Annotated in this window: 86 protein-coding genes and 2 pseudogenes (1 of these 88 cut by a window edge); 61 read left to right on the plus strand and 27 right to left on the minus strand. The window is 72.9% G+C overall.

Annotated features, from left to right (window positions below):
- Positions 1-564: the 3' portion of a pirin family protein gene (locus QK442_RS05720; RefSeq protein WP_282692702.1), read on the plus strand. The gene continues 402 nt to the left of window position 1, outside the view; only the last 564 of its 966 coding nucleotides appear in the window; its start codon lies beyond the left edge, outside the window; it ends in the stop codon at positions 562-564.
- 88 nt (positions 565-652) lie between these two features.
- Here QK442_RS05720 and QK442_RS05725 read toward each other — a convergent pair whose 3' ends face one another.
- A complete protein-coding gene (locus tag QK442_RS05725) occupies positions 653-2,902 on the minus strand; it encodes an endonuclease (RefSeq protein WP_282692703.1) in 2,250 nt (749 codons plus the stop codon).
- A gap of 238 nt (positions 2,903-3,140) precedes the next feature.
- Between QK442_RS05725 and QK442_RS05730 the strand changes: the two genes are divergently transcribed.
- Both QK442_RS05730 and QK442_RS05735 read left to right on the plus strand, forming a co-directional pair.
- The gene (locus QK442_RS05730) at positions 3,141-3,572 is read left to right on the plus strand and encodes a peptidoglycan-binding protein (protein ID WP_282692704.1); all 432 of its coding nucleotides are present in this window, start codon (positions 3,141-3,143) and stop codon (positions 3,570-3,572) included.
- Between the two features lie 14 nt (positions 3,573-3,586).
- Complete coding sequence (locus QK442_RS05735) at positions 3,587-5,647, plus strand: serine protease (protein WP_282692705.1); 2,061 nt, start codon at positions 3,587-3,589, stop codon at positions 5,645-5,647.
- Positions 5,648-5,665: 18 nt separating this feature from the next.
- Here the strand turns inward: QK442_RS05735 and QK442_RS05740 are convergent, their stop codons facing one another.
- Positions 5,666-6,799: a hypothetical protein gene (locus QK442_RS05740; RefSeq protein ID WP_282692706.1), complete on the minus strand. Its 1,134-nt coding sequence runs from the start codon at positions 6,797-6,799 to the stop codon at positions 5,666-5,668.
- Positions 6,800-6,884: 85 nt separating this feature from the next.
- The gene (locus tag QK442_RS05745) at positions 6,885-7,802 is read right to left on the minus strand and encodes a M12 family metallopeptidase (RefSeq protein WP_282692707.1); all 918 of its coding nucleotides are present in this window, start codon (positions 7,800-7,802) and stop codon (positions 6,885-6,887) included.
- A gap of 433 nt (positions 7,803-8,235) precedes the next feature.
- On the opposite strand from QK442_RS05745, the gene QK442_RS05750 reads away from it, so the two are divergent.
- The 3 genes and pseudogenes from QK442_RS05750 to QK442_RS05760 all read left to right on the plus strand — a co-directional run.
- Positions 8,236-9,105, plus strand: a complete 870-nt coding sequence (locus tag QK442_RS05750; RefSeq protein ID WP_282692708.1) for a carbonic anhydrase family protein — start codon at positions 8,236-8,238, stop codon at positions 9,103-9,105.
- A gap of 147 nt (positions 9,106-9,252) precedes the next feature.
- Positions 9,253-10,758 (plus strand): ISL3 family transposase, encoded by a 1,506-nt coding sequence (locus QK442_RS05755; RefSeq protein WP_282692802.1) that lies wholly within the window; start codon positions 9,253-9,255, stop codon positions 10,756-10,758.
- Between the two features lie 56 nt (positions 10,759-10,814).
- Positions 10,815-11,093: pseudogene (locus QK442_RS05760) on the plus strand (type I glyceraldehyde-3-phosphate dehydrogenase); the annotation flags it as partial.
- Between the two features lie 109 nt (positions 11,094-11,202).
- Here the strand turns inward: QK442_RS05760 and QK442_RS05765 are convergent.
- From QK442_RS05765 to QK442_RS05775, 3 genes are all read right to left on the minus strand, one after another.
- A complete protein-coding gene (locus QK442_RS05765; protein ID WP_282692709.1) occupies positions 11,203-11,982 on the minus strand; it encodes an IclR family transcriptional regulator in 780 nt (259 codons plus the stop codon).
- A gap of 529 nt (positions 11,983-12,511) precedes the next feature.
- On the minus strand, positions 12,512-13,666 hold the full coding sequence (gene argJ, locus QK442_RS05770) for a bifunctional glutamate N-acetyltransferase/amino-acid acetyltransferase ArgJ (RefSeq protein WP_282692710.1): 1,155 nt from the start codon (positions 13,664-13,666) through the stop codon (positions 12,512-12,514).
- 125 nt (positions 13,667-13,791) lie between these two features.
- Positions 13,792-14,802 (minus strand): LuxR C-terminal-related transcriptional regulator, encoded by a 1,011-nt coding sequence (locus QK442_RS05775; protein ID WP_282692711.1) that lies wholly within the window; start codon positions 14,800-14,802, stop codon positions 13,792-13,794.
- Between the two features lie 403 nt (positions 14,803-15,205).
- On the opposite strand from QK442_RS05775, the gene QK442_RS05780 reads away from it, so the two are divergent.
- Both QK442_RS05780 and QK442_RS05785 read left to right on the plus strand, forming a co-directional pair.
- On the plus strand, positions 15,206-15,406 hold the full coding sequence (locus QK442_RS05780; RefSeq protein ID WP_282692712.1) for a hypothetical protein: 201 nt from the start codon (positions 15,206-15,208) through the stop codon (positions 15,404-15,406).
- Positions 15,407-15,494: 88 nt separating this feature from the next.
- A complete protein-coding gene (locus QK442_RS05785; RefSeq protein ID WP_282692713.1) occupies positions 15,495-16,274 on the plus strand; it encodes an enoyl-CoA hydratase/isomerase family protein in 780 nt (259 codons plus the stop codon).
- Between the two features lie 165 nt (positions 16,275-16,439).
- Here QK442_RS05785 and QK442_RS05790 read toward each other — a convergent pair whose 3' ends face one another.
- The 5 genes from QK442_RS05790 to argH form a co-directional block, all read right to left on the minus strand.
- Positions 16,440-16,925: a hypothetical protein gene (locus QK442_RS05790; protein WP_282692714.1), complete on the minus strand. Its 486-nt coding sequence runs from the start codon at positions 16,923-16,925 to the stop codon at positions 16,440-16,442.
- A gap of 132 nt (positions 16,926-17,057) precedes the next feature.
- Complete coding sequence (locus QK442_RS05795; RefSeq protein ID WP_282692715.1) at positions 17,058-17,909, minus strand: EamA family transporter; 852 nt, start codon at positions 17,907-17,909, stop codon at positions 17,058-17,060.
- Between the two features lie 73 nt (positions 17,910-17,982).
- Positions 17,983-18,930: a methionyl-tRNA formyltransferase gene (locus tag QK442_RS05800; protein ID WP_282692716.1), complete on the minus strand. Its 948-nt coding sequence runs from the start codon at positions 18,928-18,930 to the stop codon at positions 17,983-17,985.
- A gap of 17 nt (positions 18,931-18,947) precedes the next feature.
- The gene (locus tag QK442_RS05805; protein WP_282692717.1) at positions 18,948-20,120 is read right to left on the minus strand and encodes an argininosuccinate synthase; all 1,173 of its coding nucleotides are present in this window, start codon (positions 20,118-20,120) and stop codon (positions 18,948-18,950) included.
- 46 nt (positions 20,121-20,166) lie between these two features.
- Entirely contained in the window at positions 20,167-21,696 is a 1,530-nt protein-coding gene (argH, locus tag QK442_RS05810; protein ID WP_282692718.1) for an argininosuccinate lyase, read from the minus strand.
- Between the two features lie 461 nt (positions 21,697-22,157).
- Here argH and QK442_RS05815 point away from each other — a divergent pair, with 461 nt between their 5' ends.
- The 7 genes from QK442_RS05815 to QK442_RS05845 are packed head-to-tail and all read left to right on the plus strand — an operon-like array spanning position 22,158 to position 33,947.
- Positions 22,158-23,663, plus strand: a complete 1,506-nt coding sequence (locus tag QK442_RS05815; RefSeq protein ID WP_282692719.1) for a class I adenylate-forming enzyme family protein — start codon at positions 22,158-22,160, stop codon at positions 23,661-23,663.
- Positions 23,660-24,805 carry a hypothetical protein gene (locus tag QK442_RS05820; RefSeq protein WP_282692720.1) on the plus strand — a complete coding sequence of 382 codons (1,146 nt, stop codon included), beginning with the start codon at positions 23,660-23,662 and terminating at the stop codon, positions 24,803-24,805. Before QK442_RS05815 ends, QK442_RS05820 begins: the two co-directional genes overlap by 4 nt.
- 2 nt (positions 24,806-24,807) lie before the next feature.
- Positions 24,808-25,449 carry an FMN-binding negative transcriptional regulator gene (locus QK442_RS05825; protein ID WP_282692721.1) on the plus strand — a complete coding sequence of 214 codons (642 nt, stop codon included), beginning with the start codon at positions 24,808-24,810 and terminating at the stop codon, positions 25,447-25,449.
- Complete coding sequence (locus QK442_RS05830) at positions 25,434-28,568, plus strand: AMP-binding protein (protein WP_282692722.1); 3,135 nt, start codon at positions 25,434-25,436, stop codon at positions 28,566-28,568. The genes QK442_RS05825 and QK442_RS05830 overlap by 16 nt, the downstream gene beginning before the upstream one ends.
- Positions 28,558-29,733 carry an alanine racemase gene (locus tag QK442_RS05835; RefSeq protein ID WP_282692723.1) on the plus strand — a complete coding sequence of 392 codons (1,176 nt, stop codon included), beginning with the start codon at positions 28,558-28,560 and terminating at the stop codon, positions 29,731-29,733. The genes QK442_RS05830 and QK442_RS05835 overlap by 11 nt, the downstream gene beginning before the upstream one ends.
- A gap of 1 nt (position 29,734) precedes the next feature.
- A complete protein-coding gene (locus tag QK442_RS05840) occupies positions 29,735-33,703 on the plus strand; it encodes an amino acid adenylation domain-containing protein (RefSeq protein ID WP_282692724.1) in 3,969 nt (1,322 codons plus the stop codon).
- The gene (locus tag QK442_RS05845; protein WP_282692725.1) at positions 33,690-33,947 is read left to right on the plus strand and encodes an acyl carrier protein; all 258 of its coding nucleotides are present in this window, start codon (positions 33,690-33,692) and stop codon (positions 33,945-33,947) included. The genes QK442_RS05840 and QK442_RS05845 overlap by 14 nt, the downstream gene beginning before the upstream one ends.
- A gap of 57 nt (positions 33,948-34,004) precedes the next feature.
- Here the strand turns inward: QK442_RS05845 and QK442_RS05850 are convergent, their stop codons facing one another.
- On the minus strand, positions 34,005-35,225 hold the full coding sequence (locus QK442_RS05850; protein ID WP_282692726.1) for an IS110 family transposase: 1,221 nt from the start codon (positions 35,223-35,225) through the stop codon (positions 34,005-34,007).
- A gap of 207 nt (positions 35,226-35,432) precedes the next feature.
- Between QK442_RS05850 and QK442_RS05855 the strand changes: the two genes are divergently transcribed.
- The 8 genes from QK442_RS05855 to QK442_RS05890 all read left to right on the plus strand — a co-directional run bounded on the left by QK442_RS05855 (position 35,433) and on the right by QK442_RS05890 (position 41,888).
- On the plus strand, positions 35,433-36,257 hold the full coding sequence (locus tag QK442_RS05855; protein ID WP_282692727.1) for a TauD/TfdA family dioxygenase: 825 nt from the start codon (positions 35,433-35,435) through the stop codon (positions 36,255-36,257).
- 34 nt (positions 36,258-36,291) lie between these two features.
- Positions 36,292-37,002 (plus strand): 4'-phosphopantetheinyl transferase superfamily protein, encoded by a 711-nt coding sequence (locus QK442_RS05860; protein WP_282692728.1) that lies wholly within the window; start codon positions 36,292-36,294, stop codon positions 37,000-37,002.
- An 82-nt stretch (positions 37,003-37,084) separates the two neighbouring features.
- Positions 37,085-37,597, plus strand: a complete 513-nt coding sequence (locus QK442_RS05865) for a peroxiredoxin-like family protein (protein WP_282692729.1) — start codon at positions 37,085-37,087, stop codon at positions 37,595-37,597.
- Positions 37,594-37,938 carry a rhodanese-like domain-containing protein gene (locus QK442_RS05870; RefSeq protein WP_282692730.1) on the plus strand — a complete coding sequence of 115 codons (345 nt, stop codon included), beginning with the start codon at positions 37,594-37,596 and terminating at the stop codon, positions 37,936-37,938. The genes QK442_RS05865 and QK442_RS05870 overlap by 4 nt, the downstream gene beginning before the upstream one ends.
- A 237-nt stretch (positions 37,939-38,175) precedes the next feature.
- Positions 38,176-39,585: an asparagine synthase-related protein gene (locus QK442_RS05875; RefSeq protein ID WP_282692731.1), complete on the plus strand. Its 1,410-nt coding sequence runs from the start codon at positions 38,176-38,178 to the stop codon at positions 39,583-39,585.
- 247 nt (positions 39,586-39,832) lie between these two features.
- Complete coding sequence (locus QK442_RS05880; protein ID WP_282692732.1) at positions 39,833-41,032, plus strand: FAD-dependent monooxygenase; 1,200 nt, start codon at positions 39,833-39,835, stop codon at positions 41,030-41,032.
- Positions 41,033-41,150: 118 nt separating this feature from the next.
- Positions 41,151-41,627, plus strand: coding sequence for a hydrolase (locus QK442_RS05885; RefSeq protein ID WP_282692733.1), 477 nt, complete (start codon positions 41,151-41,153; stop codon positions 41,625-41,627).
- A 42-nt stretch (positions 41,628-41,669) separates the two neighbouring features.
- Positions 41,670-41,888, plus strand: a complete 219-nt coding sequence (locus tag QK442_RS05890) for a DUF6480 family protein (protein WP_282692734.1) — start codon at positions 41,670-41,672, stop codon at positions 41,886-41,888.
- A gap of 18 nt (positions 41,889-41,906) precedes the next feature.
- Here QK442_RS05890 and QK442_RS05895 read toward each other — a convergent pair whose 3' ends face one another.
- From QK442_RS05895 to QK442_RS05900, 3 genes and pseudogenes are all read right to left on the minus strand, one after another.
- Complete coding sequence (locus QK442_RS05895; protein ID WP_282692803.1) at positions 41,907-42,593, minus strand: hypothetical protein; 687 nt, start codon at positions 42,591-42,593, stop codon at positions 41,907-41,909.
- A gap of 160 nt (positions 42,594-42,753) precedes the next feature.
- Positions 42,754-42,804 (minus strand): annotated as a pseudogene (locus QK442_RS36335) (hypothetical protein); the annotation flags it as partial.
- A 108-nt stretch (positions 42,805-42,912) separates the two neighbouring features.
- Positions 42,913-43,215 (minus strand): hypothetical protein, encoded by a 303-nt coding sequence (locus QK442_RS05900; protein WP_282692735.1) that lies wholly within the window; start codon positions 43,213-43,215, stop codon positions 42,913-42,915.
- Between the two features lie 119 nt (positions 43,216-43,334).
- Between QK442_RS05900 and QK442_RS05905 the strand changes: the two genes are divergently transcribed.
- Positions 43,335-43,724 (plus strand): helix-turn-helix domain-containing protein, encoded by a 390-nt coding sequence (locus QK442_RS05905; RefSeq protein WP_282692736.1) that lies wholly within the window; start codon positions 43,335-43,337, stop codon positions 43,722-43,724.
- Positions 43,725-43,909: 185 nt separating this feature from the next.
- Positions 43,910-46,009 carry a DNA helicase RecQ gene (gene recQ / locus QK442_RS05910; protein WP_282692737.1) on the plus strand — a complete coding sequence of 700 codons (2,100 nt, stop codon included), beginning with the start codon at positions 43,910-43,912 and terminating at the stop codon, positions 46,007-46,009.
- Positions 46,010-46,067: 58 nt separating this feature from the next.
- Here the strand turns inward: recQ and QK442_RS05915 are convergent, their stop codons facing one another.
- Genes QK442_RS05915 through QK442_RS05930 form a run of 4 tightly spaced genes read right to left on the minus strand, consistent with a single transcriptional unit; the run spans position 46,068 to position 51,589 of the window.
- A complete protein-coding gene (locus tag QK442_RS05915) occupies positions 46,068-47,387 on the minus strand; it encodes an MFS transporter (protein ID WP_282692738.1) in 1,320 nt (439 codons plus the stop codon).
- Positions 47,374-49,164 carry a condensation domain-containing protein gene (locus QK442_RS05920; protein WP_282692739.1) on the minus strand — a complete coding sequence of 597 codons (1,791 nt, stop codon included), beginning with the start codon at positions 49,162-49,164 and terminating at the stop codon, positions 47,374-47,376. Before QK442_RS05920 ends, QK442_RS05915 begins: the two co-directional genes overlap by 14 nt.
- The gene (locus tag QK442_RS05925; protein WP_282692740.1) at positions 49,161-50,507 is read right to left on the minus strand and encodes a DUF6271 family protein; all 1,347 of its coding nucleotides are present in this window, start codon (positions 50,505-50,507) and stop codon (positions 49,161-49,163) included. Before QK442_RS05925 ends, QK442_RS05920 begins: the two co-directional genes overlap by 4 nt.
- Complete coding sequence (locus tag QK442_RS05930) at positions 50,489-51,589, minus strand: phytanoyl-CoA dioxygenase family protein (RefSeq protein ID WP_282692741.1); 1,101 nt, start codon at positions 51,587-51,589, stop codon at positions 50,489-50,491. The genes QK442_RS05925 and QK442_RS05930 overlap by 19 nt, the downstream gene beginning before the upstream one ends.
- Positions 51,590-52,026: 437 nt before the next feature.
- On the opposite strand from QK442_RS05930, the gene QK442_RS05935 reads away from it, so the two are divergent.
- The 3 genes from QK442_RS05935 to QK442_RS05945 are packed head-to-tail and all read left to right on the plus strand — an operon-like array spanning position 52,027 to position 53,807.
- On the plus strand, positions 52,027-52,890 hold the full coding sequence (locus tag QK442_RS05935) for an aminoacyl--tRNA ligase-related protein (RefSeq protein WP_282692742.1): 864 nt from the start codon (positions 52,027-52,029) through the stop codon (positions 52,888-52,890).
- Between the two features lie 51 nt (positions 52,891-52,941).
- A complete protein-coding gene (locus QK442_RS05940; protein ID WP_282692743.1) occupies positions 52,942-53,172 on the plus strand; it encodes an acyl carrier protein in 231 nt (76 codons plus the stop codon).
- Positions 53,169-53,807: a 4-phosphopantetheinyl transferase gene (locus QK442_RS05945; protein WP_282692744.1), complete on the plus strand. Its 639-nt coding sequence runs from the start codon at positions 53,169-53,171 to the stop codon at positions 53,805-53,807. The genes QK442_RS05940 and QK442_RS05945 overlap by 4 nt, the downstream gene beginning before the upstream one ends.
- Here the strand turns inward: QK442_RS05945 and QK442_RS05950 are convergent, their stop codons facing one another.
- Entirely contained in the window at positions 53,808-56,135 is a 2,328-nt protein-coding gene (locus QK442_RS05950; protein ID WP_282692804.1) for an excinuclease ABC subunit UvrA, read from the minus strand.
- A gap of 210 nt (positions 56,136-56,345) precedes the next feature.
- Here QK442_RS05950 and QK442_RS05955 point away from each other — a divergent pair, with 210 nt between their 5' ends.
- The gene (locus tag QK442_RS05955; protein WP_282692745.1) at positions 56,346-56,639 is read left to right on the plus strand and encodes a metalloregulator ArsR/SmtB family transcription factor; all 294 of its coding nucleotides are present in this window, start codon (positions 56,346-56,348) and stop codon (positions 56,637-56,639) included.
- Positions 56,636-57,022 carry a VOC family protein gene (locus QK442_RS05960; RefSeq protein ID WP_282692746.1) on the plus strand — a complete coding sequence of 129 codons (387 nt, stop codon included), beginning with the start codon at positions 56,636-56,638 and terminating at the stop codon, positions 57,020-57,022. The genes QK442_RS05955 and QK442_RS05960 overlap by 4 nt, the downstream gene beginning before the upstream one ends.
- A gap of 6 nt (positions 57,023-57,028) precedes the next feature.
- Here the strand turns inward: QK442_RS05960 and QK442_RS05965 are convergent, their stop codons facing one another.
- Positions 57,029-57,664, minus strand: coding sequence for a LysE family translocator (locus QK442_RS05965; RefSeq protein WP_282692747.1), 636 nt, complete (start codon positions 57,662-57,664; stop codon positions 57,029-57,031).
- Positions 57,665-57,895: 231 nt separating this feature from the next.
- Between QK442_RS05965 and QK442_RS05970 the strand changes: the two genes are divergently transcribed.
- The 8 genes from QK442_RS05970 (at position 57,896) to QK442_RS06005 (ending at position 63,383) form a co-directional block, all read left to right on the plus strand.
- Positions 57,896-58,660: an alpha/beta hydrolase gene (locus QK442_RS05970; protein ID WP_282692748.1), complete on the plus strand. Its 765-nt coding sequence runs from the start codon at positions 57,896-57,898 to the stop codon at positions 58,658-58,660.
- 373 nt (positions 58,661-59,033) lie between these two features.
- A complete protein-coding gene (locus QK442_RS05975) occupies positions 59,034-59,324 on the plus strand; it encodes a hypothetical protein (protein WP_282692749.1) in 291 nt (96 codons plus the stop codon).
- On the plus strand, positions 59,321-59,464 hold the full coding sequence (locus QK442_RS05980; protein WP_282692750.1) for a hypothetical protein: 144 nt from the start codon (positions 59,321-59,323) through the stop codon (positions 59,462-59,464). The genes QK442_RS05975 and QK442_RS05980 overlap by 4 nt, the downstream gene beginning before the upstream one ends.
- A 185-nt stretch (positions 59,465-59,649) precedes the next feature.
- Positions 59,650-59,955, plus strand: a complete 306-nt coding sequence (locus QK442_RS05985; RefSeq protein ID WP_282692751.1) for a polyprenyl synthetase — start codon at positions 59,650-59,652, stop codon at positions 59,953-59,955.
- On the plus strand, positions 59,948-61,141 hold the full coding sequence (locus tag QK442_RS05990) for a polyprenyl synthetase family protein (RefSeq protein WP_282692752.1): 1,194 nt from the start codon (positions 59,948-59,950) through the stop codon (positions 61,139-61,141). Before QK442_RS05985 ends, QK442_RS05990 begins: the two co-directional genes overlap by 8 nt.
- A 17-nt stretch (positions 61,142-61,158) precedes the next feature.
- Positions 61,159-62,343 (plus strand): oxygenase MpaB family protein, encoded by a 1,185-nt coding sequence (locus QK442_RS05995; protein WP_282692753.1) that lies wholly within the window; start codon positions 61,159-61,161, stop codon positions 62,341-62,343.
- 117 nt (positions 62,344-62,460) lie between these two features.
- The gene (locus QK442_RS06000) at positions 62,461-62,883 is read left to right on the plus strand and encodes an STAS domain-containing protein (RefSeq protein ID WP_282692754.1); all 423 of its coding nucleotides are present in this window, start codon (positions 62,461-62,463) and stop codon (positions 62,881-62,883) included.
- Positions 62,884-62,912: 29 nt separating this feature from the next.
- Positions 62,913-63,383, plus strand: a complete 471-nt coding sequence (locus tag QK442_RS06005; RefSeq protein ID WP_282692755.1) for an ATP-binding protein — start codon at positions 62,913-62,915, stop codon at positions 63,381-63,383.
- Here QK442_RS06005 and QK442_RS06010 read toward each other — a convergent pair.
- Complete coding sequence (locus tag QK442_RS06010; protein ID WP_282692756.1) at positions 63,331-64,257, minus strand: SigB/SigF/SigG family RNA polymerase sigma factor; 927 nt, start codon at positions 64,255-64,257, stop codon at positions 63,331-63,333. The genes QK442_RS06005 and QK442_RS06010 overlap by 53 nt on opposite strands.
- A 263-nt stretch (positions 64,258-64,520) precedes the next feature.
- On the opposite strand from QK442_RS06010, the gene QK442_RS06015 reads away from it, so the two are divergent.
- The 3 genes from QK442_RS06015 to QK442_RS06025 are packed head-to-tail and all read left to right on the plus strand — an operon-like array spanning position 64,521 to position 65,634.
- The gene (locus tag QK442_RS06015) at positions 64,521-64,886 is read left to right on the plus strand and encodes an ATP-binding protein (protein WP_282692757.1); all 366 of its coding nucleotides are present in this window, start codon (positions 64,521-64,523) and stop codon (positions 64,884-64,886) included.
- 59 nt (positions 64,887-64,945) lie between these two features.
- Positions 64,946-65,275, plus strand: a complete 330-nt coding sequence (locus tag QK442_RS06020) for a DUF3040 domain-containing protein (RefSeq protein WP_282692758.1) — start codon at positions 64,946-64,948, stop codon at positions 65,273-65,275.
- Between the two features lie 35 nt (positions 65,276-65,310).
- Entirely contained in the window at positions 65,311-65,634 is a 324-nt protein-coding gene (locus QK442_RS06025; RefSeq protein ID WP_282692759.1) for a plasmid stabilization protein, read from the plus strand.
- A gap of 70 nt (positions 65,635-65,704) precedes the next feature.
- Here the strand turns inward: QK442_RS06025 and QK442_RS06030 are convergent, their stop codons facing one another.
- Both QK442_RS06030 and QK442_RS06035 read right to left on the minus strand, forming a co-directional pair.
- Entirely contained in the window at positions 65,705-67,066 is a 1,362-nt protein-coding gene (locus QK442_RS06030; RefSeq protein WP_282692760.1) for a carboxyl transferase domain-containing protein, read from the minus strand.
- A 144-nt stretch (positions 67,067-67,210) separates the two neighbouring features.
- Complete coding sequence (locus tag QK442_RS06035; RefSeq protein ID WP_282692761.1) at positions 67,211-67,669, minus strand: cyclic nucleotide-binding domain-containing protein; 459 nt, start codon at positions 67,667-67,669, stop codon at positions 67,211-67,213.
- Positions 67,670-67,863: 194 nt separating this feature from the next.
- Here QK442_RS06035 and QK442_RS06040 point away from each other — a divergent pair, with 194 nt between their 5' ends.
- The 10 genes from QK442_RS06040 to QK442_RS06085 all read left to right on the plus strand — a co-directional run bounded on the left by QK442_RS06040 (position 67,864) and on the right by QK442_RS06085 (position 76,986).
- Positions 67,864-68,649, plus strand: a complete 786-nt coding sequence (locus QK442_RS06040; protein ID WP_282692762.1) for an amino acid ABC transporter ATP-binding protein — start codon at positions 67,864-67,866, stop codon at positions 68,647-68,649.
- A gap of 61 nt (positions 68,650-68,710) precedes the next feature.
- Positions 68,711-69,553, plus strand: coding sequence for a glutamate ABC transporter substrate-binding protein (locus tag QK442_RS06045; RefSeq protein WP_282692763.1), 843 nt, complete (start codon positions 68,711-68,713; stop codon positions 69,551-69,553).
- Positions 69,554-69,563: 10 nt separating this feature from the next.
- Complete coding sequence (locus QK442_RS06050) at positions 69,564-70,229, plus strand: amino acid ABC transporter permease (RefSeq protein ID WP_282692764.1); 666 nt, start codon at positions 69,564-69,566, stop codon at positions 70,227-70,229.
- Complete coding sequence (locus QK442_RS06055) at positions 70,226-71,155, plus strand: ABC transporter permease subunit (RefSeq protein WP_282692765.1); 930 nt, start codon at positions 70,226-70,228, stop codon at positions 71,153-71,155. Before QK442_RS06050 ends, QK442_RS06055 begins: the two co-directional genes overlap by 4 nt.
- Before the next feature lie 81 nt (positions 71,156-71,236).
- Complete coding sequence (locus tag QK442_RS06060) at positions 71,237-72,406, plus strand: sulfite oxidase (protein ID WP_282692766.1); 1,170 nt, start codon at positions 71,237-71,239, stop codon at positions 72,404-72,406.
- A gap of 91 nt (positions 72,407-72,497) precedes the next feature.
- The gene (gene nadE, locus QK442_RS06065; RefSeq protein ID WP_282692805.1) at positions 72,498-73,328 is read left to right on the plus strand and encodes an ammonia-dependent NAD(+) synthetase; all 831 of its coding nucleotides are present in this window, start codon (positions 72,498-72,500) and stop codon (positions 73,326-73,328) included.
- Between the two features lie 97 nt (positions 73,329-73,425).
- Entirely contained in the window at positions 73,426-73,824 is a 399-nt protein-coding gene (locus tag QK442_RS06070; protein WP_282692767.1) for a VOC family protein, read from the plus strand.
- A gap of 74 nt (positions 73,825-73,898) precedes the next feature.
- Positions 73,899-75,206, plus strand: coding sequence for an alpha/beta fold hydrolase (locus tag QK442_RS06075; RefSeq protein ID WP_282692768.1), 1,308 nt, complete (start codon positions 73,899-73,901; stop codon positions 75,204-75,206).
- A gap of 95 nt (positions 75,207-75,301) precedes the next feature.
- Positions 75,302-76,237, plus strand: a complete 936-nt coding sequence (locus tag QK442_RS06080; protein WP_282692769.1) for an SIS domain-containing protein — start codon at positions 75,302-75,304, stop codon at positions 76,235-76,237.
- Positions 76,234-76,986 (plus strand): PIG-L deacetylase family protein, encoded by a 753-nt coding sequence (locus QK442_RS06085; protein ID WP_282692770.1) that lies wholly within the window; start codon positions 76,234-76,236, stop codon positions 76,984-76,986. The genes QK442_RS06080 and QK442_RS06085 overlap by 4 nt, the downstream gene beginning before the upstream one ends.
- Before the next feature lie 18 nt (positions 76,987-77,004).
- On the opposite strand, the gene QK442_RS06090 is transcribed toward QK442_RS06085, so the two are convergent.
- Both QK442_RS06090 and QK442_RS06095 read right to left on the minus strand, forming a co-directional pair.
- Positions 77,005-77,784 carry a VOC family protein gene (locus QK442_RS06090; RefSeq protein WP_282692771.1) on the minus strand — a complete coding sequence of 260 codons (780 nt, stop codon included), beginning with the start codon at positions 77,782-77,784 and terminating at the stop codon, positions 77,005-77,007.
- Positions 77,785-77,945: 161 nt separating this feature from the next.
- Positions 77,946-78,914: an NAD(P)/FAD-dependent oxidoreductase gene (locus QK442_RS06095; protein ID WP_282692772.1), complete on the minus strand. Its 969-nt coding sequence runs from the start codon at positions 78,912-78,914 to the stop codon at positions 77,946-77,948.
- A gap of 80 nt (positions 78,915-78,994) precedes the next feature.
- Here QK442_RS06095 and QK442_RS06100 point away from each other — a divergent pair, with 80 nt between their 5' ends.
- The 4 genes from QK442_RS06100 to QK442_RS06115 all read left to right on the plus strand — a co-directional run bounded on the left by QK442_RS06100 (position 78,995) and on the right by QK442_RS06115 (position 82,900).
- Positions 78,995-79,582, plus strand: coding sequence for an XRE family transcriptional regulator (locus QK442_RS06100; protein ID WP_282692773.1), 588 nt, complete (start codon positions 78,995-78,997; stop codon positions 79,580-79,582).
- 89 nt (positions 79,583-79,671) lie between these two features.
- On the plus strand, positions 79,672-80,640 hold the full coding sequence (locus tag QK442_RS06105; RefSeq protein ID WP_282692774.1) for an NADPH:quinone oxidoreductase family protein: 969 nt from the start codon (positions 79,672-79,674) through the stop codon (positions 80,638-80,640).
- Positions 80,637-81,824: an acyl-CoA dehydrogenase family protein gene (locus tag QK442_RS06110; RefSeq protein WP_282692775.1), complete on the plus strand. Its 1,188-nt coding sequence runs from the start codon at positions 80,637-80,639 to the stop codon at positions 81,822-81,824. The genes QK442_RS06105 and QK442_RS06110 overlap by 4 nt, the downstream gene beginning before the upstream one ends.
- Entirely contained in the window at positions 81,821-82,900 is a 1,080-nt protein-coding gene (locus QK442_RS06115; RefSeq protein ID WP_282692776.1) for an acyl-CoA dehydrogenase family protein, read from the plus strand. Before QK442_RS06110 ends, QK442_RS06115 begins: the two co-directional genes overlap by 4 nt.
- A gap of 43 nt (positions 82,901-82,943) precedes the next feature.
- On the opposite strand, the gene QK442_RS06120 is transcribed toward QK442_RS06115, so the two are convergent.
- The gene (locus QK442_RS06120; protein WP_282692777.1) at positions 82,944-83,645 is read right to left on the minus strand and encodes a class I SAM-dependent methyltransferase; all 702 of its coding nucleotides are present in this window, start codon (positions 83,643-83,645) and stop codon (positions 82,944-82,946) included.
- A 124-nt stretch (positions 83,646-83,769) separates the two neighbouring features.
- Between QK442_RS06120 and QK442_RS06125 the strand changes: the two genes are divergently transcribed.
- The 6 genes from QK442_RS06125 (at position 83,770) to QK442_RS06150 (ending at position 89,233) form a co-directional block, all read left to right on the plus strand.
- Positions 83,770-85,422 carry an ABC transporter substrate-binding protein gene (locus QK442_RS06125; protein ID WP_282692778.1) on the plus strand — a complete coding sequence of 551 codons (1,653 nt, stop codon included), beginning with the start codon at positions 83,770-83,772 and terminating at the stop codon, positions 85,420-85,422.
- Positions 85,419-86,411 carry an ABC transporter permease gene (locus QK442_RS06130; protein ID WP_282692779.1) on the plus strand — a complete coding sequence of 331 codons (993 nt, stop codon included), beginning with the start codon at positions 85,419-85,421 and terminating at the stop codon, positions 86,409-86,411. Before QK442_RS06125 ends, QK442_RS06130 begins: the two co-directional genes overlap by 4 nt.
- Complete coding sequence (locus QK442_RS06135; RefSeq protein WP_282692780.1) at positions 86,404-87,240, plus strand: ABC transporter permease; 837 nt, start codon at positions 86,404-86,406, stop codon at positions 87,238-87,240. Before QK442_RS06130 ends, QK442_RS06135 begins: the two co-directional genes overlap by 8 nt.
- Positions 87,237-88,229, plus strand: coding sequence for an ABC transporter ATP-binding protein (locus QK442_RS06140; protein ID WP_282692781.1), 993 nt, complete (start codon positions 87,237-87,239; stop codon positions 88,227-88,229). Before QK442_RS06135 ends, QK442_RS06140 begins: the two co-directional genes overlap by 4 nt.
- A complete protein-coding gene (locus QK442_RS06145; protein ID WP_282692782.1) occupies positions 88,222-88,896 on the plus strand; it encodes an ATP-binding cassette domain-containing protein in 675 nt (224 codons plus the stop codon). The genes QK442_RS06140 and QK442_RS06145 overlap by 8 nt, the downstream gene beginning before the upstream one ends.
- Before the next feature lie 142 nt (positions 88,897-89,038).
- The gene (locus QK442_RS06150; RefSeq protein WP_282692783.1) at positions 89,039-89,233 is read left to right on the plus strand and encodes a hypothetical protein; all 195 of its coding nucleotides are present in this window, start codon (positions 89,039-89,041) and stop codon (positions 89,231-89,233) included.
- The last annotated feature ends 287 nt before the right edge of the window (positions 89,234-89,520 follow it).

Genomic DNA, 89,520 nt, shown 5'->3' on the forward strand with positions numbered 1-89,520 from the left:
CACGGCGCCCAGCTCTGGGTCGCCCTGCCCGACGCCCACCGGCACGTCGAGCCGCACTTCCAGCACCACGCCGACCTGCCCGAGGTCACCGCCCCCGGCCTCACCGCCACGGTGATCCTCGGCTCCCTCGACGGCGCGACCTCGCCCGGCACCACGTACACCCCGCTCGTCGGCGCGGACCTCGCCCTCGCCGCCGGCACCGAGACCGAGCTGCCCCTCGACCCGGACTTCGAGTACGCGGTCCTCGCCATGTCCGGCGAGGCCCACGTCGACGGCGTCCCCGTCCTGCCCGGCTCCATGCTCTACCTCGGCTGCGGCCGCACCTCCCTCCCCCTCCGCGCCGCCTCCGACGCGGGCCTGATGCTCCTCGGCGGCGAACCCTTCGAGGAGGAGATCGTCATGTGGTGGAACTTCGTGGGCCGCACCGACGAGGAGATCCGCCAGGCGCGCGAGGACTGGATGACGGGCGACCGCTTCGGCGAGGTCAAGGGGTACGACGGCGGCCGTCTGGCCGCGCCGGAGGTGCCGGCGACGCAGCTGAAGGCGCGGGGGAGGGTGCGCTGATCCACGGCGCTGTGCTCCCGCCGCCGGGACACGAACGGCGCCGGTACCCGGCAACACGGGGCGACGCCCCTCTCGGTGACGGCCGTGCTCATGGCCAGACGCCGGAGAAGTCGATGCTCCGGGCCCAGTCCGGGTGATCTATCAGAGGGTTGCGGTTGCCCTGTATCTCCGCGATGGCCGCGTTGCGATGCGACTCGTACTCGGTCACGGGCTCGCTGTCGTGCCAGTCCAGGAGGACGGGCAGCCGTTCCTCGGGGAACTCCTGCGGCGTGTCACCGACGGTCTTGGGGTAGCGCAGCAGGAAGTACAAGGTGGCTCTGGCGACGGCCCCCCTGCTGTGCTCCGGCTCGAATCCCGTCTTCTCGCGCATGCCGCACTCCGGCCGTACGGCCTCGCCGAAGCCGGGGAAGTCGGTGTACGGGATGTTGCCGCGGAAGCTGTTGCATTTCGGTTCGCACGCGAACAGATGGTGCAGGTCGCCCCGCATGGGCTCGCGCTTGGCGAACCAGGACTGCGGGACGACGTGCTCGCAGTTGAAGGGCAGTGACGCCTCCAGGGCGTCCAGCTCCGCGGCGAGTTCCGCCGAGCCCGCCGTGCTTTCCCGGAGCAGGAACTCCTGGAGGCCCTTCAGCCGGGCCGCCCCGGCGGTGGCGTCGGCCCTGATGAGTTCCTCCGCGGTGAAGGTCTTGCCGGAGTAGACGCTGCGCAGGAGACGGTCGGGGTGCAGGTCCACCCATGGGTAGACCAACCGTGAAGGGGCGTAGGAGGGGCGGCGTTCGTGGGTCTCCCGCAGCAGCTCGGTCAGCGCGCGACGCAGTGCGTCGCCGTCCGCGCGGTCGTCGACGCTCGCGTAGTAGGCGTCTCGCGCGGCGCGGTCGGCGTTCCGGTCGTAGTAGGCGCGCCGCTCCCCGAGCCGGAGGTTGCGAAGGGCCGCCTGCAGGTCCCGTTCGGCAGCTCCGGCGGCGGAGTCGCCGTCCATCCGTCCTGCCGAGGGGAAGGGGGAGGGAAGGACGACGGCCGCCCCGATCGAGGGCATACCGGCACCGGGCTGACCTCCGGCCGGTTGCTCGGGGGTCGGCAGGCTGACGCCGACGGTGATCCGCAGCGGCACGGTCAGACCCACGACGGCGCCCGGGGCCGACCGTGCCAAGCCGTTCGGCGGTGACGGCGCGAACCCGTCGGCCGCCGGCGGCCTTGCCGCGCCTGCCGAGGCCGCTGTCGCCGCGGCCGTCGTGTGCGGCGCGCCCTCGGCCGGCCTCGGCGTGTCCGCCGACTGGAACAACTCGTCGCGCAACCGGGCCGCGTCCCCGGTCAGTGTGCGTCGGCTCAGCGCTTGCAGTACCCGGCTGATGCGCACGCCTTCGTTGGCCTTCCACGCCAGGCGGTGCTCACCCATCCCCGGCCGCCACACCGTTCCGTCGAGGGCCAGGGGACGGCCGTCGCCGTCGGTCTTCGGCACGGCCGAGTGGTGCAGGGCGACGACCTCCCACTGGTCGTTGAAGACGGGGGATCCCGAGGAGCCGGGCGCGGTGTCGGTCTCGTAGTGGGCGAAGCGGTCCAGCAGGTCGATGATCTGGTTCTCGCGCAGCGCGAGCTGTTTGGGCTCGCCGTTGGGGTGCTGAATGATGTTGACGAATTCCCCGAGGATGACCTTGCCCTGCGTTCCGTCCAGGGGCAGCCAGTTGAAGTCGGCGAGCCGTTCTCCTCGCTGACTGACGTCGGCCACAGCGACCACGGTGAAGTCCAGGTCGCGATCGGTCTCGAAGAACCTCTGGGGCTCCAGTGCGAAGGTCACCGGGACGAGCGGGACACCGTCGAGCCCCGCCTGGAAGTTGAACGAGATGACGGCGCGGCCCGCTTCCTCAGGGCTCCGCAGTACGTGGTTGTTCGTCATCAGGAGCGAGGGCGACACCATGAAACCAGTGCCGTGGTGCACGCCCGCCGGTGCTCTGACGGTCACCCGCCCGATCGACCGGGCGGCCAGATGCCCGCCCTCCAGGAACGCCACCCCGATGAGATTGTTACGTCCCATCAGGCGTTCCAGGCCCAGCACATCGGTGCCGAAGGATTCCGGTGTCAGCGGGAGAGTGCTTCCCGTCGACGCGAGGGGCTCGGTCGGCAGGCGCTCGATCGACGTGGCGAGTGACCAGTCGGCGTTCAGCCGCGCCAGCCGCTTCTTGATCCGATCGGGCTCGTCGGCGTACAGCACGCCCCGGCGCTCGATGGTCCGACGGGTTTTCTCGCGCTGTGCGGCGCGGCTCTCGAAGCGATTCCCGGCTCTCTCCAGCTGCGCCAGATAATCCTTTTCCGCCTCGGAAACGTATTCTGCGGTGGTCATGAACGACTCCGTGGTTCTCGGGCTCCCCCTACCATCATGTGCGCTGGTGTCTCAGAATTCTTCTCGCGTGCCCGTGGTCGCCGATTCAAATGTCACATGGTCAATCAGATGCTTCGCAGAGTCCTGGCGTGACGCCAACATGCCCGCTCAGGCGTGGGATTGAGTACGGATACCCCTGTCCGGCGAATCCCCGGACCCCCGCATGCACGCAATGTTGGATGCGCCTAGCATCAAAGACATGGGAACAGAAAGCGCGTATCACATAGTCGAGACGGGCGACACGTTGTACGAACTTGCCCGAAGGTTCGGCACCACGGTCGAGCGGCTTCAGGCGTGGAACGATATCCGCGACCCGAACGTGATCAAGATCGGCCAACGGGTGATCGTCAGGCAGGATCAGTCCGGTTACGTCCCCTTCCCGGGAGCCGAATGGTTCAAAACGGAACCGAACAGCCCCATCATCAGCCTGATGGGAGCGCGCCTGATCGAAGAGAGGTGCTCGGCATACGGTCAGGGCGGCCCACCGTCTCAGTGGAACACACAGCACCGTGACTCCTACGCCATGTGGCAGCGGAAGCTCGGATACGGGGGCGCGGACGCGGACGGCTGGCCGGGAGCGAAGTCGTGGACCAAGCTCCGGGTCCCGTCTCCCAGTGACGTCTACGCCTAGGCGGAGGGCCGGCCATGGCAGTGACGGACCGCATGCGAGCGGAAGGGCTGAGGCAGGCCGAGGCCGCGGCCGAGCGGTATCGGAGGACGAGCGCCCAGCGCGACAACGTGGAGCGGCAGCTGGACGCCGGGGTGGAGTTCCCGGACTCGCCCGGAGCGATCGCCGTTCGCGCCGCACGGCTCCTCGACCGGCAGGCGGTGCCCACCGCGGCGGCGGTGGAGAGCATCCGCGAGGACCATCTGACCGCGCCCGCCGCGTACGAACGCATCATCGGCATCTCCAAGGAACTGCAGGCGTGGAGCTTCCTGCCGCGCGGCGCACGCGCGGCGCGCACCGTCGCCCGCGTCTCCGCCCGGGAGAACGGTCGCGAGATACCGATCGGCACCGGCTTCCTCGTGTCGCCGCGCCTGCTGATGACCAACCACCACGTCCTGCCCGACGCGACGTCCGCGCAGCAGTGTCTCGTCGAGTTCGACGCCCAGGTCACCATCGACAACACCCCCGGTGTGTCGACCCGACTGGAACTGGATCCCGGCGCCTTCTTCGTCGCGGACAAGCGGCTCGACGTCGCGGTGGTGCTGGTCCGCCCCACCGAGGACGGCCGGCAGCCGGGAGACGTGTTCGGGTGGAACAGGCTCAGCGTCCAGCTCGGCAAGCTCGTGATCGGTGAGCCGGTGAACGTGATCGGCCACCCCAGGGGACGCCTCAAGGAGATCGCCGTCCGCGACAACGCGTTTCAAGTGCGGCTGGACGACTTCATCCACTACAAGACCGACACCGAGCAGGGAAGCTCCGGCTCGCCCGTCTTCAACGACCAGTGGGAAGTGGTGGCTCTGCACCACAGCGGTGTGCCGGAGAAGGACGAGCAGGGCCGCATCCTGCGCCACGACGGCAAGGTGTGGCAGTCCGGTGACGGTGACGACGCCATCGCCTGGATCGCGAACGAAGGCGTACGCGTCAGCTCCCTCCTCAAGCACCTCGCCACGGTGCCGCTGGATCCGGCGCGGCGCGCTCTGCTGGCCGAGATGGGCCTGGAATCCGGACTCCAGGAGACCGCCCCGGCGCCGGTGCCGCAATCGGCCTCCGCGCCGACAGCGGGCTCACCGGAAGCCACCCCCGCCGCCGCTTCGGGAGCCGCGCGCGAGAGCACCGTCGCACGCGTCGGCCTGCGCGCCAGGGAAACCGCCTTCGGCGGCAACCGGCACCTCGTGTTCCTGCACGGCAGGAGCCAGCAGGGCAAGGTCCCCGAGGACCTCCGCCGTGACTGGTCCGCCGGGCTCAACCACGGGCTCACCCGTGCCGGGCTCACACCGATCGACCCGGCGGACGTCTGGTTCCCGTTCTACGGCGACACACTGGTGCCGGGCGTCCCGCACCAAGAAGCCGTCCCCCGCCCGTACGTGGAGATGACGGCCGCCGGCCTCGTGGCGGAGGCGTGTGCGCCCGCCGGTCCGGCCCGGGGCACCTATGAGCAGCTCATCGCCGACGCGGCGGCGAACGCGGGGATGCCCCGTGACGACGAGCTGGCCACCGAGCGGTTCGGCGGCTCGGTGGTCGGGGCGCTGCAACGGCAACTGAGCTGGCTGGCGGCCAAGACCGACGTCGACGAGTGGGTCATCGCCACGAGCCTCCGTGACGTCGCCGCGTACCTCGACGATCCGGAGGTCCGGGACGCGGTCCTGGACGCCGTGCTCGCCTCGGTGCCCACGTCCGGCGAGCTCGTCCTCGTCACCCACAGCCTCGGCACCGTCGTCGGCATGGACCTCATCACCCGGCTCGCCGCGGAGGTCGACATCGCCGTGCTCGTCACGGCCGGCAGCCCTCTCGGGCTGGACGCCGTGTACCGTCGGCTCCTCGTCGGAGGTCCGAAGCGTCCCGAACGGGTCGCCCGCTGGGTCAACGCCTGGTGCCCGACCGACGCCGTCGCCATCGGATGCCCGCTCGGCAGGAGCTGGAAGGGTGAGCTGACCGATCTGGCCGTCGCCAACGCCCGCGACCGGGCGCACCACATCGAGGAGTACCTCACCCACCCGGAGGTCGCCGCCGCGATCGGGAACATCATCGGCGCGGCGTGACGAAACCGGCATGCCCGGCTACTGGGCCTTCCGCTTGGTGCCCGCCGCAGGCATGGGGAGCCAGTCCTCAGCCGGTGGCGGGCTCGCGGGCCCGCGCACGGAGTCCAGAACCATCTGGCCCCGCTTGTCGACGAACTTGGTGAACAGCTCCTGCGAGTACCCGAAGATGATCGCCCAGGCGATGATCTGCGCCGAGGAGTCGAGCGCACTGAGCCCCGGTACGAATCCCCCGCGCATGAGGAGCAGGCCGAGTACAGCGGTGAGGGCGCCCGCCGGCAGTTTCAACGCGGCCAGGGCGACCGGGATCTGATAGGGAGTGGACGTTCCCCTGATCTTCCGCAAGGCCGAAGCCGCTGCGACGCCGGCCGCCACCAGACCGACGACTTCGACGAGGATGTAGTCACCCGATGAGGCGACCGCTCGGAAATTTTCGTCGAGCTCCTGCGATTGAGGCGCCTCATCGCTGCCGGCGGGACAGACCACCGTGTAGTCGACGGGGGAGTTCACCCCGGCGTCCTGCATGGTCTGCGGCGGATTGAAGCACAGGGGCACCGCATCCTTCCACACGGCGGTGAGTACGGCGACACTCACTGCGAGGAGGAACAGGAAGGCGGCCACCCGCAGGACGATGCGCACAAAGCTGCTGGCGCGCAGTTTCTCGCGGAGGGCGACACCGTGGGCGACTTCGACGGCATCGAGGATCTTCACCAGATCCTTGTCCGTCAACGAGTCCGGAACGATCGCCTCGACCGCCAGCCTGCGAGGATCGCCCGCTTCCAGATGTTCCTCGATGTCCGCCCGCAACCCGGGTAGGTAGGGAGCGAACTTGTCCGGGGAGGAGAGGAAGGATCTCAGCCAGAACAAGCGGGCGGCATTGAGGTGAATCTGGGCGGCGGTCACAAGCGACCCGAAAGACGTTCTGCGCTGAAGATCGATTCTCAGGAGATCGTCAGCCTTCTTGAGCTCATTGCACCCGGCTTTCAGGAACGCCTGATCCTCGTCGGTGAGAGGGGTCGCATTCTCCCTCGCCTCCACGAAGGCCCGGACCTTTTCGACGTTCGCACGCCCCTCTTCGTTGAGATCCCAGGAACGCAGCGCGCTCCGCCCCTCACGTTCCCGGCCGAAAGTCAGCAACCTCGTCAAGCGGCTCATGTGTGGAAGTACTCCTGAAGGGGGTGACTGTACTGACGGATCGTCAGCGGGGCGGCCTCGCACGACGCTGACCGGGGCGCGCAGGTCACGGAGGGCGTCCCGCGTCACCGGCAGCGACTGGGTGCCGATCAGGTCGCCCGCGTCCAGGCCGCCCGTTCCGGCGAGGTCGATGTGGACGCGCAGGCCGGAGAGGCCGGCCGGTTCGAAGCCGGTGACCTCCAGCTGCGACAGGCTGCCGCGCGGTGATGCCCGGCCTGCTGGTGTCGACGGCGAACGCGCTGTAGCCGTAGCCGTACGGACCGAGGTCGTTCCCGTCGGTGATGTGCCGCAGGAAATCGTGCTGGTTGCCCGGGGCGATGTCGGTGAAGTCGATGGTGATGAACCGGTCGCGGTCGTTCCGGCTCTGCTCGTGCCACAGCCCGATCTCGTGACCGATCTCGTGACCGATCTCGTGACCGATCTCGTGGCTCGTGTTTCCGGTGGTGCGGTGGGGGCCGAGCGTGATGACCCGCGGGCCATCCTGGCGGCCCACGTGCGACGGGTACCCGTTGCCCGGCACGCAGCGCACGAAGTCCGGGAACTGCGCGGCGTCGGCGGCGGTCCGCTGCCGGAAGCGGTTGCGGGTGCGCGACTCCCCGTGGGCGATCGCGTCCGTCACGCGCTGCTGGTTCGGCAGGGACCGGTCGGTCTCGCAGGACACGGCGGCGTTCGGCCGCCGGAGCCTGGCGCCCGTGATGCCCGGCGACTCCAGCGCGAACGGGGCCGGGCCGGCATCGGTGGCGCGCCCCACGTCCTCGACCGTGCCGAGCACGATGTCACCCAGCGCCATGCCGACCACGGGACCGGACCGGTACTCGTCCTGGCCGTCGCCGCCGGTGTCGGGGTCCGCGCCGCTCGTGGTGCGCCGGCCTCCCGACACGGCCGTCGTCTTGCGCGCTGACGGTGCCGTGCGGGCCGCTGTCTTCTTCGCGCGGCCGGTCGACTCGGAGTGTCTTGCGTTCATCGCTCACCTCAGGTGCGGGGCCTGGGGGCCGGGACGGGGCATGGAGGAGGGGTGTCCCACGGCGCATGTGTTCCACGTGCCGTCGGCCGGCTGACGCCTCCATCCGGGTTGCGTGACCGACGCGGCCGCACCGCACGGCCACCGACGCGGGCGGGTTCGCCCACGGTGCGGAGAGTCGCAGCCCGCGGGCGTGGCGCCGCCCCGCAGGGTCCGGGCGCTGAGCGGGCCTTCGCGCGCGAGGTCAGGCACGTGGAGTCGGCTCTTCTCGGCACGGTCGAACAGCGGTTGATATTTGAATAACCATTACCTTGTTTTGCTCTCCCTTGTTCAGAGCTTGTCTCTGTGCCGGCCGACGGGGCCCAAGAGTGGAGGCCGGCACCCGCGGGTGCCCGAGCCCCGTGATCCAGCCGACCTTCCCGAGGTGGAAACAAGCATGCCCTCCCGTCTCATACGTATGGCCGCGATCGCCGTGCTCACCACCCTCACCGCACTCACGGCCACGTCCTGCGCCGACGGGGGCGGTGGCGGTGGTGGTGGCGCGGACGCGAAGACCTCACCGGCCGCGGCCGCCTCGCCGCACTCCGACGGAAAGGGCGGGAAGGCCGAGAAGAAGGAGGGCGTCCACTGGGGCTACGAGGGGGCCGAGGCTCCGATGAACTGGGCCTCCCTCGCCGAGGACTTCGAGGCGTGCGAGGCAGGGCACGAGCAGTCCCCGATCGACCTGGCCGACGCCAAGGCGGCCGAGGCCCCGGCCGACAAGGCGATCACGATCGACTACGAGCCCGTCACGGCGGAACTCGTGAACAACGGCCACACCGTCCAGGCGAACGTCTCCGCCGGCGGCGGAATCGTCGTCGACGGCACCTCCTACGACCTCAAGCAGTTCCACTTCCACCTCCCCAGCGAGCACACGGAGGAGGGCAGGCACACCGCGATGGAGCTGCACTTCGTGCACGCCGACAAGAACGGCGGACTCGCCGTCGTGGGCGTGCTGATGGACGAGAAGGCCGGCGCCTCCGCCTTCGCGGACCTCTTCAAGAAGCTGCCGCCGAAGGAAGGCGCCCCGGTGAAGATCACTCAGGCCTTCGACCTCACCGCGTTCCTGCCCGGGGACCGCGACCAGTACCGGTATGGGGGTTCGCTGACGACCCCGCCCTGCACCGAGGGCGTCAAATGGACCGTACTCAAGGACCCGGTCCGGGTCGCCCCGGCCGAGGTCGCCGCGTACAAGGCGATGTTCCCGAAGGGCAACCGGCCGACCCAGCCGCTGAACGAGCGCAAGCTCACCGTCGTCGACAAGTAGCCGGCCGCGGGCGCCGCTGTCCCCCGCACCCTGGGCATGGACACGGGGACTGTAAAACGATCGGCTCTGGCCCGTAGTCGGTGGTGACTCCGGGTAGCTGCCCTTGATCATGATCTCGTGATGGATGCCAACTACCTTATGCGGACGGTGTTTTCCGGGCTGTCCGCACTGGTTGTCGAGGACGTGACGGACGGCGGTGACGCGGTCGTGCTCACGGCTCGCACTCGGGATGTGGCGGTGCCCTGTCCGGTCTGCGGGATACCGACGGCGAAGGTGCACGGCTATCACCGCCGGTCACTGGCCGACGTGCCGGTCGACGGCCGCCCGGTCGTCGTGCGCCTGCGTGTGCGGCGGCTGGTCTGTCCGGTCCTGGGCTGTCGGCGGCAGACCTTCCGCGAGCAGATTCCCGGCCTGCTGGAGCGTCATCAGCGCCGCACGGTGCGGCTCGCCTGGCAGATATCCCAGGTGGCACGGGAGTTATGCGGCCGGGCGGCCGCACGCCTCGGGGGTCTGCTGGCCATACCCGTCTCACGCAGCACCACGCTGCGTCATCTGCGACGCTTGCCGTTGCCGCGGCAGGCGGTCCCGCGGGTGATCGGCGTGGACGATTTCGCTCTGCGTCGCCGCCACCGCTACGCCACGATCATCACGGATGCCGAGACCGGCAGGCGCGTCGCGGTCCTGCCCGACCGCGAGGCCGCCACACTGGAGTCCTGGCTGAGCGAACATGCCGGGATCGAGGTCGTCTGCCGGGACGGCTCGGCCACCTATGCCGAAGCAGTCCGCCGGGCTCTGCCCAATGCGGTGCAGGTCAGTGACCGATGGCACCTCTGGCGGAACCTCTGTGACAAGGTCCAGCTCGAAGTCCGCGCGCATGCCGGCTGCTGGGCCACCATCAACCCGCCCCGTCCCGGCGGAGTGCGTGAGCAGACCACTCGCGAGCGCTGGAACAAGGTCCACGACCTCCTCGGCCAGGGCGTCGGCCTGCTCGACTGCTCCCGCCGCCTGGGCGTGGCTCTGAACACCGTCAAACGCTACGCCCGCATGCCCGAACCCCAGGCCCTGCGCATCGCGCCCGCCTACCGGCCCACCCTCGTCGACCCCTACCGCGACCACCTGCGCCGTCGTCGAGCTGAGGAGCCGGCCGTCCCGGTCACCCACCCCCTCGAAGAGATCCGGGAACTGGGCTACACCGGCAGCGCGAACCTGCTGGTCCGCTACCTCAACCAGGGTCGCGCCGAAGGCGACCGCCCCGTCACCACCCCGCGCCACGCCAGCCGGCTCCTGCTCACCGACCCCGAGAATCTGCGCCCGAAGGAAACGACCCTGCTGGAGGAGATCGCCGCGGCCTGCCCGGAAATGACCGCGCTCGCCGGTCTCGTACACGGTTTCGCTGCCCTGCTGAAACCGGCCGAGGGCAACGACGTGAAACTCACCGAGTGGATCGCCACCGCCCGCGCTGGCGCACTGCCCCACCTGCACAGTTTCACCAGCGGCCTCGAAATCGACCGGGCCGCCGTCGACGCCGGCCTCACCCTGCCGTACCACAACGGCCGCACCGAGGGCGTCAACACTCGCACCAAGAGGATCATGAGACAGATGCACGGACGCGCCGGATTCGACCTCCTCCGCCACCGCATCCTCCTGCCCTGATGGCTACCCGGAGTCACCACCGACTACGGGCCAGAGCCGCTCGTTTGACAGACCCCCTCTCGGCGTACCTGTCGCGGCCGACCACCGTCGACGAGGTCAACGAGGCGTTCGCCGAGGCGGCGGCCGGACCGCTGGCCGGGGTGCTGCGCTACACGGACGCCCCCATCGTCTCCAGCGACATCGTCGGCGACCCGGCGTCCTATGTCTTCGACTCCCGGCTGACCACGGTGACGGGCGACGGCCGCCACGTGAAGGTGTTCGGCTGGTACGACAACGAGTCCGGCTTCTCGCACCGGGTCGTCGACGTCGTACGCCTGCTGGGTGCGCGGGCCTGAGCGCCCTTCCCTCGTCCACCGCCTCGGCCGTGCCGCCGCCAGTGCTCCGAAGCACCGCGCGAGGCACGGCCGAGGCGGTTTCGTCCCCAGGGCTCGCGGTCGGTCGCGGTCAGTCGGTGACGCGCCAGGCGACGCCCCGGCCCGCACCGAACTCGCGCGAGAGGAGTGTCGCCACCTCGCGTACGGCCACGGCGTGCCGCTGCCGGTCGGCCTCGCTCAGGAGCCGCTCGACGGGCCCGACGATGCCGATCGCACCCACCGGTTCGCCGTACCGGTCGAACACGGGCGAGGCGATGCCGGCCTCTCCCAGCGCGCTCTCCTGGTCCTCCAGTGCGTATCCCGTCTGCCGGGTCTCCGCCAACTGGTCGGCGAGTACGGCGGGTTCGACCACGCTCTTCCCCGTCAGCCGGGCCAGGGGGCCGGCCAGGATCTCCTTCTGCCGCTGCTGCGGCAGGAACGCCACGAGGGACTTGCCGAGCGCGCAGGTGTTCCAGGGGATCGTGGCGCCCAGTTCCAGGATCTGCACGCCGCTGCCGTGCCGGAAGGCATGGTGGACGACGAACATGTGCCGGTCGTCGTCCAGCACCGCCACCCAGACCGCCTCGCCGGAGCGCTCGGCCAAGGTCTCCGCCCAGGCGACCGACCGGGACCGCAATTCCTGCGTCTCCAGGTACGAATTGCCGAGGCGGAGCAGGGCGGGCCCGAGGAGGTACTTGTTGGTCTCCTTCTCCTGGCGCACCAGGCCCTCGGCCTCGAGGGTGCGCAGCAGCGCGTGCACAGACGGTTTCGAGGCGCCGACACGCTCAGCGAGTTCCGTGACGCCCAGACGGGGGCCCGACGTCGACAGTTCCCGCAGGATGCGTGCCGCGCGCTGAACGGACTGCACCATGTCTCTTACTCACATTCAGTATTGCTGAGCACCGTTCAGAGAACATGGCACTACTACCGGAGAATTGACCCATCCGTTCCGGTCCACGCGGTGATCGTGAAGCTCGCCGGGCCCGGGGCGCGGAGGTCCGCCCTCCCTCCGGTGACGTGAGACCGCCCACCCGGCAGGGGGAGCCGGCCCCGGGTCCGTACCGCGCGCCGCGAGGCGGCCGTCGTGGCACCGGGACGCCGCCGTGGCACCGGCAGAAACGAGAAGCGTCACAGCGCCTTTCCGGCAGGCTCGTGAAAAGGACCGAAGAAAGCCGAAGGCCGGTGGTCTGCGAGACGCGAACCGCAGGCGAGAGAAATGTGCGCTGGGCGAGCCATGGGCATGACGCGCGGACTCTGTTGTGCGACGCGACCGGCCGAGCGTCGCCGACAGCCCCGAGCGGGCCGGGGGCGGATTCCGTAAAAGAAAAAAGTGAAGGGAACCGGCCGGATGGGTCGGTTCCCTTCACTTCATCGTGAGCGGCTCCCGGGCCGCTGGGGAATCAGGTGGTGTAACCGGAGTTGAGGTCGACGTACCCCTCGGTCAGGTCGCATCCGTACACGGTGAACTCGCCGTCCGCGATGCCGAGATCGACGCGGATGACGATCTCGTCCCCGGAGAGGTAGGCGCGGGCGCGCTCCAGCATGGCGTCGTCCGGCTCCTCGGGGAACATCTCCAGCTCGCCGTAGTGGATGCTCACCCGGACCGGCTCGATGTCGACCTCGTCCTCGAGCTTGCCGATGGCCATCGCCACGCGTCCCCAGTTGGGGTCCGCGCCGTGCACCGAGGTCTTCACCAGCGGGGAGTTCACCACGGCCTTGCCCACCCGCTTCGCCTGGGCCGTGTCGCGGGCGCCGGTGACCCGTACCTCAAGGAGTTTGGTGGCGCCCTCGCCGTCCGAGGCGATGTTCCGGACCAGCGACAGCGCGGCCTGGTACAGCACCTCCTCGAACTCCGCCTCGTCCACCGGCCCCGCCTGCCCGTTGGCGAACACGGCCGCGGTGTCGCTGGTCGAGGTGTCGGTGTCGATGCTGAGCGCGTTGAACGTCTTGTCGATCACCCGACGGAAGACGGCGTCCAGCCGCTCGGCTTCGAGTTCGGCGTCGGTGAAGAAGAAGGTCAGCAGCGTCGCCATGTTGGGCTCGATCATGCCGACGCCCTTCGCGATGCCCACGACGACGGCGTCACCGCACCGCAGGCGTACGGACTTGGCGCGGGTGTCCGTGGTCATGATGGCGGCGGCCGCCGCCTCGAAGTCGGCGGGCGGCAGGGGCGTCGGCATCTTGGCGATGCCCTCGCGAATGCTCTCGATGGGGTAGGGCCGCCCGATCACGCCCGTCGAACCGATGACCAGTTCCTCGGGCAGGACCCCGGCCTTCTCCGCGGTGAGCCTGCGCACCTCCTCGGCGTGCGCCGCGCCGACCTTCCCGGTCGCCACATTGGCGTTGCGGGAGATGACCACCATGCCCCGGCTCCGCTGCAGGGCGGCGTCGTCACGGCTGAGGACGACGCTCGGGCCGGCGAAGCGCGACTTGGTGAAGACGGCCGCGGAGACGGCCGGGACCTCCGACACCACCACGGTGTAGTCGTGCGCGGTGTCCTTCAGTCCCATGTTGGCGCTGTACGAGCGAAACCCTCGAGGCACTTCCAGGCCCATGGCCGATCACCTTTCACTCAGACTCTGGCTGCATCAAAATGTCATGAGCAGCATACTTAAACTTTTGAGGCGGGCGGCGTCGGCGGGCGACGAGTTCCGCCCCCGCCCCCTCTCGTCGCCGTGGGTCAGTCGAGCCAGCCCCGGGCCATCGCCCGGGCACCGGCCTGGAAGCGGCTGTCGGCCTCCAGTCGGTCCATCACGTCGGTCATCAGCCGGCGCAGCGTGCGCGAGGACACGCCCAGGGACCGCGCGATCGCCACGTCCTTGAGCCCCTCGGCGAGCATCCGGACCAGCGCCCGCTCCCGCTCGTCGAGTTCGGCGTCGGCCGCGCCCGAAGGCTCCTGGGAGCCCCGGGACACCGGTTCGTCGAGGGGTGGCACCACGGCTCCGTGCACCCAGCAGTGCTCGAACATCTGCAGGAGGACGTGGACGACCTCCGGGCCCTTGAACTCCAGTGCGGCGAAACGGCCTTCGCGGGGCGGCGTGGAGGCGTAGCCGAGCACCCCGTCCACCACGATCAGCCTGAGGGGCAGCACGGAGGCGACGCGCACCTCGGCACCCGCTTCCTGCAGGTGCCGCAGATGGGCCCGCCCGTAGGGGATGCGGAGCATGCAGTCCAGGTGGATCGAGCGCATGGCCACACCGCGCTTGAGGGCCTGGTGGTTCCGCTCCATGCTCTCCGTGAGCATGTTGGCCGACAGCGGCACGCCCGGATGCATGCTGAGGACCTCCTTGCGGGCCCGGACGGCGGCGCTCTCCAGCGCGGAGACCACCTCGCCCTCGCCTTCCAGGAGGGTCACCCCGATGCCCCCTCGGCCGGCCACCTGCATGGCCATCAGGTTCTCGCTGAGTGCGGCGAGAATGCTCTTCTTCCGCCGCAGCTCGTCGAGGCGCCGCCGGAGCGACTCCTCCTCCCGTTCGAGGATCCGGGCGAGGGCGACCTCGGGCGCCACCGGCACGGGCACCGGGTGCGCGGGGCTCGACCGCACCAGGCCGTGGTCGGCCAACAGGTCCATCGCGGAGCCGAGTTCCTCGGCTTCGGCCTGGATCTGTTCCTGCGCGTGCCGCAGGGTGGATCCCGGTGCGGCGACCAGGAAACGGAACAGCTCCTGGACGACGTCAGCCTCCTCGGCCATACGTCGACACCCCCCTGTTGAGTGACCGGCCTGACAGCGACGACCTCGATCCCCGCATAGGCATGCATCCAACCGCATGGCCGGAAGGTGAGTGTCGCGAAGTGGACACGTGTACTTAGGGATGATTTGTGGAGATTGGGCGTGTCGGGCGTTGTGCGGCCTGAGGATCCTTCGGTGAGTGCGGCTTTCCCTGCAGATCCTTCGACTCCGAGGCTTCGTTCTCTCAGTTTCTGAACGTCCAACATCTGAGACGAAAACGTCCATGTCCACTTTCCGTCATGTCCGCTCGCGGACAGCCGTCAGCTCTGTACCGGCACCCGGCGCCTGACCATGCTGAGGTTTCGGCCGGGGCGATGCAGACCTCCCTGGCTGGAGATCGTCCTTCATGGGGGAGTCACATCACATGAACACGCGCCACATGACCATCCGTTCGAACCGGATCCCGCTCTCCCGCAGGGTGGCCTCTCTCGCGGTCTCCGTCGGCGCCGCGGCAGGACTGGCGGCCGCCGGGCCGGCCGAGCTCGCGCCGTCCGCGCCCCACCTCGCGGCGGCCCATCAGCAGACGGAATTCACGTCGGATAAGGACGACTTCGCCTGGGGCTGAGACGCGCCCGTCCGTCGACCGCGTGACGGTCGTCAGCCGGACCCGCGGCGGGGTCGAAAAGAATCCGATCTTCATAAAGGACTGTTGGGTGTCATTGATCAGCACTGTGCCGGCGAGCATGGAATGCGAGCTGCTGCCCGAAGGGGTCGCCCTCGTCGAGTTCTCGCAGGCGCATGAGCAGAATCCGTTCAGCAGGGCGCGCATGCGCGAACTGACCCAGCTCATGCTCGACCTGGACGGCAACGACGACGTCGCCTGCGTCGTCCTCTACGGCGGGCCGGGCCGGTCCTTCGGCGCCGGAGGCGACTTCAACGAGGTGTCGGAGTTCCACGGCGGCGACGAGGTCGACGCGTGGATCGACGACATCACCACGCTGTACAGCACCATCGCCGGCATCTCCAAGCCGGTGGTGGCCGCCATCGACGGCTATGCGATAGGCGTAGGGCTGCAGATCGCCCTCTGCTGCGACCTGCGCATCGGCAGCAGCTCGGCCAAGCTCGTGATGCCGGAGTTCCGCGTCGGGATCGCCTGCAACTTCGGCGGCTACATGCTGGAGGCGGTGGTCGGCCGCAGCGTCATGCAGGACATGCTCTACACCTGCGACGAGTGGCCGGCCGAGCGCGCGCTCCAGGACCGGCTCCTGCACGAGGTGACCGCGCCCGAGGAGCTGCTGGACCGGACCTTCGACCGGGCGCGCCGCATCGCCGGCTACACGAAGGCCGCCGTGCAGTCGACCCGTTCGCGGGTGAACGGCCCCTTCGTACGAGGTCTGCAGCGGGTGCGCGAGGAGGGCAAGCGGTCCCACCGCACGGCCTTCTCCGCCGGCGAGGCGCAGCAGCGCATGAAGCGCATCATCGGGAAGGACTGACCACCACCCTCCTGGTCGGCCGCGCGCAGGACCGTCTCTACCGCAGCCGAGAGAGCCCGCAGACGAGAGACCGTAGCCGAGAAGGACCGCAGACGAGAGAGACCGCAGCCGAGAAGGACCGCATACCAGAGACCACCGCTTCGACCGAAGCGGCGGTCTCTCTCGTCATGTCCCGGTCCGGGGCGGGCGGACCTCCCGGGCCCGGTCCCGGGACAGCGCCGCACCGTCCGGTCCCGGCAGGTGCAGGACCCGCGCCGACCTCTCGGCGGCCGTGCCCGTCCGGACCCGGAGGGCGCGCCGGGAGAGGAGCTTCCTCCAGCCGCGGGCTTCCCCCGCGAGGGGTTCGGGACGGGAGCCGGCCGGGAGGAGCCGGCCGGGCCCGCTGTCGGGCTCGTCACGGCGGCGCCAGTCCTCGCCGATGGCCTCCAGGTGGCCCAGGGTGAGGCCCGCGGCGGCCAGCTCGCGGATCCGGTCCTCCCCGGCGACCGCGCGCAGGAGCTCCACCATGTCGCCGCCGGACCTCCCCGGCAGGTCGGCGGGGAGCGACCGCCAGGGGGGCAGTGTGAGGACCAGTCCGTTGAACTCGTAACGGACGGTGTCGGGGAGGGAGCGGGCGGGCCGCGCGGCGAGCGTGTCGACCGGAACCGTCACGGGCCCGGCGTCCTCTTCACGGGCGGTGGATCCGCTTCTCCGGATCATTCCGCTCGACGGCGGCAGGATGGGATCGGTGGCGGGCACGGGAACCTCCAAGGGCTGAGGGGACGGGCGACGACGTGCCGAGGATCAGTTCCAGGCGAGCAGGACGACGCTGCCCACGGCCAGGGCCACTCCGAGGTGCTGGATCCCCCGGATGCGCTCCTTGAGCACCGCCCGCGCCAGCAGCACGGTGCTGATCGGGTACAACGACGCCAGCAGCCCGATGATCGCCAGGCTTCCGTCCCTGACCGCGATGAGGAAGAGCGCGCTCGACCCCATGTCGAGCACACCGGAGAGCAGGGCGAGCCGGGCGGGCCGGCCGGACAGCCTCGGTGAGGTGCGGCGGACCACGACGACCAGCAGCAGGATCGCGGTGAGCGAGGCACAGCGGGCCCACACCAGGGGCCACAGGCTCGTGTCGCTCGGCGTGCGGGCCAGGAAGACGAAGAAGGCGCCGAACCCGGCACCGGCGAGCAGGGCCAGGCCGAGGCTGCGCAGCGACGCGCGCCGGTCGACCGTCCCCTCCGCCCCGTCTCCGCTCAGCGAGACGAGCAGGACGGCGGCGAGGGCGCACACGACGCCGAGTACGGCCACGGCGGTGAGCCGGTCGCCCGTCAGGACGCCGGCGAGGACGGGCAACGCGGCCGCGGCGGCCGCGGTGGTCGGAGCGACCAGGCTCATCACGCCGCCGGCCAGCGCCCGGTAGAGCAGCACGGCCCCCGCGCTTCCGCACAGACCGGCGAGTGAGCCCCACAGGACCTCGTGCCAGCTGCTGCCCGACGGGGAGAGCAGACCGACGAGGACGAGCGCGGTGGCCAGCCCGGCGGTGTTCGACCAGACGACCACGACGACGGCTCGGGCCTGTTTGGCCGCGAGTCCGCCGACGAAATCGCCCGCGCCGAGCACCATCGCCGAGGCGAGGGCCAGGAACAGGTTCACCAGGAACTCCTTGGGAGAGAAAGCCCGGGGAGGCCCGCGGACGGGCCTCCCCGGGGAACGGGTCGGAAGACGGTCACGGGTGGCTGGTCAGATAGCCGCCCATGCTCCGGAAGAAGTCGACGCCCCGGTGCTCGACGCCGTCGTCCGTGCGGACCCGCTCCACGACCACCCCGTACTCCGAACCGCCGCGTGCGCCGGGGCCGCAGACGATCGCCACGCCCTCGCCCTCCGGGCGGAAGACCCGGCCGACGGTACCGCCGAGTCGGGCGGACGACACCGAGGCGGCCAGGACGCGGATGCGTTCCCCCTTGTAGTACGCGAAGGCGTTGGGGTACGGGTCGACCTGGGCCCTGGTCAGGTTGACGATGTCCCTCGCGGGCCAGGTCCAGTCGATCCGGCTGTCCTCGATGGACCGCTTGTGGAAGAAGGTGGCCTGCGCCGGGTCCTGCGGGGTCCAGTCGGTGCGCCCGGACCCGATCAGCTCCAGCGACTCCAGGACCGCCGGGGCGAACAGGTCGATGGTCTTGTGGAAGAGGTCCGTGACGGTGTCCTTGTCGGCCACGGCCACGCGCTTCTGGACCACGATGTCACCGAGGTCGAAGTCCTCGTTCATGAAGTGGACGGTGACGCCGACCTCGGGCTCGCCGTTGACGAGCGCCCAGTTGAGCGGCGCGAAGCCGCCGTAGCGGGGCAGCAGGGCGTCATGGACGTTGATGGCGCCGTGGGTGGCGAGGGCGTAGATCTCCGGAGCGACCCAGGTGCGCCAGTCCGAGGAGACCAGCAGGTCGGGCCGGAGCTCCCGCAGGCGCTCGGCCACCTCCTCGTCGTTGGCGTACTTGCGGACCAGGACGGGTATGCCGTGCCGTTCGGCCATGCCGGCGACGGAGTCGTTCCAGATGGTCTCGTAGGCGTGGTTGCTCGCCGGGTGGGTGATGACGAGCGGGACCTCGTGTTCGGACTCCAGCAGGGCTTCCAGGACTCGGGTGCCCCAGGTCTGGTAGCCCATGAAGACGACGCGCATGGATGCTGCCTTTCCGGTCACGGCCGCGTGAGCGGCAGGGACCATACGTAGGCGAAGCCGGCGCCCGCCTTGTGGTCGAAGGTGTCGCCCGCCTCGTAGGTGGCGAGCGCACCGCTGTAGCGGGAGTTCGGGGACCTGCGGCTGACCACCGTGCAGGAGCCCTTGTAGAGCTCCATGGTGATCTCGCCGTTGACCTGCGGCTGCAGGGTGGCGACGAAGCCGTCGAGGGCACGGCGCAGGTCGGAGAACCAGTAGCCGTAGTAGGCGAGTTCGGCGTAGCGCAGCGCGAGCGACTGCTTGTGATGCAGCGTCTCGCGGTCCAGGACGACGGCCTCCAGCTCCTCGTGCGCGGCCATCAGCACGGTCGCGGCGGGAGCCTCGTAGATGCCGCGGGTCTTGAAGCCGACGATGCGGCTCTCGACGATGTCGACGCGGCCCACGCCGTGGCGCGCGGCCACGGTGTTCAGACGGCCCACCAGCTCGGTCAGCTCCAGCTTCTCGCCGTCGAGGGCGACCGGCACGCCGCCCTCGAAGCCGACGGTGATCCGCTCGGCCCGGTCCGGGGCCGACTTGGGATCGGCCGTGAGCTGCCACGCCCGGGCCGGCGGGGCCTGCTCGACGTCGTCGAGCTCGCCGCACTCGATGCTGGTTCCCCAGATGTTGGTGTCGATGCTGTAGGGGTTCTCCTTGGTGACCGACACCTCGATGCCGTGTTCCCGGGCGTAGGCGATCTCGGACTCCCGGGTGGTCAGCTCCCAGTCGATGACCGGGGCGAGCACCTTCAGGCCGGGGTCGAGCGCGGTCACGCTGGTGTGGAAGCGCACCTGGTCGTTGCCCTTGCCGGTGGCGCCGTGGGCGACGGCGTCCGCGCCCTCCGCGTGCGCGATCTCGACCATGCGCTGGGCGATCAGCGGCCGCGAGAGCGGAGCGGCCACCAGGTACTTGTTCTCGTAACGGGCGTGCGCCTGCAGGGCGGGGAGGGCGAAGTCCCGCAGGTAGCGCTCGGAGAGCGGCTCCATGTAGACCTTCGAGGCGCCGGTGCGCAGGGCCCGGTCCCGGACGGCCTCCAGCGATTCCAGCTGACCGATGTCCGCGCAGAAGGCGATGACCTCGGCGTCGTACTTCTCCTTGAGCCAGTGCAGGGCCACGGAGGTGTCGAGCCCTCCGGAGTAGGCGAGCACGATCTTCATGCGTTCTCCAGGGTGCGATGACGGGCTGGGGACGGTGCCTGAGGGGTCACGCGGCCAGTTCGGCGAGGACGGCGTCGAGGACCTTGGCGGTCTCCGCCCCGCCGGCGACCTCGCGGGCGGCCCGCAGCGTGGCCTCGTGGGCGGTCCGGAGCTTCTGGCGTGCCGAGTCCAGCCACTCCGCGTGGCCCTCGACGGCGTTCCGCAGCTCGGCGCGGACGGCCTCGACGCTCTGCGGGGAGGTTCCGCCGGGGCTGGTGTAACTGGTCACCGCGGTGCGGGGGGCGAAGATGTGGGCCAGCACCGACTCCTCGACCGGGTGGCCGAGTTCGGCCAGGATCCGCGCGCCGGCGACGGTGTCCCGGAGCGTCGCGCCCTCCTTGATCAGAGTCGAGACGAGCGTGCCGGTGATGTGGTGGGCCTCCCGGAAGGGGATGCCGTGGTCGGAGACCAGGTAGTTGGCCAGCTCGGTGGCGGTGGAGAAGTTGTCCCAGCAGAGGTTCTCGCCGCGCTCGCCGTCGAACCGGAGCCCGCGGGCCTGGCCGGCGACGATGCGCAGGGTCGACAGGTAGGTGTCGATGGCGTTCCACAGGTACGGCTTGTCGTCCTGGAGGTCGCAGCTGTACCCGAGGGTCACGCCCTTGGCCATGGTGAGCAGCTGGACGAGGGTGCCGACGGTACGGCCGGACCGGCCGCGGGTCAGCTCGGCGACGACCGGGTTCTTCTTCTGCGGCATGATCGAGCTGCCGGTGGCGTACGCGTCGGACACCTCGACCAGGCTGTACTCGTGGCCGCTCCACATCACGATCTCCTCGGCCATGCGGGAGAGGTTGTTCCCTCCGAGCGCGAAGGCCGAGGCGGTCTCGATGAGGTAGTCGCGCGCGCTGGTGGCATCGAGGGCGTGGCTCAGGACGCCGCCGAATCCGAGCAGGCGGGCGGTGGTCTCCCGGTCGAGCGGGAAGGAGGTGCCGGCCAGCGCGCAGGCGCCGAGCGGCGACTCGTCCGTCCGCTCGAAGGCGCCGCGCAGCCGCCGGACGTCGCGGAGCAGCAGGCTGGCGTGCGCGGTCTTCCAGAAGCCGACGGAGACGGGCTGCGCGGCCTGGCTGTGGGTGTATCCCGGCAGGATCGACAGCAGCTCCTCCTCCGGGAAGGAGAGGAGCTCCTCGATCAGGGCCAGGTTGGCGGCGACCGCGTCGAGCTGGACGCGTCGCAGGTACATGCGGGCGTCGGTGGAGACCTGGTCGTTGCGGGACCGTGCGGTGTGCATGTGGCCCCCGACCTCGCGACCGAGGTCCTCGATGACCATCTGCTCGATGTTGAAGTGGACGTCCTCGAGTTCCGGACGCAGTGTCAGCTCACCGCGCTCGTGCCGCTCCCACAGCTTCAGCAGCGAACCGAGGATCGCGCTCGCGGTCTCCTCGGGAATGACGCCCTGCCGCCCGAGCATCAGCACGTGCGCCATGTCCTGCCAGAGATCGGCGAAGACGAGCCGGACATCGACATCCGTCGTGAGCGTGTAGTCGAGGACATCGGGCGTGATGTCCTCGTCGAAGCGGCCGCCCCACAACTTGTCGGTCATCTGAATACTTCCTTCGATCTGGCGCGATTCCAGCCGCGTTTTCTGTCTGTCGATATCGGATTCGATCATCAGAGGACGTCCGAGCGGCTGTCCACGGTCATCGACTGGCCGCGTAGGGACGTGTCCGGAGATGGCCAGCCGCGGCACGCGAAAGCGGAAAGCCCCCGACCCGCGGCGTTGCCCAACCGCCCTCTTCCCCAAGGACTTTCCGCCCCTCCGCCCGCATGTCTCGACATGTGAAACGGTCTTGTCCGGTCGAACTCTCTGTGATTTCGTCACGTTGCTCGCCGAGCGGACGTCGAAGTCGCCGGCGATTATCCGGGCACCGCCCTCGAAGTGGATTCACGTTCCACCGCCACCTGTTCTCGCCCGCACATTCCCGCTCGCATTTTCCGCGCGCGGCGTTCGCGATCCGCCGAGCGGAAAAGAACGAAAACCCCCGATCCCGGAGGAAGCCCACCGTGTCCCAGCCAGCCCCGGCGGCCGGCGCCGAGAACGCCCCCGAAGACCACGGCGAGTTGTACGGGGCCTTCCGGACCGTCGCCCTCTCGGCACCGCACGCGCCCGCGGTCGTCGACCGCGACGGCACCGTCTCCTCGTACGCGACGCTGCTCGACGCGGTGGAGACCGCCGCCGGGCGCCTGGCGGCGGAACTCGACGGGGACGACGTCCTGGGGCTCGCCGCCGGGTCCCCGGTCGCCTTCGTCGCCCTCTACCTGGCCGCGGCGAAGCTCGGCGTGGTCACGGTCCTCCTCGACAGCCGGCTCTCCGAGCGGGAGAGGGAGCGCGCCTGCGCCCGTTTCGACGTCACCCGGCTGGCCGTGGACGCTCCCGGTCCCGCCGGCGGGGCCTCGTTCCGCCTCGTACCGTCGCCCGGCGCCGAGTCGCGCCGCGCGAGGTCCGACAGCGGTTACGAGGCCGGGGACTTCGTCGTGCACTGCACGTCCGGTTCGACGGGTGAGCCCAAGGGCATCGTGATGAGCCAGGCGGCGATCGCGGCCAGGGTCCGGCTGTGGAGCGGCGACCTGGAACTCGGCCCGTCGGACGTGGTGCTGTGCGCGCTGCCGCTGTCGCACTGCCACGGCATCGACATCCTGACGCTGCCGGGGCTCCTGACCGGCGCGACCGTGGTGTTCGCCGAGGGCTCCCGGTCGACGGGGCGAGGACTCGCCCGCCTCATCGAGGCGAGGAAGGTCACGGTGATGAGCGGACTGCCGCTCATGTACCAGATGCTCGTCTCCGCGCACCGGGTGCCGGCGACGGCGCTCCGCACGCTCCGGCTGGCCATCGCCGGCAGCGCGCCGCTGGGGACGAGCACCCAGGAGGCGTTCCTGGAGCGGTACGGCCTGCCCCTGCGACAGGTCTACGGCCTGTCGGAGATCGGCGCCATCTGCTTCGACAGGACGTACGTCGGCAAGGGCTCCATCGGCAGGCCGATCAGCGGAGTGGAACACCGGCTGGAACCGGTGCCGGCCGGGGACGCCGGGACACCGGTCGTCCACGAGCTCCACGTGCGCGGTCCCGCCCTGGCCCGCGGCTACCACCGCGACCCCGCCGCGACCGCGGAGATGTTCGTGGACGGCTGGCTGCGGACCCAGGACCTCGTCCGGGCGGAGCCGGACGGCTGGTACGTCCTCGGCCGCCGCTCGGGCTTCATCAACGTCGCCGGACACAAGGTCGGACCGCTGGAGGTCGAGGCCGCGCTGCGCGAGTGCCCCGGCGTCCTGGAGTGCGCCGTGGTCGGCGTCCCCGACGCGGGAACCACCGAACGGGTCGCCGCCCTGCTCGTCACCGGCCCCGGGTTCGATCCGGACGCGGTACGCAGGCGGCTCGGCGAGCGCCTGCTCTCCCCCCAGCTGCCCCAGCGGTACGAGTTCGCCGAGGCACTGCCGCGTACACCGCTAGGCAAGACCGACTACGCCGCCGTCAGGCAGCTCATGAACACCGGGAAGAGGGACGGAACATGACCAGGGGCCCGATCGGGGAGAGCTTCCTCCCGGACGCGCCGGACCGGCTCGACGGCGTGGCCGACGGGGTGTACGCCGCGCTGGCGGCGGGCACGCCGATGGACCACGAGCAGGACGCGGGCGCCGTCTTCGCGCTCCTGAAGCGGACCCGCGCGACCACGATGCTCGTCCCCGCCTCCTGCGGCGGCAAGGGGACCTCGGCCCAGGACGCGGTGCGCTTCCAGGTGGCGCTGGGCTCGATGGCCCCGTCCGCGGCCATCGCGACGACCATGCACCACTACAAGATCGCCGCGCTCGGCCAGGTGGCGGACTCCGGCGACGAGGGCGCCGCGACGATCCTCAAGGGCATCGCCCACGAGGCCCGGCTCGTCGCCTCCGGCGGCGCCGAGTCGACCCCCGGCCGGGACCTGCGGAGCCTGGGCAGCCAGGCCGTGCGCGACGCCGCCGGATACCGCGTCAGCGGCCTGAAGCGGCCGTGCTCCCTGTCCCGCAGCATGGACGTGCTGTCGCTGATGGTCGAACTGCGCGCGCCGGACGGCACACCCGAGGGATACGCGCAGGCGTTCGTGGACGCCGGTGCCGACGGCGTGGAGCGCGAACCGTTCTGGACCAGTCCGCTCTTCCTCGCGGCGGAGAGCCACGCCGTACGTCTGTCGGACGTCCCGGTGCCGCCGGAGCAGGTCTTCCCCCTGCGGGGCGAGACCGGCCGGCGCTTCGCCACCGACTGCTACAGCTGGTTCCAGCTGCTGATCAGCGCCTCGTACCTCGGGATCGCCTGCTGCCTCGCGGCGGCCACCCCCCGGGACCGTCGGCCGGAGGCGCGCGGCTGGACCGCCGCGGCGGCGGAGCTCCGCGAGCTGGAGGCCGGCCTGCTCGACGCGGCACGCGCGATCGACACCGGCGCCCCCCTCCAGGAACAGCTCAACCGCGCGACGGCGGCGAGGGACCGGATCGAGGACGGGATCGGCGGCATCGGCGGCCGGCTGCTGCGGGCCGCGGGCGGCGCGTCCTTCGCCCGCACCTCCTTCCCCACGCTGCTCGCCGGCGGTCTGAACGCGATCGCCTTCCACCCGCCGCAGCGCGGTGCCCGTCACGGCATCGGCCTGGAGCTTCTGAACCCGGACACGAGGGACCGCAACTGATCATGTACACCAAAGAGCAGTTCAGTCTGCCCCCGTCGGCCGTGCGCGACTTCGTCCGGGCCAGGTCGTTCGGGGTCCTGGCCACGTACCACGCCGGTGAGGTCTTCACCTCGCCGCTCCCGGTCGACCTGCGCGAGAGCGCGGACGGCGAACTCTTCGTCGCGGGGCACGTCGCACGGGCCAACGGGATGTCCGCCGTGTTCGAGACCGGGGCGCCCGCCACGATCACCGTGCTGGGGCCGGACACCTACATCCCCGCCGAATGGTTCGGCACGCGCAGCCGCATCCCCACCTGGCTCTACTGCGCGGTCGAGATCAGCGGCCGGCTTGAGCTCAGCGACGACGTCCGCAAGCGCGCCGACGTCGAGCTGCTGATCGACCGGCTCCAGAAGCGTACGGTCGAGGGCTCGACCTGGACCCTGGACGAGATCCCCGCGGACCTCTCCGGGGAGTACCTGAAGCACATCGTCGGCTTCCGGCTGCGCGACCTCCGCCTCACCTCGTGCTTCCGGCTGAACCAGGGCAAGGGCGGGACGGAGAACCTGGCCACCGCGCTGCGGGACGCCGACGCCGACGCCCTCCGGGAGCTGGCGCGGATGGTCCTCGCCCCGCCGACGGAAGGACCGGGATGTCCGGTCTCATGAACGGGCAGGACCGGCTCGGCCGACTGCTCGGCCTCCGTCCGGACGACCGCACCGCCGTCGACTGGCGCGGCGGGCGGCTGACCTACGCCGAGCTCGACGCGGCCGTGGACGACCTGGCGCGCGCCCTCTCGGAGCGCGGGGCGGCCCGCACCCACGTGCTGGTGCTCGGTCCGCTGACTCCGGCCTATGTCGTCGGACTCCTGGCGGCCCTCCGCAGTGGTGCCGTCCCCGTGCCGGTCGACGCCGGCCTGCGGCCCGACCAGTACGCGTGGGCCGAGCAGGTCGCCCGGCCGTCGGCCGTCCTGAGCAGCGACGTCTCCACGGCGGCGCACTACCGGGGGATCGGCGCCGTGGACGAGTGGGTCCTGGAGTCCGCCACCGGCCGCGTCCTCCTGGAACTCCCGGCCGGGCACCGGGCCCGGCGCGTCCGGCGCCACGCGGCGCACGACGCCGGTTACCTCATCCCCACGTCGGGATCGACGGGCGCCCCCAAGGCGGTCGTGGGCAGCCGCACCGGTCTCGGCGACTTCCTCTCGTGGTTCACCACGGAGTTCGGACTGCGCGGCACGGACGTCTGCGCCGCCGTCACCCGGGTGAACTTCGACCCCTCGCTGCGCGAACTGCTGGCCGTGCTGGCCGTCGGCGGCCGGCTCGCCCTGCCCGAGGTCGACGCCCAGCTGGACCTGCGGGCGCTCGCGGACCACCTGGTACGCAGCGAGGCGACGCTCGCCTTCCTCGTCCCCTCGCTCGCGCGCCGGATCGCGGACACCCTCCAGGCGGACGGTCTCCGCCTCGACCACCTGCGGCTGGGCTTCTTCGCCGGCGAGGTGCTGCCGACGCGCGTGGCCGCGCAGTGGAACGGGATCGCCCCCGGGGCCGAGTTCGTGAACCTCTACGGCATGACCGAGGGGACGCTCGCGCAGCTCTTCCGCCGGAACGTCCAGGGCGCGGGTGACGGCGGCGCGGAAGGCGTACCGGTCGGATCCCCGCGGCCGGGCGTCTCCGTCGCCATCGACCGGCCCGACGCCGACGGACGCGGCGAGGTGCTCATCACCTCGGCCGCGCCGGCGCTGGGCACCCTCGCCGAGGACGCCGACGGGGCGGAGACGTTCCGCGTCGATCCGATGCCCCGGGTGCTGCGCACCGGCGACAGCGGATACCTCGACGAGCACGGCCGGTTGGTGGTGACGGGGCGGCTCGGGAACGACCTGAAGGTCTCCGGCAGACGGGTCAGCTTCCACCGCCTCGTCGACGAGATCGAGGAACTGCCCGGCGTACAGCAGTGCGTGGTGGTCGACCGGGAGGGCCCGCAGGCGTTCCTCGCCGTCGCCGACCCCACCCGGGCCCGGGCCGAGGAGCTGCGCGACGCGGTGCACGGGGTGGCGTCGCGGATGCGGCTGCCCCGTCCCGCCGTCCACCTGCGGGGAGCCTTCCCGCTGTTGCGCAGCGGGAAGGTCGACCGGGTGGCCCTGGCCGCCTCGCTCGCCGACGCCCCGGCCGGGACGGGCGCCGGATCACACCCGGTCGGCGATGTCGCCGGGGCACCCCCGGTCACCGATGTCGCCGGGACGCTGTGCGGACTCCTCGGCCTCGACTCCACCGCCACCGCCACGACGTCGTTCGTCGACGCGGGGCTCACCTCGCTGGACATGATGGAGTTCGTCCTGGAGGTGAACCGGCGGTTCGCGACCGACTTCTCGGTGCAGGACTGCTTCGCCCACCGCGACGTGGCGTCCCTGAGCCGGGCGATCGAGCGGGAGCGCGGTCGGGCGGGCGGCCCGGCAACCCCGTCGGGCAGCCCCGCGTCCCCGCCCGTCCCCGAACCGGAATCCCTCCCCGCGGCGGCCGGAGACCCGGACGTCGCTCCTCTCTCCACCCGCCAGCGGGCCTACATGGCGGTCTGCATGAGCGACGGCAACGCCAACTGGTGCAACATCTCACGGGAGATACGGATCGCCCGGGCCGTGACCCCGGCCGAGGTGGCGGCGGCCGTCGACGCCGTCGTCGCCCGCCACGACGTCCTCAGGCTCTCGCTCACGGAGGACTGGACGCGTCAACTCCACCGCGACGCCGCCGATGTCCGCTGCCCGGGCGTGCTCCACGACGGGGGCGAGGCCGACGACGGCGGGGAGCGCGGTCACCGCGCACGGGTCCAGGACGCCCGCGTCCGGGCGGTGTCGGAACTGATCGACCCCACGGCGGCCCCACCGCTCAGGGTGGTCGCCGTCCCGGGCACCGGCACCAGCTCCGTCCTCGTCGTGGCGCACCACCTGTTCGTCGACGGGCTGAGCCTGGACCTGGTCGCCGACGAGCTGCGCTCCCTGCTGACGGGCAGGACGCTCCCCGACGCCCCGGCGCCGCACGGCTACCGCGCCTACTGCCGGGCGACCGAGCGCACCGCACACACGGCCGTTCCCGAGGCCGCCTACTGGGAGGACCTGCTCAAGGGGGCGGGGCAGACCGAACTCCCGGAAGCCGGCGGCGAGGGCGCCCGCCTCGGGGAGCTGATCTCGCGGCCGTTCGGCGTCACCGGCACGCGGGCCGCCCACCGGATCGCGGAGGCGCGGGGAGTCTCGGTCTTCGCGGTCGTGCTGGCCGCGTTCGAGCGAGCCGTCTCCAGGACCTTCGGGCTCGGCCCGCTGACCCTCGTCGTCCCCGTCCAGGTGCGGGAGGGAGCGCGGGCCGGCACCGCGGGCATGTTCACCAGTCAACTCGTCGTACGCGGCCGCGGTCCCGACGGACCGGCGGAGCGGGCCGTCGAGTTCGCCCGGCAGCTGGAGGACGGAGTGGCCCACAGCGCCTGGGAGTTCGACCAGCGGGCCGAGGCCCTGGGCCTCGACGGCACGGAGCACTTCCCGCTGTCGACGGTGCTCTTCAACCAGCACCCCAAGCCGCGGGGCCTGCGCGCCCGTGACCTCGGGGCGTGGCGGCCCCGGTCGCTGGGCCGGACCCTGCGCTACCAGCTGCAGGGCGAACTGCAGATGTCGGCGGGCGAGATGGCCCTCACCTACTACTACCGGCGGGGGATCGCCATGGACCGGCCCGATGTCATCGACCGGCTGCACGCGGACGTCCTCGCGGCACTGTGCGAAGCAGGAGGAGACCTCGATGGGGCATGAGACGGCACCACTCACCGAGCACGAGGCACGGCTCCTCGCCCTCCGCGCGGGCCGGACTCCGGTGTACGCGTACCGCAGGCAGGCGCTGCGCGAGGCGGTGGCGCGGATCCGAGCGGCCTCGCCTCCGGGGGCGGGCCTCTACTACTCGCTGAAGGCCAATCCGTACACCGGGGTCGTCAACGCGCTCGCTCCGCTGGTGGACGGCTTCGACGTCTGCTCGCTCACGGAGCTGGAGACCGCGCTCGACACCGGGACGCCGCCGGACCGGGTGCTCTTCACCGGACCCGCGAAGTCCCGCGCGGAAGCGGCGGCGGCCCTGGCCGCCGGGGTCGCGGCGACGGTCGAATCGCCCCTGCAGGCCCGCCTGTTCGCCGAGGTGGCGGTCGAGCTCGGGGTGACCGGGCGCGCGGTGATCCGGCTCAACCTGCCCTATCCGGGCCGGACCCGGGACGCCGAGCCCACGCCGAACCAGTTCGGGGTGGCGGAGGACGACCTCGCCGAGGTGGTGGACGTCCTGCGCGCCTCGCCGCTGTCGGTCACCGGTCTCCAGCTGTTCTGGGGCTCCCAGTACGACGATCCCGCGATCGTCCTGGACACGCGGAAGGCCCTGACGGAACGCGCGAGGGCGTGCGCCGAGGAGTTCGGCCTCGCGCTCGACTTCGTCTCCGTCGGCGGCGGCATCGCGATGCCCTGGCGCGACGCCGACCCCCCGGTCGACTGGGCCGCGCTGGAGTCCGCGGACCCCCAGTCCGACGTCCCGGAGGAGGACCGGCTGCCGCTCGTCTGCGAGTACGGCCGGTCGATCGCCGGTCCGGCGGGCAGCCTGCTGACCACCGTCCTCGACGTCAAGACCGTCGGCCACCGCAGGTACGTCCTCGTCGACGCCGGCATGAACGACCTCCTCCTCGCCAGCCGCCTGCTGTCCGGTGGCGACCGGGGCGAGCTCCGGGTCCGGGCGCTGGGCGCGGAGGACCGCCCGACGGTCCCGCACACCTATGTGACGGGTCCGCTCTGCTCGCAGCTCGACGTGCTCGCCGCGGACATCGAACTGCCCGCCGTGGAACCGGGCGACCTCCTGGTCTTCCCGGACGTGGGCGCGTACGGACCGAGCTTCAGCCCCGGCGGATTCCTGAGCCGCGACAAGGTGAGAGAGATCGTCTTCTGACATGAGTGACACCACGCCCCAGGGCCCCCGGACCGGGCGAGCGCGGGACGGGCTGAGCCCGATCCAGCGCGCCTACCTGATCGGCGGCCAGGACGGCCTCGAACTCAGCGGGCCGGCCCGCTACTACCTGAGCTGTGACCTGAGCACGGAGCGCGTGTCCGGGATCGGCGCCCAGCTGCGCCGGCTGGTGCGGGACAACCACGTCCTCCGCCTCGACGAGGCCGCCGACCTGTCCCTGTCGACACTGCCCGCGGACGTCGCCCGGGATGTGGACGTCGACGTCCGCTGGGTCGACGACGCCGACTTCGACGCGGCCGACGACGCGGTCCGCCGCGCCTGGACGTCCGACGCCTTCGAGTTCGGCGGCTGGCCGCAGTTCCAGGTGTCCGTGGTGCGCTCCGCGCACCGGGCCAGGCTGCACCTCGTGTACGCGCTGTGGCTGATGGACGCGGCGTCGCTCGCCGTCTTCCTCGGCGAACTGGTCGCGGACCCGAGCGGCGCGGAGACGCGTACCGCCGACGCCTCCGGTACATCCGACGCATCTGGTACATCCAGTACATCCGACGCCTCCGGTACGTCCGGCAGGGCGCCCGAGCACGGTCGGCCCCGCCGGGACCGGTCCGCACGCGACGCGGCCTTCTGGCGCACACGGGCGGCGGCGCTTCCCGCCCCGGCGGAGCTGCCGCTGCGGCCCGCCTGGCGGGACTCAGGCCCGGCGGTGTCGCACCGCATGGTCACCCTCGACGCGGCCACCGCGGGCCTGATCGACACGTACGCCCGCGCCCACGCGCTGACCCCGGCGATGGTCTACCTCGCGGCCTACGGCGTCGTCCTCGGCCGTCTCGGCGGCGGCGCGGCCCACACGCTCACCGTCCTGCACTCCCGGCGCACCGGACCGGTGACCCCCGTCTCCCTCGGCAACCAGGGCGCCACCATGCCACTGGAGGTTCCGGAGACGACCGGACAGAGCTTCGCCGAGATCGCCCGGACGGTGCAGAGCCGATACCTGTCCCAGGCCATGCACGCCACCCTGAGCGGCGCCGAGATCATGCGGCTCGCCGACCCCACCGCGGATCTGCGACGGCTCGCCCACCCCTTCGCGTTCACGGCACTGGAGGTCGACGGGGTACGCGAATCCGCCCTGGGACTGCGCCGCCGCTGGGACGACGTCCAGCTACGGGTCCCCCAGGTGCTGATCGACCACCAGGTCGTCAGGGAGTCCGACGGCACCGTCCGGCTGGGCTTCGACTGGCGGACGGACGCCTTCGACGCCGGTTTCGCCGAGGACTTCGTGGCACGGTGCGAGGCGTTCGTCCGGGAGCTCGCCGAGGACGGCGAGAACTGGACCCGCCGCCCCGCACGCGCCGTCGTGTCCGCACCACCGCGCCCCCGCCCCGCCACCTCCGCCGAAGCTCCCTCCGACACGCTCCACCAGCGGGTGCTGCGGTGCGCGGCAGGGCGTCCCGAAGCGCCCGCCGTCCATGACGAGCGGGGAACACTGAGCTACGCCGAACTGGTCCGACAGGCCCGGGCGGTCGCGGATCTGCTGCTGGCGGCGGGTGCGCGCTCCGGTGACCGGGTCGCCGTCCACCTGCCCCGGGGACGGGGCCAGGTCGTCGCGATGCTCGGCGGCCTCCTCGCCGGCTGCGCCTACATCCCGCTGGATCACGGCATCCCGGACGGCCGCCTCGACAGCATCGCGCGACGCGGTGACGTCCGCTTCGCGATCACCGACGGGCGGCCCGCCGCCGACGCGCGCTGGGCGGAGCGGGGCGCGCGCCCGCTGCCGCTTCCCACGGACGAGGCCGTGCCCGGCACCGAGTCCGGGACCGATCCCGAGACCAGGCCCGGGGCCGTGCCGGAGGCCCGGACGCCGGCCGGGTGCCAGGGGGCGGACGTCCCGTCGCACGCCACCGCCTACACCATCTTCACCTCGGGCTCCACGGGCGAGCCGAAGGGCGTGGTGATCTCGCACGCCGCGGTCCTCAACACGATCGACGCGGTGAACGAGGAGTTCGCCGTCACGGCGGCGGACCGGATCCTCTCGGTCTCCTCGATCGGCTTCGACCTCTCGGTGTACGACGTCTTCGGACCACTGGTGCGCGGCGGCTCCGTGGTGATGCTCTCGGAGGAGAGCGCCAAGAGCCCCGCCCGCTGGACCGCTCTCATGGACCGGCACCGGGTCACCCTCTGGAACTCCGCCCCGGCCCTGGCGTCGCTGCTGGCGGAGGAGGGAGCCGCCATCCCGTCGGTGCGCGCCTTCCTGCTGAGCGGCGACTGGATCCCGCTGACGCTGCCGTCCGCGCTGCGGCGGATGGCCCCGGAGGCCGAGGTCATCTCCCTCGGCGGCGCGACCGAGGGATCGATCTGGTCCATCTTCCACCGCGTCGAGGAGGCCGACTGCGCCGGCCGGTCGATCCCCTACGGCAAGGCCCTGCCCGGCCAGGAGATCCTCGTCCTCGACGCCTGGGGCGAGGTGTGTCCGGACTGGCAGATCGGTGAGATCCACATCGCCGGGAAGGGGGTCGCCGACGGCTACGCCGCCGACCCGGTGAAGACCGCGGCCGCGTTCTCCGACGACCCGGTGTTCGGCCGGCTCTACCGCACCGGCGACCGCGGTCGCCGCCACCCCGGCGGGAACGTCGAGTTCCTGGGGCGGACCGACAGCCAGGTGAAGCTGAACGGCCACCGGGTGGAACTGGGCGAGATCGAGCACCTCGTCGAGCGGGCCCCCGGGATCGGCCGGTGCGCCGTGGCCGTCCGGGACGACGGCCGGCGCAAGCGGGTCGTCGCCTGCGTCACCCTCACGGAGGCGGCGACGGACAGCTGGCGGCAGGACGTGCTCGCCTCGCTCAGGAACTCCCTGCCGCACTACATGGTCCCCGACGCGCTGCGGGAGCTGGACGAGCTCCCGCTGAACGCGAACGGCAAGCTCGACCGGCGCCGCCTGGAGCAACTGCCGTGGGACGAGCCCCCGGTGGGCGAGGAACCGGTCGACGAACAGGACCTGCTCGCCCGCGAGGTCGCGAACTGCTGGCAGGAGGTCCTGGGCGAGGCCCCGGGCGGCGAGAGCTTCTTCGCTGCCGGTGGAACCTCGTACGACGCGATCCGGCTGCTCTCGGTCCTGCGCAGCAGGTACGGCCACGACATCGGGTTCGGGAGCTTCATGACCGATCCGACGGTCGCCGGTCTGGCCGAGCTCTGCCGCCGGCCGCGTACCCCGGGCTCCTCCGGAATCTGGACGTACCGGCCCCGGCGCAGTGCCGCGCCCAGGCTGCGGTTGGTCCTCTTCCCGCCGGTGGGCGGCGGTGTGTCCTGCTACGCGGACCTGGTCCGGGAGCTCGCGGGGGACATCGACGTCCACGTGGTGGGCCTCGACGCGCCGCAGGAGGAGGCCGCCGGCGGTACCGTCACGACGCTCGGCGGGCTCGCCCGGCGCTGTCTGGCGGAGCTCTCCGGGCAGCTCCCGGCCGACGGTGTGCCCCAGGTGTTCGCCGGGTGGTCGTTCGGCGGTGCCCTGGCCTACGAGGCCGCCCGCCTCTCGGGCCCGGCCGTGGCCCGGGTGGTCGTGATCGACACGCCCGTATCCGCGGTGTCACGCGGGTCGGACAGCGGCGACGGCGACGAGGCGCTGCTCGCCGGGTTCCTCCGGGACATCGAGGAGACCAGCGGCGTACGGCTGGACAGCGCGCGGGCGGCCGCCGACCCGGCGCTCGGCACCCGGTTCGCGGTGTACCGACAGAACATGGCACTGCTGCGCGACTGGGACCCCGTCCCCTCGGCCGTCCCCCTGGTGGAGTTCCGGGCCGCGGACGGGCCCGCGGAGGCCCACCCCGCCGCCTGGGCCGGGATCGCCCGTCGCGAGGAGGTCTCCTCTTTGGCCGGCGGACACTTCGCGGTCTTCGACGGCGACAACACGAAGCAGGTCAGAGACGCGATCGAAGGAGTCAAGAGCGATGTCCGAATCTGATGCGCGCGCCGCGGTCCTCGCCGAGCTCGGGGCCCACGGTTATCCGCTCCTCGCGGCCGACCCCGACGCGGACCTGATCGGTCACGGGGTCAACTCGGCCGCCCTGATCCAGATCCTGTCGGCGCTGGAGGACCGCTTCGACGTCGACCTGGAGCTCGAGGCCCTCTTCGCCGGCCCGGTCACCGTGTCCGGCCTCGCGGCGGAGCTCGTACGCGCCACCGGAGCCTCCGGGCACGCCGGGTGAGCCGGGCCCGCACTCACGGACCCACACCCTCACGGAAGGAACTTCCCAATCCTGTTGTCAAGCTGCTCCCGTGACGGGAGGTGAACTGTGAAAGCACTCTCCGTCACGGATCATCGCCCACAGGACGTCGAGGCGTCGGCGTGCGAGAGCCAGCAGGGCCTGCTTGTGGCCCTTGCCCTCGCTCCGCTTCCGGTCGTAGAACGCCTTCGAGACCGGGCAGCACTGAAGGCTCGCCATGGCCGACAGGTACATGGTTCTCAGCAGACCGCGGTGGTAGCGCCGGGGCCGGCGCAGGTTGCCGCTGACACGGCCGGAGTCGCGCGGTCTGGGGGCCAGGCCGGCGAAGCCGGCCAGGCGGTCGGCGCTGCCGAAGGCGTCCATGTCGCCACCGGTCGCGGCGAGGAACTCGGCTCCGAGTTTGGCTCCCATGCCGGGCAGGCTGCGGATCACCTCGGCGTGCGGATGCTCGCGAAACTTGGCCTCGATCAGGGCGTCGAGCTCGGCGATCTCCTCATCGAGGGCCATCACCCCCTTCGCGAGGCGGACCACCATGGCGGCGGCCAGCTTCTCGCCGGGCAGTGCGGCCTGCTGGGCCTGGGCGGCCTCCACCGCCGTCTTCGCCAGTGCGGCGGCGCCTCTGACTTTGCGGTTCTTCAGCCATGTCTCGATCCGGCTCGCGCCTGCCCGGCGGATCGCGGCCGGGGTCTGGTAGCCGGTCGGCAGCATCACCGGCCCCCGGTTCGTCAGTTCCAGGGCCCGTTCCAACGCGGGGAAGATCTCCAGGAGTTGGGCGCGGAGGCGGTTGATCTGCCGCGTGCGGTCGAAGACCGTGTCCAGGCGGCGGGTAGTCAAGGTCCGCAGGTCGACGGCGATCTCGTCGCCCGGCCGCAGCAGGCCCAGATCGCGTCGGACGCGGGCCTGGTCGGCGATGACGAAGGCGTCCTTCGCATCGGTCTTTCCCTCGCCGCCCTTGTAGGTGGCCGAGGCCCGGTGGACGGCCAGGCCGGTGAGGTAGGCGACCGGCTGGCCGTGGCTGACCAGCAGCCCGATCAGCAGCGCCGCACCGCCGTGGTTGAGGTCCACAGCCCACAGGGTGTCGGCGGATATCTCCAGGACATCGCCGATCAGGGTGAGCAGTTCACTCTCGTCGTTCGCGACCCGGCGGGACAGCACACGCTTGCCGTCCGCGTTGACCACCACGCAGTGGTGATGGGTCTTGCCGATGTCCACTCCGGCCCAGATCTCGGGCACGTTCCCCTCCGCCAGCTCGTCGTACATCGATCCCGCAGACGACCTCGCCGACGTTGTCCTACGCAGCGATCGAAAGTCGCATCTCCCAATTGGCGGTCGAGTCGTCGCGGGGCTCCGGGCGGCCAAGTTCCTTGAGCCATCTACGGCGCCACGATGACAGCCATACCCAGAGCCCCCGGGCCCTCCGATCTTACGAATGACCAGAGCAACCACCCTTGAAAGGTAGGACCCACGATGTCTGCAGCCCACGGAGACCAGCGGCTGACCCCCTCGGGGATGGGCACGCTCCTGCCCCCGGCCCCCGGCGGCTCCGTCGAGGAGCTGGCCGCGCGCGCCAAGGAGGCCGCGCTGGCGAGCGGTTGCGTCCTGGCCCGGGGCGTCGACCTGGACGAGGACGACTTCAAGCTCCTCGTACGCTCCCTCGGCGAAACGGTCGACCACAAGTTCGGCGAGGGGCAGGCCGATCTCCTCAAGCTCGACGCCTCCCGCGACAAGGGGAAGGTGGTGACGGGGCGCGGCCCGCTCCCGCTGCACACGGACGGTCTCCTGGTCGGCGAGCAGGTCGACCTGATCATCCTGTACGCGGCGGAGTTCTCCGACGCCCCCGGCTCCGGCGAGACCTACGTCTGCGACCAGCTGACGGCGTGGAAGGAGATGCCCGCGCACCTCCGCCGGGTCCTCGACGAGCACGAGGTGGAGTACCTGGTGAAGGAGCGCGGGTACTTCCCCACGGTGCCGGCCGACTGGTACGCGATCCCGACGACCCGGGACTACGGCCGGGTGACGTCCCTCAACATCACCACCGCCTTCCCCCGTGACGTGGACCAGCGCTCCTGGGAGATCCGGGTGAAGGGCATGGAGCCGGCGGCCTCCGAGGAGTTCTTCGAGGAGCTCGACGCCTTCCTGCGCTCGGAGCGCTACGCCTACACCCACCGCTGGGAGGTGGGCGACCTGCTGATCATCGACAACCAGCGGACGCTGCACGGCCGTACCGCCATCAGCGAGGGCGGCACCCGGGTGCTCTTCCGCGGGCAGCTGACGCTGTCCGACGCGGCCTAGCCGCGGCCGTGTCGGCCGCTCCGGGGGAGGACCGGTGATCGAGGAGGTGCTGCCCGCCCCCCACGTGGCCGTCGAGGCCTTCGGCGATCCGCGGGAGCCATGGCCGCTCTTCGCCGAGGAGGAGCGGTGCGTGGCGGGGGCGGTGCCCGGCAGGCGCCGTGAGTTCGCCACGACCCGCGCCTGCGCCCGGGCCGCGCTGGCGCGGCTCGGCGAGACGCCCGGGCCGATTCCGCGCGGGCCCCGGGGCGCACCGGTGTGGCCGCGGTCGACGGTCGGCAGCATGACCCACTGCGACGGCTACCGGGCCGCGGTCGTGGCCCGGTCCGACGCGGTGCTGGCCGTCGGCCTGGACGCGGAGCCCCACCTGCCGCTGGGAAGCCAGGGCGTCCTGCGCATGGTCCTGGTCCCCCAGGAGCGCGCGCACCTCACCGCGCTGGCCGTCTCCGATCCGGACGTGTGCTGGGACCGACTGCTGTTCAGCGCGAAAGAGAGCGTCTACAAGGCGTGGTCCTCGCTCACCGGAAGCTGGCTGGGCTTCGAGGAGGCGACGGTGACCGTCGACGTCCCCGCGGGCGCCTTCACGGCGGTCCTGGCGCGCCCGGCCCGCCTCGCGGAGGGCCTGCGCGTGACCCGGTTCCGGGGGAGGTGGGCCGTGCGACGGGGCCTGCTGCTCACGGCCGTCTCCTTGCCGAGGACATCCCCGGACCTCCGCCCCCGCCGGCTCCCGGCGCGTGGCACGGACTGACCCGGCCCGTCCCACCCGCCCCCCGGCGCCGCACGTCGCCCGGCCCGGTTCACCGACAACTTTTCCGCAGAAGGAGTTCGCGATGCTCAAGCCCAGACAGCCCGTACCCGCCCTCGACCTCCCCCTGGTGGGCGGAGGCCGTTGGGTCCTCGCCGACCAGCGGCCCGAGAGCTTCACCCTGGTGGTCTTCTACCGGGGCGTGCACTGCCCCATGTGCCGCGCCCACATCACGGAACTGGACGCTCTGATACCGCAGTTGGCCGAGGTCGGGGTGACGTCGGTGGTGGCGGTGAGCGGTGACGGGGTCGACCGCGCCGAGCGGGCCGTCAGGGAATGGGACCTCACCCGGGTGCCGGTCGGCTACGGGCTGAGCCCGGAGTCGATGCGGGAGTGGGGGCTGTACATCTCGAAGGCCATCAACGAGGGCAACCCCGACGAGTTCAGCGAACCGGGCCTGTTCCTCGTGCGCCCGGACGGCACCCTGTACGCGGCGGTGCAGACCACGATGCCGTTCCTGCGCCCGCACCTCGACGAGGTCGTCGAGACGGTTCGCTGGATCAACGAGAACGACTACCCGGCGCGGGGTGAGGTGTGAGCGGCGAAGAGCCGGCGCCCGCGTCGATCACCGCCGGGCAGCTCAAGGATCTCCTTGACCGCGGCGCGGAGATCGACCTCATCGACGTCCGGGAACCCCACGAGTGGGAGATCGTCCGCATCCCCGGAGCCCGGCTCGTCCCCGGACGCGCCTGGCTGGACGGGACCGCGACGCGGACCCTGAGCGCGGACCGCACGCCCGTCTTCTACTGCAGGACCGGTGTCCGCACGCGAGCGGTCCTGGCCGCGGTGCGGCAGGCGGGGTTCGCCGACGCGGTGCACCTCGAAGGCGGCGTCATCGCCTGGGTGCGGCAGATCGACCCCAGCCTGCCGGAGTACTGAGCCGCACGAACGACGACGGACTCCCGGCGCGCGACGCGGGACCCCCTCCCGCCCGCCGGAGCCGTCACCCAGAGGGATCCGGTCGACGACCACGGTCGCGACCGCAGACAGAGAAGACCCGCACTCAGCAGCCCACCCGGACCCAGCAGTCCACCCGGACCCAGCAGTCCCCCGCACCGCCTCCTGTGCCGGAGCACTCCGGCCGTGGGCGCGCCGTCTCACCGGAAAGGCCCGATCATGGCTCCCGTCAGCAAGTGGTGCGTCGTCACCAATGCCCCCGTCCCCGACCTGGAGGGCCTGGCGCACTCCGCCGACCTGGGCGACCTGCGGGTGTACCACCGCGGTCCCGAGGGAGTACGCCTCCCGGAGAACCCGCCGTTCGTCATCGACGCCGCCACCCTGACCCCGCACTCCCGCGGCGGTTCGGCCTCGACGATGCTGATCGAGCCGGACACCGTCACCGTCCGCGTCTCGGCGCTGAACGAGGACCCGGTCTACTACGCGGTCAACCGCATGAAGGGCCTGTTCGCCTACTTCACGGACCTGCTCCTCGCGCCCCTGGTGCTGCCCGCGCTCGCCCTGCCCGTCCGGTTCGCCGGCGGTTCTCCGGGGCACGAGGGCGGCACCCTGCTGGCCGGTGTGGAGCGGCTGCGCCACGGCACCGTGTCCCGTACCCGGCGCCTCGACGGACACTGGCTCACGGACGCGGGCGACGAGCCCGACGTGCTCGCCGACTTCCGCGCGCCGCACCTGGACGACCCTCTGGCCGCCGGCGAGGCCCAGCTGGCGGCGCTGACGGCGGAGATCGAGCGGATCGACGCGGCCACCCCGGAGGGCACGTCCTACGCCACCCTGCTGTCCGGGGGCATCGACTCCGGGACCGTGACCTGGCTGGCGTCCCGCGCCGGGCTCTCCGTCGCCCCGTACAGCGTCGCGACCCCCTGGGGCGACGAGCTCGACGACGCGGCCGAACTCTGCGCGGAGCTCGGCATCGACCTCGAACCGGTCCACCTGACCGAGGACGAGATCGTCGGCTCGATCCCGGAGGCCGTCCGGTGGCTGGGAGTGGCCGACGCCGAGGTCGTCGAGGTCGCGCTGACGGCGACGACGGTGCAGCGGCTCGGCGCCGTCCCGGCGGAGCGGGTCCTGCTGACCGGTTACGGCAGCGATCTGATCAACGCCGGCCTCTACCGCCCCTTCGACCACCGCGACGACCTGATCGAGCAGGTCCTGGCCGCGGTCGACCGCACCCGGCGCAGCAACGAACTGTCCCACCGCATGCCGCTCGCCTACGGCACGACCGTCCACCACCCCTTCTGGTCCTGGCCGGTGATGAAGGTCGCCCTGGAGACCGCGCCCGAGTGCAAGGTCCGGGACGGCCGGGAGAAGCACCACCTCCGTACGGCGATGAGCAGCCGGGTCTCCGAGTCGATCGCCTGGCGCAAGAAGATCGCCGTCCACCACGGCGGCGGCCTCCAGGACGGAGTGGCACGCCGTCTGGAGAAGGAGACGGGCACCCCGGACCGGCAGGCCCTGTACCTGGCCTGCTTCGCCGAGCTCCTGGACCGGGCGGCACAGGGCGAGCTGGACCCCGGGGACCCGTGGCAGCTCTTCGAGCGGGCCGTACGCCGCGTCCGTACCGGCTGACCGGCTGCCCCCGGCAGCCCGTCCGGTGCGGACGGACGCGCCGGCACCCCGCGACGTCCGCGTACGGCAGCAGCCGTGAAGTCACCGCCGACCTGGTCCCCGCCCGTGTCCGATCCCCCGAGTCCGGCCCGACCGCCACCAAGGAACCCCCGATGCCGCTGCTCCCCCCACCGGTCCCGCCCGGGGGCCGGTCCTCCCTCCCGGCGCCCGTCGCTCCCGTCCCGTCCGCGCGGAAGGAGGCCCCGAGATGACCCGGCGGATACGCACACAGGTGGGCATCATCGGCGCGGGCCCCACCGGCCTGGTCGCGGCTTCGGCGCTGGGCAGGGCGGGCATCGACCACGTGGTGGTGGAGCGGTCCTCGCGCGAGCGCGTCGAGCAGCGTGCCGGGGTGGGGCTCCTGGAGCAGTGGACGGTGCGGTACCTCAGGAGCCTGGGTCTGGGCGACCGGTTGGTCGAGGAGGGACAGCGGGTGGGCCGCTCGTACTTCCAGATCCTCGGCCGGCGCCTCGCCCTCGACTACGCCACCCTGACCGGCGGGGACCGGCACTGGCTGTACCCGCAGCACCTGCTCGTCCGCGACCTGTTCGAGGGGCTGGACCGGGCGGGCACGCCGCTGCTGTTCTCGCGGCCGGTCCGTGCGGTGGTGGGCCTGCCCGGTCCGGCACCGAGCATCGTGTGCGACGAGGTGGAGATCGCCTGCGACTTCGTCATCGGCTGCGACGGTTTCCGGGGCATCACCCGCACCCTGATGCCGTCGGCCCTCGACGACCCCCCGGAGGCATCCCTGCGCTATCCGTACGAGACGCTGACCATGCTCGCCGAGGTGGACCGGCCGGTAGAGGGCGTCGTCCACGCGGTGACCGAGTGGGGGTTCGCGGGGATGATGCCGCGCGCTCCCGGGGTCAGCCGCTTCCATCTGCAGGTCGGCGCCGGGGAGAGCCTGGACGACTGGCCGGTGGAGCGCATCCAGGAGCAGCTGGCGCTGCGGCTGCGCTGCGAGGGCACCGTCGCGCCCCGGATCGGCGTCGTCACCGAGCTGCGGACCCTGCTGATGCGGAGCCACATCAGCGACACGCTGCGCCACGGCAGCCTGTTCCTCGCCGGGGACGCGGCCCATCTGCTGACCCCGTTCGGAGGGAAGGGAGCCAATCTGGCCATCGCCGACGTCGCCGACCTGGCGCGGGGGCTGATCGCCCACTACCACCGCGGGGACGACAGGCTGCTCGACGGTTACGCACGGCGTCGCCTGCGGCAGATCTGGCAGGTCCAGGAGTTCTCCGACCGGCTGCTCCGGCTCGTCATGCTCCCGCCCGCGGAGTCCGGACCGGCCGCGCGGCGCTTCGTCCTGGGGCTGAGGCTCGCGGCCATCGAGCGGATGGTCCAGGGACCGGAGGCGGAGTCCTTCGCCCGCCAGTACGTCGGCTCGAACGGCCCTGCCGCGTAAGGCCCGACGGCCCGGCCTCACGGTGTGGGCGCGGAGGCCGTACTCCCTTCCGCCGCGCTGCCGGGCCGCCGGACCTCAGCGCGCCCCGTCCCGGCCCCGTCCGGGGAATGATGGCGGGATGGAGTCGATCATCACCCGCCTTCCGGCGGACTTCTGGACCGTCCGCTACGACGGTTCGCGTTTCCCGGGCGCCGCCGCCGTGGCCGCGCGGCCGGGGCTCGCGGCCGGGGCCAACTGCCAGTTGTTCGCCTACGAGGTGCTCAGGCACTTCGGGCTGCGCCCCCCGGACCTGCGCTCCTCCGAGCTCTGGGACGACACGGCGGCCACCGTCCGCGTGCCGGTCGCGCGCCCCCTCGACCTGCTCCTGTTCAACTCCACCGACCGTGCCTACGGCGCGCACGTCGGCGTCTGGACGGGTGACGACGCGATCCTCCACCTGTGTGCGGAAGTCGGGCGACCCGCGGTCTGGCGGCCGGAGGACTTCGCGGTCCGCGGGCGCTACGGAGTCCTCCTCGGAGCCAAGCGCGCCCTCCCGCCCCGGTCGGCCCGAGGGCCGCGCCTCCGGGATTCGGATGGGCGCGGCCGGGCTGGGTAGGCGCTCGGGGAGCGGCCGGGTGGCCGTGGAGGAGGTGTCGTCATGGCGACCCCGAGCAACCCCGATCCCGATCCTCGCGTCGTCCCGGGCCCCGACCCGGGCGGGACGCCTCCGGCCGAGTCCGGTACCAGCACCGGTACGGGGCCCTACCGGCGGCCGACCCGCGGCTGGGCGGCCGGACCGCTGCTCGCCCTGGGCATCGTGGTGGTCCTGTGCGCCCTGTTCTTCGTCGTGTACGCGATCGTCCTCGCCGTCGACTGACCGTGCCGGGCGTGGCGGTCACGCGCGCCCGGTGCCGTCCTCCTCGTCGAGGAGGCCCGGCACGGCCCGCTCGACGCGGTCCCGGCCGCGCAGGCCCGGCGGGAGGGCGACGCCCTCCTCGTAGCGCTCCAGGACGCGCGGCGCGATGTACGAGGCGCGGCACACCGCCGGGGTGTCGCCCAGGTACGCGGCGGCCTCGGCGACCGTCCGCCGGACCGCGCGCCGCCGGGCCGCGGAGGGCGCCCCCGCTCCGGCCCCGTCGGCCAGGGCGGCGGCCGGCACGGTGGCGTGCCAGGTGCGGAAGTCCCTGGCCATGAGGTCTGCGCCGGAGTGCTCGCGCAGACAGGCGTTGAGCTCGTCGGCGTGCAGGTCGTGCCAGGCACCGCCCTCCCCGTAGGCGAGGAGTCGCTCGCCGTCGCCGCCGCGGCGGACCAGGGCGCGGACCACCGCGCAGGCGGCCCGGTCCTCGACCCGGACCGTGAGCCGACGGCCGGACTTCCCGGGAGGGTCGGACTCCACGCGCCCGCGTGCCGGGCGGACGTGCGCGCGGGCCAGGGTGGCGAGCCCGTACGAGTCGTTCTGCCGGCGGTAGCGGTCGTCGCCCACCCGGAAGAGACCGAGGTCGAGGAGGCGGACCGCGCAGGCGAGGACGCGCCTGCGGCACAGGCCACGGCGGGCGAGGTCCCGGGCGACGGTGCGGCGCAGCCGGGGGAGCGCGGCCGCGACCTCCCGGACATTCGTGCTTGGCGAGCTCCTGCCGGGCGCGGAACGCCTCGTGGTACAGGTACTGCCGACGGCCCGCCGTGTCCGTGCCGACGGCCTGGAGGCGGCCGTGGGACCAGGGGCGGATCCAGACGTCGCGCCAGGCGGGCGGGATCGCCGGCGCCCGGACGCGTTCCCGGTCGGCGTCGGGCAGGGGACGGCCCTCTTGGTCGAGGTGGCGGAAGCCCCGGCCGTGCCGGACGCGCTGTCAGCCGGGTCCGGTCGGGTCGCTCGTCCGCAGCCGCGCGCCCGGCCTCCCGGCTCACCCGGTGGGGGTGGCCGTGACGCGGATGAAGCCGTCGGGCTGGGGGAGCGGGACGAGCCCCGCGCTCAGGAAGACGCTGGTGAGGGCGGTCTCCAGGGCGGTGCGGATGCCGGTGATCGCGGCGGCGGCGTGTACCTCGGGGTCGGTGGCGTGGGCGGCGATGGTGGGCCTGATGAGCCGGTCCGGATGCCAGGCGACGATCACCGCCGCGCCGTCGCTCTGGGCGGTCAGCCCGCTGTCCGGGCCGAAACCGGCGTCGGCGAGGACGGCTTGGACCTGGCGGACGAGTTCGGAGCTCATGATGTCCTCCGGTCGTCAGACGACCTCTCACCCTGAGTCTCCGCTTTCCCGGCATATGCGTCAACGTTTACGTGAAAGATGTTTCGCATGATCCCGGGAAAGCCGGGCACACCCCACCTATGGGACTGAACGGAGACGGTCCGGTGGGCTGGACCTTCCTCACCAACCACGCCCGCGTCCTGCTCGTCATCGCCCGCGACCCGGAGGCACGACTCCGGGACGTGGCCCAGCGCTGCGGCGTCACGGAGCGCACCGTCCAGGCGATCGTCGCCGATCTGGAGGCGGCCGGGTACCTCACCCGGGCCCGCGCCGTCGACGGCCGCCGCAACCGCTACCGCGTCAACGCCGACGCGCCCTTCCGGCACCCCGCCGAAGCCGGACACGAGATCGCCGGCCTCCTGGAACTCCTCGCCCACGAGACCGACGGCGGGAGGAGCCAGGGGGCCGCACGCAAGGATGCTCCCGGGACCGACCGCGGGGCCGATCGCGCGTCCGCCGTCGACGCCTAGGAGGCACTGCGTCCAGGAGGTGCTGCGCCCAGGAGGTGCTGCGCCGAGGAGACACCGCCCGCACAGCCCGTGCATCCCGCTCGCGCGTCCCACCCAAGGGGGACGGCGCTCCGGGACGGCGGAGGGTTGTCCACAGGCCGCGGCGGGCGGCCCGGCGGGGGTGCCCGGGCGGCTAGGCTTTTCGGGTGGCTCTCATCGACGCTTCTTCCGACGCCTCCTCCCCGAGCTCCGGGGGTTCCTCCGACGCCCTCGAAGTGCTCCACCGGGTCTTCGGCTACAGCTCCTTCCGGGGCGAGCAGCAGGAGATCATCGAGCACGTCGTGGGCGGCGGCGACGCCCTCGTCCTCATGCCGACCGGCGGCGGCAAGTCGCTCTGCTACCAGATCCCGGCGCTGGTGCGGTCCGGCACGGGCGTGGTGATCTCGCCGCTGATCGCGCTCATGCAGGACCAGGTGGACGCGCTCAACGCGCTCGGAGTCCGCGCCGGGTTCCTCAACTCGACCCAGGACCCCTACGAGCGGCAGACCGTCGAGCAGGCCTTCCTCGCCGGAGAGCTCGACCTCCTCTACCTGGCCCCCGAGCGGCTGCGCACCGAGGGCGCCCAGCGGCTGCTCGACCGGGGCACGGTCTCGGTCTTCGCGATCGACGAGGCGCACTGCGTCTCCCAGTGGGGCCACGACTTCCGGCCCGACTACCTCGCCCTCTCCACGCTCCACGAGCGCTGGCCCGAGGTGCCCCGGATCGCGCTGACCGCGACGGCCACCGAGGCCACCCACGGCGAGATCGCCACCCGCCTCGGCCTGGAGGGGGCCCGGCACTTCGTCGCCAGCTTCGACCGGCCCAACATCCAGTACCGGATCGTCGCCAAGAACAACCCGACCCGGCAGCTCCTCGACCTCATCCGCACCGAGCACGCCGGGGACGCCGGAGTCGTCTACTGCCTGTCGCGCTCCTCCGTGGAGAAGACCGCCGCCTTCCTCGCCGAGCACGGCATCGACGCCATCCCGTACCACGCGGGCATGGACGCGGCCACGCGCGCCGCCAACCAGGCGCGCTTCCTCCGCGACGACGGCGTCGTGGTCGTCGCGACCATCGCCTTCGGCATGGGCATCGACAAGCCCGACGTGCGCTTCGTCGCCCACCTCGACCTGCCCAAGTCCGTCGAGGGCTACTACCAGGAAACCGGCCGCGCGGGCCGCGACGTCGAGCCGGCCACGGCCTGGCTCGCGTACGGCCTCCAGGACGTCGTCCAGCAGCGCAAGATGATCGACGGCTCCGAGGGCGACGAGAACCACCGGCGCTCCCTCGCCGCCCACCTCGACGCCATGCTCGCCCTCTGCGAGACCGTCGAGTGCCGGCGCGTCCGGCTGCTCGCCTACTTCGGCCAGGAGTCCAAGCCCTGCGGGAACTGCGACACCTGCCTGACCCCCGCCGAGTCCTGGGACGGGACGGTCGCCGCGCAGAAGCTGCTCTCCACCGTGTGGCGGCTGGCCCGCGAGCGGCGCCAGAAGTTCGGCGCCGGCCAGATCATCGACATCCTCCAGGGCAAGAGGACCGCCAAGGTCATCCAGTTCGACCACGACACCCTGTCGGTCTTCGGCATCGGCGCCGACCTCGGCACGGCCGAGTGGCGGAGCGTGATCCGCCAGCTCCTCGCCCTGGGACTGCTCGCCGTGGAGGGCGACTACGGCACCCTCGTCCTCACCGAGGCCAGCGGCGACGTCCTCGGCGGCCGGCGCCAGGTCCCGATGCGCAAGGAGGCCGCCAAGGCCGCGCCGCCCCGCAAGGAGAGCGGCGGCCGCTCGGGCAAGGCCCGCGTCCCCGTCGACCTGCCCGCCGCCGCCGTTCCCGTCTTCGAGGCGCTGCGCGCCTGGCGGGCGGCGACCGCGCGTGAGCAGGGCGTCCCCGCGTACGTCGTCTTCCACGACGCGACCCTGCGCGAGATCGCGACCACGCTCCCCACGAGCGTCGCCGAGCTCGGCACGGTCGGCGGCGTCGGCGAGGCCAAGCTCGCCAAGTACGGGGAGGGCGTCCTGGAGGCCCTGGCCGAGTTCGCCGGAGCCGGTGGCGCGGCCCCCGCCCCGGCCGAGTCCCCGGCCCGCGCGGCGGCCGAGGCGGCGGACCAGCGGGCGGCCCGCTCGGTCGGCACCGCGTCGGCCGCGGCCGTACGGAAGACCGCCCCGACGGCAGGCCCCGCCGCGGCCACCGTGGCCTCGGCCCCCGAGGACGAGCCGCTCTTCTTCGGCGAGGACGAGGCCGAGCCCGCCTGGGAGGACTGGGAGTGACACCCCGGGCCCTGGCCGGACACCGGACCCGGATCCGGTGTCCGGCCGGAGCCCGGACTCACCCGGCCGCCGACTCCACGGCAGCCGGCCCTTTGCCGGATACCGGTGTGGCACCCGGCTCGGGCGCCGCGCCCGCTTCCCCGCGGTCCCGGCGCGTCAGGCCGCGGATGGCCGGTACGCAGAGCATGGCCGCGAGCAGGACGAACGAGACCACGGAGGAGAAGAGCAGCACCCGGTCCGCGCCGAAGGACTCCGCCGCGGGACCGGCCAGGGCACGGCCCAGCGGGATCACCACGATCGAGCCGGCGATGTCGTACGCGGAGACCCGGCTCAGCACGGCCAGCGGGATGTGGGACTGCACGCTGGTCGCCCACATCACGCCCCAGAAGGCGAAGCCGCACCCCGCCACCACACCCGTGACGGCCGTGAGGACGAAGTTCCAGCCCAGCGCCGGGGCCAGCGGGTTCAGGGCGAAGAAGAACATCGCGCACGCCCCCGCCACCAGGGGGCGGCGCGGCCGGACCCGCATGCCGAGCAGACCGCCGACGATGGTGCCCAGACCGTCGGCCGAGGCGATCCAGCCGTAGCCGCCGGCGCCGTGCTGCTCGGTCAGCAGCGCCGCGCCCAGCGGCACCGAAGGGCCGAAGACGAAGAGGCCGTACACCGCCCACAGGGAGATGACGCCCCACAGCCACGACCGGGACCGGAACTCGTGCCAGCCGGTGGCGAGCCGCCGCCACATCGGAGCGTCGCTCTCGTCCCGCGCCGTGGCGAGCCGGCGCAGCGGCAGCAGACCGCCCGCGCTGACGCCGTACGCCGCCGCGATCACCAGGAACGAGCCGGCCCGGTCCCCGTACGCCACCAGGAAACCGGCCAGGCCCGGCCCGATGAGGGTGCTCATCGACTCGGAGATCCGCAGCAGCGCGTTGGCCCGCTGGATGTCCTCGGCGACCCGGGGGACGATGCTCGCGAGCCCCGGCTGGAACATGGCGGTCGCGGCGCCGCTCACCGCCATCAGGGCCATGATCTGCCAGAGCCGTACGCTCCCCGCCGCGAACAGGCCGGCCATGCCCAGCATCACCACCACCCGGACCGCGTCCGCGCCGACCATCATCAGCTGCGGGGTGAACCGGTCGGCGAGCACGCCGCCGAAGAGGATGAGCAGCACGATCGGCACCATCCAGGCGGCGAGCGCGTAGCCGACGCCGGTGGCGCCGAACCCGGCGCCGAGGACCGAGGTGGTCACGGAGACCATCAGCATGCCGTCGGCGAGCAGCGAGGCGCTGCGGGCGGTGAAGAACAGCCGGAAGCGACGCGACCGCCACGGGCTGGGCAGCGGCCCCGACCCGTGCGCCGCGGCGGTGTCATCGGTGGTCATGTCGCATCTCCCGGCCCCGGCCGGTCCCTTCCCTGAGAATCCGCCGCGCCGCGGCGGGCTGCCGCGACGGGCCCTCGGCGAACACGTACCGGTGCGGGGCCAGCACACCGGGACGCCCCGGCAGGATCCGCATCAGCGCGGCATGCGCCTGATCGTCCGTCAACTCCCTGCCGGATGGATCACTTTCGTCCACGCCGATGTACGCGATCAGCCTCCGTCCGTCCTCCCCGCCGCCGTCCCCCTCCTCGGCCACGACCTCGACCGGCCGCCCGGCCAGGGCCTCGCTCAAGGCCCCGGCGACGGCGTCGGGAGAGACCCAGCAGCCGTCCACCCGCGTCCACTCCGGGCCGCGCGCCACCGGCCGCACCCCCGTCACCTCGGTGAGCGGTCCGGGCGTGCCGAGCGGTACGTCGGCCTCGGCTACGGCCTCCAGGAGCCGCACCAGACCGGTGGCCAGCTCCTCGGCCGCCGCCCGCGGGAACAGTACGGGGTCGGCCCAGGTGGCGAGGCGGAGCACCGGCTCCGTCTCGTACACGAAGGTGAGCAGCCGCGTCGGCAGCAGCTGCCCTTCGCCCCAGGAGAGTTCGAGCTCCGGCGCGTCCGCGTCGGGGGCCGCGGCACCGGCGAGGGTGCTGGGCAGGGCGCTGATGTCGTTGAAGACGGCGTCGCGCGCGAACCGGCTGCCCCGCTCGGTGGTGACGCGTCCGATCAGCTCCCACAGCTCCAGCGCGTCGAAACGGCTGTGCCGGTACGCGTTCATCGCCGCGCCCCACGCCGTGCCGAGCAGCGTGTCGAACGACGGGACGCGGACGTCGAGGGAGAGCAGGGCGTCCTGGGACAAGGGGGAGACCGAGCGGGCGAGCTTCGACAGGAACCGGTTGGACGTGGGCACGGCCGCGACGCAGACGGACTGGCCGGCCCGGTGGGCGGCGAGTACGCACCAGGCGGTGAGCAGCACCGTGCCGGGGAGGGCGCCGGTACGCCGCGCGGCGGCGGCCAGCGCCCGGGCGCCGCGCGCCGAGCGGAGGGTGAGGCCCGGGGTGAGGGCCTCGGTGCCCTCGGCGCCGTCCTCGGCGAACATCGCCTGGGGCCCGGTGCGCAGGATGCGCTCCCAATGGGCCAGGGAGGCGGCCGACTTGCGGCGGCCGGCCGGGCTGTTCTCCTCGGCGGCGAGGTCGAGCGGGGCGAGGGCGGTGACCGGCGGCAGCGTCTCGCCCGCGAGGAGGGCGAGCCACTCGTCGCGGAGGATGCCGAGGGCGCTGCCGTCGGTGGCCGCGTGGCTGGCGGCGAGGGCGACGCGCACGGGCCGGCCGGCGCGGGCGAGGATCCGCAGCCGCAGCGGGAAGTCGAGGTCGAGACGGAAGCGGGAGGCGCGGGCCGCGCGGGCCACCGCCTCGGCGTAGCCGTCGGTGTCCTCGGGGAGTTCGTCGTGGTCGAGGACGGTGACGGTGAACGATCCCTCGGCGGCGACGACTTGTTCCGACGGGACGGTGCCGTCGCCGGCGTCGTACGGGAAGGTGGTGCGCAGGGCCTCGTGGCGGACCGTGAGGGCCGCGAGGGCGTCGAGGACCTGTTCCATGCCGGTGTCGTCGGGGACCGGCCACACGTCGTGGATGTTGATGCTGTCGGGCTCGTCCCGCAGGATGCAGCGGATCATGTTCGCCTGGCCCATGGTGACGGTCCCCCGGCGCGAACTGCCGCCCGTGTACCGGACGGTGAGGGTACGGGCACCGGTGACGCCGTCCGGGGCGGGGGCGGGAGAGTGGGCGGCGGTCATCGCGGCACGGCCGGGACGGACGCGGTCCGGGCGGGCGGGAAGTGGTTCACGGCGGCGCCTTTCGCGTGCGCGGTCAGGGGGCCCCAGGCGTCGACGAGCAGGGCGAAGTCCGCCATGTCGGCGCGGGCCTCGGCGAGCAGCCGCTCCCGCCGGGCGGCGAACAGGGCGGCGGCGGTCGCGTACCGGCCGCCGAGGGCGCGGTAGCGGCGGTCCAGGACGTCGAGCCGGGCCTCGTTCCCGGTCGGGTCGAGCCCGGCGCTCTCGCGCAGGAGGGCGGCGACGGCGGCGGGCCGTATCAGCCCGCCCGGGCCGAGGAGCGCGCCACCGGCCGTGGCGAGCCCCGTGTACACCGCTTCGAGGTGGGGGACGGCGAGCAGGTACTTGGCGAAGCGGAGCTGGTACGCGAGGAAACCCTCGTCCGAACGCCGCTCACCCGTATAGAAGTTGACGATGTGCCGGTTGTGCAGGACGCCGGGCAGCCGGGCGTGCCGGGCGAGGTGGAGGAGGAAGTAGTCGGTGCCGATGGTGTCGGTGGCGGGCGGCAGCGGGACCCGGCCGTACACCTCGCGGCCGAGCGCGACGTTGCACATGTCGACGCGGGTGGGGGCGACCAGGGTCAGGGTGGTCAGGTCGGCGGTGAAGGGTGCGGTGCCGGCGCCACGGAACGCCTCGTCGATCAGGTGCCGGCGCCAGAGCTCCGGATGGCCGGAGGGGATCGACAGGCCGACGACCTCGCGGTACGCCTCCGGGTCGAGGGCGCGGAGCTCGGCGAGGTCCACGGAGGGCTCGCCGACGAAGGATCCCCCGGCCACGGCGACGGTCCGGTCCGCGCAGCCGGGGTCGAGCCTGCTGCGGGTGACCGAGCCCGCCACGTCCGCCGCCCGCCGGCCGAGGGCGGCGAGCTCGTGGTGGATCGGGAAGACCGGTTCCCCGCCGAGGAGTTGGTAGCGGCTGTCGGAGTCGCGGCGGTGCACCGAGGCGCAGCCCAGCGCCTCGGCCAGGAGGAAGGCGCGGTTGGTGCAGGCGCCGTACGACACCCCCGCCGGGAGCATCAGGCCGAGCAGCCGGTCCGCCCCGGCGAGTCCGGCCGCCGCCACGGTCTCGCGCAGGAAGGCGCGCTGGGCGTCCTCGTCGAGGTGGTGGACTACCACGCCGGGCGCCGGCGGCAGCCCGGCCACCGCGGCCCGGTGGGCGGCGAGGTCGGCGGGCGCGGAGGAGTCCAGCACCAGCAGGTGCACCTCGACACCGAACTCCCGTGCCCCGTACGCGGCTTCCTCGGCGACCGCCGCGATGGTCGCCGTGCAGGCGCGGTCGGTGGGGAGGGTCAGACAGACGCGTCGCACGACGGCTCCCCGGTCGGCCCGCCTGCCGGGGCCTCCTCGTGCCAGGAGGCGAGCCCCAGCAGGCGGGCGCCGAGCGGGGTGAGCTCGGCGGTCGGGTAGCGCCGGGACTCGTGCAGCACGGGGTCGCCGACGAGGGTGCGGTTCCAGCGCGGGGTGCGCAGGTGGCGCCAGGACTCGACCCGGGAGCGGCGCAGCTTCGCGTGCTCCTCCAGGGCGGGCATCATCGACAGGTACTGGACGGCCCGCACCCCGTTCGCGGAGGTGTTGCGGGCGACGCCGTGGGCGAGGAGCCCGTTCCAGATGAGCAGGTCGCCGGGGCGCAGGTCGGGCCGGACGACGGGGAACTCGGCCCGGTCGACGGCAGGCCTGAGCGGGTCGCGGTCCTCCGGCTGCCCGGGCTTCCACTCCTCGAAGCGGCGGAAGAGCTCGGGGGCGCACTGGAAGCCGCCGGTCTCCGGGCGGGTGTCGTTGAGCGCGATGATGCCCTGGACGCGCTGCGGCGGGACGCCGAGGGTGGTGTCGATGTCCCAGTGCAGCTCGATGTCGAAGCCCCGGTCGGTGGGTTCGATGAGGGCCCTGTCGCGGTTGCGCACGTTGGGCGGGTTGAGGTTGAGCCGGTCGAGGGTGACCCACAGCTCCTCGCAGTCCCAGACGTCGACGAAGGCGTCGTACACCCGCCGCGTCTGGCGGCTGTCCCACAGAAGCTGGTGGTGGTACGCCTCGACGAAGCCGTAGACGTGCAGCTGGCGGTCGAGCGCGGAGCGGAACGGCCGGTCCTCGTACCAGCTGTCCGGCCGGTCCGGGTCGAGTCCCTGGAAGTCCCAGGCGAAGTCGAGGATCCGGCGGGCCGCCCCGGCCGGGATCGCCTCGCGGACGACGACGTAGCCGTACGTCTGCCAGTGCGCGAAGTCCTCCTCGGAGAGCACCCGCAGCGGCCTGGTCTTCTTCAGCTCCCGCAGGGTGGTCGCCGCGAGGTAGGACTCGCCGTCGTCGCTGAAGTACGGGCGCTCGGTCGCGGCGCGGTGCAGGTACGGGGCCCGGGGGCGGCGCGGGGGAGCGGGGGCGGACGGTGTCGTGGTCAAGGTCCCTCCAGGCGGGGGTCGGGCGGCGTGCGGGCGTGGGGGGCGCGGGACACGGCGGGACGGGGTGCGGACCTGGCGACGGCGGGGGGACCGCGGGGGACGAGAGAAAGAATTGGTGTAGACCATGGTCAGTGTCAAGTGACCCGGCGGTATGCCCCGCGCGCCGACCGCCGGCCCGAAAAGGCTTCCAGCGAAGGGGGTTGAGGTTCGGCCTTTGGTCTAGACAACCGTCGGGTGTCTGGCCTACTGTCCCCCTGCGCGGAGCCGGAACCGACCCGCCCGGTCGACCCGGCGCGACCGCCGCGCCCCGGTCGACGGCGACCGTGAGCAGGGCCCTGCCCGCCGCCACGCCCGCACCGGTACGGCGCCGGGGGCGGCCCGTGCCCACACGGCCGACGCCCTTGACCGACCGCCCACGCCGAGAGGGAACGGTTCCCATGAGCACACCCAGCGCCACGACCCCGCCCGTCGCCGGCCTCAAGAGCCCCGGCCCGGGCCTGATCACGCTGGACCCGGTGCACACCGCCCTGCTGCGCGGCCTCGACACACTGCTCGCCGGCCTCGCCGCCCGGCTCTCCGCCCCCGAGGTGACAGGCCCGCCCCTGCTCGCCGAGGACGGCCTCGCCCGCCTCGACTACTTCCGCAACTTCCCCCATCTCGGCGTCTCCACCGGGCGGTTCGCCCCGGACGCGTACGACGGCCTCGCCGCCGGCCGGGCCCCCGGCGGCCGGCCCCTCGAACCCACCGGTTACCTCCTGCCCTCCGCCACCTGCTACGGATTGCTGCTCTCCCTGGAAGGCGCCGACGTCGGCGAGGACGGGCTGCGGATCTCCGCCACGGGCCGCTGCTTCCGCAACGAGACCCACTACGAGGGGCTGCGCCGCCTCCGGGGCTTCCACATGCGCGAGGTCGTCTACCTCGGCACCCAGGAAGGCGCCGCCGAGCACCTGGAAAAGGGAGGCGAGTTCATCCAGGAGACCGCCGGACGCCTCGGCCTCGACCTGACCCGCGCCGCCGCCGACGACCCCTTCTACGACAAGGGCGGCTCCCGCGCCCGCCTGATGGCGCTCGACCCCGTCAAGCACGAGTACAGCGCCCCCGACGGCACCGCCATCGCCTCCGTCAACCGCCACCGCAACTTCTTCGGCGAGCGCCTCGGCATCCGCGCCGGCGGCCACGGCACCGCCTACAGCGCCTGCGTCGCCTTCGGCATGGAGCGCTGGGCACACGCCATGATCCTCGCTCACGGCGGCCCCGAACAGGCCCTCGACCACCTCCACGCGGTCACCACCACACCCTGACACTCCATCAAAAAAGCTGCCACCCCACGGACTTCCAAGGAGAACCGCACCATGGAACGCGTCACCGCCTGGCTCCAGGAGAAGAACCCCGGCCTCGACGGGCCGATCGACGCCGACGAGGACCTCATCGAGGCCCGGCTCATCGACTCCATGGACTTCCTGGAGTTCATCGACCTCCTGGAGGACCTCTCCGGCACGCCGATCGACCTCCAGGAGGTCACCATCGACGACTTCCGCACCCTCGCCCGCGTCCGGGAACGCTTCCTCACCCCCGCCGGGTGACCCCCGGCGCCTTCGCGGTCGTGGCGACCACCCGGGAAGTCCTCGACACCCCCGGCCTCGGCCCGCACCTCCTCGCCCCCTGGGAGCGCCGGCGCCTCACCGCGATCCGCGTCCCGGCACGCCACGACGACGTCCTGGCGGCCCGCCTCCTCCTCCGGCTCTGCGCCGCCCGGCTCACCGGCCGGCCCCCGGCGGCGACCGGCCTCGCCCAGCACTGCCCGGACTGCGGCCGGGACGGTCACGGCCGCCCGTACCTCCCGGACCGGCCCGGCCTCGGCATCAGCCTGAGCCACGCCGACGGCCTGGTCGCGGCCGCGGCGGGCCCGGGCCCGGTCGGCGTCGACGTGGAACCGGCCGACCGCCGCCCCGGCCCCCTCCCGCTCCTCCGCCGCCTGCTGCCGGACCTGCCGGACCTGCCCGGCGCCGAACCGGACCAGGGCCTCCTCCTCCGCGCCTGGGTCCGCGCGGAAGCCCGCTTCAAAGCGGGCCCCCGCGCCCCGGAGGCCGTACAACACCTCGGGGAGTGGACCGACCGCCCGCGCGGTGCCGTGGCGGCGGTGGCGGCCACCACCCCACCGGCCCTCCTCCCGCCGTCGGTGGTCCTCGACGGGCCGGCCCCTGCCGCCTGGCGCTGATCAGGCGCCCACGTACCGCGCCAGGTGCTCGCCGGTGAGGGTCGACCGCGCGGCGACGAGCTCCGCCGGGGTGCCCTCGAAGACGATCCGGCCGCCGTCGTGACCGGCGCCGGGGCCGAGGTCGACGATCCAGTCGGCGTGCGCCATGACGGCCTGGTGGTGCTCGACCACGATCACCGACTTGCCGGAGTCGACGAGCCGGTCGAGCAGGCCGAGGAGCTGCTCCACGTCGGCGAGGTGCAGACCCGTCGTCGGCTCGTCGAGGACGTACACGCCGCCCTTGTCGCCCATGTGCGTGGCCAGCTTCAGCCGCTGCCGCTCGCCGCCCGACAGCGTGGTGAGCGGCTGGCCCAGGGTGAGGTAGCCGAGGCCGACGTCCATCAGCCGCTCCAGGATCCGGTGGGCCGCCGGGGTGCGGGCCTCGCCCGCCCCGAAGTACGCCTCCGCCTCCGCGACCGACATCGCCAGGACCTCGCTGATGTTCCGCCCGCCGAGCTCGTACTCGAGGACCGCCGCCTGGAACCGCCGGCCCTCGCACTCCTCGCAGGTGGTGGCCACACCGGCCATCATCGCCAGATCGGTGTACGTGACGCCGGCGCCGTTGCAGGTCGGGCAGGCGCCCTCCGAATTGGCGCTGAACAGTGCCGGCTTGACCCCGTTGGCCTTGGCGAACGCCTTCCGGATCGGGTCGAGCAGCCCCGTGTACGTCGCCGGGTTGCTGCGCCGCGAGCCGCGGATCGGGCTCTGGTCGACCGAGACCACCCCGGCGTCCGCCGGGATCGAACCGTGCACGAGCGAACTCTTGCCGGAACCGGCGACGCCGGTGACGACGGCGAGGACGCCGAGCGGGAGGTCGACGTCCACCTTCCGCAGGTTGTTGGCGGTCGCGCCGCGGATCGGCAGGAACCCGGTCGGCGTCCGCACCGACTCCTTCACCGAGGCCCGGTCGTCCAGGTGACGGCCCGTCACGGTGCCGCTCCCGCGCAGCCCGTCCAGGGAGCCCTCGAAACAGATCGTGCCGCCGCCGGTGCCGGCGCCGGGACCGAGGTCGACCACGTGGTCGGCGATCGCGATCGTCTCCGGCTTGTGCTCCACGACCAGGACCGTGTTGCCCTTGTCCCGCAGCCGCAGCAGGAGTTCGTTCATCCGCTGGATGTCGTGCGGGTGCAGACCGGCCGTCGGCTCGTCGAAGACATAGGTGACGTCGGTGAGCGAGGACCCGAGGTGCCGGATCATCTTCACGCGCTGCGCCTCGCCGCCCGACAGGGTGCCCGCGGGCCGGTCGAGGGCCAGATAGCCGAGGCCGATCTCCACGAAGGAGTCCAGGGTCTGGCGCAGGGAATCGAGCAGCGGCGCCACCGAGGGGTCGTCCAACTCGCGCACCCACGCGGAAAGATCGCTGATCTGCATCGCGCAGGCGTCGGCGATGCTGATGCCCTTGATCTTCGAGGAGCGGGCGCCCTCGTTGAGCCGGGTGCCGTCGCACTCCGGACAGACCCGGGTGGTCGTGGCCCGCTCCACGAAGGCGCGGATGTGCGGCTGCAGCGACTCGACGTCCTTGGCCAGGAAGGACTTCTGGAGCTTGGGGATCAGCCCCTCGTACGTGACGTTGACACCCTCCACCTTGACCCGGGTCGCCTCCTTGTGCAGAAGGGTGTCCAGCTCCCGGTCGGTGTACTCCCGGATCGGCTTCGCCGGGTCGAGCAGCCCGGAGAGGCGGTACGTCCGGCCGTACCAGCTGTCCGCCGTGTAGCCGGGGATGGTGAGCGCGCCCTCGTCGAGCGACTTGGTGTCGTCGTACAGCTGGGACAGGTCGATGTCCGACACCCGGCCCCGGCCCTCGCAGCGGGGGCACATGCCGCCGGTGAGGGAGAAGCTGGTCGCCTCCTTCACCTTCCGGCCGCCGCGCTCCACGGTGACGGCGCCCGCACCGGTCACCGAGGGGATGTTGAAGGAGAAGGCCCGTGACGAGCCGATGTGCGGGGTGCCGAGCCGGCTGAAGAGGATGCGCAGCATCGCGTTGGCGTCGGTGGCGGTGCCGACGGTGGAGCGCGGGTCGGCGCCCATCCGCTGCTGGTCGACGATGATCGCGGTGGTCAGCCCGTCGAGCACGTCGACGTCGGGCCGCGCGAGCGTCGGCATGAAGCCCTGGACGAAGGCGCTGTACGTCTCGTTGATCAGCCGCTGGGACTCGGCGGCGATCGTGTCGAAGACCAGCGAGCTCTTCCCCGAGCCGGAGACCCCGGTGAAGACCGTCAGCCGCCGCTTGGGGATCTCGACACTGACGTCCTTGAGGTTGTTCTCCCGCGCGCCGAGCACGCGGATCATCTCGTGGCTGTCGGCGATGTGCGGGGCGGGCGACGCCGCACCGTTCCGCTTGGCCGTGCTCAAAGGTCTCTCCCTCGTCAGGGTGCCGGCGGGTGTGCGACCACCCTAAGCGGGAGGTCCGACAGAGGCGGGGCGTCGGCGGATCCCGGAACCACGGGACCGCCTGTGGCGCACTTGATAGGCAAGTGGTGACTTGCCTATGGTGGCGGTGTGGAGGAGGAACTGTTCAAGGCGCTGGCCGACCCCACCCGCCGGGTGATCCTCGACGAGCTGACCGAACGTGACGGCCAGTCGCTCTTCGAGATCTGCGCCCGGCTGGCGACCCGGCACGGCCTCACCCTCTCCCGGCAGGCGGTCAGTCAGCACCTCGCCGTGCTGGAGACCGCGGGCCTGGTCACGGCCCGCCGCGAGGGCCGCTACAAGTTCCACCACCTCGACACCCGACCCCTGGAGCACATCGTCACGCGATGGCTCACCCCCGCACCCCCGAAGGACGGACCATGAGGATCAACCTGGCCAGCGTCTTCGTCGACGACCAGGAGAAGGCGCTCCGTTTCTATACGGACGTGCTCGGCTTCGAGGTCAAGCACGATGTGCCGCTCGGTGAGGACCGTTGGCTCACCGTCGTCTCCCCGGAGGACCGGGACGGCACCGAACTCCTCCTGGAGCCCTCCGGTCACCCCGCCGTCCCGCCGTACAAGGAGGCCCTGGTCGCCGACGGCATCCCCGCGACCTCCTTCGCCGTCGACGACGTCCACGCGGAACACGCCCGCCTCACCGCCCTCGGCGTCCGCTTCACCCAGCCGCCCGTCGCGATGGGCCCCGTCACCACCGCCGTCCTCGACGACACCTGCGGCAACCTCGTCCAGATCGCCCAGTACGGGTGACCTCCGTCAGTCGCCGACCGCCAGCCGTACCGCGAAGGCGCCGATCACCGTGCCCGTGATCCTGTCCAGGACCCGTCGCGCCCGGGGTTCGCGCAGCCGGGCGCCGAGGGCGGTCGCGGAGGCGATCAGGGCCGTCGACCAGACCATGCCGAGGACGACGTGGACGGAGGCCAGCGCGAGCCCCATCGCGAAGTGCGGGGCCTCGGCCGGGATGAACTGCGGCAGGACGGCGACGTAGAAGACGCCCACCTTGGGGTTGAGCAGATTGGTGAGGGTGCCCTGGCGCCAGCCGCCGGAGAGAGTGTCGCTCCCGCCGACCTCCACCTCCCCGCCCGGTCCCGGCCCACCGCGCCGGAAGGTCTCGGCGATCATGCGGACCGCCATCCAGAGCAGGTAGGCGGCTCCCGCCCAGCGGAGGATCTCGTAGGCGAGGTGCGAGGCGGTCAGGAGGGCCGTCACGCCGAGCGAGGTCAGCGCGCCCCAGATCAGGGTGCCGGTCTGGATGCCGAGGACGACGCCCCAGGCACGGGTGCGGCGGCCGAGCGCGGCCGTGCGCAGGATGAGGGCCGTGTCGAGGCCCGGGGTGAGGGTGAGGAGCCCCACGACGAGAGCGAAGGACCAGAGTGCGGTGCTCGATGCCATGGACGGCCACGGTATCGCAGCCCTCCCGCCGACCCCGCGTGGCCTCTTCCGGGCGCTCTTCTGCTGGCCCCGCGCGACCCCTTCCAGACGCTCTTCCATCGGCCTTTCGCGGCGCTTCCGCCGCTCCTCCGAGGCGCTTCCGCCGCCTGGCCGCGCCCCTTTCTGCAGGCCCTCGGGGGCTCTCCCCGCCCGCCCGGCACCGGCCGTCCCGCCCGTCCCTAGGGTGGCCGCATGAGAGAACTGTTCCTGACGGACCGGCAGGCGTATCTGCGGTGGCTGGATCTGCCCGGTGACGGGCCCGTGCGCGTCTTCCTCCACGGGCTCGGCTGCACGGCGGCCTCCGACTTCGCGCACATCGCCGCCCACCCGGCGCTGGGCGGCGGCCGGGCCCTCCTGGTCGACCTGCTGGGGTACGGGCTGAGCGACCGGCCCGCCGACTTCGACTACCGGCCCGAGGGGCAGGCCGCGGCCGTGGCCGCGCTCCTCGACCACCTCGACCTCACCGGCGTCCACCTCGTCGGCCACTCCATGGGCGGCGCCGTCGCCATCCACCTGGCGGCGGCCCGGCCCGGCCGGATCGCCCGGCTCGTCGTCGCCGAGCCCAACCTGTACGCGGGCGGGGGCGCGTTCAGCAGGCCGGTGGCGCGCCAGGCGGAGGAGGACTTCGTCCGGATCGGGTTCACGAGGATGCTGGCCCTCGCCGACCGGGCCGACTACGCGGCACGGCTGCGACTCGCCGACCCGCGGGCCGTGCACCGCAGCGCGGTCGCGCTCGTCGCGGGCGGCGACCCCGAGGCCGGTGACGTGCTGGCCGCGCTCACGCTGCCCCGGGCGTTCCTGGTGGGGGAGAAGAGCCTGCCGGACCGGGCGGCCGAACAGTCGGCGGCGATGGGTGTGCCCGTCCTGGAGGTGCCCGCCGCCGGCCACAACCTGATGCTCGACAACCCCGACGGCTTCGCCGACGCCCTCGCCCGCGCCCTGACGCTCCCTCAGTAGGACCCTCTCGGCCACCGCGACACGGGGCCCGCGCAGAGGGCTCGCGCCGGGCCTCCGCCGCTCCCTACGCGCGGCGCGCCTATGGTCGGGAATGCCTCCTGGCAACGGCTCGCCGTGAAGAGCAGTGAAGGGCAGGGAAGAGAAAGGGAGTTGACATGTGCTGACGAAGCCTCATGCCGTGCGGCATCATCACGCGCGGCGCCGTCCCGTGAAGCGGCATCCAACTCGGACTCGCCGCTCTGCCGGCCCTGCCCCTCACCTTCCTGCCACTCACCTTCCTGCCCGGGGCCGAGGCCCGGGCCGCCGACGGCCTCGTCTCCGCGGGCAAGCCGGCCGCGTCCTCGTCCATGGAGGGCCCGGGCTCCGGCGACCGGTGCGACTGGATCTCCGCACCTCGGACCGGATGGTCGACCACTTCCGGGCCTTCCGCGCGGCCACCGGCGACACCACCTGGGACGCGGCCCGCACCGCCCACCAGACGCGGATCGCCGACCTCCGGTCCACGTACGCCCCGAGCACCGACCTGCTCCCCGACTCCGCCGTCGACGACGCCGTGACCAGCGGCGACCCGAACAAGATCGCCACGAGCTACAAGCTCAACGGCACCCGGATCCCCAGTGGCAGCGAGGCCGCCTTCTTCGCCCCTTCGCCGTCGCCGCGATGACCGAATCCGGCAGCCAGGCCTGGCTCGACGCCCTCTGGAACAAGGCGGTGGCCACCCCGATCGACACCGGAAGATACTTCTCGGCGAGCATCCAGCTCCAGGTGTTGATCACGGTCTCCGGCAACCACGGGGTCCCGTAAGGGCGTTCCCCGCCCTGGAAGCCGCACGGTTCAAGAGGGACCGCCACGCCGTCCGCCGGAACTCCCGGTCATGATCACCCGATCGGGTGAGCGGGCGGCGGGGCGGGCCCGTCCATGGTCCATGCTGGCCCGGCACGCGCCCCCGAGCGGGGCACCCCACCCCTTCCCTCCAGGAGCCGGCCGGCATGACACCCCGTACGACCCCGGGCGAACGCCCCGAAGAGAAGGCCCTGTTGCTGGCCGCCGGCCTCGCCGACCTGGTGGCGGACTCGATCGGCACCGCCGCCGGATCGCTCCGCTCCCTCCTGGGCCGCTCCGACTCCGGCGACCTCGCCCACGAGGCCGTCGCCGACCTCCAGGCCCGGGGCCGGCTGGCCCTCGACCGCCTCGCCCTCGACCAGCACGGCACCGGCGGCCTCCCGCACATGGAGGTCCTGGCCCGCGCGGCCGCCGCCCGCCGGGCCGCCGCCCCGGCGGACGCCGATGCGTGACGCCTGGGCGCCGGAGGAGTTCAAGGCCCGCACCGACGCGGTCCTCGCCGGCTTCCTCGACGAGGAGGCCGCGGAACTCCTCGCCGTCGACGAAGCCCTCGACCCGCTCGCCGAGGCCCTGCGCGCCACCGCCCGTCACGGCAAACGGCTCCGCGCCGCCTTCTGCTACTGGGGCTGGCGCGCCGCCGGGCAGCCCGACAGCGACGCCCTGATGCGGGCCGCCGCCGCGATGGAACTCGTCCACGCCGCCGCCGTCGTCCACGACGACCTCATCGACGACAGCCCCCTCCGGCACGGCCGCCCCACCGCCCACCACGCCTTCGCAACCCTGCCGGACAAAGCTCTGCCGGACGGAGCCCAGCCGCACAAAGCCCACCCACACACAGTCACGCCGCCCACAGCTCCGCCACCCACAGCTCCGCCACCCACAGCTCCGCCACCCACAGCTCCGCCACCCGCAGCCCCGCCGCACACCAGCCGACGCCCCCGGCCGGCGGAGGCCCGCGCGCTCGCCCTGCTCCTCGGCGACCACCTGATGGCCCTCGCCGGCCGCCTCTACACCGAGTCCGGCCTGCCCGCCGCGTACCTCTCCCGGGGCCGGCCCCTCTGGGCCGTGCTCGCCCGCGAACTCGTCGCCGGCGAAGCCCTGGAGATCCTGCACACCGGCGGCGCCCCGGACACCGGCACCTCCCTCAAGGTGATCCGGTACAAGACCGCCAAGTACACCGTCGAACAGCCCCTCCTCCTCGGCGCCCTGCTCGCCGGCGCCCCCGCCGCCCTTCGCGAGGGACTGTCGCTCTACGGGCTGCCGCTCGGCGAGGCGTTCCAGCTCCGGGACGACCTCCTCGGCCTTTTCGGCGACCCCGCCCGTACCGGCAAGGCGCCCCTCGACGACCTCCGTACCGCCCGCCCCACCGTGCTGCTCGCCGAGACCTGGCGGACCGCGGGCCCCGCCCAGCGGGTCCTGCTGCGCCGTGCCCTCGACGGGGACGGGCCGCCGGACGAGGAGGAGCTGCGGAAGGTCCGCGCGCTCATGACGGAGCTCGGCGCGCCCGCCCGGGTCGAGCACATGATCACGTGCCGCGTCGAGGAGGCCGTCCGCACCCTCGACGCCCTCGACCTGCCCGCCGCCGCCCACCGCGCCCTCACGGACCTGGCCCACCGCGCGGCCGTCCGCCACCACTGACCTCGGGAGCGACCGCAGTGACCACGTCCCACGCCACACCCCCCACCCCCTACACCGACGCGGACCTCGACGCCCTGCGGCACAGCGGCGACGAACTCGCCGACGCCGTCGTCGCCACCCTCTTCGAACGCGGCGAGGTCGGCCTCTTCAACTCCCTCATGCGGTACGTCTCCGTCTCCGGCCGGGAACTCCCCGCCGGCCTCCCCGACGTGGCCCGCGAGTACCTGGAGACGACCGCCGTCCCGCCCGCCTGGGTGGACTGGAACGAGATGGAGAAGGCCCGGCTCTTCTTCACCGACAACAACGTCCACATCAACACCGCCCTCTCCTTCGCCTCCATGCCCGCCTGCTACGCCGTCCCCCGCGTGGCCCGCCTGCTCTCCACCACCCACGGGCTGCACTACCCGAGCAAGCGGATGGCGGAGACCGGCCAGTTCACCACCTACCTCATGCGGCCCGACGCCTTCGAGGCCGGCGGGCGGTTCGTCCCCGCCGCCCAGAAGGTCCGCCTCCTGCACGCCTCCATCCGCCACCACCTGACCCGCGAGGACCGCTGGGACACCGCCGCCGACGGGGTGCCGATCTGCCAGGAGGACATGATCGGCGGGCAGATGTTCTTCTCGATGCTCGTCCTCGACAGCCTCCACCGGCTCGGCATCCACATGTCCGTCGAGGGCGCCGAGGCGTACTTCTACGCCTGGCGGGTCGTCGGCGCGATCCTCGGCGTCGACCAGACCGCCGTGCCGAAGACCCTCGACGAGGCGCGCGCCTTCCTCGACCTGTACCTGCTGCGGCACATGGGCCCCTCGGAGGAGGGCGTCGTGCTGACCCGGCAGCTGATCGAGCTGTACGAGGAGGTCGTCCCCGGCACCTTCTTCGACCCGGTCGTCTCCGCCCTGATCCGCCACCTCGTCGGCGACACCTGCGGTGACTGGCTCGGCGTGCCCCGCAGCCGCTGGGACACCGCCGTGAAGGCGCTGCCGGCGCTGCTCGGCGTCCTGGAGTCGGTGGAGGACGCCTCGCCGTTCGCCGCCTGGGCGCTCGACCGGCTCGGCCACCTCACCTCGGTCTTCGAGCTGTCCGCCCTCACCCGGGGCCGGGTCATGCACTACGCCATCCCCGAGCACCTCAGGAAGGAGTACGGCGTCGACACGGGCGTCTCCCGCGCCCGCCGCTGGACCCCGCCCCCGGCCACCGTCTGACGTCCGGCCCGCCCCGGTCCCGTACGGGACCCTCCGCACGGGACCGCCGGGAGGGCTCTCCTCGCAGAGTGGCGCATCCTGTCCGAAAATGGACTCACCGGTGAAGGCGAGGTGCGCATGGACAGCGAGCGAGACGGGCTCGGGGACGGGTCGCCGACCGGCCGGTCCGACCGGTTCACGGTCGAGGTGCGGTCCACGTGGGGCACGGAGACCGTCGTGATCGCCCCGTCCGGGGAGCTCGACCACGACACGGTCGAACCGCTGCGCACCGCCCTGGAGAAGCACGAGGACGCGGCGCGGATCGTCGTCGACTGCGCCGGGCTCGACTTCTGCGACTCCACCGGCCTGAACCTGCTGCTCAGGGCCCGCGCCCGGGCGCTGGAGACCGGTGCGGTGCTCGACCTGGCCGGAGTGCGGCCCCCGGTGGACCGGATGTTCGAGATCACCGGTGCCCGTCAGGTCTTCCGGGTATACGCGGACGTGGACGAGGCTCTCGCCGCCGGCGGGACGGGCGGGGCCCGTCCCGAGGACCTGACGTGACGGGCCCGCCGGCCGTGCGGGAGGGAGAGATGACCGAAGGCGACGGCACACCCGCGCAGACCCGCCGGCTCCTGCTGCGGGAGAGCGCGGGCGCGGTCTCCCGCTGCCGCGACTTCACCGCGCGGGCGCTCGCCGACTGGGGCTGGGTCCCCGCGGAGAGCCCCCGGGAGCGCGAGCGCGTCGAGGACGTCCTGCTGCTGGTCTCCGAGGTGGTCACCAACGCCTGTCTGCACGCCGGCGGCCCGGAGGAGTTCGTGCTCCGGCACACGGACGGGCTGCTGCGGGTGGAGGTCGCCGACCGCAGCCCCGAGCACCCGCACCGGATGGCGCCGCGCCCGCCCTCGCTGCCCGGCGGTCACGGGCTCATGGTGCTCGACCGCCTGGCGAGCGACTGGGGCTCCTCGGACCGGGGGCCCGGCGCCGAGGGCAAGGTGGTGTGGCTGGAGGTCAGCCGTCCGTCTCCTCCTCCGTGGCGCCGTCGTCCAGCAGACCTGCCTTGAGCTCGCCGAGGATCCGGGCGAGCAGCCGGGAGACGTGCATCTGGGAGAGGCCGACCCGCCGGCCGATCTCGGCCTGGGTCAGCTCCTCACCGAAGCGCAGGGAGAGGATCAGCCGGTCGCGGTCGTCGAGCCGGTCGAGCAGCGGTCGGAGCGAATGCAGGTCGTCGATCAGCTCGTAGGCGGGCTCCTCGACGGCGGTGCGCCGGCCGGCCGTGCCCTGCGGTGCGCCGGTCTCGTCGTCGCCCACGGGGGCGTCGAGCGAGTGGGTGGTGTAGGCGTTGGCGGCGAGCTCGCCCTCGGCCACCGTCTCCTCGGTGAGGTCCAGCCGCTCCGCCAGCGCTGCGCGGTCGGGCCGGTGGCCGTCGCGCTGTTCCAGCGCGTCCGAGGCCTTGGCCAGCTCGATGCGCAGCTCCTGGAGACGGCGGGGGACCCGGACGGCCCAGCCGGTGTCCCTGAAGAACCGCTTCATCTCGCCGACGATCGTCGGCAGCGCGAAGGCGGAGAACTCGACCCCCCGGTCCGGGTCGAACCGGTCGATCGCCTTGATCAGCCCGACCGTCCCCACCTGCACGATGTCCTCCATCGGCTCGGCGCGGCCGCGGAAGCGCCGGGCGGCGAACTTCACCAGGCTCAGATTCAGCTCCACCAGGGTGTTGCGCACGTAGGAGCGCTCACGGGTGCCCTCGTCGAGCTCGTGGAGCCGCTGGAAGAGCGACACCGAGAGGGTCCGGGCGTCGTCCGTGGAGGCTCCCAGGGGGTTCTCCGGCACGGGCAGGCCCCCGAGTGCCCGCTGCCGCACGGTCGCGGAAGGGGACGGACGTCGGCAGCTGCGGGTCCGGGCGGAGGGGCTGTATGCGGCTCGGCCGATGGCCATGACATTCCTGTCGACGATTCCGGTGGACCGGCGCCGCCCTCAGAGGGAGGGCGGGTGTCACAGCCCGTCGGTTGAGCATCCTTGTGACAAGCGTTCCCTCTCAGGAGCTTTTGACCCACCTGGGAGTGTTTGGGTCCTTTTTTCTCGGTCAGGGGCTGGCCATGGAGGCAGGTGAGCCGCACCACGCGGCATGCTCCCGGCGGTGCGTACTCGGCGGAGGCCCGGGCACGGCCGGCCGCTTCCGCGACTTCTCCTCACAGACCGTGACGGAGTGGTACGGGCCGCTCTCCCCGGCGGGCCGCAGGGCCGCCGGGGACCTGCTGCTGCTCGTCACCGAGCTCGTCGCCCACGCGGTGCGGCGCGGAGGAGTCCCGTACGAGCTCCGCCTCGACCGCTCCGCGGACGGCGTCTGGCTCCAGGTGAGCGACACCGGCGCGGAAGGACCCTGCCCGGCGGGCCGGCACCGCCCCGGCCTCCCCTCCTGGCACTGCCTCTACCTGGTCCAGCGGCTCGCCGAGGTCTGGGGCTGGGTGCCGCGCGACCGGGGCAGGACGATGTGGTGCGAGGTCCGCTTCCCCCGGCCGGACACCGGGGCCGCCCGGCTGTCTGAAGGGGCCGCGGGCGGGTAGCAGCCCGGAAGGACGACCCCGCCGCCCGGCGGGGGTTCCGGACCGGAGGAGGTGCCGCGATGGACGAGGTCCGGCTCTCCGCATACGAACGACGTGTACTGGCCGAGATCGAGGAGGACCTGAGCGCCGACAGCGGTCTCGCCCGGCGCATGGCCGGGCACCGGCCCTCCCCCCACCTGCCCCGACCGCGGATCACCCTCCGCGGCGGTCTGGGCGCCGCCCTGCTCGGGGCGACGACGCTCACCCTGCTCGTCCTCGCGGTGGCGACCTCGGCCCCCGCCCTGGTCTGGGGCTTCGCCGCCGCCTGGGTGCTGACGCTGGTCCTGCTGCTGCGCCTGGTGGTCCGCTGGACCCGGCGGCGTGCGGGCGGCGGGCCGCCCGGCGACTGACCCGGCAGACGACCCGACCGAGAGAGGAGCCCACGATGCCCCGCGGATCGAACGCCAAGCGCGAGAGGCAGTACGAGCACATCAAGCAGAGCGCCCTGGACCGCGGCGAGAGCAAGGGACGCGCCGAGGAGATCGCCTCCCGCACCGTCAACAAGGAACGGGCCCGCTCGGGCGAGTCGAAGACGGCGAGCAAGAGCTCGACCCAGGACATGTCCTCCTCGCGGCGCGGCGGGAAGCGCTCGCACAGCGGCTCCGAGGGACCGACCTACGACCAGCTGTACGCCGAGGCCCAGCGCCGCAACCTGCACGGCAGGTCGCAGATGAACAAGGCCGAACTGAAGCGGAAGCTCGGCCACTGAACCACCGAGGACCCCGGCGCCCGGCCTCTCCCCGGACCGGCCCGCCGGGGCCCGCCCCTGTCGCCCGGTCTCAGCCGGCCGCGCCGCCGGGCGCCGTCGGCGGGGCGCCGACCACGCCCCGTACGACCCCGAGGGTGAACAGGTCCTCCGGGCGCAGCCGGAGGCGGTCGGCCGTGGCGTCCGCCTCCTCCGGGGGGCGCTTCAGGATGGCGGTGGCGAGCTCGGGGGCGATCACGGAGAAGTACGCGTCCGGGGTGGCCCAGGTGTTGCCGGGGGCGGCGAGGGCGAGCGCACCGCCCGAGCCGCCCTCGCCGATGAGCAGCGCGGTGACCGGGACGCGCGCCTCGGCGACGGCGCCGAAGAGCTCCGCGATGGCCGGGCCCGCACCCGCCCGCTCCGCCTCCGCGTCGTTGGCGGCGCCCGGCGTGTCGATCAGCGTGAGCACCGGGATCCCCAGCCGCCCGGCCGTCCGCACCAGCCGGGCCGCGGTGCGGAAACCGGCCGGCCGGGTCGCGGTCCCGCACTGGGCCGCGTACGCGACCGTACGCCCGTCCGGCAGCCGCCCGAAGCCGCAGCGCATCCCCGGGTCGGTGCCGCCCGCGCGGTCGCCGGACAGCTCCGCCCGCTCGGTGAACACCTCGGCGAGATAGCGGTCGGCCCGGGGACGCTCCGGGTGCCGGGCGCGGGCCACCGCCTCGCGCCCGCTCGCCGACGGCTCCGTGGAGCCGAGCGCGTACGGCGGCGGGACCGGGCCCTCGGCCGGGCGGGTGAGCAGCGACAGCCAGCGGCCGAGGACCGCCCGCAGCTCCCGCGCCGGGACGACGGCGTCCACGTGCCCGTGGGCGAGCTGCGCCTCGGCGGTGTACGCGGCCGGGTCGGCGTCCGGCGGCCGTACCCGGGAACCCGCGAAGCCCACCTGGGCGCCCGGCAGCGCGAGGACCACGTCGGAGCCGGCCCCGAGGGTGGCCCACCCGCCACCGGTCGTCGGATCGCGCAGGACCGCCAGCTGGGGCAGACCGGCGGCCCGGGTGAGTGCCGCCTCCCCGGCCAGCCGCTGGAGCTGGACCAGCGCCCGCATGCCCTCGTGCATCCGGCTGCCGCCGGTGGCCAGGAGGACGGTCACGGGCAGCCGGTGCGCCCGGGCGTGGGCGTGCGCGGCGGCCACCCGGGCGCCGGTGCCCTCGCCGATGGAACCGCCGAGGAAGCCGAACTCGAAGGAGACGAGGACCGTCCGCGTCCCGCCGACCGTGCCGGTGCCGCAGACCACGGACTCGGACACGCCGGAGCGGGCGGCCGCCGCGGCCCTGGCCGCCCCGTAACCGGGCCAGCCGATCGGCCCGTCGCCCGCGGACGGACCCTCGGGGGAGGGGAGTTCGGCGAAGTCGCCGGTCACGAGGGCCAGTGCCTCGCGCGCGTTCGCAGGTGCTGTCATCGGGGCCTCCCGCCCGTCGCCCGGCGAGCCGCGGGAAGGGTCCGGAGCCCGTCCCGCCACCGTACCGCCGAGTAGCAGGCGGGCAGGGGCCCACGGCCCGGGTGCGGCGGAGATCACTCCGGGCGTACGACGGTGGCAGCCGCCTCAGGCCATGATCCCGCTCCCGTGCGGCGCGTACAGGTCGAGCAGTCGCACCCGGGTCACCTGGAGCCGGTGCGCCAGGATCGACCCCACCCAGAAGAACACCGCCGACCCGAACTCCACGTCCGTGTGGCACATCGACCGCACCGCCGTCGCGTCGAACTCGTACGCCCGGACGGGGGTCATCGCCTCCGCCCCCGACTGGCACAGATACGGCGGGAACAGCCAGGACAGACCCACCAGTTCACCGTGGCGGAGGGTCTCGATCACCGGCGACCCGCGCCCCGGCACCCGGGCGTCCAGATTGACCGCGCCCGTCTTCACGATCCAGAACCGGTCCGCGTGCTGCTGCTCCTCGAAGAGCCGGTCCCCGGACTCGAAATACACGTCCTCGGCGAAGGCCATCAACCGCTCGCGGTGCTCCGCCGGCAGCGCACTGACCTTGGGTGCGGCACTCCTCATGACGGGCCCTCCTCCTCACGCGTACGGCTCCGCTCCCAGTGTCCACCGGCCCCGGCCGGACCGCAGGCGACGCGGGCCCGGCATCCCGCCCCGCACCGCCCCGGCACGCCCCCGGGGTGCGGCCGGGCGGGGCGGAGCGGAGCATGAGACCGAGGAGGGAACGAACAGAAGGGGGTGTGAGCCAGGAGGGTGACATGCCCGTCCCGGAAGTGCCCGCCAGGGAAGCGTCCACTCCGGACGGCGGCGACGCGCTCGTCGTCCTGAGCCGGGTCGACAAGCACTTCGGGACCCTCCACGTCCTCCAGTCCGTCGACCTCACGGTCCACCGGGGCGAGGTCGTCGTCGTGATCGGCCCCTCCGGCTCGGGCAAGTCCACCCTCTGCCGGGCGATCAACCGCCTGGAGACCATCGACAGCGGCGAGATCCGCGTCGACGGCCGACCGCTGCCCGCCGAGGGCAGGGAACTCGCCCGGCTCCGCGCCGACGTCGGCATGGTCTTCCAGTCCTTCAACCTCTTCGCCCACAAGACCGTCCTCGACAACGTCACCCTCGGACAGATCAAGGTCCGCAAGAAGAACCGCAGGGCCGCCGAGGAACGGGCCCGCGCCCTCCTCGACCGGGTCGGCGTCGCCGCCCAGGCCGACAAGTACCCGGCCCAGCTCTCCGGCGGTCAGCAGCAGCGCGTCGCCATCGCCCGCGCCCTCGCCATGGACCCCAAGGTGATGCTCTTCGACGAACCGACCTCCGCCCTCGACCCCGAGATGATCAACGAGGTCCTGGAGGTCATGCGGCAGCTCGCCGACGAGGGCATGACCATGGTGGTCGTCACCCACGAGATGGGCTTCGCCCGCTCCGCCGCCCACCGCGTCGTCTTCATGGCCGACGGCCGGCTCGTCGAGGACGCCACGCCGGACGAGTTCTTCGGCAACCCGCGCAGCCCCCGCGCCCGCGACTTCCTCTCCAAGATCCTCCACCACTGAGCCAAGATCCTCCATCACCGAGCCAGAGATCCTCCATCACCGAGCCCCCGGGGTGATCACCATGAACCCGACCAGGACCACCAGGACGCTCCTCGCCTCCGCCACGGCCCTCGTCCTCGCCCTCGGCTCCGCCTCGCTCGCCCACGGAGCCGTACCGCGCGACCACTCCGACGAGGACCGGATCACCATCGGCATCAAGTTCGACCAGCCCGGCCTCGGACTCAAGACCCCCGACGGCACCTACACCGGCTTCGACGTCGACGTCGCCACGTACATCGCCAAGCAGCTCGGCCACGAACCCGACGAGATCGTGTGGAAGGAGGCCAAGAGCGCCGACCGCGAGACCATGCTCCAGCGCGGCGACGTCGACTTCATCGCGGCCTCGTACTCGATCAACGACGAACGGGCCGAGAAGGTCGACTTCGCCGGCCCCTACCTCCTCGCCCACCAGGACGTGCTGATCCGCGCCGACGACGACTCCATCAAGCAGCCCTCCGACCTCAACGACAAGCGGCTCTGCTCCGTCACCGGCTCCACCTCCGCGCAGAACGTCAAGGACAGGATCGCCCCCGACGCCCAGCTCCAGGAGTACGGCGGCTACTCCGAGTGCCTGACCGGCCTGGAGAACGGCGTCATCGACGCCCTCACCACCGACGACTCGATCCTCGCCGGATACGCGGCCCAGGACCAGTTCGAGGGCAAGTTCAAGCTCGGCGGCTTCGAACTGAGCAACGAGAACTACGGCATCGGCGTCCAGAAGGGCAGCGAACTCAAGGAGAAGATCAACGACGCCCTGGAGAAGATGGTCGACGACGGCTCCTGGGACGCGGCCGTCGAGAAGAACTTCGGCCCGGCGAACTACCAGAACGAACCGGCCCCGCAGATCGGCGTGATCGTCGAGTGAGCCGGCCGCCGTGTTCGACTTCCTCGAAGGCTACGACCTCCTGGGCGCCTTCTGGGTGACCGTCCAGCTCACCTTCTGGTCCGCCCTCGGCTCCCTCGTCTGGGGGACGCTGCTCGCCGCCATGCGCGTCGGCCCCGTCCCCCTCATGCGGGGCTTCGGCACCGCCTACGTCACCATCGTCCGCAACATCCCCCTCACCGTCATCATCGTCTTCACCTCCCTCGGCCTCTTCCAGACCCTCGGGATCAGCCTCGGCGCCGACCGCTTCACCGCCATCAACTTCCGGCTCGCCGTCCTCGGACTCACCGCCTACACCAGCGCCTTCGTCTGCGAGGCGCTGCGCTCCGGCATCAACACCGTCCCCCTCGGCCAGGTCGAGGCCGCCCGCGCCATCGGCCTCAGCTTCCCCCAGGTCCTGCGGATCATCGTGCTCCCGCAGGCCTTCCGGTCCGTCGTCGGCCCGCTCACCAACGTCCTCATCGCCCTCACCAAGAACACCACCGTCGCCGCCGCCATCGGCGTCGCCGAAGCCGCCCTGCTCATGCGGGAGATGATCGAGAACGAGGCCCAGCTCATCCTCATCTCCGCGATCTTCGCCTTCGGCTTCGTCTGCCTCACCCTGCCCACCGGCCTCCTCCTCGGCCGGCTCGCCAGAAAGGTGGCGGTCAAACGGTGAAGCACGCCACCAAGGACGAGACCGCCACCGTCCTCTACGACGTCCCCGGCCCCCGTGCCCGCCGCCGCAACCTGCTGTGGACGGTGCTCTTCCTGCTCGCCCTCGCCGCCGTCGTCTGGTGGGTGATCGACGGGCTCGCCGCCAAGAACCAGCTGGAGGCGGCCAAATGGGAGCCCTTCTTCACCGACGGCCGGATCTGGGAGACGTACCTCCTGCCCGCCCTGAAGAACACCGTCATCGCCGCCGGCCTCGCCATGGTCCTCGCCCTGCCGCTCGGCGCCCTCCTCGGCATCGCCCGCCTCTCCGACCACCGCGCCGTCCGCGCCACCGTCGGCACCGTCGTCGAGTTCTTCCGCGCGATCCCCGTCCTCATCCTCATGCTCTTCGCCAACGCCGCCTACGCCGAGTTCACCGACATCAGCCCCGAGAACCGCCCCCTGTACGCGGTCGTCACCGGCCTCGTCCTCTACAACGCCTCCGTCCTCGCCGAGGTCGTCCGCGCCGGCATCCTCGCCCTCCCCGCGGGCCAGACCGACGCCGCCAAGGCCATCGGCATGCGCAAGGGACAGACCATGGCGTACGTCCTCCTGCCGCAGTCCGTCACCGCCATGCTCCCCGCCCTCGTCAGCCAGCTCGTCGTCATCGTCAAGGACACCGCGCTCGGCGGCGCCATGCTCGGCTTCGCCGAACTCCTCGCCTCCGTCCGCCCCATGAGCGCCAACTACGGAGCCAACACCATCGCCTGCTTCACCGTCGTCGCCGTCCTCTTCGTCCTCCTCAACCTCGCCCTCACCACCTTCGCCTCCTGGCTGGAACGCCGGCTGCGCCGCGGCAGACGCTCCACCGGCGCCGTCGTCGGCGCCGAGGCCGTCGAGGAACTCGCCGCCCCCGGCGAACAGCTGGGGGAGGGCCGCGGCGGCCCGTGACGAACCGTCCCCGCAGGAGCTCCACCGTGACCGCCCCCGGTCGCCGGGCGGACCCCCGGAGACCGGCGCACCATGGGGAGCATGGACCGATCGACGGGCGACCTGGCCGCCCTCAGCACACCGGCGCGGGTCGCGGCACCGGACGAGGGCCTCACCCCGCAGGAACTGGCCCTCGCCACCCGCAACCACGGACTCCCGCTGGAAGCCCTGCGCTACGAGGTCACCCCACCCGGCCTCCACTACGTCCTCGTCCACTACGACATCCCCGACACCGCCCCCGACGGCTGGCGGCTCACCGTCGGCGGCCGCGTCCTCCGCCCCCTCGACCTGGACCTCGACGCCCTCCGCGACCGGCCCGCCGTCACCCGCCGCGTCACCCTGGAGTGCGCGGGGAACGGACGCGCCCGGCTCAGCCCCCGCCCCGTCAGCCAGCCCTGGCTCGTCGAGGCCGTCTCCACCGCCGAATGGACCGGCGTCCCGCTCGCCGCCCTCCTCGCCGAGGCAGGCCCCGCGGAGGACGCCGTCGAAGCGGTCTTCACCGGTGCCGACCACGGCGTCGAGCGCGGTGTCGAACAGGACTACCGACGTTCCCTGCCGCTCGCCACCGCCGCCGACCCCGGCCGCGACGTCCTCGTCGCGTACGCCATGAACGGCGCCCCGCTCCCGCCCCAGCACGGCAGCCCGCTCCGGCTCGTCGTCCCCGGCTGGTACGGCATGGCCCACGTGAAGTGGCTCCGCGAGATCACCCTCACCGCCACCCCCCACACCGGCTTCCAGCAGACCGCCGCCTACCGCATCCGCCAGGAGCCCGACGAGCCCGGGGAGCCCGTCACCCTCATCGCCCCCCGCGCCCTCATGGCCCCGCCCGGCTTCCCCGACTTCATGTCCCGGGCCCGCGTCGTCCGTCCCGGCCCCGTCCCCCTCACCGGCCGTGCCTGGTCGGGCCACGGCCCCGTCGTCCGCGTCGAGGTCAGCGAGGACGGCGGCGCCGCCTGGACCGACGCCGAGGTCCTCCGCGACCCCGCCCACCCCTGGGCCTGGGCCGCCTGGCACACCACCTGGACCGCCACACCGGGCCTGCGCCACCTCACCGTCCGTGCCACCGACGCCACCGGCCGCGTCCAGCCCCTCACCGCGCCCTGGAACCGCGGTGGCTTCGCCAACAACCTCGTCCAGCGGGTCGAGGTCCTCTGCGCCCCGGAGCCGGAGCCGGAGCCGGAGCCGGAGCCGGAGCCGGAGCCGGAGCCCTAGCCGGGGCGACCCGTCCCGCCGGGGACGCCGTAAAGTCGGTCCTGTCGCCCAGACCAGTCCCCACGAGGAGATTTCCGTGACCGACCCGGCCGTGACCGACCCGGCGCCCACCGCCCGCCAGCAGCAGATCGCCCGGGAGCTCCAGGTCTCCGAGACCTTCGACCCGGCCGTCGAGATCGAGCGCCGGGTGGCCTTCCTCGCCGAGCGTCTCACCACCACCGGACTGCGCTCCCTCGTCCTCGGCATCAGCGGCGGCGTCGACTCCACCACCACCGGCCGCCTCTGCCAGCTCGCCGTCGAGCGCGCCCGCGCCGCGGGACACCGGGCGACCTTCTACGCCATGCGCCTGCCGTACGGCGTCCAGGCCGACGAGCAGGACGCGCAGACCGCCCTCGACTTCATCCGCGCCGACCAGGTCCTCACCGTCGACGTCAAGCCCGCCAGCGACGCCGCCCTCGACGCCTGCCTCGCCGCCGGGGTCACCTTCCGCGACGCCCACCACCAGGACTTCGTGCACGGCAACATCAAGGCCCGCCAGCGCATGATCGCCCAGTACGCGGTCGCCGGCGCCCAGGACGGCCTGGTCGTCGGCACCGACCACGCCGCCGAGGCCGTCTCCGGCTTCTTCACCAAGTTCGGCGACGGCGCCGCCGACCTCGTCCCGCTCACCGGCCTCACCAAGCGCCGCGTCCGCGCCGTCGCCGCCGAGCTGGGCGCCCCCGCCTCCCTGGTCTGGAAGGTCCCCACCGCCGACCTGGAGACCCTGGACCCGGGCAAGCCCGACGAGGACGCGCTCGGCGTCACCTACGACGACATCGACGACTTCCTGGAGGGCAAGCCCGTCGCCGAGGCCGCCTACGCCTCGATCGTCCGCCGCTACGACCTCACCGAGCACAAGCGGCAGCTGCCGGTCGCGCCCTGAGCGCTTGACGACGCCCCGAGAGGCTGAGCGCCCGGCGCCGGACAAGCGGATCCTGGAAGGGGAGCCCCACCCCCGGGGCCCCGGAAGGGAGCACGTCATGTTCGGCGAGACGACGGCGTACAGCAGCTTCTCGGTCGACGACCTGGACGCCGCCCGGCACTTCTACGGCGACGCGCTCGGCCTGACCGTGGAGGAGAGCGGGACCGGGGACATGCGGGTGCTGTTCCTGACCCTGCCGGGCGGGGCCCGGGTCTTCGTCTACCCCAAGGAGGACCACACCCCCGCCTCCTTCACCGTCCTCAACTTCGAGGTCGACGACATCGACCGGGCCGTCGACGACCTGGTGGGGCGCGGCGCGACCTTCGAGCGCTACCCCGGCTTCGAGGCCGACGAGAAGGGCGTCGTACGGCCCGGGGAGGGCGAGGAGGGCCCGAAGGGCATCGCCTGGTTCACCGACCCCGCCGGCAACGTCATCGCGGTGATGCAGGCCGGTTAGGGCCCGCCGGCGGCGGACTGTGATCAACTGTGCGGGCGGGGGAGCACGCGGCAGGAACAGCAGCAGGAGCACCGTTGACCACCTATCGTCAGCCCGGCGTCGTCGTCACCGACCACCACTTCCCCGTCCCCCTCGACCACGCCCGCCCCGACGGCGAGATGATCGAGGTCCACGGCCGCGAGATCGTCGCCGCAGGACTGAGCGACGCCGAGCGCGACCGGCGCCCCTGGCTGCTCTACCTGGAGGGCGGCCCCGGCTTCGGTGCCCGCCGCTTCATCGGCCGGCAGGCCTGGATCGGCCGGGCCGTCCGCGAGTTCCGGGTCCTCCTGCTCGACCAGCGCGGCACCGGCCGCTCCACCCCCGCCAACCGCCAGACCCTCCCGCTGCGCGGCGACGCCGCCGCCCAGGCCGACTACCTGACGCACTTCCGCGCCGACTCCATCGTCAAGGACTGCGAGCTGATCCGCCGCCGCCTCACCGGCGGCGCCCCCTGGACCGTCCTCGGCCAGAGCTTCGGCGGCTTCTGCGCCGTCCACTACCTCTCCACCGCCCCCGAGGGCCTGGAGCGGGTCCTCGTCACCGGCGGCCTGCCCTCCCTGGACGCCACCGCCGACGAGGTCTACACCGCCGCCTACCCGCGCGTCCGGCGCAAGAACGAGGCCCACTTCGCCCGCTACCCGCGCGACGCCGAACGGGTCCGGGCCGTCGCCGCCCACCTCCTGGAGCACGAGGTCACCCTCCCCGGCGGCGGGCTCCTCACTGTGGAGGCCTTCCAGTCCCTCGGGATCCTCCTCGGCTCCGGCGACGGCACCCACCAGCTCCACCACCTCCTGGAGGGCGCCTTCGTGCCGACCCCCTCCGGGCCCGCCCTCGCCGACGCCTTCCTGGAGCAGGTCCAGGCCCACCTCTCGTACGCCGGCCACCCGCTCTACGCCGTCCTCCACGAGGCCATCTACGCCCAGGGGCAGGGCCCCACCGGCTGGGCCGCCGAGCGGATCCGCGCGGACTTCCCCGAGTTCGACGCCGCTGCGGCGCTCGCCTCCGGCGCGCCCGTCCTGCTCACCGGCGAGACCGTCCACCCCTGGCACTTCACCACCGACCCCGCCCTCCGCCCGCTGCGCGAGACCGCCGAACTCCTCGCCCGGCGCGAGGACTGGACCCCGCTGTACGACCCCGAGCGCCTTGCCGCCAACCGGGTGCCGGTGGCGGCCGCCGTCTACCACGACGACATGTACGTCGACACCGCGCACTCCCTGGAGACCGCCGGGGCCATCCGCGGCCTGCGGACCTGGGTCACCGACGAGTTCGAGCACGACGGCGTCCGCGCCGGCGGCCCCCGCGTCCTCGACCGGCTCCTCGCCCTCTCCCGCGACGAGCTCTGACGTACGTATGTGACGGGCCCCGCCCGCGAAAGTCCAAGCGCCGGGCCCCGATCGCCCATGGCCACGGTCTGTGACGGACCGCTACAACTCGCTCCATGGGCAGCGCACACGTCACCGCCGAGATCGCCGGGCAGCCCGACTGCTGGCGCCGCGCCGCCGCTCTCGCCGGGCCGCTCGCCGACCGGCTGCCCAGGGCCGGCGAAAGGAACGCCGTCGTCGGCTGCGGCACCTCGTACCTGATCGCCCGCGCCTACGCGGCCCTGCGGGAGTCGCTCGGCGCGGGCGAGACCGACGCCTTCCCCGCCTCCGAGCGGACCCCGCTCGGCCGGGGCCACGACCGGATCGTCGTCCTCACCCGCTCCGGCACGACCACCGAGGTCGTCGACCTGCTGGCGGGCGTGGCCGGACGGATCCCCACCCTCGTCCTCACCGGGGTCCCGGACAGCCCCGCCGCCCGGCTCGCCGACCGGGTCGTGGACCTCTCCTTCGCCGACGAACGCTCCGTCGTCCAGACCCGGTTCGCCACCACCGCCCTCCAACTCCTCCGCGCCGGGCTCGGCGTGGGCCTCGCCCCCTCCGTCGCCGACGCCGAACTCGCCCTGTACGAGCCCCTCCCCCCGGCCTGGGAGCGGCGCGCCCAGTTCACCTTCCTCGGCACCGGCTGGACCGTCGGCATCGCCGACGAGGCGGCCCTCAAACTCCGCGAAGTCGCCCGCGTCTGGACGGAGTCGTACGCGGCGATGGAGTACCGGCACGGGCCGATCAGCATCAGCGACCGGACCAGCCTCGTCTGGTGCGTCGGCCCCGTCCCGGCGGGGCTGCGCGAGGAAGTCGAGTCCACGGGCGCCCTGTTCACCGCCGACGCCGTCGACCCGGTCGCCGCCCTGGTCCGCGCCCAGCGGCTCGCCGTCGCCCTCGCCGCCCGGCGCGGCCTCAACCCCGACCGCCCCCGCCACATCTCACGCTCCGTCATCCTCGCCGGAGCGTTCCGCCCGCCCGCGGCCGACACGACCCGTATCCTGCGGTCATGATCGACAACAAAGCCACCGACCTGCCGGAGCTGCCCGGCGACTGGCAGCGCGCCCTCGCCGTCGTCGCCCACCCCGACGACCTGGAGTACGGCTGCGCGGCGGCCGTCGCGAGCTGGACCGACGCCGGGAAGGAGGTCGTCTATCTGCTGGTCACCCGGGGCGAGGCCGGGATCGACACGCTCGCCCCGGAGGTCTGCGCCCCGCTGCGCGAACGCGAGCAGCGGGCGAGCGCCGCCGTCGTCGGCGTCGACACCGTCGAGTTCCTCGACCACCGCGACGGCGTCATCGAGTACGGCCCCGCGCTGCGCCGCGACATCGCCGCCGCCATCCGCCGCCACCGCCCCGACCTCGTCGTCACCCTCAACCACGGTGACAGCTGGGGCGAGGGGCCCGGCGCGCACCGGAACTCGCCCGACCACGTGGCGGTCGGCCGTGCCACCCTCGACGCGGCGGCGGACGCCGGCAACCGCTGGATCTTCCCCGAGCTCGGCGAACAGGGCCTCGCGCCCTGGGACGGCGTCCGCCGGGTCGCCGTGGCCGCCTCCAACACCCCGACCCACGCCGTCGACGCCGGCCCCGGCCTGGAGCGCGCGATCGAGTCCCTCCTCTGCCACCGCGCCTACATCGAGGCCCTGACGGACCAGGAACCCGAGGAGTACGTCCGCGAGTTCGTCACCACCATGACGAGCCGCGCCTCCGCCCGCTTCGGCGGCCGCCCGGCCGTCACCTTCGAGGTCTTCCCCCGCTAGGGCGCACCGGTCGGTGCGTCACTGCGCCGGCGCCGGCTTCAGGACGGCGAACTCGGCGCCGAAGGGGTCGGCGAACCAGGCGAGGCGGCCGACGTCCGGGATGTCCGCCGGGGGGAGCAGGACCGTGCCGCCCGAGACGGACACCGCGTCCACCGTCGCGTCGGCGTCCGCGACCTGGAGGTAGGGGATCCAGCGGGACCGCTCCCCGGAGTCCTGGAGTTCGGCGGCCCCGCCGAAGGAGGCGTCCTCCTGGTCGCCCTCGGCGGTGGAGATCACCCGGTAGGTCATGCCGGGTGCCTCCATCTCCTTCCAGCGCCACTCGAAGAGCGAGCGGTAGAAGTCGAGCGCGGCCTCCGGGTCGGGGGTGTGGAGCTCCACCCAGATCAGGGTGTTCGGCGAGGAGGTGCGGTCGAGGCCGCGCACCGACCCCGGCTGCCAGACGGCGAACTCCGCCCCGGCCGGGTCGGTGAGCGCGGCCAGCCGGCCCGCGTCCATCACGTCCATGGCGCGGAGGCGGACCCTGCCGCCCTCGGCGGCCGTCACCATCTGGGCCGTGTCCGCGTCCGAGGTCCGGAAGTAGACCGTCCAGGCGCTGTCGGCCCCCTCCTCGGTGAGCGGGCCGAGCGCGGCGACGGTCGCGCCGTCCTGCTGGAAGAAGCCGTACCCGCCGGTCTCCGGGCCCGCCGAGCGGAGCTCCCAGCCGAAGACGGCGGCGTAGAACTTCGCCGCGGCGGCGGTGTCCGGGCTGCCGAGGTCGATCCAGCAGGGTGAGCCATCGGTGTACTGGGTGCCGAGCATGGCGTGGTGCCGTCCTTCCGTCGTCCTGCCTCCGGCCTTCCGTCGTCCCGCGCACGGTCCGGCCTCCGGCCACCATGGCCGATCCTCCGACCTCCGCCCACCCGACGCGACCGCTGCCGTAACGGTTCATCCGACCGGCGCACCCACCACCCGACGCGGCGTCAGCCGACGAGTCCGTCCGCCCTCGCCGCCAGGTCGCCCGTCAGCAGCTCGGTGTTGATCGCGATGCCGGCCCGGTACCCCGCGCTCGCCGCGTTGACGACCTGTTCGGCGGGGCCGGTCACGTTCCCCGCCGCCCAGACGCCCGGGACGCTCGTGCGGCCGGTCCCGTCGGTCTTCGTGAAGGAGCCGAGCGGGGTCTCGTACGGCTCCGCGCCGAGCTGCCGCAGCACCCCGTCCCGGGGGACGAGCCGGGTCGCCGCCGCGAAGAGGACCTCGCAGCCGACGGTCCGGCCGTCGGCGAGCCGCACGCCGGTCAGCCGGTCGTCCTCGACGACGATCCCCGCGACCGCCCCCGGCACCGTCCGCACGCCCGCCGCGGCGAGCAGCCGGGCGTCCCGCTCCGTGGGTTCGGCGCCGTTCAGGAAGAGGGTCACGTCGGGGGACCACCGCGAGACCGTCAGCGCCTGGTGGGCCGGCATCGCCGGGTGGGCGAGCACCCCGAAGGGCCGGTCGCGGACCTCCCAGCCGTGGCAGTACGGGCAGTGCAGCACGTCCCGGCCCCACCGCCCGGCCAGTCCCTCGACCTCCGGCAGTTCGTCGACGAGGCCGGTGGCCACCACCAGGCGCCGGGCGGTCAGCGCGGTGCCGTCCGCGAGCCTCAGGGCGAAGCCCTCGCCGTCCGGGGCCGCCGCCGTCACCTCGCCCCGCCGGACCTCCACCCCGTACGCGAGGAGTTCGCGCCGGCCGACCGCCAGGAACTCCGCCGGGCTCATCCCGTCCCGCGAGAGGTAGCCCTGCATGTGCGCGCTGGGCGCGTTGCGCGGCTCGCCCGCGTCGACGACGAGGGTGCGCCGCCGGGACCGGCCGAGGACCAGCGCGGCGCTGAGCCCGGCCGCCCCGCCGCCGACCACCACGACCTCGTACCCGTACCTGTTCTCATCCGTGTGAGCGTCCATGTGTGCGTCCATGCCGCGAGCGTCACCCAGGCCCCGGAATCGCAGCAACAAAAATTGCCGCTTCGGCAACCCCGTTCTGCGACACTGGACCGATGACCGAAGACGACCGCATCGACGCCGTACTCACCGAGGTCGGCCCCCGCCTCCGCCGCGTCCGCCGCGACCGCGGGGTGACCCTCGCCGAGCTCTCCGCCGCCACCGGCATCTCCGTCTCCACCCTCTCCCGCCTGGAGTCCGGGCAGCGGAAACCGAGCCTGGAGCTGCTCCTGCCGCTCGCCCGCGCCCACCAGGTCCCGCTCGACGAACTGGTCGGCGCCCCGCCGGTCGGCGACCCCCGGGTGCGGGCCCGGCCGATCGTCCGGCACGGCCGCACGCTGTACCCGCTCACCCGCCAGCCCGGCGGCCTCCAGGCGTACAAGGTGATCCAGGAGAAGGCGACCGAGCAGCCGGACCCCCGGGTCCACGAGGGGTACGAGTGGCTGTACGTGCTCTCCGGCAGGCTCCGGCTCGTCCTGGGCGAGCACGACGTGGTGCTGACGGCCGGCGAGGCCGCCGAGTTCGACACCCGGGTGCCGCACTGGTTCGGGCCCACCGCCGACGGGCCGGTGGAGTTCCTGAGCCTGTTCGGGCCCCAGGGCGAGCGGATGCACGTACGGGCGCGGCCCAAGAAGTCCGGCTGAACCGTTCCGGCCGGATCAGGTGGTTCCCTCAAGGGCAAGCGACCGCTTAGTATGCGGCCGACCGCTCGGTACGGACGGAGGCTCGACGGATGCAGGCATGGCGAGTGCACGAGAACGGCGAACCCGGCGCGGTGATGCGCCGCGAGGAGGTGGACGTCCCCGAGCCAGGACCCGGCCAGGTCCTCCTCAGGGTCCGCGCCGCCAACGTCAACTTCCCCGACGCGCTGCTCTGCCGCGGCCACTACCAGATCCGCCCCCCGCTGTCCTTCACCCCGGGCGTCGAGATCTGCGGCGAGACCGAGGACGGCCGCCGGGTCGTCACCACCGCCGCCCTCCCGCACGGCGGCTTCGCCGAGCACGCCCTGGCCGACGCCGCGGGACTCCTCCCGGCCCCCGACGCCCTCGACGACGCCGAGGCCGCCGCCCTCCACATCGGCTACCAGACCGGCTGGTTCGGGCTCCACCGGCGCGCCGCCCTCCAGGAGGGCGAGACCCTCCTCGTGCACGCCGCCGCCGGAGGCGTCGGCAGCGCCGCCGTCCAGCTCGGCAAGGCGGCGGGCGCCACCGTCATCGGCGTGGTCGGCGGACCCGCCAAGGCCGCCGTCGCCCGCGCCCTCGGCTGCGACCTCGTCATCGACCGCCGCTCCGAGGACGTCGTCGCCGCCGTCAAGGCCGCCACCGGCGGCCGCGGCGCCGACGTGATCTACGACCCCGTCGGCGGTGAGGCCTACCAGCAGTCCGCCAAGTGCGTCGCCTTCGAGGGCCGGATCGTCGTCGTCGGCTTCGCGAGCGGCACCGTCCCCGCCCCCGCCCTCAACCACGCCCTGGTGAAGAACTACTCGGTCCTGGGCCTGCACTGGGGCCTGTACGCCCAGCGCGACCCGGCCGCCGTGCTCCGCTGCCACGAGACCCTCACCGCGCTCGCCGCCAAGGGGACCGTCAGGCCGCTCGTCGCCGAACGCGTCCCCTTCGCCGGCGCGGCCGACGCCGTCCAGCGCGTCGCCGACGGCACCACCACCGGCCGCCTGGTCGTCCTCCCGGAAGGAGCCCGCGCATGACCGACGCCGAAGAACTCCGCTCCCTCACACGGAAACTGCTCGCCGAGCACCCGCCCGCCACCACCGACCGCCTCGACTTCCTCCGGGCCCGCTTCGACGCCGGACTCGCCTGGGTGCACTACCCCGCGGGCCTCGGCGGACTCGGCGCCCCCCGCGCCCTCCAGGCCGTCGTCGACACCGAACTCGCCGCCGCCGGCGCCCCCGACAACGACCCGCGCCGCATCGGCATCGGCCTCGGCATGGCCGCCCCCACCCTCCTCGCCTACGGCTCCGACGAGGTCAAGTCCCGCTTCCTCAGGCCCCTGTGGACCGGCGAGGAGGTCTGGTGCCAGCTCTTCAGCGAGCCCGGCGCCGGCTCCGACCTCGCCGCCCTCGCCACCCGCGCGGTCCGGGACGAGGACTCCGGCGACTGGATCGTCGACGGACAGAAGGTGTGGACCTCCAGCGCCCACACCGCCCGCTGGGCCATCCTCATCGCCCGCACCGACCCCGACCTGCCCAAGCACCGGGGCATCACCTACTTCGTCTGCGACATGACCGACCCCGGCGTCGAGGTCCGCCCGCTGCGCCAGATCACCGGCGAGGCCGAGTTCAACGAGGTCTTCCTCACCGGCGTCCGCATCCCCGACGCCCACCGCCTCGGCGAGACCGGCGACGGCTGGCGGGCCGCCCAGACCACCCTCATGAACGAGCGGGTCTCCATCGGCGGCGCCCGCATCCCCCGCGAGGGCGGCATGATCGGCAAGGCCGCCGCCGTCTGGCGCGACCGCCCCGAACTGCGCACCCACGCCCTCCACCGCCGCCTCCTCGACCTCTGGACCGACGCCGAGGTGGCCCGGCTCACCGGCGAACGGCTGCGCCAGCAGCTCGTCGCGGGACAGCCCGGCCCCGAGGGCAGCGCCATGAAGCTCGGCTTCGCCCGCCTCAACCAGGCCATCAGCGGCCTGGAGGTCGAACTCCTCGCCGACGAGGGCCTGTCGTACGAGGACTGGACCATGCGCCGGCCGGAGCTCGTCGACTTCACCGGCCGCGACGCGGGCTACCGCTATCTGCGCTCCAAGGGCAACTCGATCGAGGGCGGCACCAGCGAGGTGCTGCTCAACATCGTCGCCGAGCGGGTCCTCGGACTGCCGCCGGAGCCCCGCAACGACAAGGACGTCCCCTGGAAGGACCTCGCCCGATGAGCCACGAGCCGGACCTCCTCTACTCCGACACCGAGGACGCCCTGCGGGACGCCGTCCGCTCCCTGCTCACCGACCGGGCCGGGCACCAGGTGCTGCTCGACCGGATCGAGACCGGCGCCCCCTACCCGGACGGCCTCTGGCCGGCGCTCGCCTCCGGCATCGGCGCCGCTGGGCTGCTCGTCCCCGAGAAGCTGGGCGGCCAGGGCGCGAGCCACCGGGAGGCCGCGGTGGTCCTGGAGGAGCTGGGGCGCGCGGTGACCCCGGCCCCGTACCTCACCAGCGCGGTGGTCGCCACCGAGACCCTCCTCGCCCTCACCACGGCGGACGGCCCGGCGGCCGCCCTCCTCGCCGAACTGGCGTCGGGGGAGCGGACCGCCGTCCTGACGGTCCCCTTCACGACCGCACCCCGCACCGCCTTCGAGGCCACCGGCCCCGTACGGGCCGTCGCCGACGCACAGGCGGCCGACGTGTTCCTCGTGCCCCGCCCCGACGGGCTGTACGCCGTACCCGCCGCCGAGGCCACCGTCACGCCGGTCACCCCGCTCGACCTCACCCGCCCGCTCGCCGTCGTCGACGCCGGGACCGGCACCCCGCTGGCGGGCCCGGACGAGGCACGGGCCGCCGTGCGCCGCGGGCTCCTCGCCGGGGCCGGGCTGCTCGCCTCCGAGCAGCTGGGGCTCGCCGAGTGGTGCCTGGAGGAGACCGTCCGGCACACCAAGGAGCGGTACCAGTTCAACCGGCCGGTGGGCTCCTTCCAGGCGCTCAAGCACCGGATGGCCCACCTCTGGCTGGACCTGGTCGGAGCCCGGGCGGCGGCCCGCGCCGCCGCCGACGCCCTCGCCACCGGCGCGGCGGACGCCGAACTGACGGTGGCCGTGGCCCAGGCGTACTGCTCCGGGGTCGCCGTCCGCGCCGCCGAGGAGTGCGTCCAGCTGCACGGCGGGATCGGCATGACCTGGGAGCACCCGGCCCATCTGGCCCTCAAGCGCGCCAAGGCCGACCAGCTCGCCCTGGGCTCGGCCGGCCACCACCAGGACGTCATCGCCGACCTGGCGGACCTCCCGGCACCGGCCTGACGCCCCCTCTGTCGTGACGGCCGGGGCCCGCGCCCCGGCCGTCTCACGGCCCTTCCGCGGGCCCGCCCTCCGGAGCGCGGCGCGCGTAGCAGAACAGGTGCTCCTCGGGCTCGCCGTCCGGCACCTCGGGCCGGAAGACCGACAGCTCGTGATGGAGCACCTCCAGACCGCACTCCTCCCGCAGCAGCCCCAGGTACGCGTCGGCGGAGAAGCCGGAGACCCGGGCCCGGCGCCCCATCCAGACGATCTCAAGCCCCTCCACGTCGGCCGGGACCGTCGCCGACACCAGCAGACCGCCGGGCACCAGCCAGGAGGCCATCCGCCGCAGCGCCCCGATCTGGTCCTTCCGAGGCATCATCAGGAGAGGGAAGAAGGCGCACACGGCGTCGTAGCCCTCCGCCGGAGGAGTGTGCTCGCGGACGTCGGACCGCTCGAACCGCGCCCCGGGCACCTGCGCCCGGGCCAGTTCGACCATCGTCCGGGAGACGTCGATGCCCGTCACCTCGTGACCGGCGGCGGCGAGCAGCGCGGCGACCGGCCGTCCCGTACCGCTGCCGACGTCGAGGACCCGGGACCCGGGGGCGAGCCGCCCGGTCAACCAGTCGACCGCCGCGAGCTGGGCGGGCAGCCTCCCGAAGGCCCGCTCGTAGTCGAGCCCCACCCCGTCGAAGAGCTCGGCGGCACTCAGCACCCCGTCCCCACCCCCGTCGCCCCGCTCCACCGCGCCCTCGTACGCCTCGCTCATCCCCGCTCCCGGTGTCGTAGGTGTCCGGGGCGGCCTACCCCGGCCAGAGCCCTGCCGCACCCGTGCGGTTTAATTGCACATCGTTCGCAACAACACTTGATCTTCAAAAAGGGGTGTGGGCTCGATGGCCGCCCGATCCGTCCGCCGCGCGACCGCCGCGACCGTCACGGGGGCCCTCGCCCTCGCCACCGCGGCCTGCACGAACCCCGGCACCGACGCCGCCGGTTCCGGCGGGCCCAAGGACTCCGCGGTCGTCGGCATCGCCTACGAACCCGACACCCTCAGCCCGCTCCTCGGCTACGGCAAGGACGGCAACTCCAAGATCTTCGACGGCCTCCTCGCCTTCGACGCCGACATGAAGCTGAAGCCGGCCCTCGCCGCGAGGCTGCCGCACATCAGCGACGACGGACTGACGTACACGTACACCCTCCGCGACGACGTCACCTTCAGCGACGGAACCCTCTTCACCTCCAAGGACGTCGTCTTCACCTACCGGACGATCCTCGACCCGAAGACCAACAACCCCTCCCGCACCGAGCTCGACGCCCTCAAGAGCGTCGAGGCCGTCGGCGACTACACCGTCGTCTTCCACCTCAAGTACCCCTACGCGCCCTTCGCCGAGCGCACCGTCCACGCCATCGCCCCCGAGCACGTCGCGGGCAGGCAGGACGTCAACACCGGCGCCTTCACCACCCGCCCCATCGGCACCGGCCCCTACGTCCTCACCGGCTGGTCCAGGGGCGAGAAGCTCACCTTCCGGGCCAACCCGGCCTACTGGAACGGCGCCCCGGCGGTGAAGAAGTTCACCATGGCGATCATCAAGGACGACGACGTCCGCGCCACCCGCCTGCGCGCCGGCGACCTCGACGGCGCCGTCCTCCCGCCCGCCCTCGCCGCCGGCTTCGACGGCGACAAGGGGAAGAAGACCCACGCGGCCAGGACCTACGACTACCGCACCGTCACCCTCCCCACCCACCACCCCGTCACCGGCGACACCGCCGTCCGCCGCGCCCTCGACATCGCCGTCGACCGCCGGGCCATGGTCGACAAGATCCTCGAAGGCGCCGGAAAGCCCGCCTACGGCCCCGTCCCCACCGACGACCCCTGGTTCGCCCGGGGCACCGAACGCCGCCACGACCTCGCCGGCGCCCGGAAGATCCTCGACGAGGCCGGCTGGAAGCCCGGCCCCGACGGCGTCCGCGTCAAGAACGGCGTCCGCGCCTCCTTCCCCCTCTGGTACGTCTCCGGCGACAAGCTCCGCCAGGACCACGCCCTCGCCTACGCCTCCGACGCCCGCAAGGCCGGCATCGAGATCAAGACCCAGGCCGGCACCTGGGAGGTCATCGAACCCCGCATGAAGACCGACGCCGTCCTCGCCGGCGGCGGCTCGCCCGGCGACCCCGACTTCGACCAGTACCTCCTCCTGAAGTCCACCCTCGCCGGCGACGGCTTCAACAACATGGCCCGGTACGACAACAAGACCGTCGACCGCGCCCTGGAGGACGGCCGCCGCACCAATGACCCGGCCAGGCGCAAGGCCGCGTACGACACCGTCCAGCGCGAACTCCTCAAGAACCCCGGCTACACCTTCCTCACCCACACCGACCACCTCTACGTCATGAACGACGCCTGGACCTCCGGCGCCCAGGGCGCCCCCCTCACCACCCAGGTCGAACCCCACGACCACGGCCTCGCCGCCGGCCCCTGGTGGAACGTCGAGACCTGGAAGCCGAAGAAGGCCGGGGACGCGAAGGACTCCGGGGGCGCGGGCAAGTGAGCCGCCGCCTCCCCTGGGGGGCCATGGCCCGGATGACGGGACGGCGCGCCCTCGCCGCCGTCCCCGTCCTCCTCGGCGTCACCCTGGCCGTCTTCGCGGTCGCCGAAGCCTCCCCCTTCGACCCCGTCAAGGCCTACGCCGGCACCGCCGGCCTCACCGCCTCGCAGCAGAACCTCGACCAGCTCCGCCACAACCTCGGCGTCGACCAGCCCCTCCTCACCCGCTGGTGGGAATGGCTCACCTCGGCCGCCACCGGCGACCTGGGCGACTCCGCCGTCATGCGCCGCCCGGTCCTCGACGTCATCACCGAACGCCTCGGCTGGTCCGTCCTCCTCGCCGCCACCGCCTTCGCCGTGGCCCTCGCCCTCGGCACCCTCCTCGGCGTCCTCGCCGCCCGCCGCCGCGGCGGCCTCCTCGACCGGACCGTCACCGCCCTCGCGTACACCCTGGAAGCCGCCCCCGCCTTCTGGCTGGGCCTCCTCGCCCTCTGGTTCTTCGCCCTCGAACTCGGCGTGCTGCCCGCCGGCGGACTCACCGACACCGCCAGCGACACCGTCACCCCCGACCAGGTCGCCCGCCACCTCGTCCTGCCCGCCCTCGTCCTCGGCGCCTCCCAGCTGCCATGGTTCTTCCTGTACGTCCGCCAGGGCGTCGGCGACGCCCTCGACGAGGACCCGGTGCGCGGCGCCCGCGCCCGCGGCCTCGCCGAACGGACCGTCCTCACCGGCCACGCCCTGCGCTCCGGCATGCTCCCGGTGCTCACCCTCATCGGCTCCCGCGTGCCCGAAGTCATCACCGGAGCCCTCCTCGTGGAGACCGTCTTCAGCTGGCCCGGCATCGCCGCCGCCACCGTCCAGGCCGCCACCGCCGTCGACTTCCCGCTGCTCGCCGCACTCACCGTGCTCGCCACCGCGGCCGTCCTCCTCGGCAACCTCCTCTCCGACCTCCTCTACGGGATCGCCGACCCGAGGGTGGGCTTCGATGGCTGACCCCCGCACCCACCGCCTCCGCCTGTGGACCTCCGCCGTCATCGTCGGCGCGGTCGCCCTCGCGGTCCTCCTCGTCCCGCCCCTCGTCCACCTCGACGAACAGGCCGTCGACCTCTCCCGGAAACTCCTCCCACCCTCCTGGGACCACCCCTTCGGCACCGACGACGTCGGCCGCGACCTCCTCCTGCGCTGCGTCTACGGCCTGCGGATCTCCCTCCTCGTCGGCCTCGTCGCCGCCCTCGTCGCCACCGTCCTCGGCACCGCCGTCGGCGCCGCCGCGGGCGCCCTCGGCGGCTGGACCGACCGCACCCTCATGCGGCTCGTCGACGCCTTCTCCTCCGTGCCCCACCTGCTGCTCGGCATCTTCGTCGTCGCCCTCTTCCGCCCCGGCGTCTGGCCGGTGATCGCCTCCGTCGCGGTCACCCACTGGCTCTCCACCGCCCGGATCGTCCGCGCCGAAGTCCTCTCCCTGCGCTCCCGCCCCCACATCGAGGCGGCCATCTCCGGCGGCGCCTCACGCCGCCGCGTCGCCACCCGCCACCTGCTCCCCGCGGTCCTGCCCCAGGCCGGCCTCGCCGCCGTCCTGATGGTCCCGCACGCCATGTGGCACGAGTCCGCCCTCTCCTTCCTCGGTCTCGGCCTCCCCAGCCACCAGGCCAGCCTCGGCAACCTCGTCCAGTCCGCCCGCTCCTCCCTCCTCGCCGGCGACTGGTGGCCCACCCTCTTCCCCGGCCTCCTCCTCGTCGTCCCCACCCTCGCCCTCGCCGGCCTCGCCGGCGTCTGGCGCGACCGCCTCAACCCCCGCCGCCGATCGGAGCTCATGCTGTGAACGCCCGCGTCGCCCGCGCCCTGGACGCCGTCCGCGCCGAGCGGGCCGAGGCCGCCCTCCTCAGCGTCCGCGGGCTCACCGTCCGGTTCCGGCTGCGCGGCGGACGGACCGTCGCCGCCGTCACCGACGCCGACTTCGACCTCGCACCGGGGGAGTGCCTGGCCCTGGTCGGCGAGTCCGGCTGCGGCAAGTCCGTCCTCGCCTCCGCCCTCCTCGGACTGCTCCCCGCCAACGCGGAGACCAGCGGTACGGCCCTGCTCGACGGCACGGACCTGCTCACCGCCGACGAGAAGACCCTCGCCCGGACCGTACGAGGACGGCGCCTCGGCCTCGTACCGCAGAGCCCCGCCGCCCACCTCACCCCGGTCCGCACCGTACGGGCCCACCTGGAGGAGACCGTCCGGGCCCTCACCGACACCCCGCGCTCGGCACGGCGCGCGGCCGCCGAGGAGGCCGCCGCCCGGGCCGCGTACCCCGCGAGCCACCTCGACCGCCACCCGCACGAACTCTCCGGCGGCCTCGCCCAGCGCGCCGCCACCGCCCTCGCCCTCATCGGCGACGCCCCGCTCCTCCTCGCCGACGAACCCACCACCGGCCTCGACCGCGACCTCGTCGAGCGCACCGCCGACGAACTGCGCCGCCACGCCGACGACGGGCGCGGCCTGCTCCTCATCACCCACGACCTGACGGCCGCCGCCCGCATCGCCGACCGCGTCGCCGTCATGTACGCGGGCCGGATCGTCGAGACCACCCCCGCCCACCGCTTCTTCGGCCCCGCGGGCCCCGCCCACCCCTACGCCCGCGGCCTCCTCGACGCCCTCCCCGACCGCGCCTTCACCCCCATCCCCGGCATGCCGCCGGAACTCTCCGACCTCCCCGAGGGCTGCGCCTTCGCCCCGCGCTGCCCCCGCGCCACCGACCACTGCGCCACCGCCCCGCCCCTCCGCGCGGGAGTGGCCTGCCACCACCCGGAGCAGCTCCGTGCTTGAACTCGACTCCGTCACCGCCGGCTACGACCCCCGAAAGCCCGTCTTCCGCGGCGCCTCCCTCACCGTCGCCCCCGGCGAGGCCGTCGGCCTCCTCGGCCCCAGCGGCTGCGGCAAGTCCACCCTGGCCCGGGTCGCCGCCCTCCTCCACCGCCCCGACGCCGGCCGTCTCGTCCTCGACGGCACCGAGATCACCGCCTGGCGCCACCACGCCCCACGAGAGCAGCGCACCGCCGTCGGAGTCGTCTTCCAGCAACCCCGCACCGCCGCCGACCCAAGGCTCTCCCTGGCCGACCTCATCGCCGAACCCCTGCGCGCCACCGGCCGCAAAGCCGAGGCACCGGCCCGCGTAGCCGAACTCGCCCCCGCCGTCGGCCTCACCCCCGACCTCCTGACCCGCCGCCCCCACGCCGTCAGCGACGGCCAGCTCCAGCGCGCCTGCCTGGCCCGCGCCCTCACCCTGAAACCCCGCTGGCTGGTCTGCGACGAGATGACCGCGATGCTCGACGCCTCCACCACGGCCGCCCTCGTCGCCGCGGTGGAGACCTACCGGGCGGAGACCGGCGCCGGCCTCCTGGCCGTCGGCCACGACCGCGTCCTGCTGAACCGCTGGTGCGACCGGACGGTGGAGTGGAAGAACTGCCTGCCGCCCGAGCCCCCCGCCGACTGACCCCCCGACCTGCCTGATCCCTGCTCCACCCGGATCTCACCCGTATGGCCGCCACGCCGCTCCTCCGGACGGATCGCCCATTCCGCCACACTGTCCGCCGAACGCCGCAATTCCGGTGCGGCAGAAGAAGGACGTGAGGGCGATGGCCGTTTCCGTTTCTGTCGTGGTGCTGCTCCTCGTACTGGCCGTGATCTTCCTGCGCAGCGGGGGCCTCAAGATCACCCACGCCGTCGTCTGCGCCCTGCTCGGCTTCTTCCTGGCCGGCACCAGCATGGCCCCCACCATCCACAACGGCGTAGCGGCCACCGCCGAGGTCGTCTCCAGCCTCCGCCCGTGACCGCTGCCGACCGGTTCCGAAGAACCTGCCGTGCGGGGGTTGACTCCGACAGCCCTGATGCGTAGTGTTTATTGGGTTGTCACGGAGCCGGAACGGTTCTGCTGGCAGCCATCCCGCCGCGGTAGCGGCACAACCTCAAGCCAGCACGGTCTTCTTCAGGAATTGAATTCCGGCATGCCGAAATTCAATTCGAACGGCCCGATTATGAGTCGCCGAGGGAATCCGCTAAGGTTTGAGACATCGGAACGGCCCAACGGCCGGGAAGGCAAATCCCGCTGACCGGGAAT

The organism is Streptomyces sp. CC208A (assembly GCF_030010625.1).
Taxonomy (GTDB): domain Bacteria; phylum Actinomycetota; class Actinomycetes; order Streptomycetales; family Streptomycetaceae; genus Streptomyces.

What these genes read in the sequence shown, in the direction of transcription:
- QK442_RS05745 (WP_282692707.1), bottom strand. Translation starts at nt 7,802, where the DNA reads ATGAACGCAAGACACTCCGAGTCGACCGGCCGCGCGAAGAAGACAGCG.
- QK442_RS05965 (WP_282692747.1), bottom strand. Translation starts at nt 57,664, where the DNA reads ATGGCATCGAGCACCGCACTCTGGTCCTTCGCTCTCGTCGTGGGGCTC.
- QK442_RS05725 (WP_282692703.1), bottom strand. Translation starts at nt 2,902, where the DNA reads ATGACCACCGCAGAATACGTTTCCGAGGCGGAAAAGGATTATCTGGCG.
- QK442_RS06045 (WP_282692763.1), top strand. Translation starts at nt 68,711, where the DNA reads ATGAACCCGACCAGGACCACCAGGACGCTCCTCGCCTCCGCCACGGCC.
- QK442_RS05780 (WP_282692712.1), top strand. Translation starts at nt 15,206, where the DNA reads ATGAACACGCGCCACATGACCATCCGTTCGAACCGGATCCCGCTCTCC.
- QK442_RS05940 (WP_282692743.1), top strand. Translation starts at nt 52,942, where the DNA reads ATGGAACGCGTCACCGCCTGGCTCCAGGAGAAGAACCCCGGCCTCGAC.
- QK442_RS05970 (WP_282692748.1), top strand. Translation starts at nt 57,896, where the DNA reads ATGAGAGAACTGTTCCTGACGGACCGGCAGGCGTATCTGCGGTGGCTG.
- QK442_RS05950 (WP_282692804.1), bottom strand. Translation starts at nt 56,135, where the DNA reads ATGATCCGCGTGCTCGGCGCGCGGGAGAACAACCTCAAGGACGTCAGT.
- QK442_RS05765 (WP_282692709.1), bottom strand. Translation starts at nt 11,982, where the DNA reads ATGGTGCAGTCCGTTCAGCGCGCGGCACGCATCCTGCGGGAACTGTCG.
- QK442_RS05835 (WP_282692723.1), top strand. Translation starts at nt 28,558, where the DNA reads ATGGGGCATGAGACGGCACCACTCACCGAGCACGAGGCACGGCTCCTC.
- argH (WP_282692718.1), bottom strand. Translation starts at nt 21,696, where the DNA reads ATGACCGACAAGTTGTGGGGCGGCCGCTTCGACGAGGACATCACGCCC.
- QK442_RS05935 (WP_282692742.1), top strand. Translation starts at nt 52,027, where the DNA reads ATGAGCACACCCAGCGCCACGACCCCGCCCGTCGCCGGCCTCAAGAGC.
- QK442_RS06120 (WP_282692777.1), bottom strand. Translation starts at nt 83,645, where the DNA reads ATGAGCGAGGCGTACGAGGGCGCGGTGGAGCGGGGCGACGGGGGTGGG.
- QK442_RS05825 (WP_282692721.1), top strand. Translation starts at nt 24,808, where the DNA reads ATGTACACCAAAGAGCAGTTCAGTCTGCCCCCGTCGGCCGTGCGCGAC.
- QK442_RS06030 (WP_282692760.1), bottom strand. Translation starts at nt 67,066, where the DNA reads ATGACAGCACCTGCGAACGCGCGCGAGGCACTGGCCCTCGTGACCGGC.
- QK442_RS05750 (WP_282692708.1), top strand. Translation starts at nt 8,236, where the DNA reads ATGCCCTCCCGTCTCATACGTATGGCCGCGATCGCCGTGCTCACCACC.
- QK442_RS05800 (WP_282692716.1), bottom strand. Translation starts at nt 18,930, where the DNA reads ATGCGCGTCGTCTTCATGGGCTACCAGACCTGGGGCACCCGAGTCCTG.
- QK442_RS06125 (WP_282692778.1), top strand. Translation starts at nt 83,770, where the DNA reads ATGGCCGCCCGATCCGTCCGCCGCGCGACCGCCGCGACCGTCACGGGG.
- QK442_RS05980 (WP_282692750.1), top strand. Translation starts at nt 59,321, where the DNA reads ATGACCGAATCCGGCAGCCAGGCCTGGCTCGACGCCCTCTGGAACAAG.
- QK442_RS06115 (WP_282692776.1), top strand. Translation starts at nt 81,821, where the DNA reads ATGAGCCACGAGCCGGACCTCCTCTACTCCGACACCGAGGACGCCCTG.
- QK442_RS06085 (WP_282692770.1), top strand. Translation starts at nt 76,234, where the DNA reads ATGATCGACAACAAAGCCACCGACCTGCCGGAGCTGCCCGGCGACTGG.
- QK442_RS05915 (WP_282692738.1), bottom strand. Translation starts at nt 47,387, where the DNA reads ATGACCACCGATGACACCGCCGCGGCGCACGGGTCGGGGCCGCTGCCC.
- QK442_RS06150 (WP_282692783.1), top strand. Translation starts at nt 89,039, where the DNA reads ATGGCCGTTTCCGTTTCTGTCGTGGTGCTGCTCCTCGTACTGGCCGTG.
- QK442_RS06005 (WP_282692755.1), top strand. Translation starts at nt 62,913, where the DNA reads ATGACCGAAGGCGACGGCACACCCGCGCAGACCCGCCGGCTCCTGCTG.
- QK442_RS05885 (WP_282692733.1), top strand. Translation starts at nt 41,151, where the DNA reads ATGGAGTCGATCATCACCCGCCTTCCGGCGGACTTCTGGACCGTCCGC.
- QK442_RS05805 (WP_282692717.1), bottom strand. Translation starts at nt 20,120, where the DNA reads ATGAAGATCGTGCTCGCCTACTCCGGAGGGCTCGACACCTCCGTGGCC.
- QK442_RS05960 (WP_282692746.1), top strand. Translation starts at nt 56,636, where the DNA reads ATGAGGATCAACCTGGCCAGCGTCTTCGTCGACGACCAGGAGAAGGCG.
- QK442_RS06025 (WP_282692759.1), top strand. Translation starts at nt 65,311, where the DNA reads ATGCCCCGCGGATCGAACGCCAAGCGCGAGAGGCAGTACGAGCACATC.
- QK442_RS05830 (WP_282692722.1), top strand. Translation starts at nt 25,434, where the DNA reads ATGTCCGGTCTCATGAACGGGCAGGACCGGCTCGGCCGACTGCTCGGC.
- QK442_RS06010 (WP_282692756.1), bottom strand. Translation starts at nt 64,257, where the DNA reads ATGGCCATCGGCCGAGCCGCATACAGCCCCTCCGCCCGGACCCGCAGC.
- QK442_RS05880 (WP_282692732.1), top strand. Translation starts at nt 39,833, where the DNA reads ATGACCCGGCGGATACGCACACAGGTGGGCATCATCGGCGCGGGCCCC.
- QK442_RS06020 (WP_282692758.1), top strand. Translation starts at nt 64,946, where the DNA reads ATGGACGAGGTCCGGCTCTCCGCATACGAACGACGTGTACTGGCCGAG.
- QK442_RS06080 (WP_282692769.1), top strand. Translation starts at nt 75,302, where the DNA reads ATGGGCAGCGCACACGTCACCGCCGAGATCGCCGGGCAGCCCGACTGC.
- QK442_RS06105 (WP_282692774.1), top strand. Translation starts at nt 79,672, where the DNA reads ATGCAGGCATGGCGAGTGCACGAGAACGGCGAACCCGGCGCGGTGATG.
- QK442_RS05890 (WP_282692734.1), top strand. Translation starts at nt 41,670, where the DNA reads ATGGCGACCCCGAGCAACCCCGATCCCGATCCTCGCGTCGTCCCGGGC.
- QK442_RS06110 (WP_282692775.1), top strand. Translation starts at nt 80,637, where the DNA reads ATGACCGACGCCGAAGAACTCCGCTCCCTCACACGGAAACTGCTCGCC.
- QK442_RS05875 (WP_282692731.1), top strand. Translation starts at nt 38,176, where the DNA reads ATGGCTCCCGTCAGCAAGTGGTGCGTCGTCACCAATGCCCCCGTCCCC.
- QK442_RS05865 (WP_282692729.1), top strand. Translation starts at nt 37,085, where the DNA reads ATGCTCAAGCCCAGACAGCCCGTACCCGCCCTCGACCTCCCCCTGGTG.
- QK442_RS06095 (WP_282692772.1), bottom strand. Translation starts at nt 78,914, where the DNA reads ATGGACGCACACATGGACGCTCACACGGATGAGAACAGGTACGGGTAC.
- QK442_RS05740 (WP_282692706.1), bottom strand. Translation starts at nt 6,799, where the DNA reads ATGAGCCGCTTGACGAGGTTGCTGACTTTCGGCCGGGAACGTGAGGGG.
- QK442_RS05905 (WP_282692736.1), top strand. Translation starts at nt 43,335, where the DNA reads ATGGGACTGAACGGAGACGGTCCGGTGGGCTGGACCTTCCTCACCAAC.
- QK442_RS05775 (WP_282692711.1), bottom strand. Translation starts at nt 14,802, where the DNA reads ATGGCCGAGGAGGCTGACGTCGTCCAGGAGCTGTTCCGTTTCCTGGTC.
- QK442_RS06000 (WP_282692754.1), top strand. Translation starts at nt 62,461, where the DNA reads ATGGACAGCGAGCGAGACGGGCTCGGGGACGGGTCGCCGACCGGCCGG.
- QK442_RS06040 (WP_282692762.1), top strand. Translation starts at nt 67,864, where the DNA reads ATGCCCGTCCCGGAAGTGCCCGCCAGGGAAGCGTCCACTCCGGACGGC.
- QK442_RS05730 (WP_282692704.1), top strand. Translation starts at nt 3,141, where the DNA reads ATGGGAACAGAAAGCGCGTATCACATAGTCGAGACGGGCGACACGTTG.
- QK442_RS06060 (WP_282692766.1), top strand. Translation starts at nt 71,237, where the DNA reads ATGGACCGATCGACGGGCGACCTGGCCGCCCTCAGCACACCGGCGCGG.
- QK442_RS05920 (WP_282692739.1), bottom strand. Translation starts at nt 49,164, where the DNA reads ATGACCGCCGCCCACTCTCCCGCCCCCGCCCCGGACGGCGTCACCGGT.
- QK442_RS05840 (WP_282692724.1), top strand. Translation starts at nt 29,735, where the DNA reads ATGAGTGACACCACGCCCCAGGGCCCCCGGACCGGGCGAGCGCGGGAC.
- QK442_RS06100 (WP_282692773.1), top strand. Translation starts at nt 78,995, where the DNA reads ATGACCGAAGACGACCGCATCGACGCCGTACTCACCGAGGTCGGCCCC.
- argJ (WP_282692710.1), bottom strand. Translation starts at nt 13,666, where the DNA reads ATGGGCCTGGAAGTGCCTCGAGGGTTTCGCTCGTACAGCGCCAACATG.
- QK442_RS05855 (WP_282692727.1), top strand. Translation starts at nt 35,433, where the DNA reads ATGTCTGCAGCCCACGGAGACCAGCGGCTGACCCCCTCGGGGATGGGC.
- QK442_RS05735 (WP_282692705.1), top strand. Translation starts at nt 3,587, where the DNA reads ATGGCAGTGACGGACCGCATGCGAGCGGAAGGGCTGAGGCAGGCCGAG.
- QK442_RS06090 (WP_282692771.1), bottom strand. Translation starts at nt 77,784, where the DNA reads ATGCTCGGCACCCAGTACACCGATGGCTCACCCTGCTGGATCGACCTC.
- QK442_RS06035 (WP_282692761.1), bottom strand. Translation starts at nt 67,669, where the DNA reads ATGAGGAGTGCCGCACCCAAGGTCAGTGCGCTGCCGGCGGAGCACCGC.
- QK442_RS05820 (WP_282692720.1), top strand. Translation starts at nt 23,660, where the DNA reads ATGACCAGGGGCCCGATCGGGGAGAGCTTCCTCCCGGACGCGCCGGAC.
- QK442_RS05985 (WP_282692751.1), top strand. Translation starts at nt 59,650, where the DNA reads ATGACACCCCGTACGACCCCGGGCGAACGCCCCGAAGAGAAGGCCCTG.
- QK442_RS05990 (WP_282692752.1), top strand. Translation starts at nt 59,948, where the DNA reads ATGCGTGACGCCTGGGCGCCGGAGGAGTTCAAGGCCCGCACCGACGCG.
- QK442_RS05850 (WP_282692726.1), bottom strand. Translation starts at nt 35,225, where the DNA reads ATGTACGACGAGCTGGCGGAGGGGAACGTGCCCGAGATCTGGGCCGGA.
- QK442_RS06135 (WP_282692780.1), top strand. Translation starts at nt 86,404, where the DNA reads ATGGCTGACCCCCGCACCCACCGCCTCCGCCTGTGGACCTCCGCCGTC.
- QK442_RS05900 (WP_282692735.1), bottom strand. Translation starts at nt 43,215, where the DNA reads ATGAGCTCCGAACTCGTCCGCCAGGTCCAAGCCGTCCTCGCCGACGCC.
- QK442_RS06070 (WP_282692767.1), top strand. Translation starts at nt 73,426, where the DNA reads ATGTTCGGCGAGACGACGGCGTACAGCAGCTTCTCGGTCGACGACCTG.
- QK442_RS05845 (WP_282692725.1), top strand. Translation starts at nt 33,690, where the DNA reads ATGTCCGAATCTGATGCGCGCGCCGCGGTCCTCGCCGAGCTCGGGGCC.